The organism is Spirosoma horti (genome assembly GCF_054776595.1).
This window is the reverse complement of sequence record NZ_BAAHBQ010000001.1, coordinates 1-113638: the sequence shown is the minus strand read 5'-3', so window position 1 is coordinate 113638 and position 113638 is coordinate 1. Positions and strand designations below refer to the sequence as shown.

The following is a 113638-nucleotide window of genomic DNA, read 5'->3' as shown; positions in this document are numbered from 1 at the left end:
CGGTTATATCAACTCCCCGTGTTCGCTTAAAATAATCTATAAAAGCTTGTTGGTTGCGTATTTGGTTTTCTAAAGACATACGGACATATTCGCTATTGTCTAGATAGGCATCACTATAAATCATCTCTAAAACTTTTATATCTTCTAATATTCTCCATCGACTAATAGTAAATACTTCTCTGAAAGGGCCTGGTGTAGAAAGCTCGTCAAGCCTAGATGTAGTCTCAAAATAAGCTACTGCACGTGGCTTATCAATTTCAGGTGATCTGATAGCACCATAGAAAATTGATTGATGCTCATTATTTGCTCTCCCAAATGATACTCTTGTCTTAAGTACTTCTTCATCAATTATATAGCCAACTTCATCTTTTCTAGTATATAGATTGTCTGTATGATTAATTCTAGCTCTTTCAATGAAGTGGCCTTTTTTCAACAATGCCGTAGGTGCAAATTTTTTATCAAGGTCCTTAATGCTTTGAAGTATTATTTCGTAAGAGTTGTGCCTCAGATTGTGACGTATTTGATCAAGATACACTAGGGTAGAATGCATGTATATTAGAGATATAATGATTGAGCCATCAAAATACCCCTGAACTAACTGGTTCAGGGGTAGCCATTTCTATAAATAAAAATTCTATTCTACTTTCATAATGGCTTCCAGATGCACAGTTATTTCATGAGCTACTCCACTCGCATCAAAGTATACGCATTTAGCTGCACCATCATTCTTGTTCAGTGTATCCACAAAGTGACTTATAGTCATTTGTAATCCGCCAGAATTTAATTTGACGACATCGCCTTTCTTGAATTTCTTTTCATTACTAGTCATATTAAAAAGGCAGTTTAAGGGTTTTTTGAAATGGATGTTTGAGCTTACTCTTCTCACTCGCTTTCTTCAAAGTAACAACATCCTGACCAAAAACCCGCTGAAGGGTGGTAAAATCCTGCGCTTCGGCTTCAACATTTCTGAACTCGGATAACCCACCTGGATTCACAAACGTGTCTTTCTGCTGAAAGTAAAACCGGGTGTCCTTCCAGCTGAGCCGGTTCTGGTAAGCATTCAGGCAACTAATCCAGTAATCCTCGTTGACCATAATTTCCCGCGAGTACCAAAGTTTGCTACCCGCCAGCACACCATGCGCGCAGCCGGTGTGGTAGCTGGCCAGATCAATTGGCTTCATCGGATTGTAGAGCACCGGTGCCGGTACGTGGGCAAACGAAAACAAAAAGGCTCCAGCCTGGTGGCAGGCATCAGCGGCCGCCTGAATCAGATCGTGGGCGGTCAGCGGGTCCACCTGCGATTTCTCCCCTGGTTCTGTGTATACCCGCTGCATGGTGTCGATATCGTCATCGAGCATGAACACGTTGCCGAAGTGCCGGATAATCCAATCCCGCTTAGCGGCAAGACCAATCACGCAATCCGGGTGCGTAACAATCTCGTCTAAGGGATTACAGAGCCGGTACTGGGCCGCCTGACTCTCCGAAACGCACAGAATAGCGTTAGCTACCACCGACGTCGTTCGAACGCGTGTAGCGCGTTTATGGGAGGGGATTACGATTTTGCAGCTTTCCATGCGTCGATGAACTGTTTAGCGCTGATCACATTGGTTCGCCCAACCCGTTCACTTTTGTAGCTGCGGCTCACATCGACCTTCAGCAGTTCCGCCAGGTGGTTGGCGTCGATGGCGTTATCACAGACAATAACGAACGCATCATATTTCTCCGAAAATTTAGCCACGATGGGCATTTCGGGCGTTTCTTCCTTTGCGGTCACCTTCTCGTGTAATTCCTCCATTTCGGAAAGGCTAATGCCGAAATCGTTCAGGTCCACCCCGTCGAAGTGTTCACGAAGAATCTCATCGACCCAATCGCCCTTAATCGCATTGGAGGCAATGTTATATTCCTTGAACTCCTGATCGGTCAATTGGCGGTTCGGAACGCGCACGTCCACCAGGTCATCACCCTTGCCCAGCTGGATCATGGCTTTGCACCGCTGGTGACCGGCGAGTAAAATACCGTCAGCATTAACGACGGGTATTTCGACCAGGCCAAACTTCTCCAGCGATTCGCGCAGCTTTCGGCTCTGCTGGGCCGTCATCTTACGAGGGTTGTACTCATAAGGCAATAAATCAACAACCTTCCGCTGTTGAGTACTCCAAGATAATTGTTCCATGCTGCGTTCGTCGCCACGGCTAACTTAGTTTGAATTCAATCTCCTGAATCTTCTGTTCACAGATAGCCAGATCCGTTTCCCATTCCTGACGCTTCGACGGTCTTGATTTGGGGTCTGTCAGCTTCCGTCGCAGCTTTGACCGCTTATCGATCAGTGACCGCTTGACGTGGGCCAGTTCAAACTTACCCGCATCATCACTCACTAGGTCGGGCAGATAGTCTGGCTCCTGAGTTGGCTCAGCCGGTAGGGCACGGTTACGCTCCAAGTAGCGTTTTTTGTCCCAAATGGCTTCGATTTGCGCCTTCAGCGCCAGAATTGGCTTCGTCAAATGAGGGCAGGGTACGTTCTGTGGTACCTGGTGCAACTGGTTACTCAGCCCGGCCATTTGCCGGTTAAGAGTGTCGGCTTCTTTCGATAGGTCAGCCTGCATGCGGGCGATATTGTCTCCGGACAACGTTGGGCCACTGGGCAGATTCTTTGGAGGTTGGGCGGCTGGCTGATCAACTCGCTGCGCGCGCTCCGGAAGGGGTACGAAGTTCTCATGCCCCTGCAAATCAGCGAGTCGGCTTTTAGCCCGGTCCAATTCGGCTTGTGAAGCCCGTCTGGCCTTGACTAATTTTTCGAGCATTTGCACACTCGACTGCTGCTGGCGTATCTGCGTCTGAAGATTCATGACACAAAAAAACCGGCACTGGGCCGGTTCTGGTAGGACTGTGTTAATCGTCGCTGAAAGTCGCTATGAAAGCCTTAATTAGAGTTCTAATACCAACTGACCAGGATCGTTTCTAGGTATGTGTCTAATGACTTGCAATACTTCATAATTCTTTATTACGTCAGTATTTAGCGTTGGTTCGAATTGTTTGTTGACTTGGAGTTTTGCTTCTAGGGCGTCCCCTTTTGCGAAAGCTTCTCCTCGATCTACGCGCTCATAAAAGTCCTTATCTTTAATATATGCCGAAATTCTAATACCCATGTATATAAAATCGCAGACAAGCTTAGGGTCAAAAGATATCTTGACAATGCTCAAGATAACCTTTTCCCTTATTTCGTGAGAGATTGGGGTTTCCAGCTGCTCATTGGGTGTTGCTATTTCTGAAAACTCATTATGGCTAACGCTCACCAAGTCAACATTATCTCTATTGGTAATTGAGATGCTTTCAATATTGGGGTCTGCATCTAGCGTTTCAAATTGCTTTGTAATCGCCTGATTGATTGGCTTGTTGGACTCGTAAATATGATAAGTGTTATAATTTATGGTTACTTGGTTGCCATCTGAATTAGTAATTGTAACTGAATTATTAGGCTTATCCCTGGATACCTCATCAGGTTTTTTACCTTTTAGAAATAAACGAAGAGCATAAAGGCCAGAAACAATTGTAATGATGTTGGCTACGTAGCCAGCGTCATCCGCAGAAAAAAGGCCTTTGATTTGTTCAATGATAGATTGAATCTGAACCAAGACCTCAAAGCTACCTTTCTCTAATGCTTTTATTTTGACTTTGATCTTACGCTCAGGCTCAAGCTCCCTGTTTACTTCTGTTATGATTGTATTTAAATGGAGCAAATAGTTTACTAAAGTATTAGAATCTATTTCGTGCAAGTCACCTCCGAAGCGCACACGGAAGTCATTTTCGTCAATCAAATCGGGTATTTCTGTATTCATGAACATAGCATTAATTTAACGCATTCTCCTTAAAAATCCTTGCGGAAATGCGAAAAAGTGGATAGAATAAGTAAAGTAGATAAATGACGCTATTTACCTATAATGGCATAGCATCTTAGTAAACTAAGAGGTTTACCTTTCTAGTAGTAAATGTAAATACTATTAATTACCCGTTTCGGGTTTATCGACGATCATTTGCTGAAACGTCCGGATGGCTTCCCGGAAGTCCCACGCCTGGTGTTCCTCGTGGGGGTCCAGATACCAGGCATCAATAGGCAGGTTTTCGGGTAAACCCAAATAATGCTCCAGCACGAAATTAAGGTGGACCGCATCGACGCCGGCGGAGTGAAGGTGAACCTTAAGGTCAGTAAACCGCGAGGGCGCAGGGATGGGCATATATAAGCCGGTTGGTCACTGCTAACTTACGCCCAAAGACGACCGTGTTGAACTCACATCAACGTGCCAACCGGCCATGTCTTAAGGCATGGGCCGGTTGGTCGTCTTTAAGCAATAGTAAGTTAGCGGCACAAACATACGAAAAAGCCCTACCTGTTCAAGACGGGTAGGGCTTTTTTGGTTACCAGACATTCGATTAACTCTGTGGCTCCTGATCATCTGGATTGCCTTCAGGTGTGGTTTCTTCCACTATTTCAGGTTCAGGCTTCTCATTCCGTTTAGCCAGCTTCTCGTTGAATTTGGTCTGAATCGCTTCCAGTTCTGCCGCGCGGGCCTGCTCCTGGGCTTCAATGATCTCGTCGGTACTCATCCCTTCATACTGAGCTTCATTCGCTGCCTGATCCTTTGCTTTTTGCAGAAAGCGAACAATCTGGGCCATAAAGTTCAGTGGATCTTCCTCCATCGTCGATCCTTTGAAACTGTTATCGGTCATCTCGTTGAGTGACCGTACCGCACCTTTGGCCGCATTCTCCAGGCTCTTCAGGGCGTTCTCAATTTTTTTACTGTCCAGCTTTTGTGCCATGATTACTTAGTTTGGGCAGATGCAGCATCCACCAGTTCGATATAAAGACCCGCCAGCACCGACGATTTGTGCAGGCTCTCCAGCGTTTCCTGGGATGCCGTTTCATCCAGCACCACAGTGCTTTCCTGCGTCTGAAGCTTGATTTTACCCGACCATTCGGGTTTTACCTGATAGACCATTTTGCGTTTGCGTTTAGTCATGGTTTATAAAAAAGGCCCCTCTCACTCGAGAGAGGCCCGGTTTAGTTCAGTGGCATACCCGCTTAAGCGGGCAGCGGGATAGCGACCGTTGAGGCCAGGACAGGCGGGTGGAAGGCGTACCCAGAACCCTTGAATTTGAAGTCGATCTGGAGCTTGTCATCCGCTTTGGCCCCCGAATCGGTTGAGTCTTCAAACATCAGTGGCTCGTAGCTCGTCCCATAAACAGTACGAGTACCATCTTTGTAAATACAGATGGCAACACCACCGTTGTTCAACGTTTTTTCGAGGGCGGCCATTTGCGCGGCTTCGTAACCCGCGAACTTAGCTTCACCGTCCACGTCCACGTTCTGATAGCCCAAATCGCCTTTGCGGCTGGATTTAACCCTTGCTGTGTTGTTATCAAACTTCAGGACCGCGCCCGTTACACCTACACCGAGGGTTGGGGCTACCGACAAAACACCAGCCACGATATCCTTTTTTAAAGGCCAGTCAGTAGTAAAATCTTCATCGGCGAATAAAATCATCTTTACGATACCACCCAGGTTGTCTACGCCCCGCGCCCGGCGAGAAAAACCCGTCAGGGTAACGGCACTCGCCAGAGTCATGCCCTGGGGGCCAAAGAAGAAGTCGTGCGCTGAGGGCGGCACCAGGGCCTGTACTTCAGCTGGAGCCACCACGCTGGCAACCAGCACGAGGGCAAAAAGAAATGAACCGATAATCCGTAAACTTTTCATGGAATTGAAAAAATGAATGGTTAGTCAACAAGTAAATAAGTGAACATCCTTGCCCCGACACATGACCCAGCCGGGTCTTACTTATCGTTCATGAACAGCACCCGGCCATCGCAGTAGTTGATACCGAACTCACCATCAATAAAGATTTTGATGTTCCGATCCGCTTTCTCGACTTCGATGCTTGGGATATCCTCGGTGGTGTCTTCGGGTCCCAGTACCGCTAAGTTGCCTTCCAGCGTCAGCAGTTGTTTGTTGGTACCTTTCAACCACGAACGAGGCTCGATCACCACGTTAGGCAACATCGCCAGTTTCAGCACCCCATTCTCGCGGTAGACAATTTGCGAGTTGTTCGATACCTGAGCATCCAGAGCCTGGGTAATATAGACGATGTGCATCGGGTCGAGCGCCAGAATACCGCTCTCTTCGAGGGGTTCGTCGAGTGCCGTGAAGAAGGCCATGCCCAATTTCTGCAACTCGCTCAGGATATTGCCCGCATTGATCGTGCCCGCCGAGGTAATGATGTTGCTGGTTGGAATATCACCCACCGCACCCGCACCACTGGTGGCAATCCCCTGATCGAACAATAGGTCCAGCCCGTCCGTGATGTTGATGTGACTAACGCCCTCTGGATCATGCACCCCCTTGTAAATCGCCCCGTTCACATCTTTACCAATCTGGGCAAATACCTGCTCCATAAACCAGTTCATGGCTTCGAAGGAATAGATATCGCTCGAATCGGTTGGCTTGCGCTTAGCCAGGTACGTTTTGCTCCAGGCGTAAAGCAATACTTCATCCAGTTTCAGGTTGGCCTGAAACGGTAATAGTTTTGCCCAACGGTTGGTCAACGCTACGCCCCCTTTAAAGTTAGGGGTACCACCCTTGCGACCAGGTTGCAGCATTGGTTCACTGGAGGCCCGGATAAGGGGTACCTGGTCGCGGACCTGAAAGCCGGTAAACAACCGGTCTTTCTTCACATTGAAGCCATTCGACTGCTTCAGGAGGAAAATTTTGGCGTAATCAGCGACATTCTCCTTGAGTTTGTCGGCTAATTTGGTTAGGTCAATTGAAGTTGATGCCACTTCGGGATACAGTTAGAAATGAAAAAAAGTGAATGATGAAATTTGCTTTAGCTTGGTGGGTCAGGTCGTTTATTCGGCTGGCACCTCAATACCCAGACCAGCCATTAAGCCGGGATAGGTAGCGGCCAGACGCTGTTTTTCATCCAGACCGGCCTGGTCCTTCGCACTTAGGCCCGGTGTGGTTTTGCCTTTCCCGTTGGTGTTGGTTGAGTCGTCCGACAGGTTCGATTGATTCAGAGCCGCTTTGTGGGCATCCCAGTTCGCGGCTTTGGGCGTCAGGGTCGTAATCGTCTCATTGGCCGTGGCCAGCGACGTGTTGGCAGTTGCCAGTTCCGTTTGGGCTGTGGTCAATGCCGCCTGGGCAATCGCCAGATTAGCGTTCGCTTGCGCTAGATCATTCGCCACGGCCTGGTTACCCTGGGCCTGGGCATCGAGTCGGTTCTGGGCTTCCTGCGTTTCGCTGGCAAACGCATCGAACTCCTCCTGGGTGAGTTTTTCCGAAATAGCTTTCTCGCTCGTCGGAAACAGGCCAGCCACTACGGCCGCCAATGTTTGGGTTGGTTTTAACATTTGGTTATTTAGAAAGTTGCACTGCGCGCTGAATGGCCTGTTGGAACGAACCCTTGCGGTCAGCCAGGCCCAGCTTAACCGCTTCGGTAGCATTGTACATTTTGCCGGAGAATACCTCACTGGAGGTGATCTTGCCCGCCCGACCCCGCCGAACGTAGCCCACGAACTCCGACCGACAGGCATTAAGAGTTGCCTGTAGTTCAGCCATCGTTTCGTCCGAAATCGGCTCCACGCCGTTGACGAGCGCTTTGTCGTGGCTCCCGTCTGCCCGGATAATTTGAACTTTGATGCCCTGCTTCTCCAGAGCGGCCGATTGATCCGCCAGCACCATCAGTACACCGATGGAGCCTACACCGCCCACCAGTTGATCTTCCACCATAATTTCGGTGCACTGGCTCAGGACATAATAGGCCGCCGAAGCCGCGAAGGGCGTCCAGCCGACGATCGGTTTACCATGATTCTTGACCGCTTCGGCAAAGGATCGTGTGCTGTCGACCGTACCACCGGGCGAATTAGTTTTCAGCACCGTGGCAATGCTCTGGGGGTCACGACCAACGATATCCAGCCAGCCCATAATGGTTTCGTTGCCGTACGAGCAGAGTTCACCGTTCCGGCTCATGGCCCCATCAATGGGTAAGACCGCCACCCCATTGGGCAGGCGGAAATAGTTAGCGACCCGCTGTTCATACGAGTCAGTAAGCCCAGCTGAGATGGCTGGTTTTTGGGTGAGCAGATTGGTCGGGATGGGGTCTTTGCCGGCTTCGAGTCGGGGCCGAATCAAATCGGCCATGCGTTGGGCATAGCCTGGCTCGATGTACCATTGTCCTGCAAAAGATAAACCGTTCATTCTGGGTTCGTAGGGAATAAGATGCTACAAACATCCCCCGCACAAACGCCAGTTAGTAGGACAAAAAAAAGCCTCCAGAATACTGGAGGCTTACCCGGATCATGGGTTTAGGCGGGCGGGATCATGCCCAAAAACACGCGGGCATCGTTATTAGCCGTTACGCTGGTGTCGAAGGTAACGGCGCTGTTGAAGGTCGTCACGTTGGTTTTTAGAAAGCATCGGGGTAAAGCTGCGGGCGTGCTCATGTTGTAATGACCGTTCCCACCAGCAGCCACGAAGCCAGGCACCCCATCGCCAGTGGCCAGAATACCGATCACGTAACGCTCACCGGCAACCAGGGTGATCGACGAAGCAAAGTAGGCTTTCTTCCAGCCAGTACTGCCCATGTACAATGATCCGGCTTCTGCTTTAGCCAGCACAGCGCCCGTCTTATCGAAAATGGCGACCGCATTGGAAAAGGCCACTGGGTTGTAGATACTTCCGGTTCGGAAAACGTTGAACGTGATCCCACCCACGACGTGCGCGCGCTCGGCTACGATCTGATGAAAGTAGCCCTGTTTTTGTTGCATACCCCCGCTGGTGGTTAGATCGATCAACCGGTCGGTACCCTGCAATACCCCATTAATTGAATCCGGATACGTCAATGGGATGCTGACATTACCTCCACTGGCAGCGGGTGTGGCCCATTTAGTAGCGGTGGTGCCATCCCTGGTCAGCACCTGCCCATCGGTGCCGCCAGTGGGTAAAAGCCGTGGCGTGATCGTTTTCACGTCTGCGGCCACCGCTGCTATTCCGGCCTTTATATCCGTGATTAACTGATCGTACCAGGCCATCGTTAAGCAGCTTTCTGTTGAGCGTAGTAAGCAGCAAAGTCAAACGACGGATTGCCCAGCTGAGCTGTACTCACCGCATCGATGTTTTCACGAGCCTGCTTCTTCTCATCTGCCGTGAATGATTGCACCGCAGATACACTGACCCGCTTAGCCAGGGCTGTTACCACCGAATCCAATACGGTCTTATCCGCATTCAACTGGGTGGCCAGCTCTTTCAAGGTGTCCAGCGCAGCCGGTGCTCCATCAACCAGCGCATTAATAGCGGTACTGATGCTGCTTGAAATCTTGGTCGAAGACCAGGTTGAACCCGTTGCTGTGACTGCATCATTGATACCAGCCGCATTGGCAATCTTGTTGTTCAGCGAGATCAGCGCGGCCACCACGCTGGTCTTGGTCACGTCAGCGGGTAGGCTGCCCAGGTTGCCAATCTGCCCAATGAGGTACTTGTAATCGACAACTACGCTGTCGATAAAATCCTTAATTTCCTGTTCTAACATGGTCTTACTCTGCGTTTAAAGTTGTTTTTGTAAGTTGTAATAGGTGCGCAAATGTGTCTGTATTGTGATTTGGGACGCATCGGTGGCACCTCCTAAATTGGTGACCCCTCCTTCGTTCACGAGTCGAACCGGCTTGTCTGACGAGCGAATCAGTTGAACGGTTACGCCCGTCTGCCGAATCAGCTTGACGGGCGTAACCGTGGGCCGTAATACTTTGATGATGTTCATACTATTCGACCTGAATGTCTAGTTTGACAAAGGCTTCCCGCTCCCCGAGCCGGTCGCCCGTTAACAGCATGAAGTAGCTACCCACCGACAGTTCACCCATCTGAATGGTGTTCAGGTTAACGACTACCGTGTTGGCGTTGGGCCGGGAGATGCCCGCCGATTCGGTCAGGGTAAACACGAGGCCCTTTGCTCCAGACAGTTCCGCGCGAAAGGCGTAGCCCGCCAGGTCCTGGGGCGTCTTTTCATCCTGGAGCATCTCATACGCCCGGCTGAAATGCTCCCGCCGACTGATCTTGATCCGGTCCACCGGCGGGGTTAAATCTTGCTGTGTCATCGGTTTAGTTATCCCACCATGACTTACCGAAGGTTCGGCAGGCCAGGTACATACAATAATTGCGAATTGGCTTGCGTGGCTCCACTTCCTTTAGACGAGCGTACAGTTCTCGATCAGCCAGTCGTCTGGCTTCTTTGGCTCCCAGCGTTTCTTCAAACAGCCGGTTGTCGTACCACCAGTCGTGGAGAATCGTGGCCCGATTATGACGCCCAATAGGGGGGAAAAACCCCCATAATACCATCGGTACCGACGCAAAGTCAGTGGTGTAGCCTTTGGGCACAGTCACTTTGCCCGCTTCCGTATGGAAGGTGACTGAGTTGACCAATACCCACCGATCGGATTTTACGGGATCTTCTTCCTTGTAGCGGACAACGATTAGTTGACGATTCATCCTATAGACCTCCCCGGTTGTCAATGTTGGCTATGTCGCCCTGAATAAGCGCGTAAATCAGGCTCGCTATTGGCGTTTTATCCGTAATGGAAAGTCCTTTCTTTTTCAGGTCGCCCAGCGTAACGGCTTGAAAATAATCCCGTTGGGAGATTGCCCCCACCGTGTTTGCTTCCACTACAAGACCCACTGCATCGACAAAGGCTCCATCTGTCAGACGGGTAATGATCTGATCGGCATAACGCTCCAGCAAAAACTTTCGCTGTTCGCTGGTGATCGCTTCGTCAGTCAAAATCTTCTCCGTAATCGGTTGTCCGCTTTCGCCATCGAGCGTAACGACCCGAATTTGAAGCTTCATGTTGAGATCGTGCGTAATGACAAAATTCTCAAGTATGGCTCGGCGCGGAAACTGACTGACCGGCTCCGCTGATATTTGGGCTTTAATCGTATCCATTGGTAAGTAGTTAAGAGGTTGAGATTGAGTGAACGAGATTACCAGCCCGAAGAAGCCGCCCGTCGCCAGCGGTGGGGATTCTCCGAGGTTTTCCAGTATATGTAGTCTTCACCCCAACAGATAGTCCCGAATGTGCCGTTCGGATCAGTTGGCCCGGTTGGCACGTAACTCGCTTCCAGCCTAAACTGCTGGTGGCCGGTGGCTCCTTTAAGGTGTAGCGTTGCCGAAGGGGCTTCGGTGCCGATGCCAGTGGTGCCATCCCCTTTGATACTCATCAGGTGCTTACTGGATACCGGGTCTTGCCCGGCATAAAATGCGTGGCGGTCGGAAGCACTGCTCACCTGGTATTTTAAGGTGCTGGCCAGAACGCCAAACCCATAGAACTGGTGGTCATTACCATTGGCCCCTCCGTTGTCGTACAGGGCAATTTTTTTGGCTAAAATGTTGGCGGGTAATTTGATCGCATTGACTACTAACAAGCCCGTATTATCCAAAGAGCCCAGGAAACGCTTGGTGGTGGCCGTCAGTTGCTGCCACCACGAAAAGCCGCCCCCAACCGTATTGGCATTCATTAGGGATACATCAGACCCCCCGCCTGTATAATTAGCGCCTACGCTCAGCTTTGCCATGCCTGGCGTGGCGATTGGGGCCGGGTAAACCCCATCTGAGTTCGAGAGGGGGAAAGACGAAAAGGATTTGCCCAACTCCATTTTGGGCAAGTAAAGGTGCGGCTGGGTCGAATTGAACACCACCGTCATGCCGGCCGGTATGGCACTCAGTGGAGCTAAAAACGTTGGGTAAATGGTAGCCTGTGCCATATCCACCACCTTGACCGAAACTACCTTAAACCCATTGTCGGCGTAAGCATAAAACAGAATTCGGTTGTCCGTGTGCCGAACGGCCACCAGGCCCGCGCCGATCGCTCCCCCCATGACCGTGTAGTAATGGGTAAAACCACCCCGGTTGGTAAAATACGCATTGATAACCTGCGGTTCTCCAGAGCTCGAATCCCAGGTTTTACACACCATCTCCACCCGCAAAAAATCGAAGGTGCCACCCGTGGGAGCGGCTAACTCCCCAAATGGGTAATACCGGTACTGTGGCAGGTTCGTCTCAGCCACGGATGTGATGCCCTGCAAACGACCCGCGGGCAGGCCGTTGAGTGTGATAATGTTGGCACTGGGTGTTTGCAGGAGCGCCCCGGATTGATCATCAGCCGTGGCTCCCACGATCATCTTGCCAATGTGATAAACGCTGTCGGTGTTGGCCCCGCCTGGCTGGTTGTCGCCTACCCGGAGCCAGGTCGATAAGTTGCCATTGACCGCCCCCGTCACCCAATCCACCACCCGTTTGAGAGCCGTAATTACGCTGATCACGCGAACGCCCCGGTACCCTTTGTTCGCTAAATCATTGTCGATATCATTCTTGATCGACGTTCCGTCCGCTGCCATAAATCGTTATGAGAAAAAATCGTAAGAGAATCCGTAGGAGAAATCCGCATCAGCACCCAGCGTATCGAGCAGGCCATTATCGGTAAAGAAATAAGCGGGCTGGCGGGTCTCGCACACCCAGCTGAAGGCGTACCCATTGGGCGAGGCCGCATGCTGCGCCAGAAACCGCAGGGGCTGCTTGGGGGTGCCGATTAGTTTCCGCTGCCCGTTGGCATCCTGAATGATGGCCACAAACTTTCGACCCGTCATGCGCTGCACTATCAGCGCCGTGGCCGGGTGATCGTTGGGTACCCGGAGCGCGATGGACTGTGCATACACAACGCCCTGGACTGAGACCGCAGACGACTGTTTGTAGTCGCCCCGATCGGATGGAAATTTCAGCAGTTGAATGACCGCATCTTCGTGCAGCTGTACCCCCGTTTCATTCAGGTTCCAGCCAGCGAGTGCGCCCGACTGGGTGCGCGGGTCGATTAGCTCCCGAACATACCGGGTTTCGATCAGCCAAAGCTTACGAAGTCCCGGCACGTTCGCTTGACCGGCCTGGTTCGGTAGTGCAGGAATAGCAGGGGTCCGGTCTGTTGGAGTCATGGGGCAAAACAAATGCTTTACCCTGCCAAATGGTAGGACGCAAAAAAGGCCCACTTTCTCAATGAAAAGGGCCTTTCTGATAAATGGAGCTAGGTTTTAAGCGTGAAGAAGTCTACGGACGAGTGAACAACTAGTAAAAATTGGTGAATACCCCCCTAAAACAGGTGAATAACCGCCCCAACTTTATTTTCAAATTTTTTAAGCCGGGCCACGTCAGGCAGCCTGGAGCAAGGCCGTCGTCTTTTTATTCATGTAACGCTGGTGATCGCGCCATTTCTTGCGGAGTGTGTCAGCTGATACCATGTCTTCGGTAATACCGTACCGTTCCATGAATGTGCTCACGGCTTCATAATCGGAGATGCCCAGCATTAGGCTTGTTTCCATGCACTCCAGGAATGCTTGGCTAAAGAGGTAGTTCAGCAACTTCGCGACCAGATCGAGCTTACCCGGATGAATGAAGTGATTCTTTAACGAGTCAGGATAATGAAGCGTAATCGAGATTGCTTCTTCAATCTCTGCTTTAGGCAGTACATGCCGAAACCCAACCTTCTCGCAGGCAAGTTCGGCCAGTACACCCAGCATTGACTTTTTCGTCAAATCAATGACGGTGGTGTTATTGCCATAGCGTGCAATAACAAATTGGCGTACATGGGGTTCTCTAACGGGTATACGTGTTTTTAACATTTTGTCGAAATGGGTAAATAACCTATCTTTAATGTCTTCTTAATACACCGCGTACCCTTCCAGTAAGACTTTATAACGCCCCTGTTCCACCAGGGGCGTTACGTTTACAAAAGTCCGATTGGATTCATCAACCTGATAGGACTAGCGATTTGACTCGTAGCCAACCACTTCCCCGCCCGCTTTATCTTCAACAGCAATTAATACCTCGCCAGTCAGAAGCGCTTCGATGTAAGAATGACAGTGCTGGAGGTCTTCAACGCTTTCGCAGTTAACCAGTTTTTTTGCCAGGTTCGCTAGGGCATTCCGCATGACCTGGATCGGCTCCAGTTCTTCTTTCGTGAACATAGCTCTGAGCCTGGCTTCGTGCTTCTCTGCTGCCTTGTTCAACGCGTCTTTGATGGGCGATTCGGCCAGCATGATATACGTCATCTGGGTCAGCAGATAGTTTACTACGTGGTCTTTTTCTTTAAGCGTCATAAAAGTCTTAATTGGTTATGGTGACGGCCGGTTGGCCCGTAAATCCGTCGGATAGCATTATCCTTTCTGTCGTGCGTCAGGTGGCAGTACTGGCATTTGGCCCTGAGATTCCAAAACCGATTATTCTGCACATTATGATCGAGGTGAGCCGTCGTTAAAATGATCATCCACACTTTCCGAGTGGCCGGATCGTACAACTCGCCTATTTCATCATTATAGGCTTCGGCCCAGGCTTTGGCCTCCTTGAAGTTGTCGAACTCGGGTGGTTCGGCATTCTCCGGATCGTACCAGGTGCCCTTTTCCCAATAGCCTACCCGGTAGTTTTTGATGCCGCAAACCTCACAATGGTTTTTGGCCCTATGGACCCTGATCAAATAGCTGATCAGAGTCCACTTTGGGTGGTACTTCTTCCGATTAATCGGCATACCTAAAAGGGCAAATCATCTGAACCAGCTTCAGCTTGTTGATTCAAGTATTGCCCTGGGCCAGACATTGCGGGGGCAGGAGCTGGTGTTTGCCGGGCCAGTGCCTGAGCCTGGGGAGCCGCCACAGCTGCCGATTGCGTGGTGACCACATCAATTTTGTAAACTCTAAGGTTGGTGATCACCATATCTTTACCTTCCCGGCTAGTCACTTTCCGACCATCAAGCCGAAACTTTACCTGAATCATTTGGCCCTTTACCAAATTATCGACCAGGTTAACTTTATCACCTGTCAATTGAAATTCAGGCGTATTTGGGTAGTCCGGATTGTCGGTTAAATCGACGTACAATTTACGAACGAGAAAATTATTTTGCCCTAAAGATTCGGTTGCTTTTGCCCCCAAAAATTTGCCGGTTACTGTTAATTCGTTAGCCATTGGAATTGAAAAATATAAGATGATTAAAAATTGAACTCACAGAATAATGGGGGTATCGACCCGCTTCAGTGTACCCTTCCGAATCCACTCGTCGAGTTCTGCTCTGGTCACATCGACAGTGCCTTCACTATCGACATTCAGCAACTCGACGTTGGCCCCGTATCGACCACTGGGAAAGTGACCGAACAGGCAGGTAACAATCCACAACTGACCGTTTCCATCCACGTATTTCTGCCAGCGGAACACGCCCGATGGTCGGTCGTTGATTTGCACTATTTTGGTTTGCACCACAGTTGTCTCTTTATTTTCCATCGTTTTTTCTGAAAAATTGGGCCGCGTATTTCTACCACACCACCACAAAAAGTTAACTGATTGACTTTTAGAGAATTGAGGGGCCTTCTCTGTGGTATTTTTGTGGTAGCCATTATTACAAAAACCACACTACCACCGCTTTACCACACGTTTACCACAGCTCTACCACAGATTTATTACACTCAACTATTTATTACTTAATTACTTACTACACCCTTTGCCCTCTCTGTGGTAGCGTGGTACTGTTTTTCCTCTTTTTTTTTGATTAGCGTTCTGCCTTCTCTAGTCGTCGCCCTTTCCAATCAATCCCCAATGCATCAGAGAGCTTGCTATAAGTCATTGCGCATGAGCCCGATACCGAGCGTTTGTGGCCGTTGGCGTCGTCGCCTTCGCCGGGCATGAAGCGGATGTTTTTGAAAAACTTGTCGGGGTCGTTCGCGCCTTCAAAGGCAATCATCTCCTGTTTGAGCGTATCACGGTCAGCTGGAGCCTTCCAAAACGTTTGCCGGTAGCGTTGGGCATAAATTGTATAAAGCGAAGGAAAGCGTAGGAAAACCATGTCTCCTTCAAACCGGAAATGCACGTCCTCCTGAATGCCGCCCTGCTCGTACTGATTCTGCATTAGTTCGAAGAATTCAGACAGTGCGGTTTTCTCCGACTGCACCTGGTGTTGGCGTAGGATGGCCTTGCTGCCGATCTCGACAAACCGTTCCAAAACATCGTCATCGCCTTCTACCTCAAATTGCAGCTGAATCTTGCCGAATACCTGAAGGATGTACGGAATGCACAGTACCCGCGCCATATTTGATATTAGGCGTTCTACCGGCTTGTCGTGCCGAACGGCTTCTTTCAGGGCATTATATAGGTCATCATAAGCCTGTTTGACGCCCTGGGCAATTAGGGGCCGGTGAGCCAGCATTTCGAGCGTTACGCAGCTGAGCCCATCCTGCTCCACATCCCGAAACCGGGCGAAGGCTTCGACCTGATCGTCGGTCTTCTGTTGCTCCACAATGGGCACGAATACACAGCGGGAAAAGAAGATCGGATTCTCCGGAATATAGTTACTTGTTAGGGCCAGGGCGCTGTAGATATCGACCGTATCGACTCCGCTCGAACTGTTCTCGTCCGCTTTGATGTAGCCATTGTCATCGTAAGCCGATTGCAACAGCCCTTCGAATGGAAACTCATTATTGTACTCGTCCATCCAGATCAGGCTGTTGCTGGCCTGTGACATGACCCGAACCAGCCCGGCTTCGGTATTTTTGGACTTGAGGTTGGCCACCGCTTCATGAAGGCTGAATAATCGGCAGAGCGATCGCACGAGCGATGATTTACCCGACGATGCACCACCCTTCAGATACAGGATTGGGCTGGCGCTGGTGTGCTTCACGATCAGGTCACGAAAAAGCGACATGAGGTAGAAGCAAGCCGGTATAATTGCATTGTCGTACTTGTGGATTTGAACCAGGTGCGAAAACCAGATATTGAAGGTCATGTCGCCTGGCTTCAATGTAAACAGGTGTTGACGCTTCTTTTTGACCACTGGCATCGACAGACATAGTTCGGTACCATCGGCCATTTTCGCGGTCACAATGCCAAACTCATCCGGTTCCAACACTTGCCCATTCACCGCTTTGTTGGCGAAGAAGAAAACACCCGAGTCGGTATGATACCCCAGCCGGGTTACCTTCTGAGCCTGCGGGAAATTCATCTTGAACAGATGTTGCCACAATTCGCCCAGGTAGGCGTCGGTCAGCTTCAGCGCCAGCCGGTGGCTGGCCAGCTTGTTTTTGAGCTTGGTCGCGGAGCAAAACTCATCGTGGGTGATTTCGATGTAAATCGGCTCTTTCCGGCCACGCACCACCACTTCCAGAATCCAGGTCTTTTCCTCATTCTCGTCTTCAGTACAATACTTAACGAAAATCTGAAAATTCTCAGCGACGCAAATCCAGTTTTTGGTACCCCAAATCCAGATACCATAATCCCGGTAATCTACAGTTTCAAAAACGTACTCCTTCTTTTCTTTCGGCTTGGCCTTTTCGACTGCCACCTGACCATTGTCCTGATCATCTTGGCCGACAGTTGGGGCATCATCCGTTTTAATAATCTCCTCTTTTGCCGGTTTCTCCTTCTTTTTTGAACCAGGTTTTGATACATCGATGCCGTGCTGTTTTGCAATGTCAAAGAATTTCCAGGGAGTGGTGAACCGGCATTTGGCGACGGCCTCATTGAACTTCTCGTCGGTTTTGGCCGAATCGTATTTCTCGCTGATCTGGCTAATCCGGTGAAAGAGATCCCGGCCATTTTCGCCCAGGGTGCTCATACAAAAAGCGAGCATCAGCCAACCTGTATGAGCCACGTTGTTGTGGTACTCATCATCGGTAATGTTGACTTTTGCGGCTTCAATTCGCTCGACTACGACCAGAACGTGCCTGTATACGTCATCAGCATCTTTTACAATCTGGTGTTCGGTTTTGGGCTTCTTGGCCTGTTGGTGTTCCTCCAGAGCAAGACCCCTGTACATATAGCTCTCCGCCTGCTCATTGACGAAAGCCTGACCATCATGAGGTAGAAAGCAAGCCCGGCTTACGTCAGAGCCACTGGCGTCAACATCCAGGCCATATGTTTGCCGAATGTAAATGGCGATATCAGCAAAGAAACCTTTGTGGCGTTCCGGCTCGTCAGCTAAGCCAGGTACGTCAACAACCATTTTCAGCCCGGTGCCAGTGGGTGAGGTAAAGAGCAGCAACGTGTGCGGATCGGCTTGCAGCTGGAGCCGGGTTTCGAACATATTGGCAACTTTATCAAAGTCCAGGCAGATCAGCCCCGAATGCTGTTTCAGATTCGCCACCAGGCGAGTAGGTGAGAACGAACCCGAAAACGTTACGTAATCCAGATCGCCTTTGATCAACTTCTGAATATCGGGTTCAAAGTTGCGCAGTTCACGAGTGGCCATCTCGTAGGTTGGGCCACTGATCATGGCCACGACATCCGCCAGGGTCACGGTGTGGGTTGGCTTCTTGATCTTGATGCCGCCTTTGAAAAAGCTAAACAGGTAGGTACTCAGGCGCGGCCCGTCGGTACGGTTGTCACTCATTGTCGTAACGGTCATTAGGGTTGGAGACCAGGCTACTGTAAATCGATTCGATAGCCTCAGGGCAAATAATCACGGCCAGATACAGCAGCCAGAACAGTAAGCCCCCAAAAAGTCGGGACAAAAAAGACATCATAAAAAAGATGGATGAGAGTGGCGCGTCGGCCGATCGACCGACGCGATTCCAAAGCTGGAGCAATGTTATTCGCGGCAAAAGGACAGTTTCACCAGGTGAGTTGGCTGGACAATTGACAGCTGTAGTTCAGCCAGCATCTGCCAGTAACAGGCATTGTTTCCGACACGAGCCAGCTTCAACTCAGTCATCAAGAAGCGTTTCAATAGACTCAGCTCACGTCCACCGATTACCACATTATGCCCTTCAACCAGCGTATGGGCTTCCTCTGGAGAATAATTGTTCATCCATGAATCCAGATCACTAAGCTCTTGAGCACTTAGAGTGTAGGTTGGCTTGTTTCCCCACAGATCACAGAGCAGAGCAGAAAAGATTCGACGCTTAAGTAGCGGATGCAGGCCAGCGGGCATGGCAATGACGAAGGGCTGAAAATTGTTCAGTAAGGGCATTACTGGGCGAACAGTGGGCTTGTAAACACTAAATAGTTTGAACATCCTTGTATTGGTTTAGAGATTAATCGTTGCAACCGTAGCGGTTATTGGTGGTCTGCTGAATGAATGCGGAGATGTTGCTAAGTACTTCCACACTAGGAACTGACGTGGGTTTGGCATCTGGGTTTTCATGTCTCCAGGCGTGCCAGGTTTCGATTTTATTCTGGGCTTCCAGCAATACCAGATCAGGCGCGTTAGCAAGTGTACCAGCCTGATATTGCTCAATGATTGTATCTAGGGTCATAATTGTCTGATTTAGTTGAACACCACTTATTGCACTTTCTTTAAATTCTGTCGTTTAAGCCGGTTCGTCTGGTTGGCCTTTTGCTTTTGAAAAAACTTTACAGACTCTTCCACCAATCGTGTAAATTCCGGATCAGCCACCCGGCCCAACCAGGCATTTTTCCAGCGAGTAGCGTAAGTCAGACGGTCTAATTCTGGATTTTGCAAGACTACCCAATTGATGACATCCTGCTGCCCAATTCCATCAGGCAAGCTCTGGCGAGCTACAAGCATTTTCTCTCGCCATTCCTGTGCAGCACTGACCGACTGCAATGCTTTTCTGACCATCTGTAAATCCATTAATACCGTTTGATTATTGTTACCTTGCTGCTACACTTTTGGGTCGTATATTAGCACTACTAAAAATAGTACTACACATTTTGGTAGTGCTAAATAACACAACTAAAATGTGTATTACAACTATTAGTTGTAAAATATTTTATCCATGCAATCACTTGCCCAAATGATTAAGTCCCTTAGGACGATTAAAGGCTTGACGCAAAAAGACTTAGCTGAAATGTTGGGTCTGAAATACCAATCTGTACAGAAATGGGAGTCGGGGAAAGGAAAACCAACTACTTCACAACTATTAGATGTGTCAAAGGCATTGGGTGTAACTATCGCCGACCTTATAGAAGGGCGATTGCCGAACGATATGGAGCCAGAGACAGGTTTCTTTGCGGAGGGTAACATCGCATCTGTCAGACCTAACATCTCCGAATTCTATGTACAGGTACCTTATCTATCCGCACGTGCCCAAGCGGGCATACCTTTAATGACTTACGATAATTTTACGTTGAACTGGATCGAAGAGACTTACCCCGTATTCTTGCCCATTATCGCCATTAGTGAGAGGCATTTGATTATTGAGATTGCAGGTGACAGCATGGAACCTGAAATTAAAGGAGGCGCGTTAGTGCTAGCCGAAGCGGTTCAGAAAAATGATATTAAGTATGAGTCAGGTGGAGTCTACGCAGTGCTTTATGCAGGTAACCGTTTCGTTGTTAAACGAATAAAGACCAATACCCTCAATACTAATGGCACCCTGAAACTATGGTCTGATAATGACAAATACGGGCATATCGATGTACACGGAGAAGATATCCTCTATATGTGGAAAGTCGTAGAAAAGGTCAGAGAAGCAGTACGATAACTATTAGCTAAACTCAATATCAGTGCAAACAATGTCTACATCGAAAAGCGCCAACAAAAAGTCTAGTTGGCTAAAAATCAGCATCATTACAGTTGTTTCAATTTTTGCGCTACTGATAGTAGCTGGTTTGTTAGCTCCAGCTAAACCGAAGCTGGAGCAAGTAAGCCGCAAGGCTGAAACGAAAAATGGGGGGGAAGCACCAGGTGCTTCTGTAAACGTGGTTCATGGTGGGAAGGTGTACGATTGGGCTAGTTTGCCTGCGTCAATTAAAACGCAAGTGGGCAATTTCCATTTGTACTATAACGGTGGGTGGGCTACTCCGCGCAATTCAACGGAGTTTAAAAAAGAGGATGGGTTCTACGTAAAAGCGTTGATTGACAACAAGATGTTGGCTGAACTAAGTCAATCCAATGCTTTCAAACCGGAAGAGGTACTGGCAGAGAAGCCGATTTTTCTCTACGGTAAGTATAAGAATCGGTGGACCTTCCAAGACCAGGGCGGAAACGAGATTAGTGAAACCGAAAAGTTCGACGGCTTTGATACAATTGAGGTAGTACGTGAGGGACAGACCGATACAGTGTGGATAGGGCCAATACCGAATAAACCGGTTCAAATGACTATTCTGTTGAGAGGTGACGACTTAGACACAAAGCCAGTTTTTAGCCTAAAATAATGGCAAGAAAATGGCGAGAAATATCTTATAATGGCAAGCTCTGACCTGATTGAAAGTGCCTTTACAGCCCAATTAGCCCTATTTTGCAACGGTGCGGTTTATAGTTCGAATCTCTCCGTCTCCACAAAAAAATGCAAACTCCTCAAAATGTTGATTTTGAGGAGTTTGCATTTTAGACTATATCTAACGATTATGAATAATATAAAATTCTGTATTTTAAATAAATTAATCCATGAAGATTTTTGATTAGATCATAGTGAAATGCAGCAGATACCTGAAACGAAAAAGAAAGCAATCGAAGAGTACTATGATAGGCTACAAGAAAAATGTCTAGCTGTTGGGCGTGAATCATTTCATTCGGCTGAGATCGAGGCTTTTGCTGAAAACCATCACTTTATCAGTGATTTTGAAAAATGGCTAGAGGTGCTCAATAAAAGACCTGAAAAGACAATGCTTGAGGCTTCATTAAGAGAATATCAATTTTCTTTGCTAGCTGTAATCCAAGGACAATATCGTCATGCTTATTCTAGCCTTAGATTGTTTTTAGAATTGGCTTTGGGAGCTGTATATCTTTCTGCAAATGAATTAGAACTTAGAGTTTGGTTACGCAGTCAAAGGGATTTACAATGGAGTCCAATAATAGGTGAAAACGGAATTTTTACTAAGCGTTTCGTTGATGCCTTCTTCGAGGAATTGACCGAAGAAGCACCCCATTATTGCACAATTGCAAGAACAGTTTATAGGGAGTGTTCAGAGTTCGTTCATGGTAATGCTCATACACATGATGTTATTCCTGAACAAATAAAGTTTGATACCATTCTATTTAAACAATGGTTAGAAAACGCAAGAAGTATTAGAATGGTAATTTGTTTTTCATTTTGTGTTAGATATTTAACTTCCTTAGATTCCGAAAGTAAGTCGAAACTTGAATTAGCTGTACTTGGAGAGCTAAACCATTTGCGCCCAATAAGAACTTTTTTTGAATCTTAATTGCCAAGTTAGTATGGAAGATTTATTTTACAGAACTGAAGATATTAAACTAGATGAAATTTTAAAATATTTCGTTGAAACTTCTACTGACAGGACTATAGTGAATTCTTTGAAAAGTAGAAACCCAGTTATTGTTGTAGGCAGTAGAGGAGTAGGTAAATCCTTTCTTCTAAGAACAGCAGAAGCTGAGATGATGAAAGTGTTCGATGAGCAGAGAGTATTTCCCGTTTATATAACTTTTATAAAAAGCTCACTTATATACTCTAGCAATGATAATGCTTTTCAAAGCTGGATGTTAGCTAAAATAACCTCAAAGATTATAAGAGATCTTCAAAAAGCAGGGTTAATTCATAATGTTTCAAGTAACTTTTCAATACTGGCCGGTAGCACGGAAAATATTTCTACTTATAAAACTAAGCTTGAAGAACTAACAGAGAATTTTGAAAATTCTTATAAAAAGCCTGGAGAAGCTATAGACACTAGGTTAGTTCCGACAGTTGAAGTATTCAAGGAAGCTATTGAAGATATTTGCCATTTAGCAAATATTAATAGAATTGTATTATTTATAGATGAAGCAGCTCATATTTTTATTCCTTCTCAGCAAAGACAATTTTTTACGTTATTTAGAGATTTAAGAAGTCCATATCTTACATGTAATGCAGCAGTATATCCTGGCGTGACTTCGTATGGAGAAACCTTCCAACCAGTCCATGATGCCACAATGCTGGCCATAGATAGAGATGTTACTTCAGACAATTACATAGCTAATATGAAAGAGATTGTCCAGAAGCAGGCTGGTAGCAGTTTAATGAGCAGTATCACAAAGCGAGGTCAATTATTTGCAACTTTAGCCTATGCTGCAAATGGTAATCCAAGAATATTATTAAAAACATTAAACTTAGCCCCAGACCTTTCTAATAATGCAATTAATGAGTTAATTAGAGAATATTATCGAACAACGGTTTGGGCCGAACATTCCTTACTTTCCGAAAAATATGAAGGTCATAGGGCACTCATTGATTGGGGAAGAAGATTTATTGAGCAAACAGTTTTGCCAGAGCTTTATAGGAAAAATTTACAATACCAAGAAGATGATAAAAAGACGACTTGCTTTTTTTGGATTCACAGAGATGCTCCACAGATAGTTAAAGAGGCAATAAGAATATTGGCATATACAGGTATAGTTACTGAACATGGTCTAGGTATTAAAGCAACTAGATCAGAAATTGGGACGAGATATATGGTCAATTTAGGGTGCTTATTTGCTTTAGACCCAAATCCAGCTCAAAATGCATTTAATGTGGCAAAACAGCTGACCATTAAGCGAATGAGCGAGTACGGGGCAAATCACCTTATATTTCAACAGTTAGCAGCTTCTATTAAAACATTTAATGGAAGTGGTATGATTGATGTCTTGAATAAACAACTAACGAAACCTATTAATGTACTTGATATACCGAAATGGCAAAAAAATGCAATAGAAAGCGTAGGGGTGAAGACTATCGAACAAATACTTAATGCTTCAGAGCAAAAATTAAAAGAAGCTTTTTATATTGGCGATGTACGTTCTCGTAGAATAAAGAATGCAGCAGTAAGTGCAGTCTATGAGTATATTTCAGGATAAATGTGGTGTTCGTTTCATTGTAAAGCTGTATTAGATATTAGCTAAAGTAGAATAATGACGACTAATCTAAGAGAATGAAGTTTTAGATTAAATACTCTATCAATGAACCTTTATTGTAAAATACTATCATTATTCTTTATTTAAATCTAAACTGCTACTCTTTTCTGTTGCTTTTAATTAGAAATAGCGTTTAAGTGATGATCCCTCCTCATCCTTGCCTTGCTTCTAACAATGGTTCAATCGAAATAGCTGCTTCGTTTCTTTTTAAATTAGTTTCAATATATTTCACTGAGTTGGGAAAATGATCAACTTCAGTTGTCCCAATGATACCCGTTCCATGATTTCCATTTGCTTGTGTGATATAAGTTTGCCCCATCTTTTCCCGGATCAGATCTACACTTGAAAACTCAAGATCAACTGCTCTGAGGGTTTTGACGCGTATCACTATTGACTATCATTAACTATCTTACCCCTAAAGCCAAATAAACTTTAAAAACCGTCGGGGGCGATGGTCGTAGGGGGTGAGTTTGAATTGCTTTCGGCGAGGACTGTACCGATAATAGCGGGTACCTACGCGTACGGTTTGGGTCGCGGAGACGGTGGCCGGATTCAGATCGTCTTCCAGCGTATGGATACTACCGTGCGTCTGCTCGGCAAGCTGGTAGTAATCGGGTTGGTACGCCCGCGCCGTATCGCTGCCGGTCGTGCCGCAAAGCACCACATGAACCGGTTTGGTTAACCGCTTCAGTAGGCCCATATCCTTTACCTGACTCAGGTTGTCGGCCACTAAAATGAGATGCCGGGCCTGGGGGAATTCAGTCTGTGCCCGTAGGAGCGCTTCCACCGTATTTTCCCCATCATCCTTGTTGTTGACCGTATTCCGGGCCGCATCCAGCAAAAGGGGCAGGGTGCTGGCCGAATGAACATCCCGGCTGATATACATCTGGCCGGGTAAACCACCGGGGCGTGTTTGCTGCCCCAGACTATCGCAATCCGTAAAAAAGACGAATCCCTGCGGAGAAATAGCCGCCGTGTTTTTCCTGAACCAGGTAAGCAGTTGCGTGGTATAGGGATACATGCTCGTCGTCATATCGCAAACGATCACGGCGGCTGGCCACTGCCGTAGGTTTCGGTCTAAAACCCGGTACGTCGTGGAGTCGCTGCCAAAGTCGCCGGTTTGCACCTGGTGAATAATGGCCGCTTCTTCGAGGCTGAACGCAACGGGTTGCCCACGGTGAATTTGTTCCGTCAATGCGGTTCGCAGGGCCGTTTGGATCGGTAGGGGTGGTATCGATTCTGTAGCGTATCGGAGCCGGGGCGGATCGAATTGGGGAGACGACGTTACCTCAGCTCGTGCGCGATTAATCCGGCTCACAGCAGGAGCGGGTAGGGACGATTCGGGCCGGAGCGCTGGTTGAGGCCGGGGACTTTCCAACGGCCGCAACCGGGTTGGCCGATTCGTTGCCAGTTCCGGAGGAACCCGCCGATCGGAGCGGGTATACACCCATAACCAGCCCAGCATGGTGACCAGGACTACACCCAGACTGATCCAAAGTGCCCCCCGCCACCTGCGCCCACGTTGGCGCTGGCGTTTCAGCCGTTCCCAATCCGCGGGTATGTAGGCAGGCTGGTGGGCTGCCAGCGACTGGCGTACCCAGTCGTGGAGACGCTTATCGTTTTGTTCGCTCATGGTTGGGCATGGTTTGGGCGCTTAAGGCCAGCCGTAACCGCCGGTTAGCTTCAGTTAAGTGCGATCGCGATGTACTCTCGGCAATGGCCAGTCGCTGGGCAATTTCGGCATGGGTGTACCCCTCCAGGACATAGAGGCTAAACACGAGCCGATAGGGAACGGGCAACTGATGCAGGACCGCCAGAATATGCTCAGCCGAAAGCTGGGCAAAAATAGCGTCTTCGTTGAGATAAGGCTCTACTAACTCATAATCAACTCCTTGCAGTGGAATATCGGCGGCCCGCTGGCGGTTTTTGCGGTAATAGTCCAGCGCCGTATTGACCAGGATGCGCCGGAGCCAGGGCAAAAGAGCATCCTCCTGCTTTAGGGAATCCAGATGCCTGAATGCTTTTAAAAAGCTGTCATTCAGGATTTCACGGGCATCTTCGGGGTTACTGGCATAGGCCAGGCAAACCGACAGGGCATAGCTGTAGTATCGTTCATAAAACGCTTGTTGGGCGGGTTCCTCACCCCGACGACAGCCTTGCAGCAAGGCCTGAAGTGATTGGTCGATCAAGCCGTCAATTAGTTACAGTTCGTATAGGTGAACACCGTTTTTATTGTGTCGGATTGAGGAGGTGAGTCGGGATACGTACTCGTGCCAATGGCGGTTGTCTGCGTAACGAATCCCTGGCTATTCAACTGATTTATGTACGTATGTTTTGTTAACTGAACGACGCCGTGCCCAGGATAGTCGGCGAAATAGGTATAACTTTTCTGAACAACAGGTGCGGTATAGCCCAGAAGCCCGATGGCTACGTTCAGATTTGTTTCTACACCTGCCACGGACCTGATAGCAGGGAAGCCTTTGAAAGCCGGTACTGTTTCGAGGGCTGATTTACCCTGATCGTACTCAATCACGGCATACGAATTCAGGTTGCCCTGCTGGTAAACGATGGTTTTTACCAAACGGCCCTGGCTGTCGTAGTCAAAGGCGGGCTGGTTGTTGATTTGCGTAATTCGCCCGTCGACGATCGTATACGGATGCGTCGTAGCGCCCGATGCATTTGGTTGATACGTATAATCGACCAGCTGATTCTGGCGGTAAAGCCAGGTTCGTTTATTCCCATCATCCAGATTATTGCCCTCCAAAGATAGCTTTGGGTCGGACGTGTACTGAAACGTAGCGGTCTCGGACTGAAGTTGCCCATTCTGGTCGTAGTTGAATGTACCGGTAATTTTATTGCCGGGCGACGAACCAGGACTACTCTCACTGACGTATCCCGTTAAGCGGCCATTCGCGTAGCTGTACGTTCTGCTGGTCGTCATCTGGCGGGCTGGCTGACCACTTTTGACGTACCACCGATCTGTGCGCACCAGGGTTGATGCCGTCAGATACCCATCCTTATCATAGGTGTAGGTATTCTTCATCGTCTGATCGCCATTGGTCAGGTTAAATTCCCAGTTAAGGAGTTGTCCCTGCGGGTTAAAGGCATAGGTCGTTCGGTCAGCGGGTGTCGAATAAGCCTGCAGGAGGCAGTTGGTCTGTGGCGTTGTCGCATTCTGGGCATCTGGTTGACACCCCATATCGACCCCGGTCAGCAGGGCTGTTGCCAGTATGATCCGCCACGGGCGGGGTGGAAGAAATCGACTTGTCATTGTGGTCGCTCTTGTTTGGTCCTACAGACTAGACGAAACCAGGCGCTAAAACGCTGGCAAGGCGACGAAATTTTCCTCATCGAGCAACTGGTTGACAAGCGATTCAGTCATACACGGGGAGCGGCACTACGCCGGCAACGTCAACTAACGTTTGGTTCATCACGCGCACCTCCTGCGGTTTCGGACGCGTTTGGGTTGGTGTTGACCTGAAGCGTGGCGACAAAGTGGCCGCTACAGGACGCAACAAAGGAAAGCATTGCCGGTCAGGCTAAGTAAGGAACCTGTCGGCAGAAAAATTTCTTTTTTAGGACAGCGTCGCCGTTGGCTTTCAGCCGGTCGTTCAATTGTCGGTTTTTTTCAATTACATTCGTCTGGTGAGCTCATTTTGGGTATTGAACCACTATTTTTAACACATTTGCACGACACATCCCTGATTCAATGCATATACTTTTACCTTTTCTGCTTGCCATGATCGCGGCCATCGTGTTGCTGAACACTTGGGCGAACCAACTAAAAATTGCGTATCCGATTCTGCTCGTTGTTGCCGGGCTATTCGTTAGTTTTATTCCCGGATTGCCAAGGGTTCGCATCGATCCCGACCTTATATTTTTTATTTTTCTGCCCCCCCTTTTATTTGAGGCTTCCTGGACGATCTCATTTAAAGAAATGAAAAAATGGTGGCGCATCATTGGCAGTTTTGCCTTTCTGGTCGTGTTTTTTACCGCTTTTTCTGTGGCCATAGTAGCCAACCAGTTTATTCCAGGATTCACGATTGCGTTAGGGTTTTTATTGGGCGGAATCACATCGCCCCCCGATGCGGTCAGTACCGGAGCCATTACCAAATTTGTTAAAATTCCCAAGTCCACGTCGGTTATTCTGGAAGGAGAAAGTCTGCTCAACGACGCTTCATCGCTGATTATTTTCCAGTTTGCCCTGGTCGCTGTTGGAACAGGCCAGTTTATCTGGCAGCAGGCCGCTATGAGTTTTTTATGGACCATACTGGGTGGTGTGGGTATTGGTCTGCTGCTGGCCTGGGTTTTTGTTCAATCCCATAAACGACTTCCGCTCGATGCGCAATCAACGATAGCGCTGACGCTCATTGAGCCTTATTTTATGTATTGGGTGGCTGAGCAATGCCATTGTTCGGGAGTGCTGGCCGTCGTGAGCGGTGGTTTGTACATGTCGGCCAAACGACTTGTTTTTCTGGACAGTACCAGTCGTATTCAGAGTTTTAATGTTTGGGAAAGTTTTGTGTTTATCCTGAATGGTATTGTCTTTCTGATTATTGGTCTGGAGCTGCCCGAAATTGTTGAAGGCCTGCGCGCTAAAGGTATTCCCCTGCATACCGCCATTGGCTCAGGCGTATTGGTAACGGGCGTGTTAATCGCTGCCAGAATCATTAGTTCGTACGCGGCCTTACTGGCTACGTTCATCTTTCGTCCTGGCGTCATGCCTCGTGCCAGCTTCACGAGAAGGCGTTGGCTGATGCCTATGCTTTTGGGCTGGACGGGCATGCGGGGTGTCGTGTCGCTGGCTGCCGCTTTGGCTATACCCATTACGTTAGCGAATGGGGTGGATTTCCCACAAAGGAACCTCATTCTCTTCATCACATTTGTTGTCATACTGCTTACCCTTCTGGTACAGGGACTTACGCTTCCTTATTTGATCAGACGGTCGGGGTTATTCGACGGATTGATCGAAGAACAGTCAGACGAATTGACCAGGCAAAAAATGAAACAGGGCCTAAAACAACACGTCTATCAGTTTCTGAAAAACAAGTCTGAAAATGAACTGGTGGGTCATGTTGGTATGGAGCGATTTCTGAAGCAGTGGGAAAAGCGAACAAAGGCCACGGACGACAACTGGATGACAGAAAAAACGAAGGTGATTTTTGTGGAATTGCTCGAAAGCCAACGACAGTACCTTACGGAGCTCAACAAAGACCCCACGATTGATGAAGAAATTATCCGTCAGCAGTTATACCAGATTGATTTAGAGGAAGAACGGTTGAAGGTCATTTAATCCAGTTTGCCCGATCCAGCCGGTAGCACAGCCGTAAAGGCATCGTCGAAAAGTCATTGTTTAGGGCATTATACGGCTTTTGTACTAGCATCTCGTTGCCAGAAATAGCTAATGTTATGAAAATAGGACTCTGATGGGTACAATTATTACATAGATTTGTTCAAAAAAGAGTCCGCTAGTTATGTCTTCAGCTGTTTGTGTTATTGGCAGTTCAAATACCGATATGGTAATCAAGGGAGATAAGCTCCCGGCCCCTGGTGAAACCGTACTGGGGGGTACGTTTCTCATGAATCCGGGCGGAAAAGGGGCCAACCAGGCTGTAGCCGCAGCCCGACTGGCAGCCGGTACCTCGCCCACCAGGGTGACTTTTGTCGCTAATGTGGGCAACGATATATTCGGTCGGCAGGCGCTCCAGCAGTTTGAACGGGAAGGAATTCAGTCAGACTATGTCACGACGGATGCCGATGAACCATCGGGCGTGGCACTGATCGGGGTGGATAGCCGGGGCGAGAACTGCATCATGGTGGCGTCGGGAGCGAATGCCCGGCTAAGTCAGGCGCAGGTCGCGAAGGCCCTGCAGGCCGAAACCAACCCTGCCGCTACGGTCGTTCTGCTGCAGTTGGAAACGCCCATCCCCACGGTTGCCTACGCCATTCAGCAGAGCTACGAGCGCGGGATGCGGGTGGTGCTAAACCCGGCTCCGGCACAGGTGCTCGACTCGGCGGTGCTGGCCTGCCTGCACGTCATTACGCCCAACGAGACCGAAGCTGAATGGCTCACGGGCGTTCGGGTAACCGACGAAGCTACTGCCCAACAGGCCGCTCAACGTCTTCACGAAGCGGGGGTACCCAATGTCGTGATCACCCTTGGCGCCCGGGGGGCCTACCTGTCGACAGCGGAGGGCGCTTCCTTGATTGCGGTCCCGTCCGTAACGGCGGTTGATACAACGGCGGCTGGTGACTGCTTCAACGGGGCGCTGGCCGTAGCCATCGCGGAAGGGTATGACCTGCCCAAAGCCGTAGCCTTTGCCTGTAAAGCCGCATCCATCTCAGTTACCCGCATGGGCGCACAGGCCTCGCTGCCTCACCGTCACGAAGTCGATGCGCTCCCCTTATAGACTGTGTGCTTATTCCTAAAACCCGACTACCTTCCATGAGAAAAATGTATTTACTCCTGACTGTCCTGACTCTGGCAGCTTTTAGCCCCGCACCCGCTCCCAAAAAACAAGCGCCAGGAACTGTAACGATGGCCAAAGCGACGTTGCAGGATAAGATCAAAGGCGGCTGGGCGGGTCAGGTCATTGGCTGCACCTTTGGCGGACCAACGGAATTTAAATTCAATGGGACCATGATGAATGATTATCAGCCCATTCCCTGGTATGACGGCTACATCAAAAAAACAATGACCGAAAACGTAGGGCTGTACGATGACCTGTATATGGACCTGACGTTTGTGGATGTGTTCGAGAAAAAAGGACTGGATGCGCCCGTCAGCGAACACGCTAAAGCCTTTGCCAATGCCGGCTACATGCTCTGGCATGCCAACCAGGTGGGGCGATACAATATTCTCAACGGCATAAAAGCCCCTGAATCGGGCCATTGGCTGAATAATCCCCACGCCGACGATATCGACTTTCAAATCGAAGCTGATTTTTCGGGTCTGATGGCCCCCGGAATGCCTAACACCGCCGTGCAGATCGGTGATTCCATTGGGCACATTATGAATTATGGTGATGGCTGGTACGGGGGCGTTTATGTAGGGGCCATGTATGCACTGGCCTTTTTGCCTACCGGTCAGGCAGGCGTCAACAACCAGGTAAACTACGTTGTTCGGGAGGGGCTGAAAGCCATTCCGGCACAGAGCACTTTCTACCAGTGTATTGCCGATGTCATCAAATGGCACGATCAATACCCCAATGACTGGAAACGGACCTGGCTGGAAATCCAGCGCAAGTGGGCCGACGAAGTAGGTTGTTCCGACGGCGTATTTTCGCCCTTTAATATTGACGCTAAAATCAACTCCGCCTACATCGTGCTGGGGCTGCTGTATGGGCAGGGCGACTATACCAAAACCATGCAGATCAGCACCCGCGCCGGGCAGGATTCAGATTGTAATCCATCGTCGGCCGGTGGTATTCTGGGTACGATACTGGGGTATGATAAAATACCGGCATACTGGAAACTGGGTCTGAAAGAAGCGGAAGATATCGACTTTAAATACACCACCATGTCGCTCAACGATGTGTATACCATCGGTATGAAGCACGCGCTTCAGGTTATCGAACGCAACGGTGGTAAAGTAGTCGGCGACCAGGTGACGATTGCAGTGCAAGCGCCCAAAGCGGTTCGGCTGGAGCAGGGCTTTGCAGGTCATTTTCCCGTCGAAAAACGAGCGGTCAACAAAGACCTGACCAATGAGTATACGGCTAGTTTTGAGGGTAATGGCTTCATCATTGTGGGCGATACGCGGCCCAAAGCGCAGATGGGAGCCAATGAGTATGAAAGTACGTACGTCGGCAAACTGGACGTATATCTGGATGATAAACTGCTTGAAACGGCCAGCCAGCCCGCTAGCTTCACTCGCCGACGCTACGACCTGACCTGGGCGTATAAGCTGGCTCCGGGCAAGCATACGGTGCGCCTGAAACTGCTCAACCCCGATAACGATCATACTGTTCGCCTTCGGAATCTGATTGTTTTTAGTGATAAACCTATTCTGGCCCGCTATTAAATCGATCGTCGTCAGGTAGCCATTTACCTGACGACGTCTGATCGTCATTCGTATACTAGCACCCATGATCCCTATACACGCTTTATCGGCAAGAATCGAAGAACTTATTCAGGCTGGACATTCTCCCGCCCATACGTTGAACCAAATAGTAGAGACGGTCGGAAGGGCCTTGGATGCTGATCGTTGTTTTCTTTACGTGCGCCAGCCTGAGCAGAAGCGGGGGCGAACCGCTTTTTACTGGCGCAGGAGTCAGGAGATCCCCGACAAAAATATAATACAACCCACCTGGCAACCCGATACGGATGAGTTGCCAACTGAAGACCCGTTGATTCGGGCTGGCTTGGCCATGAAACCGTCGGTCTATGTCGATGATGTTGAGCTGGCTGGCCCTGACGTACTCAACCAGCAGTTTGAGCGGGAAACGTTCGGCCACCGGGCGCTGATACATGCGCACATTCAGAGAGATAATCAACTATGGGGGATTTTGCAACCCTGTATGTTCGGACGTGCCCGACACTGGACAGAGGAGGAGAAGGCGCAGATCGAGGCTATTCTCCCGCAACTACAGCCCCTGATAGCGGCTTATGTAGCGTCATAAGGCCTGCCCATTAACCAAATGCTATCTTTTTTAAACCTCCTCTAGGTTCAACGGTTTTCTGGAAGATAATCTATAAAAAACGAAACAGCTATGAAGACGGTCAGATGGTTTTCGCCAGGGGGCGAGGGAGATCAGGGAGGAAACAGTGCCAATGACAGAGAGTCAATTCTGCGTCAGGAAGGGCCACACGAACCTGGAGATACGCCTTTAGAGGACCAGGAAGAGCTGCCCGGCGGCTTTATTCATGGGCACGTCGACCAGGGTGAGGACGACGAATAAGTCTGGTCGTTTGGCCAAAAAGCCATTCGCACGGGTTCATCCTCGCAAGTTTAGCAATCCAGCCCGGTCTGCTTCGGTAGGCCGGGTTTTATGTGTTCAGCCATGTTTGTAGATTTCTTATAAGAAAGCAAAGTACTACAGTATTACCCGATGCGAGAAAAGTTAGCCGCTTTGCATTTGTTTTGTAGGATCGAAAGGCTAAATTGGTCCAGCAAGGGCAGTGAGAACTGGCATATACGGCAAGATGAAACCATATCAATTAGCGAGTCCAATTAAGGGGATAAAATGGCTATTAACAATAGCGTTGTTTTGTCGTCTTTTTGCCTGCCTGGGTGGTGATTTGTCGGGACAAAACTACCTGAAATTAAGCCCGAAAATTGAATGGGCATCTGTAATTAGGCAGCAAGTCAACAATCGTGCGTTCATAGACGAAAAGACAAGTTCGAAACGGTTTTTTATCGCTTGCCAGCCCGTTCGATTCCCGGCGTCAAGGCTATATAACAGTTTAATGAATAGCCGCATAAAGCTATATTGTTCTGGTATATTCGTGTTTACGGGCTTGCGTAAATTCGTTCAGCACAAGACTATTCCTGCCTGCTCCGACGAGCCATATCTGTCCCTTCCCAGAGGCTAGCCTTCCTGGTCGAGCCCAACTGTGGCTTCATTAGTTTAATAATATCCTCCTAAGACTGCCCCTTAACAGTCTCAATATACCCTTTATATACATGCTGATCAAACGAATTAAGACGCTTTTACGGCTAACGGGCTTAGTATGCCTCATTGTATTAGCCTTATGCGGCATAGGCATCAGTGGTGCAGGCCCTGTATTCTCACTAACCAGGGAACGCTACATAGCCAATGGAATCAAAACTGAACTCGTCCAGACGAAAAACGAAGAAGGTGATTCTGCAGAAGTAGACGACGCTAAATCACATTAATAACCAAAACATTATCCTCCAAAACGTTATTTGTTCATGAGCTTTAGCTAACTATCATCGAAACGCAATCACGTTTTTTAGTTTTTCTCTTTCGACTGGTTTTACGCGTAGTTTAAAGAGCGTTGGCCACTTTTTTCCGGTGATATAAAAGGCATTTTCGGTTGGTTGGAAAGCGATGCCATTCAATACATTTTCGTTGGTGTTAATGGTGGGCGGTAGAATGGATTCCATATTCAGGTTCCCGACAACTTTACCCGTTTTAAGGTCAATTTGCACGATGCGGTTCGTTTGCCAGACGTTGGCAAAAACGTATCCATTTACGTACTCCAACTCATTCAAATTCATGATTGGCCCTTTGTTATCGTATACATTCAGCTCGCCAAGGGGTTGAAAATCAGGTGACAGGAAAAATAGTTTGTTGGAGCCGTCACTTAGAATCAGGGTCGTGTCGCGGTGGGTTAATCCCCAGCCCTGGGTATGGTAGGTAAATGTCTTATCCAGACGTAAATCCATAGTATAGCGAAAACAGACACCTGATGTCCAGGTCAGCTGGTAAATTTTGTCGTTGACAATCGTTATGCCTTCGCCAAAATACTGGTTAGCCAGGGGCACTGATTTGCGGATTGAGCCAGTCTTAACATCAACCTGCATGAGACTGGATTGGCCGTTCAGGCCAGTGCTCTCGTACAAAACACCCTTGTAAAACTCCAGCCCCTGCGTAAAACTGGTTTCCCGGTGCGGATACGTGTTGAGCACCGAATACGTAATGGTCTCGGGTACAATGTCCGACCACATCTCCAGGTTGAGCGTATCGGAAAACGATGTGCTGCCGGAGGTGACGCCACTCACAATGAGTTGATGCAGCCCCGTTTTGCCACCCGTGTATCCAACGGCTAGGGCCTTGCCCGTTTGCTGAAAAATAGGGGAGGCTTCTGCACCGACCGTAACTTTCGTTTGGGTGATCGGCTGACTAAGCTGGACTAAAATGGTATCGCCCAGATTGTACGTCGTTTTGGCCAGGGGAGCAATGGGCGCGGGCTGTTCAGTGTGTTGTGCCGGTTTCTTTTTCTCGCAGGCTGTATTGAGCAAGCCCGTAAGCAGAAGTAAAAGCGGATGTTCATATAGACGCGGCAGCGGGTAATAAATAGGCTGTTTTTTAGTATTGAGTCATTGACTAAACTTACATATTTCTGCGGTAACGACCACCCACGGCGTAGAGCGCATTCGAGAGTTGTCCCAGCGAACAGACTTTGGTGGCTTCCATCAACTGCTCGAAAATGTTTTCATTGGCCAGGGCCGCAGCCTGTAGATTGGCCAACGCCCGTTCGGCTTCGGCCCGGTTGTGTTCCTGAAACTGCTGACACGAGTCAACCGCATACCGCTTTTCGTCGTCGGTGGAGCGGATCACTTCTGTCGGGACAATGGTTGGCGAACCGGCCGGGTCCAGAAAGGTATTGACGCCCACAATAGGCAGATCACCATTGTGTTTCAACGTTTCATAATACATGGATTCTTCCTGGATTTTGCTGCGCTGGTACATGCGTTCCATGGCACCCAGCACGCCCCCGCGCTCGTTGAGCGACAGGAATTCCTGGTAGACAGCCTCCTCGACCAGATCGGTCAACTCCTCGACGACAAAGGCTCCCTGAAGTGGGTTCTCGTTTTTTGTCAGCCCGAACTCGCGGTTGATAATCAGCTGAATAGCCATGGCCCGTCGAACGGATTCTTCGGTTGGGGTAGTGATGGCTTCATCATAAGCGTTGGTATGCAGCGAGTTGCAGTTGTCGTAAACCGCCAGCAATGCCTGCAGGGTGGTGCGAATGTCGTTGAACCCAATTTCCTGGGCATGCAAACTTCGCCCCGAGGTCTGGATATGGTATTTCAGCTTCTGGGATCGTTCGTTGGCTTTGTATTTATGGCGCATCGCCTTCGCCCAGATCCGACGGGCCACCCGACCCAGCACCGTGTATTCGGGGTCCATGCCGTTCGAGAAAAAGAACGATAGGTTGGGGGCGAAGTCGTCGATGTTCATGCCCCGGCTGAGGTAATATTCGACAAACGTAAAGCCGTTGGACAGCGTGAAGGCCAGTTGTGTAACCGGATTGGCACCGGCCTCGGCAATGTGATAGCCTGAAATCGAAACCGAGTAAAAATTCTGAACGCGGTTGTCGGTAAAATACTGCTGAATGTCGCCCATCATTTTCAAGGCGAACTCCGTCGAGAAAATGCAGGTGTTCTGCGCCTGATCTTCTTTCAGAATATCGGCCTGCACCGTTCCGCGCACTTTTCGGAGCGTATCGGCTTTGACTTGCTCGTATACCTCACGCGGCAACACCTTGTCGCCTGTGATGCCCAGGAGCATCAGGCCCAGTCCGTTGTTGCCGTCGGGGAGGGGACCTTGGTAGCTTGACCCTACCCCCGGCTTCTCCCCTGAAAAACAGGGGAGGGGTGAGGTCTCTGCAGTGGTTCCTCCCTCCCCTTGTGTTAAGGGGAGGGTTGGGTTGGGGTTTTTCTTCAACCATTTCTCACACTGCTGGTCGATGGCGGCATTGAGGAAAAAACCAAGCAGCATGGGAGCCGGGCCATTGATCGTCATAGAAACAGACGTTGCCGGATCGCAGAGATCGAAACCGGAGTAGAGTTTCTTGGCATCGTCGAGGGTGCAGATGCTTACCCCCGAGTTGCCGACTTTCCCAAAAATGTCGGGGCGCATGGCCGGGTCTTCGCCGTATAGCGTCACGGAGTCGAAAGCCGTAGACAGTCGTTTGGCGGGGAGCCCGTTCGAGACGTAATGGAATCGGCGGTTGGTGCGCTCGGGGCCACCTTCGCCCGCAAACATCCGCGTGGGGTCTTCGCCTTCGCGTTTGAGGGGAAACACACCCGCTGCGTATGGAAACTCACCCGGAACGTTTTCGGTTAGTAACCAGCGTAAAATGTCACCCCAGTCGTGGTATTTCGGTAGGCTTACTTTCGGTATTTTCAGGTGCGAAAGTGTCTCAGAGTACAAAGGCTGCCGAATGACTTTGTCACGGACAGTAAACTCGTAAAAATCAGCGGTGTACCGTTGCTGCATCGCGGGCCACTGCTGCAACAGGTTCCGGCAGTCGGGATGCAGCCGGGCTTCGAGTTCGGTATATAGGGTCTGTAGTGCTTCCTGTAACGGGCATTCATCAAGCAGTTTACGCGTTCCATCCAACTGGTATAGTTTGCGGGCCAGGGTCGTCTGATCCTGCACAAAGGCATCGTATCGGCGGCTTTCTTCCACAATTTCGGCCAGATATCGTACGCGGTCAGGCGGAATAATGGCCTGGGGCGTTTCGATTTTCAGACCATCAGACTTCTCTTGTAAATGAGCAGAAGGAAGGGCCGTTGCTGCAAATGGACCGCCGAGGACGGACATGAGTTTGTCGAACAGCCTGTTCATGCCGGCATCGTTGAACTGCGATGCAATGGTGCCCAGAATCGGCAGTTCTTCATCCGGGAGATCCCACAAATTATGATTTCGCCGATACTGTTTTCGAACATCGCGCAGGGCATCCAGGGAGCCCCGTTTATCAAACTTATTGATGGCAATCACATCCGCAAAATCGAGCATGTCGATTTTCTCCAGCTGCGTGGCAGCGCCATACTCGGCCGTCATCACATACAGCGTCTTGTCAGCATGTTCGGTGATCTCGGTATCCGATTGCCCAATGCCCGAGGTTTCAACGATAATCAGGTCGAACGGAGCCGCTTTGCACACATCGATGGCATCCTGCACGTGGCGACTCAACGCCAGGTTGGCCTGTCGGGTGGCCAGCGACCGCATATACACCCGGGGCGAATGAATCGCGTTCATTCGAATCCGGTCGCCCAGGAGCGCCCCGCCCGTTTTCCGTTTCGACGGATCGACCGAAATAATAGCCAGTGTTTTATCGGGATAGGTCCGCAAAAAACGAAGCACCAGTTCATCGATCAACGACGATTTTCCGGCGCCCCCCGTGCCCGTGATGCCGAGGACTCTGGCAAATTCATTGGTCTGGGGCAGCGGCACGTAGTCGTCCGGGTGATTTTCTGCCGTTGTAATCAGCCGTGCCAGTTGTTTCCGGTCCGTGGTTGGGGGCAAATCTACATCGCATTGCCGAAGCAAATGGTCGATCATGCCCTGAAGCCCCATGGCTCGGCCGTCGTCGGGTGAGTAAATACGCGTGATGCCGTAGGCATGTAATTCGTCTATTTCGGACGGAAGAATGGTGCCCCCCCCGCCCCCGAAGATTTTAATATGACTGGCCCCGCGTTCCTGAAGCAGATCATACATGTATTTGAAAAATTCCAGATGGCCGCCCTGGTAGCTTGTCATAGCAATTCCCTGCACATCTTCCTGGATGGCACAATCCACGATTTCGGCCACGGAGCGATTATGCCCCAGGTGAATCACCTCGGCACCCGATGCCTGCATGAGCCGACGCATCAGGTTGATGGCCGCGTCGTGCCCATCGAAGAGTGAAGCCGCCGTTACGATACGGATTTTATGCCTGAACGCTGGTGTTTCCGACGAATCAAGTTTACTTTTCTGTGCAGTCATGGGGTAAAACAAATAGATTTGCTTGATCAACCATCTGAAAGGAGTAAAATCAGGATGAAGAATAAACTACTTGCGTCGGTAACTGGCTTTCTGCTGGCTGGTTTGGTAACGACCTCCGTAAATGCACAAAAAACACAGGACAATGCGCTTCTTTACGAAGTGACTGGCCCCGGCCTAGCTAAGCCATCGTATCTCTACGGAACATTTCACCTTGTTTGCCCCACTGATCTGACCATTACGGATGCCATGAAAAAGGCCATTGGTGAGGCCAGTCAGGTTTATCTGGAGCTTGACCTGGACGACCCCAATATGATGGGAAGTATGCAGAAGGCCATGATCATGTCTGGTGGTAAATCCATAAAAGACCTACTCTCCGCCGACGACTACACACTGCTCGACACCTACCTGAAGCAGAAAATGAACATGGGCCTGGCGCAGGTGGGCATGTTAAAACCCATCGGACTCATGTCGCTCATGTACATGACGTTATTGCCCTGCCAGCCAGCCTCGTATGATATGACGTTTGCGGAGATGGCCTCGAAAGAAAAAAAAGAAGTGTTGGGCCTGGAAACCGTCGAAGCCCAGTTAGCGGCATTGGACAAGATTCCGATGCAGGAGCAACTGAAAGGACTGGTCGATATGGCTAAGATGCCCGATGAAGCGAAAAAAGAATTTGCCGATTTGCTGGCGGCTTACAAAGCCAACGATATGGCCAAACTGACAAGCTTGATGAAAAACAGCAAGTTTGGCGATATGGCTGAATATGAAGACAGCCTGCTGGGTGAGCGCAACGCCAACTGGATTCCCGTGATTGAAAAAGCCGCTAAAGAAAAGCCCACCTTTTTTGCCTTCGGGGCCGGGCATCTGGGTAATGAGAAGGGTGTAGTGAACCTGCTGCGCAAGAAAGGGTATTCGGTAAGGCCGGTCCAGTAGCTCCTCCAGATTCATTATTTTTTATCCGGCGGTTAGACCGGATGAACTTCCTGCTTTGACTAAGAACAATACTGTACGCTGTTAAGAACGATTACCTTGATCCATGAACAAACCTTTTTTTTCGATTGCCTGCCTCATTACCCCCTTATTTTTGATGAGTACTGCCTGGGGGACCACCAAACCGGTTCCTCCTGCCAAACCAGCTCGCGCTGCTAAAGCGAGCATTGCCGCATCCGATATCAAACTGCCTACGGGCTTTTCGGCAAGTATTGTAGCTGAAGACCTGGGCTCCGCCCGCCATATCGTTGTCAGCAAAACGGGTGATATCTACGTGAAACTGGCCAAATTAAAAGATGGCAAAGGTATTTACCGATTGCGAGACACCAACAAAGATGGTGTGGTCGATGAGCGGGTTGGCTTCGGCGACTATCCGGGTACGGGAATTTTTATCCGGGATGGGTATTTATACACCTCGTCGAACAATAGTATTTATCGCTACAAGCTGAACGAGAACCAGGAAGTCATCAATGCGGACCAACCCGAAAAGCTGGTGTCTGGTTTGCGGGAAAAAGACCGCGATAAATCGAAGTCGATTGCCGTTGATAATCAGGGTAATGTCTATGTTAATATTGCGTCGGATAACGATGCCTGCCGGGTAGCGGGTACGGGCAAAGGCATGATGCCCTGTCCACTGCTGGATTCGGCTGCGGGAATCTGGAAATTTAAAGCGAACGTACCCGATCAAGCCTTTTCCAGCGGGGTCCGCTATGCGACGGGCTTAAAAAACGTTGTTGGGCTGGACTGGAACAGCAAGACCAACTCCCTATTTGTGATGCAGCATGGCCGGGGTAAGTTCGATGATTTTTACCCGCAATACTACACGCCGAAACAAAGCGCTGAGTTACCGGCCGAAACAATGTATGAGGTTCATCAGGGCGATGATGCTGGCTGGCCTTACGTGTATTACGATCAGTTTCAGAAGAAAAAGATTCTGGCACCCGAGTATGGGGGTGATGGGAAGAAGACGGGAACGGCTAAAACAATCAATCCAGCGGCCGCCTTTCCGGCGCATATGGGTCCGAATGCACTTCTGTTTTATACCGGCACCGCCTTCCCGGAACGGTATCGGAATGGGGCATTTATTGCCTTTCACGCTCAGTCGCAGGAGATTCATAAGGGCTATCTGATTGGGTTCGTGCCCTTTAAAAATGGAAAGCCAGCAGGCCCCTGGGAAATCTTTGCCGATAATTTTGCCGGAACGGACCTGGTTAAGCCAACGGGCCCGGTTCAGCATCGGCCGTGTGGCCTGGCGCAAGGCCCCGACGGGTCGCTGTACATAAGTGACGACCTGAATGGAACACTTTTCAAAATCAGCTATCAGGCTTCTGCCAAAAAAGCAACGGCTTCTTCTTCCAAGTAAACTTCCTTGCTCGTGAATGCCTACCGTGTCTGTGAGGATACAGACACGGTAGGCACTCCTTACACAAGAAGGCCAGCATCGCCCGATGCTGGCCTTCTTGTGTAAGGAGTGCCTACTTATTTCGCTTCAGTCAGCTCCAGCACAACGCTGGTTCGGCGGGTATCGACCTGCGGGTTGAAGCCAATCGTCATCAGGTAGTTGCCCGAATAAGTGGCGGTGTTTTTGTTAATGTTCGAATTCGTGCCCGGATAAACATTCAGTTCCTGAATCCGGTACGATTTGGCCGGATCGAGGCCGCTTAGTTTAATGGGCGCCACACTACCCGCTTTATAGCGATCCTTAACCAGATACGTGAACCACACGGCCCGATCTTTGGCGTCGTTCACATACATGGCCGAGGCCACATCATGGGTATACGGCGACGCCAACCGGAACAGATCACCCTTCCAGATGACGTCTTTGATGCGGGCATAGGTTTTCAGGGCTTCCTGGCTAAACGCCAGTTCGGGCTCCGTTAACTTGCTGACCACAATGTCATACCCGATTTTGCCCATCATGGCCACGTCCGTCTTAAACTTAATGGGCTGTTTTCCCCAGTCGGTGATGTGGTTGCAACTGGCAATGGACGGGAAGAAATACGAGTAATTCCACTGAATAAAAACCCGTTCGAGGGCATCGGTATTGTCGCTGGGCCAGTATTCGGTAAAGTAGTTCAGTGCGCCGTAATCCACGCGGCCACCGCCCCCCGAGCAAAGCATCATCGGTAGGGTGGGGTACTTGGCCCGCACGCGTTCCAGTACTTTATAGAGCCCCTGAACATAGTCGACGTAGAGGTTCGACTGGTTTTGGATCGTCGCGGAATAGGCGTTGTAAATGACCGCATTGCAGTCCCATTTAATGTAACCCAGCGTTGGGTTCTTGACCATCAGGTCGTTGACCACATTGTAGACGAAATCCTGAACTTTGGGGTTCGACAAATCCAGTACCAACTGATTCCGAAAGTAATACTCCGACCGATTGGGCAGTTTGATGACCCAGTCCGGGTGCTTTTCGTACAGCTCACTTTTCGGACTCACCATTTCGGGTTCGAGCCAGATTCCGAATTTGATCCCGGCGCTCTCGGCCTCCTTCACCAAATAGCCCAGGCCGTGGGGGAGCTTCTTCACGTTTTCCTGCCAGTCGCCCAGGCTTGATTTGTCGTTGTTACGCGGGTATTTATTGCCAAACCAGCCGTCATCCAGCAAGAATAGATCGACACCAAGCTTTTTACCGTCCTTGAAAAGCGCCGACAGCTTCTCTTCGTTAAAGTCGAAGTAGGTAGCTTCCCAGTTATTTAACAGGGTCAGGCGATTGCCCTCGCCTTGTGGAATCCGATGTTTGCGGGCCCAGCGGTGCAGGCTGCGGCTGGCTCCGCCTTTACCCTGGTTGGAATACGTGAATAAAAAAGAGGGCGTTTTGAACTCGGTATTGGGCGCTAGGGAATAGGCCGACGCATACGGATTGATACCCGGAATAATCCGCAGGTTGTGGAGCGGATCGACTTCAAAAGCCAACTGGAAATTCCCTGACCACGAAAGCGTACCGGCAATAACTTCGCCCTGATTTTCATCGGCGGGCTGGTTCAGTGATACCAGAAAGGAGGGTGGCTGAAACAAATCGGCACGCGTACCAAGCTTGGAATCCAGAAGTTTAATGCCTTCCGTGAGCGGTATTTCACTGGGATTCATTTCATTAGCCCAGTCGCCGTGGAAGTGCGTCAGGTAGTAATTCTGGGCTGGAATATAGAGGTTGGCCGAGGCATATTTGTGGAGCGTGACCGGTTTCTTTTCCGTATGCCGGATTGAACTCCACTGCTCGATAACATCTTCCTTTTGATAGGCTTTGTAATACAGCGTCACCTCAAACGGGTATTGCGGGTCTTTCAGATAAACTTTCGTCAGGACAACCCCATCGGTCACCGCCTGCGTTTCGTGCCGAACATACTTAAGGTCGAGGGAAGGATTGCCATCGGCGTGGGTCACCTGAATGGCGGGCTCCAGCAAGTTCCGGCTTCCGGCGGGCGTATAGATTGAATTATAAATAGCCGTGTAGTCTTCCCCGCGTTTTCCGTTGCCGGGAATAGCCGCGTATTCGGCCGTGTTTCGGAGTTTTGGCCCCAGGTGAACCAGGGTAGGTATCTGATCTTTATCGATGCGAATAACCAGGGCTGTTTGTTGCGTCTCAATGGTAATGTGTAAATCGCCCGGTGCAGCCGTTGCGGTAAACGATAACAGAAAACAAAAAACTAGTGACAGACAAAGCTGTTTCATCAGGAAGAAGTTAGGTAGTGAAAAGTGAAGTCAATGTACATCAGACAACTCCTGGCGCATCTCTGCCAGGTCGAGCTGAGTGGATGGCGTCATGTCGGCCCGCAACACCCGCTTCATGTAGGCCAGGGCATCGTGCGTATAGGTTTGTTTGATGGCGGCCACGCAGTCAGCCGGAATGGTAAGTTTCAAGTCCCGCATATAGGCATCATTCGCCGAAAAAAGCACGCACGAGTCCGTGGTGACTCCTGTCAGGATCAAATGTTTGACATTCAGGTAAGTCAGGAGCATATCCAGCGTGGTTTCATAAAACGCTGAATTCTTGGGTTTGAGCACAAAGTAATCATCCGGGCTGGGTGTAAGCACCTCGGCAAGATACTGTCCCCGAACCCGGTCGGTGAGAACGTGTTTGATCACGTCGTTGAAATTAGATCGCCAGCGGCCAAAATTATCATTGGCATAAATAACCGGAATTTGGTCCGCCTGCGCCTTTTTCTTCAATTGAGCAATGGCATCGGCAACTCGGCAGGCGGGTTCCAGTAACTCATCTCCCCCCGGAAATTCGAGATCATTGATCATGTCGATAATCAACAGCGCTACGGGCGATGAATCAGGCGCATTCCCGTGTAAATCTTCATTTTTAACGTCCATTTGATGCGTTGAGTAAAGGATGGTCCAGGTAGAACAAGAGATTTCTAAACAATTTCTCCCCCCTAACTGCCCACTTTTGCTCCTAATTATTAGTTGGCGGGCCTGGTGGTGTACTCCATAAATCGGTACACTTCCTGCCGGGTAACATCGAATACCTGAGCCGTCTGGTTGCGGAGTTGCTTGTAGGCTTGCGTGGACAGAATAGGCGTCGGCGTATCCGCCATGACCGGATTGCCGATAGCGCCTAAGCTGGTAACATAGTGGGCCACGCTGAATTCGTAGCCCTTTTCACTGCCATTCGGAATCACTAATGACGAGAAATCCCAGCCGAGCAGGTTGCCCCGTTTGATGCGCTCTTCGCTCAGTTTCTTCAACTGACCAACCAAACCGTCATAATCGGCTCCTGGGTTTCGGCGACGAATCCGATCAACAACCATAAACTGCGTGCCATCGGGCGCAAATTTTGGGGCGAAAGTACCATCGTTGATTTCCCAGATTTCAATTTTTACGACGGGTGCCGTTGCTCGGTCCCGTCGTTGGAGATCGGCCATCTTTGCCTGGACACTGTCGCCATAAATTCGGGCCATGGCTTCGGGCGATGCTCCCTTAATGGCCATTTCGTGTGTAACAATCCTGGTGACGTAGTCGTACTCGGTTTGATTCGGGTTCGACGTAAACTGTTTAACCGTCATATACCAGCCTTCGAGCTTTCCCTCATCGACCGCAGCCTGGTTTATTTTTCGCCATTCGCGCTCTACCGGAAGCGCGTCCTGAATAGTGAGGCCTGGTGATAACTTGTGGTAAATCAAGTACATGTATGTTTTTTGAGACGCTTTGGCCTGCGCGTGGCTATTAGTGAGGGCGGTACACAGAACGCTTAGTAGCAGAGCAAGGCGACTAAGAAAGAGAAATGGGCTCATTGATTAGGGTTAGTTAGTGTAAGACGTTTAGGGGTTGGTTGGTATAAATTGACCACTGATTTCGAAGAGCAAGCTAATAAAAAACGATTTTGCCGACCAGCGGCTGGCCATGTACTGCATAAAAAATTAACATATAGGCCAGTTTTATAGCTACTCAATCGGTAGAATGTCCGTATCTGATCTTTCGTAGGTAGTAGCTGTTCAAAAGTAGCTACTAACTTGATTGTAAGTAGATTAATAACCTAGATGAAAAATCTGAAACGAACGCTGCTGGCCTGTCTGACCAGTTTATCTCTGACGATCAATCCGCCGGTGATGGCCCAAAAAGCCAATCTCGGACTATTCGAAGGCCATGGCGATATTGGCGCCGTTCTGAAACCTGGTTCAGCGGCCTATAATCCTCAGACGCGCACCTATGACCTTTCCGGGTCGGGTTACAATGTCTGGTTTGACCATGATGAATTTCACTTTATGTGGAAGCGCATGAAAGGCGATTTTATACTCTATACCCGCGCTGCCTTGGTGGGTAAAGGCGTGGATCCGCACCGAAAAGTGGGCTGGATGGTTCGAACCAGTCTCGACGGAAAATCGCCACATATCAACGCTGTTGAACATGGCGATGGCCTGACATCCCTGCAATTCAGACGGACCGAGGGCGCAAATACGGAAGAAATAAAGGCCAAAATGACCGGTGCCGATGTGATCCAACTGGAACGGAAAGGGAATACCTATACCATGCGGGTTGCCAAGTTTGGTGAGCCGTTTGTGAACGAACAGGTTGCCGACCTGCCGCTTGGGGATGAGGTTTATGTAGGCCTATTCATTGGTTCGCACAACAAAGATGTGCTTGAGCGGGGTACTTTCCGGGATGTACGCATCAGCGTTCCGTCCTCCGACGAGCTGGTGCCCTACAAACAATACCTGGGAAGCAACCTCGAAATTCTGGACATAGCCAGTGGAAATCGGCAGGTAATCTTTAATTCACCCAAGTCGTTGCAGGCCCCGAACTGGACGCCAGACGGTAAAACATTGTTGTATAACAGCGATGGCCTGATGTATTCCTTCAAGCTGGCTAACCGTAAACCGTCGGTACTGAATACGGGCGACGTGAAAAACAACAACAATGACCATGTGCTGTCGTTCGATGGCAAGATGCTTGGCCTGAGCAGTGGGGTGAAAGAGCTGGGCGGGTCCATTATTTATACCGTTCCGGCAACGGGTGGGACGCCCAAACAGATCACACCCAAAGGGCCATCGTACCTGCACAGCTGGTCGCCGGATAAGAAGACACTCGTTTTTACTGGTCAGCGGAACAACGAATTTGACATTTATACCGTACCTGCGGCCGGTGGTCCTGAAGTGCGGATAACTGAAGCGAAAGGCCTTGATGATGGCCCGGAATATACGCCCGATGGAAAGTACATTTACTTTAACTCTGCCCGAACCGGAACTATGCAAATCTACCGGATGAAACCCGATGGCACTGACCAGCAGGTCATTACGAATGGTGAATTCAATGATTGGTTTCCGCACATCTCGCCGGACGGTAAATGGTTGCTGTTCATATCGTTCCTGAAAGAAGAAGTGAAGGCTGATGATCACCCATTTTACAAGCACGTTTATTTGCGTATGCTGCCCATATCGGGAAGCGGAGAGCCCAAAGTGCTGGCCTATATTTATGGCGGACAGGGGACCATCAACACCCCTTCCTGGTCACCAGATAGCAAACGGGTAGCCTTCATCAGTAATTCGGCCGAAACGGCGCTCAGTCCTGTTGAAAAATAGAGCATAGACGTTTATTGGAAAGTTTACGGTTTGGGGTTTGTCGTGTGTGGTTTGTCGTTTATGGTTCGTTGTTCGTGAATGAGCACTAAGCGCGCGCCAGCCAACGACAAACCACACACCGTAAACGACAAACCGTATTCTTTTCCGTACTTTTGCGGGATGGAATTACCGGGTATGGAAATACTGAAAAGCGATAGGCTTACACATCTTAAATATGACATTCGGGGCCCGATCTATGAAAAGTCCCTTGAGTTGGAGAGTCAGGGATATAAAATTATCAGCCTGAACATTGGGAATCCAGCCACCTTTGGCTTCGACGCTCCCGACGAAATCGTTCATGATATTATTCTGAATATTCGCAACGCGCAGGGGTATTCAGACTCCCGTGGGTTGTTTGCGGCTCGCAAAGCCGTCATGCACCATACACAAAACATAGGCTTGCCGGGCATTGCCATCAACGACATTTACATCGGCAACGGGGTGAGCGAGTTGATCATGCTTTCCATGCAGGCATTGCTCAATGAAGGTGATGAAGTGCTGGTGCCCTCACCCGATTATCCGCTCTGGACGGCTTCGGTCGCCTTTTGTGGCGGTAAGCCCGTGCATTACATCTGCGACGAAGCGGCCGACTGGAATCCTGACCTGGCTGATCTGGAGCGCAAGATCACCCCCCGCACACGGGCCATTGTCGTTATCAATCCCAACAACCCAACCGGTGCCGTGTATGACAAAGCCGTGCTGGAAGGCCTCGCCCGACTAGCCGAACGCCATAAACTGATTGTCTTTGCCGATGAAATCTATGACCGGATCCTGTATAATGAAAACGTTCATTACCCCATAGCCAAACTAATCAATGACACCCTCTGTATCACCATGGGAGGTTTGTCGAAAAACTACCGGGCGGCCGGTTTTCGGGGCGGCTGGATGATTCTGAGCGGTGCCCGGCAACGGGCCAAGTCGTATATAGAGGGCCTGACATTACTGGCCAGCATGCGGCTTTGCGCCAACGTGCCCACCCAATATGCCATTCAAACGGCGCTGGGCGGTTATCAGAGTATCAATGACTTAGTAATGCCTACGGGACGGCTCTATAAGCAGATGATGCTGGCTTACGAGCGCATGGTCGCTATTCCGGGGATCACCTGCGTGAAACCGAAAGGGGCACTCTACATCTTTCCTAAAATTGATCTGACGCAGTTTCGCCTGGCGAATGATGATGACTTTGTGCTTAATCTGCTTATCGAGCAGAAGGTACTGGTAGTGGCCGGAAATGGGTTTAACTACATCCATAACGACCATTTTCGAATTGTTTGCCTGCCAACAGTCGATGAACTGACGGTAGCGCTGGATCGGATCGAAAACTTTTTGGAAAGCCGGCGGTTATAGAAAACTGGAAACAACGTTAGAGACTTGTAATGGCCCGGATGTTCCGGGCCATTTTGTTTGAATCTGTCCGCTTTGTGACAGTTATTCAGGACGTATACCGAGGCTCGTACGCCCTAACGCTACATCAAATGAGATGAAACGTTTCCTGAAAACGGATTGTTAATAGATTCCCCATTCGTAATACGTTTTGTTGGTATGGCTGTCGGCAAAATTTTTAAGTAGTTTAATGGATTTTTAATTAATAATAAAGTGAGTACGTTTCGCGCCCACTGCTTTTTATAGTACGTAAATGGAAGAAACAAAAGAAAATGTTCATCGCTCTGAAACGCAGAGTACTGAACGCATTGCCAATGACTTACCCAAGCGCGACGAGTTACTGCTGACGCCCGACGAACAACGTATCAAAGACGCTTTCCAGGATCATGACTGGAACGAAATAAAAACCGCCGATTCATGGGTCATCTTCAAAGTGATGGCCGAATTCGTGGAAGGCTTTGATAAACTGGCAAAAATAGGCCCCTGTGTGTCCATCTTCGGTTCAGCACGCACCAAGCCAGACAACCCCTATTACAAAATGACCGAAGAAATAGCGGCCAAATTGGTTCGGCATGGCTATGGTGTCATCACAGGCGGGGGGCCTGGTATTATGGAAGCGGGTAACAAAGGAGCCTTCGAACAGGGGGGCAAATCGGTTGGCCTGAATATTAAATTGCCCTTCGAGCAACACAGCAATATCTACATCGACCCCGACAAGAGTATCAACTTCGATTTCTTCTTCGTTCGTAAAGTCATGTTTGTTAAGTACGCTCAGGGCTTTGTCGTGATGCCCGGTGGTATGGGAACCCTCGACGAATTGTTTGAAGCTATTACGCTGATTCAGACCCGTAAGATTGCCCGTTTCCCGATCGTGCTCGTGGGAAGAACCTACTGGCAGGGGCTAATCGACTGGATTACGAACGTAATGCTGGGTGAGGAGCAAAATATCAACGCAGAAGATATGAAGCTTATTAGCATCGTCGACACACCTACCGAGGCTGTCAAAGTGATCGACGAGTTCTACAACAAATACCTGCTGAAGCCTAACTTTTGAGTAACGTGGACCGCACGGGTGGACAGGATCGGAGCCGCCCGTGCGGTCTCCGCGTTACTAAAATGGCGTTTCCTGACTCGGGTCGGCATTGCCGAAGTTCGACATGGTATTCGCTTTACTCTTGAAGACGCTACCTGCTGATGGGGGCGTTTCGAAACTGCTTAATCCGTTGACATCCGGTGCAAAGCCCTGCGCTTGAACAGGTTCGAAATACGAGTCAAGGTCGCAGAACTTGGTAAACTTACCAATGAATTTAAGCTGAACCGTATCCAGGGAACCACTCCGGTTTTTAGCGATGATAACTTCCCCGATACCAACTGTCGAATTTCCGTTTTCGTCGGCTGTAATGTTGTAATATTCAGGGCGATACAGGAAGCAAACCATGTCGGCATCCTGCTCGATAGACCCCGATTCCCGAAGGTCGGATAGCTGTGGTTTCTTGTCACCACCCCGGGTTTCAACGGCCCGGCTCAACTGAGAAAGGGCAATAACCGGTACGTTCAATTCTTTTGCCAGGTTCTTGAGCGCCCTCGAAATCGACGCGATTTCCTGTTCACGGTTGCCTCCCCGACCACCGGATGTGTCACCCGACATGAGCTGGAGGTAGTCGATCACGACCATCTGAATATCGTGCTGGGCTTTCAACCGTCGGCATTTTGCCCGCAGTTCAAGAATCGATAGGGCAGGGGTATCGTCAATGAAAATAGGCGCTTCGGTTAGCCGCTGAATTTTGTGGTGCAATTGCGTCCATTCGTGCGGAGCCAGCGTTCCTTTCCTGATTTTTTCCGAATCGATTTCTGCTTCAGCCGAGATCAGACGATTGACCAACTGGACGGACGACATCTCCAGAGAAAAAATCGCGACGGGTTTTCCATGATCGACAGCCGCATTGCGCAGAGCACTAACGACAAATGCAGTATTATGCGTAACGGTCATGTCCTCAAGCAGGAATAGTCGATTTCCGTCAATCGAGAAGCCGTAGTAATCGTCGACTTTATCGTATTCAACCTTAATACCGGTAACCCGCCAGTCAGCACGTGCTTTCAGGGCACGGGCTTTCTTTCGTTCTATACGTACCGGAATTGAATCAAGGTTACCGAAGATACGAAGCCGGTAAACAGTCGAAACATAGCCTATTTTAGTAATAGTGGCCTGTTTTTCTTTAAGCGAACAACGAAATCCCAGCGTGTCGCACAAATACTTAAGTTGCTCGGCAAGCTCTTTGTTTTTCTGGGTGATTTCGTAGCAATTAAACTCTTCCTGGTAGTGACCATCGCTGTCAATGAGACCAGCTAATAGCTTTAACCGACTTTCGGTTGAGTTAATCAGGTACTTGCGGGGAATATGTTTGCTTTCGATGACCGATAAGCCCTGGAGTTCAGTCTGTATATTGAATACGGGATTCCGCCCTGACTGATCTCCCCCACGCTGACCGGATGTTATACCATAGTTATTGGTCCGGTTAGCTTGTCGATACGTGACCATTTTTAGTCCAAGGTTATCTGCGTAAGATTGCAGATAGTCAATGACTTCGGTATCGGTGTTCGTGATGCGCGAACTATAGGAATGGCCATCTCCAAGCCATAACCCTACAAAATAGGGGTCAAGTGGAACAGTTTGTTCCGGGAAATCAACCGCAACTTTATAGCCTTTGTAATTCGATTTAAACTTGCTCGATTTACCTAAATAATCCCGAACGGTAATATTCAGAACATCGCCTTTTGTATGCCCCCCTTCGTTGCAGCTTCGCTTAAGCGAAAGAATGTGGCTTTCATTGACACGGTAGTCAATCCCTTTGTTCTGTCTTATCCAGTACATCCGTTCCTGACCGCGAGCAATGCTCAACACCCGTCTGGGGGTAGAGTCATCGCCCATTAACAGATCGCCTTCACGCACGTCTTCCACCTTGCGTAGCGACCCATCAAACATAACCACTTTGGTGCCTTTGCCAAGGCATTTGCCCATCGCTGGCCTGGCTGCCAGGATAATCAATTCGGTTGGCTGCCAGCCCGAGGTGACCCGGTCGAGGTTGGTAAAGCCGGATGGAACACCCGTTAAGCCTTCCTGATTTTTCTTGGTCTCGAGTTCATTAAGCGCCATCCGGACGATGGTGCTCATGTCGGCGTAATTCTTCTTGATGTTCGATTCCGAAATCTTGAAGAGCGACTGCTCCGTTCGGTCGAGGAGTTCGAAAACGTCTGTTGTATCCTCGTAGGCGTCGCGCAGAATTGTCGACGACATGGCGATGAGCGCCCGTTTGAGCGCCTGCTCCGACACAATCCGGGCGTGGTACTCAATGTTAGCCGCCGAGTTGACCCGGAAGGTAAGTTCAGAAACGAATCCACCTCCACCGACTAGTTCAATTTCTCCCGTCTTGCGCAATTGCTGCGTAACGGTCAGCAGATCGATAGGATCTGAATTGCCAAAAAGCGTCAGAATAGCCTGATAAATCCGCTGGTGGGCTTCTTTATAAAATGTCTCTGGTTTGAGAATATCGACAACCGACGAGAGGGCGTCTTTTTCAATCATCAACGCACCCAGAACGGCTTCTTCGAGGTCAAGCGCCTGGGGCGGAAGCTTGCCAAGGCCCGTATCGAGCCAGTGGTTTCCTGCTTGTTGACGACCCCCGGCAAAGGCCGAAGGCTTACGAAGGTGTTGGTTGGGGCGTGCGTTATTCTCCATCTGTTAGTGCAAGTTTACGCAATCTATCCCCCATAAGGCAAGCCCGGCCAGTTCTGCGTATAGACCACGCCATTGCCAAAATGACCGTAACATTCTGGTAATGTTGACGCTACCTCGTTGAAAAAAAAATTGATTATTTGAGCAACGGTCAATGTATGGGTTTGCGTACATAATACAGAAGTGAAGTAGTGGTCTGTACATCAGCAAGATAGAGATTATATAGTACAAAATACTCGTTTTGTACAAAAAAATAACGGTAAATAAGAAATGGACTCAGGTGAATAAATTTTCGAAAAAACGCGTTGTACACGTAAAGAAATCGCTTACTTTTCGGAATCACACTTTAACGTAATTCATCGTTTGGTCGAAAAAGTCATCACCCTCGACAATGTATCGCTCATAGACTTCCTGGGCGTGGAGAACCACAATATCAAAGAAGTGGCTGCCGCCTTTCCTATGAGTAAAATTATCTCGCGTGGCAACGAGATACGTATTAAGGGCACGACGCCCGAGATTAGCCGCATCAGCGATATTCTGGAATCGCTGATGGAACATTATCAGAAATATGGGAAAATTACCCACGAAAACGTTCAGAGCTACCTAAGTCATAGTGGGCTGCCCGCAAATGGTGCCGGAATGGCGCCACCCGTGCCGCCCGATGATGACGAAGTGCTGGTATATGGAACACGTGGTGTGGTCGTACGGGCAAAAACGGATAATCAGAAGAGGCTGGTTGAAGCCGCCGAAAAATACGACCTGGTGTTTGCCATTGGGCCCGCAGGTACCGGAAAAACCTACACGGCCGTCGCTATTGCCGTAAGGGCGTTGAAAAATAAAGAAGTTAAAAAAATTATTATAACCCGGCCGGCCGTAGAAGCAGGCGAGAATCTGGGCTTTTTGCCAGGCGATTTAAAAGAGAAAATCGATCCCTATCTGCGCCCGATCTACGACGCGCTCGACGATATGATTCCGGCCGAAAAGCTGAAATTTTATACCGAGAACCGAATCATTGAAATTGCCCCCCTGGCCTACATGCGGGGCCGGACGCTGAACAATGCGTTTATTCTACTCGATGAAGCGCAGAACACGACCCCTATGCAGATGAAAATGTTTCTGACGCGGATGGGACCAACGTCGAAGGCAATTATTACCGGTGACCGCTCGCAGATTGACCTACCCAACCGGCAAAAATCCGGGTTGATAGAATCAGTCGATATTTTGAAAAACATCAAGGGAATCTCGTTCGTCGAACTGGATGGCCGCGATGTTGTCCGGCACCGGCTCGTTCGCGAAATTATTACAGCGTATGAAAAAGCAGGTCAATGACAACCTGATAAAGAAAAAACAAACCGGCTGGCGTTGGCTGGCCGGTTTGTTTTTGTATGTTACCGCTACTGCAGCCTGGGGGCAGACGGCGAAGGAGGAACTGATCAACCGCTGTGGAGTGGTTGACCATGAACGTATACTTCAGCAACGAGATCCTAATCGCCTGGGCCAACTCAATAAATTGAATCGCCTGATTGACGAGGCTCAAACAAAGAACCAATCGCTGAGGCAGGCTGCCGATGAAACCACTTATCGGATACCGGTTGTGGTTCACGTAGTGCATAGTAACGCGACGAATACCATTGGCGGAGCCAATAATGTCAATATTTCTGACGAACAAATCATATCCCAAATTCAGGTTCTGAACGAGGACTACCGTCGCAAAGAGGGAACGAACGGGTTCAATACCAGCCCGATAGGCGCAGATGCCAATATCGAATTTTATCTTGCAACAACGGACCCCGAGGGGAAAGCAACCAATGGCATAACCCGACATTATTACTCACAAAAATCATCGTTTAACGTTTTCGATGACGATGTATTACTCTCACAGATTGCCTACTGGCCCAGTGATCGGTATTTGAATATCTGGGTCACCAAAATTGATACATACATTGGCTATACGCAATTTCCAACGGCAGCAGATACGCTGAAGGGACTACCGACTTCGTCAAACGAATTTACGGATGGAACCATCATCGACTATCGTTATTTTGGCCGGCGAATTGGGACGGTCAATCCCTCATCCTTGTATGCATTAGGCCGTACAGCCACACACGAAATTGGCCATTGGCTGGGGCTGATTCATACCTGGGGCGACGGAAATGGATGTGCCGAAGATTATGTAGCGGATACGCCACCGACCGAAGACCGATCGGAGGTTTCCAAGCTGCTCAATTGTAATCAAACCTATTCAACCTGCTTTAATGGCCAGCGAACCCGCGATCTGATCGAGGATTACATGAACTACTGGCCCGATGCGTGCATGAATCTGTTTACGGCCGGACAGGTGGCCCGGATGCGTCTGGTCATGACACTGAGCCCTCGTCGGGCGCAGTTACTGAAGTCCGTATCGTCGCCCCTGGTAGAAACGGAAGCCCTGACGGTAAATTTGTATCCAAACCCAGCGACAAGTGATCCCTCGGTGGACGTTCAGTTAAAGGGTTTTCAAACGTTTAGTGTCGATCTGCTTGACGCAACAGGACGCCAGGTAAGGACCTATTCCTATACGAACTCCCCAAGCACTCGTGTCAGCCTTTCTGTGCAGGGATTGATGTCGGGCGTGTATATTGTTCGGGTCAAAACCAGCAGCGAAATAGCCAGCAAGCGCTTATTGGTGCGGTAATGTTGGTTTCTGGTTTCCGGTAGTGGTCCGTTGCTACAGCTGGCTGACACAAGCAATACTCACGCGACGGATCATCAAATGCCGCAAACCGTAAACACTAATTAATCTATTCTATGATTAACGTTTTACCTATTTCTACTTCTGCTGATCTACAAACAGCGTTTGCCATCCGCCATAACGTGTTTGTTGAGGAACAGCATGTCGACGCGCGGGAGGAGTATGATGAATTTGAAGAGAGTAGTACCCATTTTCTGGCTCGTGCTGATGGCACACCCTGCGGTACGGCTCGTTGGCGCCGGACCTCGAACGGCGTAAAGCTGGAACGATTTGCCGTACTCGCCGATTTTCGGGGACAGGGCGTTGGAAAGGCCCTGGTAAAGGCAGTGCTGGACGATGTTTTCAGCCAGCAACCCGAGCCCATTGAACGGATTTATCTTCACGCGCAGGTAACAGCCATGCCGCTCTACGCTGGCTTTGGATTCGTCCCCGTAGGGCCTATGTTCGAAGAGGCTGGTATCCGGCATTATAAAATGGTATTGCCCGGTTCAGCCTACGCCAAAGAATGAAAGGTAGCCCTTTTGTTCGCTACGTTGGCGCGCTGATTGCAGGAATCGTCCTGTACGGGCAACTGCCTAACTGGCCACAACTACCACTAGTCGCCTTGATTTTGGGTGTTTGCCTGCTGGGATGGGGTTCGTACCAGCAAGCGAAAAACCGAATCAAACCCATTCAGACGGGATCCGGCATGGGCGCTTTATTGATTCTTTTGGCGCTCGGCTGGGCCATTACCTACCAGCACACGGCGAGTAATGAGCCGACCAACATCGTTCATCTCGCCGATACGCTCAGGGCTTATGAAGGCGTCATTGCTGCGCAACCCGAAGAGCGTGCCAAAACGGTTCGGGTTGAAGTAGCCATTCGCCGGGGCAACTGGCGTGATCGCTGGCAACCGCTCACCGGCCGGGTGATTGTGTATCTTGACAAAGTGAAGGGGACGTCAACGCGGCAACCCATGCCCCGCTACGGAGAAGTCTGGCTCATATCGGGAGCCCCCCGTCCCATCGATCCGCCGTTAAATCCGGGCGAGTTCGACTATAAACGGTATCTCAGCTACCGGAATATCTACCACCAGCAATACCTGCGACCCTTCGAACGAACGGTTCTGGGAAATGAGCCACCAAGCCGTATAACCAATCTGGCTACCATCGTAAATCGGTGGGCCGATAGTGTTTTTACCCATCAGGTTGGCAGTCGGGCCGAATACGGTATTGTAAACGCCATGATCCTGGGCGTGCGCGACGATCTGGACACGGAGTTGTACCGGGCTTATTCGGCGGCTGGAGCCGTACATATTCTGTCGGTATCGGGGCTTCATGTGGGCATACTGTTTGCGGTATTGACCTACTTACTTAGCTTCCTGATCAAGCGGCCAGGGGGCAAATTGCTGGTGGCTTTTCTGCAATTAAGCGTTTTGTGGTTCTACTCCCTCGTTACGGGCTTTTCGCCACCCGTACTCCGGTCAGCGGCCATGTTTTCGATGCTTATTGTTGCGAATGCTACGGGGCGCCAGCAACAGTTGGCCAATACGCTGGGTGCATCGGCTTTTTTTATTCTTTGTTTCGACCCATACGCTGTCTTCTCGGCAGGCTTTCAATTGTCTTACCTGGCGGTGGGTGGCATAAGCGCGTGGCAGTCGCCACTGTATCAATCCCTGACTTTTCGCTATACATGGGCTAACCGACTGTGGGAATTAACGGCGGTGGCTCTGGTGGCTCAATTGATCACCTTCCCGCTGGGTGTTTTCTATTTTCACCAATTTCCCACCTATTTCCTGCTGGCCAATCCAATCGTGATTGTACTGTCAGAAATTCTGTTGCCGCTGGCCATGGCTATGTTAGCCTTTAGCTGGATACCGTACCTGAATGATGTGCTCGGGTGGTTTTTGCAAAAGGTAGCCTGGATTCTTAATTACACCGTAATGCAAACGGGTCGACTCCCCGGAGCGGCCTGGGATGGGCTCTGGCTTTCAGAAACGGCAATGGTACTACTCTATGCCGTTATTTTTGGGGGAGCAGCCCTGGTTCTCACCCGAAACCGAACCTACCTGTGGGTTACCTGTGTGGCCGCTTTGCTGCTGGCCGGGGTGACCATCTGGGACGACTATCAGCAAGCCCACCAACAACGGTTGGCCGTACATTTTCTGCCACACCGAACAGCGGTAAGTCTGACGGCTGGACATCGGAGCCAATTACTAACGGATCTCGATCGGACAGATACGCGTTCATTCGATTTTTACCTCAAAAATACATTTGGGCAATGGGGCGTCTCGGAACTGACTATTGCCAGTACCAGCCGGAAGGAAAAGGACGCTGATTCACTCGACCATATTCCTGGCTTTTACCAAACTCAGTCGTATGGCTTATGGGTCTGGCAGGGAAAAACGCTGTTGCTGGTCAACAAACTGACGGGTCGAAATCGGTGGCGTTTGCCCGCTGCAGTGGATTACCTCGTTATTCGTCGAAATGCGCTACAAGACTGGAACCAGCTCGCCGGTCGCGTCGTGGCGAAACATATTATCTTCGATGATTCGAATAAAACACCGTTGACAGATAAGCTTTTGGCCGAGGCTAAAGCACGAAAAATTGCCTGTTATTCTGTGCGCCAGATGGGTGCGTACGTCACGGAGCTTAGGTGACGGGTCGCCATTGGGAACGTAAATGACTGGAAAAGGGATGAGGCCGTCAGTTAACGATATCGTTAGCTGACGGCCTCATCCCTTTTCCAACTAAACGCCTTCTACCGGGTATATAAAGCCCCTTTGGCAATAGTTGACTCGTATTCGAAATTGATCGTTTCCAAAAACTTGCCGGTCACCCAGCCCACATCGGCATTACGAACGAAGACGAATCGTTTTGGTTCGGCATTCATGGCCGAGTACGTTTTCATAATGGATTCCAGCCATAAAGCACCGGCAATAAGTTGTTTTTCATTCAGTTGACTTTGAATCGACGTTATATCGCTCTCAGCCTGGGCTTTAATTTCCGGATTGGCAATGCCGTTCAGGTTGGGCTTGGTTAACTCACGATAGTCGGTCAAGGCCAGTCGTTTAAAGCGTTCCACGTCATCCATCGTAACCGCTACAGCCGTGATGCCCGCTTTTTCTGGATGTAAGTACGTGATTAGTGCCCAAACGATGTCGCCACCCACACCCACTGTTTTCCGCTTTTGTAACCCTTGATTACTGGCGTTCAGACGGGGAGCCAGTTCACTATCGGCAATGGTTTTGATAACCCGTTGCGCTTCCTTTCTATAGGCATCCATGTTCATCGACCGCTTGTTGTCGATCTGACTAACGAGCGAGTTGATGCCAACGGGAACATCGATGCCATGAAACATTTTGTTAGCGGGGCCAGCGGCCTGCTCGAAATAGCCGCCCAGGGTACTGTTGCTGCCAATGTCCAGAGCAGAGGTCGTTGGCCATACTTTGCGGGGAATAGCCCCCGTCGTAAACAATTCGGCCTCCCGATTGGCGGTAAGTGAGGTGTCTATTTTCAGGCTGCTGTTGGGCAGCACACGCGCCAATTGGTCATATAGCTTCTTTCTTGCCTGCGGATTCCTGGCCAGCTCTTCCCGAACATCGTTACCAAGAACGATAAATACCCGTTCGTTGGGAATGTTATAGTGTTGAATCGAATCCAGACAAACTTTCAGCGCATCCTGAGTAGGGCGGTAATTGCCGGACGCATCCGCAAAAAGCGTAACGGATGGATTGGGTATATCTACGGTAGATTTAATTTCTTTTTCGTAGAAATCGGTCTCGTACTTCGTTTTTAGGATCGCCAGTTTAATGGCCGACGTGCCAATTTGTATTCCTGCGTACAAATTTTTGTTGGACAGATTCCGGACTACCTCATTTACTCCCCAGGCACTGGCAACATACTTTAGTTTTAGATACTGGGCGCGTGCTTTCTCCAGGTAGCGGATGGCCGTGGTGCTATCCCGCAAATCCATGTAAGACAGGCCCAGCAGCTCGTTGGCAACGGCCTCCCAGTAAAAATTGGTTTTTTGAACAGCGGGTATCGCTCGTTTAATCAGGCTGATTGCCTCGTCCGACTTTTCGACCGCACGAAGCGTGTTAGCCAGCTTAATGTACCGGATTGCCTGGGTAGTACTTTGGGCTGGCTGAGCCAGCCCCGTCTTACACCAGAAACAGACTAAAAAGAGTAAGGGGAATAAGCGTTTCATAAGTTGGGCGAATTTAAACTAGGTATATCGCCACACTTACGTAATAACTTAATCCTTAGACTTACGGATTGACCCGAAAAATGACCTGTTTTTCGTAAACTAATTAACCGGTCTATTTTTGGCCTTATCCCTGACTGGCTGCCCGACTTGTCGAGTCTTTTTTCGGAGCAGCAGGTCGCCAGCCCCCAATTTCCTTCTGCATGGCTTCTTTTTTAGATTGATAGAGCGTCCATTGTTCGGGTGTCAGAATGGGCTTCAGCTTCTCTTCTTTTTCTTCATTGAACATAAGCATTACATCTTTCACCTGCTTGATCGTTTCCGGCGAAGGCCGGCCGCCACCTGTGCCAATAATGTCTTTAATGGCATCCTGCTGCTGACTGGCGTATTCATTATTGAGTTGTTTGACGGATTTGGCCTGCTCTTTAGTCAACTCAAGATTTTCTTTCAACCATTTGGTTTCCTTTTGAGCCATGTCGCCGGCAATATTGGGAACAGAAGCTTTTGGTGGACTACTGGGCATGCTTTGCCCCATACCCCGACCACCCATACCTCCGCCATAGCCCCCTCGACCGTATCCCCCACCGTAACCACCATACTGGCCAAAGCTATGCAAGCTGATGAACAGCGCCAGGCAACACAACCACATCGTTAATTTATTCATGACAGTTACAGGAAAGTAAATAAATAGCCTCTGATTACCGATTTGGTTTGTTCGGTAAAACAGAACAAAAATACAGGAAGTTATCGGGCTTTCGGATGCAGAAAACCACTAAACTTTTTTCGTAAACGTGCCGTTGTCCTGTTGTATGGAAATGCTAGAAAAAATCCGCAAAGCGTATACGGAGTACGTACTCGAAAACGGCAAACAACCTACCTCCGTTTTTCAGTTTGCCAAGAAACTAAAAATAGCCGAGGCTGACTTTTACACCCACTACACATCCTTCGATGCCATTGAAGCCGATATCTGGCTGGCTTTCTTCAAGGATGCCAAAACAACGGTGGAAACCGACGAGACGTATCAGGGATATTCTGTTCGGGAGAAACTACTGGCTTTCTATTACACCTGGATCGAGCTACTCAAGGCGCAGCGCAGTTTTGTCGTTTATAGCTTTGGTCGATTAAAGGACCAGAGCAAAGGCAAACGTATTCAAAGCCTGACGCCCAAAGTCCCCATCTTAAACCCTTTCAAGGACGAGTTCTTCGATTATGCCCGCGATCTGCTGGCCGAAGGTCGGGAAAGTAAAGAAGTCGAACCGCGCCCGTTTGTGACCGACCGTTACCCGGATGCCCTTTGGGGACAAACACTTTATCTGCTTGATTTCTGGATACGTGACGTCAGCAAAAATTTCGAGAAGACCGACACCGCTATTGAAAAATCAGTCAACACAGCTTTCGATCTGATCGGCCGTTCGCCATTGGATACCCTGTTCGATTTTGCCAAGTTTATGTACCAAAATAAATGAGTGAACGAGCGAAATCGGACCGCCGAAGCGGTATGAATGAGTGAATGCATCCGGCACAAAAATCACTCTTTCGCTCCGCTTCGGCACTCCGATTTCGTTCGTTCACTCTTTTTTCACTCATCAAGAATGAAGATCCAGACATCCGTTCCAACGAGTAAAGTTGCGCGTGCCAGTCAGTTTATGAAGGCTGGTGTCAAGGTTGGTGGTAATTATATAAAACATTATAGTAAGAAACTACTTGATCCTGGTTTGTCGAAGGATGAATTGCATAAGGACAATGCGGCCGATATTTATGATGCCTTGAGTGAGTTGAAGGGGTCGGCCCTGAAGATGGCCCAGATGCTGAGCATGGACCGGGGATTGCTGCCAGTGGCTTACTCCGACAAGTTCACGATGGCGCAGTATTCAGCACCACCATTGTCGGGACCGCTGGTTGTCAAGACATTCAAAACGTATTTTGGCAAAACGCCCGCGCAACTATTTGACAAGTTTAGCGTCGAAGCCGTCAATGCAGCCAGCATCGGTCAGGTCCATCAGGCCTGGAAAGATGGAAAAAAGCTGGCCGTTAAAGTCCAGTATCCGGGGGTGGCTGATGCCGTCAGCTCGGACCTGAAAATTGCCAAACCGCTCGCCGTTCGACTATTGAACTTAAATGAACGGGATATTGACCGGTATATGGGCGAAGTGGAGTCGAAACTGCTGGAAGAAACTGACTATGAGCTGGAATTGAAGCGGTCCATAGAGATTTCTGAAGCCTGTGCCCACATTCCGGGTTTGGTATTTCCCAAATACTATCCTGAATTATCGTCGAAACGGATCCTGACCATGGACTGGCTCGATGGGATGCATCTGAAGGAGTTCATGAAGACGAATCCGTCGCAGGAAGTTCGGGACAGGATCGGGCAGGCGCTCTGGGATTTTTATGATTACCAGATTCACTCTCTGCGTCAGGTTCATGCCGATCCGCATCCGGGTAATTTTCTGATGCGGGCCGATGGCACCATGGGTGTTATCGATTTCGGCTGCGTGAAGGTTATTCCCGATTTTTATTACGACAACTATTTCCGGCTGGTCAATCCGGACACCATTGATGACGATCAATTGACCGAAGAGATTTTCGAAAACCTGGAGTTCCTCACAGACGCAGATTCACCTAAGGAACGGGCTTTCTTCTCTGATTTATTTAAGCAGATGACCCGCATGCTGGCTGAGCCCTTTGCCGTCGATGCGTTCGACTTTGGGGATGACGCTTATTTCAATCGGGTCTATGCATTTGCTGAAGGATTGGCCAATGTGGAAGAATTGAAAAACTCTAAAGTTGCCCGTGGATCGCAGGATGGCTTATACGTGAATCGAACCTATTATGGTCTTTACGCCATGCTGAACGAGCTAAAAGCCCGCGTAACAACCACCAAGCCCGAGTGGCTACGTTCGACTAAGGCACTGGTTTAAGAACACATCAAGCGCATACGTATAAAAACAGACGCACAAAGAATGGGGGAGGTTTCTCTATACTTTGTGCGTCTGTTTTATGTGATTTCCCCAACCCCAAATTGATTTGATTAAGGTAACGGGGAAAAAGACCTCATTTATCTATTCTCGCCGGGTTGAAAACCGGCGAGAATGAATGAATAACGACGCTTAGTTAATTCGACTCAGTCAGGGAGCTTAGGTTGAGAATCGACGCTTTCTAAAAGCCAAAACGGCTTCACTTTTTCTCCGCAGACTGATAGATTCGCTCAACGATCTCCTGTAAAATGGCTCCCTGTTCAGCCGTGCAAACCGTGGAGGGTTTCCCGTCGCAGGCATCCAGAAAGGCCATCGTATTTTTAAGCTGGATATCCGTTTCTTCCAGATACGGAAACTGTACATCGGCCAACTCCCCAGCTATTTCGGTATGAAGTGAAAACGGGAAAAGTTTTACGCCCCCCTTACTACCGAAGATTTCCAGATTTCGATCTTTATCGGCCTGGGTGTTCAGGGCAAACGATGCCGAGAGCATAATCGATACATTGTTCGGAAACGAAAGATAGGCCGTGGCCGCATCTTCGACCTCAAACGTATTTGGATTCCAGTTACCCATCAATCCTTTACCGCCCGCTTTGCCAATCTGGTCAAACGTATTACCGAGCACCTGGTCGGGCGTTGGGTAGCCCAGTGCACAGAGGGCTAAGTCGAGAACGTGAACGCCAAGGTCCATTAACGCACCACCGCCCTGCATGGCTTTATTGGTAAAATAACCCCAACCCGGAATGCCCCTTCGCCGTAGAAAGTGAGCCTTGATGTGGTAAATGTCGCCGAGCAAACCATCGGCCCGGCAGTGCATCAGTAATTTCCATTCACTCGTTTGCCGGAGCTGAAAGTTATAGGCCAGCGTCAAGCCTTTCTGGGCCGCCAGATTGGCCATATCCCGGGCCTGTTGAGCCGAGATAGCGGGTGGTTTCTCGCAGAAAACATGGCAATTTTGCGCCAGCGCTTCCATTGTCTGAGTAAAATGCAAGTTGTTGGGTGTGCAAATGACGACGACATCCGGTACACACTGTTCATACAGCGAACGGGTGTTGTCGAAAGCCTGAGAAATACCGTGTTTATCAGCCAGGGCGCGGGCTTTCGCCAGGTCGCGGCCGCAAACGGCTACAAGTTCTACCCGATCGGCCAGTTGCTTGAGGGCCGGGATATGATTGTTGTCGGCAATGTTGCCACCCCCAATAATGGCTGCTTTCAGTAAGGGCATAGGGAAAGTAGGTTTGACCGGCCGAAATTGAGTAAAATGCCCGAACATTCCGTTGTGATTACGCCCGGAATGAACGATTCGTGCTCGATTCGTGAATTATTTCGTAATTTCGATGTTTTTCAGATAGATAATTACTCATACTCATGATTGAAAGACCCATTACAGATTGGCTTCCTCTAACAATGAAAGAGGTCGAAAAAAGAGGTTGGGACGAAGTGGACATTGTTCTGGTTTCAGGCGATGCTTACGTGGACCACCCGGCTTTCGGAACCGCTGTGATTGGCCGTATCATGGAAAGTGAAGGCTTTCGGGTAGCGGTTGTTGCACAGCCCAACTGGAAAGACGATCTGCGTGATTTCAAGAAATTTGGTAAGCCTAAATATTTCTTTGGGGTTACGGCGGGTTGTATGGACTCTATGGTCAATCACTACACCGCCAACAAACGACTGCGTTCGAATGATTCGTACACCCCCGGTGGCGAAGCGGGCTTCCGACCCGATTACGCGACGACGGTGTACTCCCGAATATTGAAAGAATTGTATCCTGACGTGCCGGTGCTTCTGGGTGGCATTGAGGCTTCCCTGCGCCGGGTAACGCACTACGATTACTGGCAGGATAAACTGATGCCGTCCATTCTGGTGGATGCTGGGGCCGACATGCTGGTGTATGGCATGGGTGAACAGCCCCTACGTGAAATTCTGAAACTGGCGCGGCAGGGTGTACCGTTTTCGTCCATGCGGAATATCAATCAGGTGGCGTTTATGCACGATGCCCGCGCTCCGTTGGCTGACTACAACAACTGGAGTACCGTTGAACTGGCGAGTCATGAGACCTGTCTGAAAGACAAGATCAAGTACGCAGCCAACTTTAAAATCGTGGAGGTCGAGTCGAATAAATGGCAGGCCAACCGCATTACCCAAGAGGTGGGCGATCAGGTACTGGTCATCAATCCGCCCTTCAAAACGATGGAGGAGGCTGAGATCGATAAGTCGTTCGATTTGCCGTACACGCGGATGCCCCATCCGAAATACAAGAAACGTGGCCCCATTCCGGCCTATGACATGATCAAATTCTCGGTCAATATGCACCGGGGTTGTTTTGGTGGTTGTAGTTTCTGTACCATTTCGGCGCATCAGGGTAAATTTATTGCCTCGCGATCTGAGAAATCCGTGCTGAAAGAGGTCGATGAAATCACGAAGCACCCGGAATTCAAGGGCTATATCTCCGATCTGGGTGGTCCATCGGCGAATATGTACAAGATGAAGGGCAAAGACGAATCGATCTGCGCCCGATGTCAGAGTCCGAGCTGTATTCACCCGGTTATCTGTTCCAACCTCGACACCTCGCACAAGCCATTGACGGAGTTGTATCGTAAGGTAGATGCTAATCTGGCCATTAAAAAAGCGTTTGTGGGTTCGGGCGTGCGGTACGATTTACTGGTTGATGATTTCAATAAAAATAACAGCGATGGTAACCACGACGAGTACATGGAGCAGCTTGTTACGCGCCACGTATCAGGTCGCCTGAAAGTGGCTCCTGAGCATACCGCCGACGATACGTTGCGGGTCATGCGGAAGCCATCGTTCAAGTATTTCAAGTTGTTCAAGAAGAAGTACGACGAGATTCAGGAAAAGCATAACCTCAAACAACCCCTGATTCCGTATTTCATTTCGTCGCACCCCGGTTGTGAAGAGCAGGACATGGCTAACCTGGCTGCCGAAACTAAAGACCTTGGTTTTCAGCTCGAACAGGTGCAGGATTTTACACCCACTCCCATGACCGTGGCCGAAGTAATCTACTATTCCGGCGTTCATCCCTACACGTTGAAGCCTGTGAAAACGGCCAAAACACGGGACGAAAAACAGGCACAGAATCGGTACTTCTTCTGGTACAAACCCGAATACAAAGACTGGATCCGGAACCGGCTGAACAAGCTCAATCGGCCCGATCTGGTAGAACGGCTACTGGGTAGTAAAACGGGAAATACAGGTAAGACGACCTCTTCGGGAAACTATTCGGGTAGAAAAAGACGGTAGGAGAGTCTTCTTTTTCTGGTTCGATACCACCTCGTTCACCGTGAAGTTTGGCGACTTAAAAACGCAAATTTCGTGGTGAACGATTTTTTTAGACTGATCTTTGCCAAATGGTACCAACCACCGACACATCCGTAACTAATCTGAATACAGACGACCTCCAGACGAATGCGTCTACCGTACGTCGCCAGAGCGCACCAGCCGCTAAGCCCCGGTTCGATGATATTTTTATGGACCTGGCCGTGAATTTGGCCAGACGATCGCACTGTATCAAAGCGCAGGTTGGGGCCGTCCTGACCCGCGACACCCGAATCATTTCGATTGGGTATAATGGCCCCCCCGCCGGGACACATAATTGCGATGAGGAGTTTCCTGATGTGGGTTGTCCACGGGATTCTAAAGGTTCGTGTTCACTGGCGCTCCATGCTGAGCAAAATGCCATACTGTATGCCGCAAAAAACGGCTCCGAAATTGAAGGCTCAACGATCTACGTAACGCTGTCGCCCTGCATTGCTTGCGCCCGGATCATTTACAGTATGAAAATTGCGCGGGTCGTTTTTCTGAATTCATACGCCGAATACAAAGGGATTTCGTCCGACGAAGGCGTTGATTTTCTCCGTCGGTTTGGTGTGCTGGTTGAGCGGTATGTGCCAACGGAGGGCGTCGCCCTGGCAGCTGAGCCACCAATAGCCCAGGCGACGGTATGAATATACTGGCGCATGGTTATCTGTCGAATCGAAACACAGGTTTACTCATTGGGAATTTTATTGGCGATTTTATAAAGGGAGACCCCGCCCGCCCTCGTCACAACTTATCGCCCGAAGAGGTGATGGGCGTTCGTGTGCACCGGGCCATCGACTCCTTTACAGATGCCCACCCCGATGTGGCGGCTGTGCGTGATTTATTGCATCCACGCTGTCACAAGTATGCCGGGGCGGCCGTTGATATTTTCTTTGACCACTTTCTGGCGATCAACTTTGAGCCGCTAACGGGTGAAACCCTGGCTACTTTTACGCATTATTTCTATCAGACCCTGCTCGATAATCAGGCTCGTTTGCCGGTCGACGCATCCCGAATGGCCGATTATATGATTCGGCAGGATTGGCTGACGAATTACCAGTTTATCGAAGGGGTTGACCGGTCGCTCAAAGGAGTGTCCCGGCGAACCGCTTTCCCATCGGGATTAGAGACGGCTATTCTGGATTTAGAACGGTATTATGAGCTAATTGCCCGCCATTTCACGTATTTTTGGCCTACCTTAGTTGAACACGTACAACAGACGCGCATCGCGTTGACACACTCATGATGAAATCTAAAAAAAGCATTTTCCCCCTGGCCCTGGTGGCTATACTGTTAGCCATTCTAATCGGTCAGGCTGGCTGGAAAAAAGCGGAGCCCTGGAGTCCTGAACAACTGCTGGAACCCGCCGATCTGGCCCAGATGATAAACGACCCATCGGCAGCAAAGCCGCTCATTATCAGCATCGGACCAGCGGCTACCATCAAAGGGTCGGTCGGTATTGGACCGGGCAGCGAAGCCGCAAATCTGGCGAAACTGGAGGAGCTACTTAGTAAAGAATCTAAAGATCGGGCCATCGTGATTTACTGCGGCTGTTGTCCGTTCAAAAATTGCCCGAACGTGCGCCCCGCGTTTACGAAGCTGAATGAACTGGGTTTCAAGAATCACAAATTGCTGAATCTGGCCAAAAACCTGAAGACTGACTGGCTCGATAAAGGTTATCCGGTTGCTGAATAGAATGAGAGTGCTGCTGACTACTTGACATCAAGTAATGAGCAGCACTAATGTAGTCCTTGATCATTCCTCAATTTATGTGCCCCGCCTTTTATAGCGAACGAGCTAACGAACCGGGCTATGGCCAATGAAGTCCAGATACCGTCTTATCGCCTTTGTACTGGCGCTCATCATCATTAACGGACTCGCGTTCAGCATTGCTCTGGTCGACAAAACCAGCTATAAAAATGCGTTGTACTACCGCTTTACGCGGCAGCGCTTTGCCTGGATCGTGTCCAGTCCACCGCCACAACACGCGATCAATGCCGGTTGGTCTAAGGCGAGTCTCAACGCTGCTTTTGCTACGACGAACGCTGCATCGGTGGGCTCTTCCTCTTCCGATTCGATCTTTACGCGCGCCGTTGTACTTGACAATGGGACGAACAAAGCGGTGGTTATCAGCATTGACTTGCTCATGATGCCACCGTTGGTTGCTGTTGAGTTGCAAAAGCAACTGCCTAAACTTGGCTTCGACTGGAAGAACGTGTACCTGGGAGCAACCAATTCGCACCCAAATCTGGGCGGATGGGCCAACGACTACATGAGCAAAAAGAGTTTGGGCGATTATGATAAAACGTTAGTTGACAACCTCACAAAAGCCATTCTACAAGCCGTTGCGAGCGCTCAGAAAAATAGCGCTGTTGTTCAAACGGGGTATACGCAGGTTGAGCATGGCCATTTTCTAAAACTACAGAAACGATCCGGCGAGTCGGCAGTCATGTACTCGACCGATGCGCCACAACTGCTGGCCGATCTGGCTAATTCGTCTCCTGGACGTAGTTTGGGCAATCTATTGACTACCCAACTGGAGAAAGAGACAGGGAGCTTTGCTCTGTATATGGTTGGTGCAGTTGATCGACCTACCGAAAAGATAAACGCCCCGTCGGGTCGAGTCGATAGCGTGTTGGCACGCGTTGTACCAATGCTCAAAAACCTGCCGCTTCACACCGACAGTGTATTGGTGGCGCAAACGGTACCACTTATTCAAAGTGATCCTCAGGTGCGGCTCAGTAAAAGCTGGCGGCTCAAACCCTGGCTTGTGAAAGCGATTTATGGTGATTATGGTGCGGATATGAAGGCGTTACGGATTGGAAAAACCGTTTTTGTTGGCAACCCTGGCGCTTTTTCGTCCGAGTTGGCCTCGGAATTGCAGGCAACCCCCACCGGAGAAAGGAATAACCTGGTGATCACCAGTTATAATGGCGGCAACATTGGCCAAATTGTGCCGGATCGCTACTATGACGATCCAAAAAGTCCGTACGACATCCATGACATGAACCGTTTTGGGCCGCATACCAGCGCTTTCATCATGGAGATGGTCCAGAACCTGGTGAGTAGTCTAAAATAAGAGAAGCCGCTGGTTAGTATCTGACAAAAGATGGAGCGACCAGTTCCGGCTATTTTTTGAGCTCAATTACAGGATGAGGGTTTGCCAATAACTGTTGAAACCAACGTCCCGATGCCTTAACAATTCGCTGTTGCGTCCGAAAATCCACGTAAACCAGCCCGAAACGGGGACGATAGCCCTCGGCCCATTCAAAATTATCCAGGAATGTCCAGGCGAAATAGCCCTGCACCGGAATGCCCTCCTGCTTGGCCCGCAGCACTTCCCGTATGTAATTCTGGTGGTATTCGACCCGGGCTATGTCGTTCACCCGGCCTTTTTCTACAGTATCGTAAAAGGCGGCTCCACTTTCGGTAATGTAGATTTTTTTGACGCCCTCGTACTGGCTGAACTGTTTGATAATCCGATACATACTTTCCGGATATACCTCCCAGCCCATTTCAGTAATGGTTTGGACGTTACGCCGTAAGGGCGACACATCTTTAGCCCATAGATAAGGCATAAAATAAGACTGTTCAACAACGGCTCGGAAGTAGTGCTGCAAACCGATGAAGTCAAAGTCAAACGCCAGCCGGTCGAAATCACCGGGTTTTGCCACTTTTTTGGCGATGCCACCCAGAAACGGAAGTTCATTGACAGGATAGCCTAACCCAAGAGCGGGTTCGATGTAGAGCCGGTTCAGAAGGGCGTCAACACGAGTAGCAGCGGGCTGATCGCGGGGGGTAAACGGGTCGATGGGCGAGCAGGAAAACGTAGTGCCCACTTGTGCGTCAGGGACGTTTTGCCGGACAATCCGGCCACCCTCGGCCTGTGCCAGCGCGGTGTTGTGAATGGCGGGCAGGAGGTTCCGAAAACTACGTCGTCCGGGGGCATGCTGTCCTGTAAAGTACCCCAGAATAGATGAGGCCAGGGGCTCATTCAGGATAATCCAGTGCTTGACTTTATGCCCGAATGCTTTGGTCGCAACATCCACGAAGTCGCCGAACCAATCTACAATCTGGCGGTTAGGCCAGCCGCCTTTGTTTTCAAGTGCCTGTGGTAAGTCCCAGTGATACAACGTGATCCAGGGGGTAATGCCAAGAGCGAGGCAGTGGTCTATAAGCTGATGATAGAATGTAAGGCCGGCCTGATTGATGCGACCGCCGTGGCGTGGACCCGTACCTTCAGGCAGAATACGGGACCAGGATAGCGAAAATCGAAAGGCATCGAATCCTAGCTCTTTATGAAGTTCCAGGTCAGACGCATAGCGGTCGTAAAATTCGCAGGCTATATCGCCATGTTCGCCGGTCTTGATCTTCCCTTTCTGATGGCTAAACGTATCCCAGATGGATGGCCCGCGCCCGTCTCGATCAACAGCGCCTTCAATCTGGTAAGCCGCCGTAGCCGTACCCCAACTAAAATCGGGGCCAAAATCGTGTTTAGTCATCAGACAAATATAGCTTCTGTAGGCGAAGCAATCGACCAGTCAACGCGTTGGCTTCTGCGATTGTTTGATGGTTTTCGCTAGTCAAGGCTGTCGCGTCTTTTTATACCGTGTGCATCCGTGTTTCGTGCCAAACAAAATGCCGTTGTCTGCGTACATTTAGGGCAAAACTAATGCCCTGATTGGTTATGCCCATCATCAGCCGGAAAAAGCAGATTTATGCCATCAACGACCACCTGCGGGCGTATCTGATGCAGTATAATCGCGAACATTCCCTCCCAATTCATTATACAGATTTATTACGTTACGATAATTCAATATCGCTCTTCGATAAACGGGATCGGGATACACTTTGGGAAACGGTTTTTTACCCAGCGTCAGAAATTAATGATATTCTGCTGGCACTTAAGACCATATATGCTACTCTGAAAGCAGATGGCGATATGTCGGTAACGGGCCATCTGGCCATCGATCGGGTCGATTTGTGCTCGTATGGCAACACCATGCCATTTCGGGTTCGCATTCGTAATCTGGTCAACGATAACTTCGACTATTTCTACATCAAAAACGCCGACGCATCCCGCGTGTATGGGCTGGAATTAGAGCATATTCTATCGCCCAATCGAATCAGTTATCTGACCAGTGGAAGTACGCTGATCGAGGAACACATTGCGGGGATTCCGGGTGATATGTTCTTTGAACAGCAGATGCAGGACCCCGATCGGAACCCGGTTCGGCTCTGTAAAGAATTTGTTAAATTTAATGAGCGCTGCTTTATCCGGTTGCTGGGCGACATGCACTCGAGCAATTTCGTAGTCGATATTACCCCGGATTTTGATGAAGTTTACTATCGCATACGGGCCATCGACTTCGACCAGCAATCCTATGAAGGGCGTAAATCGGTTTATATGCCTCAATATTATCGGCAGAATCAGCCCATCATCGACCTGGGAACAGCTACTCTTACGCCCGAAAGCGTACGGCAGTATCAGGTAGAAGAACGATCCCTGGTGGCGGGGCGGCTGCGGGTTGAACAAATACGCATTCATGACCTGATGGGGGCCATGCGAACAGATACAATTGCTCCGCCAGCCAATGTTGAGCAACTGGGTGCGGCATTGAACCGTCATTATCACACCAGCAGCTTCAACAATTGCCGAACTATGGGCGACCTTGTCTGGCGAAGTCTGGAAGTGGTATCGGCTCATTAAACTAGCTCCCCATGGTTGACATAGTCAACCATGGGGAGCCATTTAAGTGCAGTGAATGAGCTGATTACCCTTAGCCTCTACGACCGTAGGGAGTTGGGCGGTTATTGAACCGGTTAGGTTGCTGAACAGCAAACAAACGGTCGCGTTGAGCGGAGTTTAATACCGCCAGCATATCCTGGCGCTTACGGAGCTGAAGCTGACGATAGCCATCGGGCGTCATGCGGCTGCGGGCCATGAGTTCATCGTAGTTATTTTCGATCTTACGAAGCTGCTTTTCCTGACGACGGCTTAAGCCGACAATGGCATCGATACGGTCAATTTTTAACTCGTCCTGATACTGATCATTGTTGTATTGTGAACCTTTCGCGGGTACCGGACGATTGTCGAAAGGTCTTGAATAAACGCCTTGTGCAAACGTGGCACCAGAAGCAAGGGTAAATAAAGTAAGGGCGGCTGCGATTGTCTTTTTCATGATCCGTTGGTTGTTTTTATGTGTTACTTGATCGTTAGAGACAAATTGCCGGGCTGCGTTTAATGGGAGAGTAGGCGCATCTGGCTGAGTGCCCGATTTGGCTTCCCGAACGGGCTTGATTTACTCCCGAATGGCCTTTTCTTTTTCCAACTGCCGGTGTGCCATCGATTGCGCTAGAATGCTGGCGACAATGAGCTGAAGCGCATGATACATCATAATGGGCAGCAGGACAACCCCCGCAACCGAACCCGGGAACAGGACATTGGCCATGACGCTTCCCTGTACCAGTGACTTTTTGGAGCCACAAAATAGGGCCGTGATCCGATCTTCACGACTAAACTTCAGCAGACGACTAAGTACATGGACGAATCCGTAGATAAGGAAAAACAAGCCCAGCATCATCCCCGCCAATTTTACCAGATCAGCCGCTGAAAATTTAGCAAACAAGTTGAGCGAAAACGACTCACAAAAGGCGGTATAGACAATGAGCAGAATGGTGAGTTGATCAAAATAGCGTAGATACGATTTGTGCCGTTCGGCGAACCAGCCCAGTTTACGATTCAGTAAAAGCCCCAGCACCACCGGCACAATGACCTGTACTGTTAGCTTGCCGATAACACTGGTGAGGTCAAAGTGCCCGTTTGAACTGGCTAGTAAGAAACTCATCCAGAGGGGCGTAATAAATACACCGATCAGGCTGGAAATGCTGGCGTTGAAAATGGCGGCTGGGATGTTGCCGTTCGCAATGGAAACCATCACCACCGACGACGACACGGTGGAGGGCAGGGCGGCCACGTAAAAAATACCCAGCCAAAGTAATTCCCTATCGGGGGTGAGTAGCAACGAGCGAGCCGCTAATACAACCGCCGGGAAAACAATGAACGTGGTCGTGTGGATGACCAGGTGCAACCGATAATTTCGCAGACCTGCTCTTAACTGATTGAAATTCAGTCGAAGACCATAGAAAAAGAAGATGAACGACACCCCGTAATTGGCCAGAGACGATAGCGATAGCGGACCTTCCTGAATGCCGGGACCGGGCCATAATCTGGCTAAACCAATCATGCCCAGCAGGGCCAGAATAAACCAATCAAGACCCACACGGGCCAGTAAAGAGCCTAAAGACGATTTTGCCATAGAAAGAATAACCGCTCCGGGCTCAATACCGTTTGGTTGTGATTGCTACCGCACTTTAATGATTTCCCCAAAATAATTCATTGTCACCAGGTAATCGGACGTCTTTTTGCTTTCTGGCTCAATCAGGCGCATCGAAATAGTGATGTACCGTTGACCATTAAAGGTAGGCTTGTACGTAACACTCTGGAGAATGGCCTGTTCAATGGGCTTGTCGTTTTTGGTGAAATAAACCAGATCATCTTTTAAAAGCGTCCGTCTGAACACCTGACTACCTGATTTCTTCGTTGCCCGGATCGTTACGCTATTGTTGAAATAGCACCCATTGGCCACCTGCAGTGAACTGGTATCCTGATCGACAGTTATTGAAACGGTCAATGCTTTCGCTGATTCCTGGTAAATATCAGCTTTGCCCAGCTTAGCGGACTTCACTATTGACTGACAATCACTGGTTTTAGATACTCGGGGAGTGGCCATTAAATCGGCAGAAGCCTGAGTCGTTTGGGCTGTATTCTCCTGTTTTTTTTCGGTTTGTCCACAGGCTTGTAACAAGCAGGCTGCAAACAGCGCCATGAATACGTTTTTCATGCCGTAAATTTCTTATTTATCCCCTAACAAAATAGCATTAGGTGCCTCATTTTAGCCGCCAAAATAAGAAATAGGGAAGCGTGTTACTTTTTGAATCACCACCAGTCAAAACAGCTCAGTTGAGTATAAAGGATATGAAAAGGCGTTGGTTTTCAACGCTCTTTAACTCAAAATAAAATTTAGTCATTTAAACGAAATCTAAATGCTCGCAAATTTCGTTTATTGAACAATATTGATTTTAATTTGCACTGCTATGAAACGGTTTCGCTCAATCTCGCTTGATCCTGTCAATACAATTGCCTGGACAGGCATTCTTGTCCTTTCAGTTTTATTTGCGTTTGGCCTCGCTATGATCCTGTTCTAGGTCAGCCAACAAATTGTTTTCACGTACTGATTTTGCTTTCCATTCCCGATTCAGCCAAATGGCGGATGAATGAATCCTATTTGCACTGCAAGATTCATTCACTAGCCAATCAGTTTCGCCTGTCAATTTGGGGAAGGTTTATGCAGGTCTGTTGATTTCCGCCTATTCGTCAGCTAGAATTATCGGGTTCCAGATGCGCTGAAGGCTCCCGTAAAAGTCATCGTTAGATTGAGAAAGAAGCCTCTGCAAGGTCGAGGTTGGAAGTTGGGTTGGCTGCGTAACGTCGGTTGGCGTGAGTGTACGTTCCATGTGGGGCTATTCAATTTAGCTGCTGTTTCACGGATTAAAAGGTAACGTACAGGTCTTTCATTAGGCTGATTGACATCGGCCCATACGGGATAGTTGTGGCTGGGTTTAAGTTATTTTAACAAAAGCTACGCACCGTAAGGCTGAGCGATTGCTGGTCATTTATACTGTTGGCCCAATTAAACGAGCCTTAGAAGGCTATTTGAACGAGTTATATACATTACGCCGTCCAGGAGCCGATCGTTACGGAGGTTCACTCCCGATCAAAAAACAGGTTAGTAAATCTTCATTTTTACAAAAACTCTTCACACCTTTCAGGATAAACAAACGGTAGTCTGCTTTACAGACTGACTGGCTATCTTGTTGAGCTGGTTTATTTCCGTTTAACATTTAATATCCTGACATGAGGCTAAATAACTGGTTATTTTTACTTCTTTTTCTTTCACCACCGCTGCTCGCCCAATCGAATCTTAAACTTTGGTATAATCAACCGGCAGCTGCCTGGACCGAAGCATTACCTGTTGGCAATGGACGTATAGGGGGGATGGTGTTTGGCAAGGTTGACAATGAGTTAATCCAACTCAACGAGAGTACACTTTGGTCGGGTGGGCCGGTAAAAGGAGCGGTCAACCCAGAATCACCTTCGTATTTGCCAAAAGTTCGGGAAGCCCTGGCAAAAGAGGACTACACACAGGCTGTTGCTCTGGTGAAACACATGCAGGGACTTTATACGCAGTCGTACATGCCGCTGGGCGATTTGTTACTGAAGCAGGATTTTAACGGCGCCAAACCGACGGATTACTATCGGGATCTTGATATTCAGAAGGCCGTGGCCACGACCCGGTTTACGGTGAACGGCGTAACCTATAAACGGGAAGTATTTGCTTCGGCTCCTGACGGCGTCATGGTAATCCGGCTGACTGCCAGCAAGCCGGGTCAACTTTCGTTCGATGCATCGACTAAGAGCCCGTTGCGCTTTCAGAATACCACGGGTACAACCGGCGAACTGGTGATGAAGGGGAGAGCTCCGGCTCAGGTCGATCCTAACTATTATAATTCAAGAGACCGGCAGCCCATTATTTATGAGGATACCGAGGGCTGTAACGGCATGCGCTTTCAGCTACGCCTGAAGGCGCTCCATAAAGGGGGCACTGTGCAAACCGATACTGCGGGGATTCATGTTCGTAAGGCAACGGAAGTCATGCTGCTGGTAGCGGCAACGACCAGCTTCAACGGTTATGATAAGTGTCCTGATAAGGATGGGAAAGATGAAAATAAGCTAGCAGAAACCCTGATCCGGCAAGCCGATAACCGTGATTATCAAACATTGCTTGCCCGACATACGGCTGATTATCAGTCTTATTTCAATCGGTTTTCGTTTCAGGTAACCGATACGACGGCTGCGAATGCCAATGCCGCTTTACCGTCTGACCAGCGTTTGCAGGGGTATAGTGCCGGAGCCTATGATCCGGGTGTCGAAACGCTTTATTGCCAGTATGGACGTTATTTGCTGATCTCCAGCTCCCGCGTCCCCGATGTACCGGCCAACCTTCAGGGCATCTGGAACAAAGACTTACGCGCTCCCTGGAGTTCCAACTATACCATCAACATCAATACTCAGATGAATTACTGGCCGGTCGAGGTCACTAATCTGTCCGAATTACACCAGCCATTATTAAGTTTTATCGGGCAGCTAGCCAAAACGGGAGCCATTACCGCCAGGGAGTTTTACAACATGAAGGGGTGGGTAGCGCACCACAATACCGACATCTGGGCGATATCCAACCCCGTGGGCGATCGGGGGCAGGGTGATCCAAAGTGGGCAAACTGGAACCAGGGAGCAGGCTGGTTGAGTCAGCACCTCTGGGAGCACTATCGGTTTACGGATGATAAAAATTTCCTGCGTGAAACAGCATATCCCCTGATGAAAGGAGCCGCCCAGTTCTACCTGGACTGGCTTGTTGAAGACAAGGACGGGTACCTGGTCGTATCACCATCCGTATCGCCGGAAAATGATTTCATCGACTCGAAAGGTCAGCCGGCTTCTATTTCAGTAGCCACGACCATGGATATGTCAATCATGTGGGACCTGTTCACCAACCTGATCGATGCGTCGACCGCCCTGAATACAGATGCTGAATTCAGAACGATGCTCATAGAGAAACGGAAAAAGTTTTATCCGTTACACATTGGCCATAAGAGTAATCTTCAGGAGTGGAGTAAAGACTGGGAAGACGTTGATCCACAACACAGGCACGTGTCCCACTTATTCGGGCTGCACCCCGGACGCCAGATTTCGCCCATTACAACACCTGACTTTTCAGCGGCTGCTAAAAAAACGCTGGAACTCCGGGGCGATGCTGGTACGGGGTGGAGTCGGGCCTGGAAAATCAATTTTTGGGCTAGGCTGCTCGATGGCAACCATGCGTACAAATTACTGCGGGAGTTACTACAGTTTACCAGCGAAACCAAAACCAATTATGGCAGTAAGGGTGGGGGCGGTACCTATCCCAACTTTTTCGATGCGCACCCGCCCTTTCAGATCGATGGTAATTTTGGGGGAACCGCGGGTATGGCCGAAATGCTGATTCAAAGCCACTTAAACGATATTCATTTGCTGGCTGCACTACCTGATACCTGGAAAGACGGACGCGTTACGGGGCTGAGAGCGCGTGGTGGATTTGAGGTGGGTATGCACTGGAAGAACCACCAGTTAGTAACCGCTACCGTTAAGTCGCTGTCTGGCGAACCTTGCAAACTCAGAACCAGCCGCCCAATACGCGTTCAAGGGACAAAAGCAACATCAATTAAAACGGACATGGGATACGTGACATCGTTTACAACTCAAAAAGGCACTATTTACGGGCTGACGGGTTTGTGAAATCAGGTATATATTTAGCTAGGCACCAAACAGCCAGAGGCTGTTTGGTGCAAAATAAGACAAAAGCAATGAGGGGCCGATTTTAGAATCGGCCCCTCATTGCTTTTGTAGAAATCCCTCAGACTACGAACCCGACGTCATAAACAGTTGCAACTTTATCTGGTCATTCGGGCGGAGCTGGTCACCAAGGGTCACCCGTTGCATCAATGATTTGAGCGAATATATGCCGCCGGATGGCGCCGGGATACTTAATAAAAGCGGTTGGCTCAGTGCTTTTTTCTTTATGATCTGACCAATGTAATACGTCAGATCAATGGTGTAGCTATCCGTTAATAGAGGAGTTATGGGATCGGGAACTTGCGAGTAGCCCGCTCCAGCCACGTCGGCTCCTGTTGCTCCTCCTGGTATCGTCGCAATGAACTCATTCTGAGAATTGGTCTGATAAAGCTGCAGACTCGGGGGGGGAGCAATATTATCACGGGAATCACGCCGAACGGGACTAATCACCAGAAGCGCCCGGTTTAGATCGGCAAAGTTACCTGGCCGGAAAAATTCATTTAAGTAGGGAAACTCAAGGCGCGTCTGAAGGCCGGCACCCAAGGCTACAAACGTGGTCCGATCGGTCAGATAACTGCTGACGACGTCGGAGCGACTTTTTAACGCACTTAGTGGAGTACCCGTTCGATCGTTTTTGAACGATGTAAAATGCAGTGAAGTAATCGGAAATAGCAGCGTCGAAGCTGTTCTATTGACATCCGTATCGTGGTAATAAAGCCGCAGGCCACTTATTGATGGATTCGTCGTAAAGCCAATAAATGTATTTGCCGTTGACTTACTCAGAAACGCGAAACCGGGCAAAAAGTCATTCAGCGTGACGTTGTCCGTAATATCACCACTGATCAGTTTATCGTATAAACCCTGTGCCAGCTCGCTCGGAATCCGAATCTGAAGCAGCCGATTTCCACTAAACTGTTGTGGAACGAAAGTGCGTTGGACAAGAGGTTTGGCTGAATAGCCAACGGTGCTGGTGTTAAAGTAATTCTGGGCGGCCAGAGGTCTATTCAGGGGGTAAATCCCCAGATTGAACGCCGATGTTGTATCGCCATACGTAAACGAATAGCCTAGCTCCAGCACAAGTGAATCGAGCCGTAGATTCGTTTGGGAGACCAGTGAATTGGCCGGATAGTCGATGGCCGCAAAAGCCTGTGTGCTTTGCAGACCCGTTTGCGCGTCCTTCCATTGACCGACAACTATATCGGCATCACCCGACGTCAGGAACGAATCAGGACGCATCACCGTAGACGTCTTAATCGACACCGAATCAACGGATTGAATCTGCAACTGTTGCGGATTAATCACCGACTGTCCCACGTTAAGATCGCCCGATTGGCAAGCAAATAGCACTATACCGGCCAGCCAAAGCAAACCGGCGTACCAGAGAGTACGCATAAGCAAATAAGTCAGGGAATTTTTACGCCTAACTGGCGTAGTTCATCATTCGTCAGGGTAGGCAGTGCCTTGTCCTGTTGTATTTTCTCAACCACTCGCTCACCAACCCGCTGGGCTTGTGCTGCGCTGGAAAAGCCTACTATACCAGGCTGGCCCGGTATAGTAGGCTGATGAATGAATGGCTTTCCGTGGTTCAGAATGGCATAACCCCAACCGCCTGGGGTTGAAAAAACCTCAACCGTATAGGGGTTTTGCCGCTGATAAATACTATAGGCGGTCAGAATTGCAAGCAACAGCAACACCAGAAGCAACCCCTTCCGAACTACATTCGTCTGTGCTGGTTGATGCATGTTTGTTGACGCATTCTGCACCTTACAATACCTGTTCTATGGTTGGATCGAAATCCCACAAATCGTCGAAACGGTTTGTGCCGTTGCTACCCGTCGTTACATAGCCTTTGTTGCCAATCGCAAAGCCAACGGCGTTGATGCGGTTGGCACCTTCAAACGAACCCAGGGTGGTCCAGAGATCGGTTGCTGGGTCATACTGCCAAACGTTCGTGTTATCGCCGAGCAGCACATAGCCTTTCCCATTGATGGCAAAGCCAACACCATTGCTGCGCTGTACGGCTTGGTCGGTCAGGAAGTCAAGTCTCTGCGTCCATACATCCGTTGCTGGATCATATACGTACCAGTCCCGCTGGGCTGTTCCGTTGTTGTTGCCTGTACCGGCATAGGCCATGTTGTTGATCACAAACGCAACGGCACCAACCCGTTTTGCTCCACCGTAGCTGGCCACTTTCGTCCAGGCGTTGGCCGTTGGGTCGAATGCCCACATGTCTTTCAGGTAGTTACCGTCGTTGCCGGTACCCACATATCCTTTGTTGCCAATCGAGAAAGCCATCGTGCCATAACGGGCTGTGCCGCCAAAGTCAGCGACTTTCGTCCAGGTGTTCGTGGTTGGGTCGTAACCCCAGAAATCTTTTAGCTTATCGCTATTGACGTTGATCCCTGTGCCAATGTAGCCCTTGTTGCCAACGGCGAAGCCAATCCCTGAATAACGGGCAACACCCCCGTAGTTAGCCTTTTGCGACCAGGCGTTCTTGGCGGGGTCATACGCCCAGAAATCCTGAAGACGTTCGTTGCTGGCATTGCGGCCAGTACCCATATAGGCAATGTTATTGATCACGAAGCTAGCCGCTTCGGAGCGGGCTACTCCTTCAAACTCGGATTTAACTGTCCAGTCGCCCAGAACAGATACCGTAGAATTACTATTACAACCAGCCAGTAAACCAGCCCAGCCAATGGCAACAACACCCAGTGCCCAGTTGATGCGCTGCTGTTTTTTGGTTTTCTGAGTTGCAGAGGAGAGCGAGGTCTCGGAAGCTACGGATTGCGGCTCGGAATTAGTTGCCGAGAATAATCGGAATGGTAAATGAATCATGAAAAAGAGCGTAAACGAACGAACTAAAACGTAAAGTTATACCAATTTGCGTTAAAAACGACGATTTTGCCATCCCGACCGGGATGAGTCAACCCATAAAGAAGTCATTGGGAGTCACCTGCAAGTCGGCTTTGAGCGAACTCGGGTGATTGAGTAGTCAAATTCGTCGCACAAAATTACGTCAAACCAGTCTTACATACCAACGTACCCATCTCATAAAAATTCTTAATTATTGCCATAGACAGGAAAAGGTTTCTGGTTTACGAAAACGACTACGCCACAAAGACCCTCTTTGTGGCGTAGTCGTTGGAATAGGAATTAAAAAAAGGAATTATAATTTCACGTTCTTCAGTGTCCGGATCATGGATTGACCGGCGGCTTTTTTCTGAATTGATGACCCTACTTGCAAAAGCGGGTTTCGGACAGCCACTGCCCGGCGGCCACTGGCGCCATTACCCGAAATTTGGTATAGGGCTTCATTTAGCAAGGGCTCATTGACGTCGCCCAGGGGTAACAGGTTTATGGGTTCTTCAACTTCAACCGTAGGCGTAAAGCCGGTTGCATAATCTGATTGACCCGCGCTGTTATACGACTTGAACACAATGGGCTGCATACCCCACTTAATTTTCCCCGTATCGTCGGTAATGGTAATCGACCCTACGTTTTTGCCGTAGGTGGTGGTACCTATCGTCGTTACGGGCATGTAAGGACGAAGTCCATTGATGATCAGCTCACTGGCAGAGGCTGTGTGGTCGGTTGTCAGGACGAATACCCGGGAGAGGTTGTTTCCGATGTTCTGCGCCTTATCGAGGAAGTTCTGTATGAAGAAACTGCTGCCGTAATTCGGGTCTTGCAGAAGTATGGGCGTGATAGTTTTGTTCCATTCTTCGCGGAAGTAAAGCTTGCTGGAATTGACGCCTTTGCCAATTAAACTGGCCAGGTTTGCTGATGAAGACGTATAACCGCCGGGATTGTAGCGCAGGTCCAGCACGAGTTCATTCACGCCCTGTGCTTTAAAGTTACTGAAAACCGCATCCATCTGCGCGTCATACTCGTTGGCTTCACTGCCATTGGCGCCCGGCACAAACTGGTTGTACACAAAATAGCCGACTTTTTTGCTGCCAATCGTATAAACCGAATCAAGAAAAACCGGATTCTCCTGAAATACCGTAGCGGTAACCGTCCTCGTCTGATCGGAATCGACCAGGCTCGAACCGCTGACGCTTGCCAGGCCAAAGGTATAGGTGTTCCCCGTCGATAACAGGTCCGAATAATTCGTTGTGCTGAGCAACTGTCCGTTCACTTTGGAGATGATATCGCCCCGTTTCAACCCTGCTTTCTGGGCCGGAGAGCCGGGAAGCACATACAACACCTGGGCAATGACACCCGTTGATCCTGTGGCACGCAGGTATAGATTATAGTCCATCCCCGTTGTCACCGACTGGCCGCTTAGTTCAGCTGTCAGCGTGTTCGCATCATTTTCAATCCACGAAAAACGGTCGCCTGTTGGATTTGTAGTGGCGTCGTATTTATTCAGGATGGAATCGAAAAATAAGTCAGGGGTCAGAGTCGTGTCCGGGTTAGCTGGAATCTTGTCGTTCCAGTAATACACCTCCCGCATATTACTTAAAATCCAGCTGTCGATCGTTGAATTTTCAGTGCTCGCCGTTTTGGTTTGTGGACTAACATCATCCGTCGTTTTTTTGCAGGCGGACAGGGATAAAATAAATCCAGCCATCAGTAGCCAGTGCAACAACGATTTTTGGGTAAAAAACTGATTCATAGAAGCCAATCTGGCCTTGTTCACAACGTGTTGTATCATAGATCTGTTGGATAAGCGGAAAGAGTCTTACCACTTATTTTACGCTTCGTGAACGCTAAATGTTGCAAGAAAAGATGAGATAGTAACGATTTAATCAGCATTTAATCTTCTTTCTCTATAGAGTAAATTAATGACGAAGAAAAAGCATTCCGCTGGTTTAAAAGTGTATCGATGAGCAGAGGTAGTGTATAAATCGTCGGGGTTTATTTTGTATCTTTGACATAATAAACCCCGACGATTAAGAACGTTCGCCTTTCGGAGATTCGTTAGATTTTACTGGCTTATCAATCAATCGATTAGTCCCAGTAATTCCATCAGCCGATGCCTTAATCGTTAGTCATCATTTTGTTAACTCAGTTGTAGTAATTATTCCCGTGGAAAGACGTCATGCGTTAAAAACAATGGCTGGAGCTCTCGGAGGGCTGATTAGCCTGCCGACCTGGGCCAATGGCTGGTCAACCGAAACGGTCCAGTCGACCCGACAGCTCCTCTCTATCGGTCAGGCCGACCAACTAGCCGAACTCGTTGAAACCATTATTCCAGTTACCGATACACCCGGTGCCAAGGCACTGAATGTGCACCAGTTTGTTCAGAAAATGGTGGTAGACTGCTACGATAAAGCCGCTCAGGAAAATCTTCAGAAGGGACTCGATTCACTCGATGGTCTGGCGAAAGCATCGTTCAACAAGCCTTTTGTCGAAGGAGATACCGCACAGCGCACAGCCCTGCTGACACAATTATCGAAATCGGACGATACCGCCCATAAAGACTTCTATTCACTGGTGAAGAACCTGACCATTCGGGGCTATCTGACATCGGAATATGTCATGACTAATCTGACACATTACCAGTTTATACCCGGCCATTATTATGGCTGCGTCCCTGTTAAAGCCAAAACTGCTTCCCAACCAAAATAGGTTTGTAGTTTGTGGTTTGTGGTTGGCTGACGCATGAGTGTCGCTATCGAAGGTACCCGAGCGCGTTAGCCAACCACAAATTACAAACCGACTACCTCCACAAACCCGTATCGTTAACCACTTTAAACATGTCATACCTGAATATAGACGCTCAGGCGCTCAACACATACGACGCTATTGTTATTGGATCGGGCATCAGCGGTGGCTGGGCGGCCAAAGAATTGACGGGGAAGGGTCTTCGCACACTCGTCCTGGAACGGGGCCGCGATGTGCGCCATGTAACTGATTACCCAACCACCAACATGCAGCCGTGGGAGTTTGAACACCGCAACCAGTTGAAGCGCGAAGTGCGAGAAGCGAATCCTATTATCAGTAAATGTTATGCCTTCTATGAGGGTACAGAGCAGTTTTTCGTGAAAGATGCCGAGCATCCGTATATTCAGGAAAAACCCTTCGACTGGATTCGGGGCTATCAGGTGGGCGGCAAGTCGCTGATGTGGGCGCGTCAAACCCAGCGGTGGAGTGACTTTGATTTTGACGGGCCTGCCCGTGATGGCTTTGCAGTCGACTGGCCGATCCGGTACGCTGATATTGCTCCCTGGTATAGCTACGTAGAAAAGTTTGCGGGTATTTCGGGAAATAAAGATGGACTGGCTACCCTGCCCGACGGCGAGTTTTTACCTCCCCACGAGTGGAACTGTGTCGAAAAACATTTTCAGCAAAAAGTAGCGGGTAAATACAAAGACCGCCACGTGATCATGGGGCGGGCAGCCCACATTAGTCAAGCCCAGCCGATCCATTTCCAGCAGGGCCGGGCGCAGTGTCAACACCGGACAATCTGTGAACGGGGTTGCCCTTTCGGTGGGTATTTCAGCAGCAACTCGTCTACAATTCCCTGGGCGGCCAAAACGGGAAAAATGACACTTCGACCAAACTCGGTTGTTCATTCCATCATTTATGATGAGAAGAAAGGCCGGGCCACAGGTGTACGCGTAGTCGATGCCAACACCAAGCAAATGACGGAATACTACGCACGCGTTATTTTTCTGAATGCAGCCGCACTGAACTCGAACCTGGTCTTACTCAATTCAACCTCCCATCGCTTCCCAAATGGGTTGGGTAATGACAGTGGTGTACTGGGCAAGTACGCGGCTTTCCACAATTATCGGGCGGGGGTATCGGCAGAGTACGATGGCAACCTCGATTCGACAACCGACGGACGCCGTCCCAACAGCCCCTATATTCCTCGCTTCCGAAATGTACATAAACAGGAAATGGGCTTTCTGAGAGGATATGCCGCTGGTTTTTCGGCCGGACGTGGGTCGCGGTCCGACCAAAGTGGAGTAGGGGCCGACTTAAAAGAAAGTCTGCTCAACCCCAAACTCGGTGGCTGGTATGTGGGGTCGCACATGATGGGCGAGACCATTCCGAAAGAAAGCAATTACCTGGCCCTCGATGCGTCGCAGAAAGATCCGTTTGGTATTCCGCAACTGAAAATATCCATCGCCTACGATGACAATGATGACAAGATGGTGAAGGATTACCAGGAGCAACTGACCGAGATGTTTACTGAAGCGGGCTTTAAAAATATCCGCGTTCGGGATAGCCACGCTAGTCCTGGCCTCGATATTCACGAAATGGGTGGTGTTCGGATGGGGCGCGATCCCAAAACGTCCATGCTCAACAAGTGGAACCAGCTTTATGCCGTTAAGAACGTGTTTGTTACCGATGGCGCCTGCATGACCTCCACATCGACGCAAAACCCTTCCCTGACCTACATGGCGCTGACAGCTCGTGCGGCCGATTATGCCGTTAAGGCCATGAAACAGGGATTGATCTAAACGCTGTTGAATCAGTAACTGGCTGGTCAGTGGAATCCACCGCTGAGATTGACCACATTGATCAGGTAGTTACTGATGATTACTTATTTGAATGCTTCTGTACCTTTAAGAACTAAATGCACGGGTACGAGGCCCGCTGCCCTTAATCATTAAATTATCTCATGAATCAGTCTCCTAAAATTACCCGCCAGCAGTTTCTCAAATTAGGTGCCCTGGCCACGTCGGCCGCTTTTTTGCCCCAGTTGGATGCATTTGCTGCAACATCTAAAAAGATAGGCCTGCAACTGTATACCCTGCGTGATCTGATGGCAAAAGATCCTGAAGGCACGCTGAGAAAAGTGGCTGCAATTGGCTACAAAGAAGTAGAGCCTTTTGGTTATTCCGATGGCAAATTTTTTGGCAAAACCCCTAAAGAATTTGCTGCGTTGATAAAAGAGTTAGGCATGACGGTGCCAAGTGGCCACTACACTACCGGCAAAACGATGCCGAACATGAAAGGCACGCTGACAAATGACTGGAAGCGGGCGGTCGATGATGCCGCTGCGATTGGTCAGAAATATATGGTTTGCGCCTACCTGTTCCCCACTGAGCGGACCAAACTGGATGATTACAAACAGTTTGCCGACCTGTTCAATAAATCGGCGGAAGTGTGTAAATCAGCCGGTATTCAGTTTTGTTACCACAACCACGACTTTGAGTTCAAAGAAATGGATGGTAAGATGCCCTACGATGTATTGTTGACTGGCACAGATAAGAACCTGGTGAAGCTCGAACTCGATCTGTACTGGGCGACCATGGCGAATCAGGACCCCGTTGCCTTGTTTAAAAAGCATCCCGGACGATTCCCCCTCTGGCACGTGAAAGACATGGAGAAAACCGCCGACCGGGCTTTTGCCCCCGTTGGTACAGGTTCAATTAATTTTCAGCGAATTTTCGATGCTAAAAAGACATCGGGCATGACGCATTACTTTGTTGAACAGGACGTATGTAAGCTTCCTCCTTTAGAATCTATTGCCATCAGCTATAAAAATATTCAGAAGTTGACGGTGTAATAGAGGTTACGTATTGGTCTTTATTTACTATCAACGAAAATGCCCATTTGAGACTACCAGGTCTCAAATGGGCATTTTCGTTGATAGTAAAATTTATTTCTTGTCTTTACCTGGAGGTATATTTTGAAACGGTCGATACTGAAAAATAAGACGCAAAGAGTTTGTCGAGCTTATTGCCATTAGATCTTGCCAGACACCTGTTACAAAAGCCTGATAACACCATACCAGAAGAGAGCGGATGTCGACAGTAGAATAGACCAGGCCGCTATGTTTTGAAGGTCAGTTATGGTTAGGCTGGTTGTAACAATAATACGGATTTTCATGGCTAAAAAAGCTTGGTTAGTATCTTAGTCTATTCCCTTGCAAACACTGTACCAAAAAGTGACTATAAACCAGCTTTCATTTTTTTACGCAATTGCCGGATCAATTATCTAACAGACCAGCACTAGGCGGATTACACAATTGGAGTTACAAAATTTTTCACGTAGAAATCCTTTTTAGGTAAAGGTACAATTTTCTGATTATCAGTAGCTTGATTCTATTGAATCATACCTTAAAATAGGTATTTATAACTATATAAGCACAAAAATCTGTAAATTATTAATTATTATATAATTGTAAATAAAAAGTTAACATATTTTTAAAATAGTATATAAAAAGATACCATTTTTGAGAAAATGAAGGGATATCTTAAATACGCTGTAGCAAATTTTAACAACTACGCCTGCATTGTTTAATATAATGTCTAAAATCCGGACAGTGGTAACTAGTAGCGTATAGGCAGATGAATAGTTTATTGCAAATTCATTCCGTAGACTTGCATAAATACTTTTTATCCACCTGACATAATTTGTTTCTAAAGGCAACATTTTTTGCACTAGAACAGCTGTGTCAATTCTTGATACTATATGAAAAATTTATCCAACTTGGTCCTGGGTTTACCCGCTCACGACCACATGCAGTTTGAGAAAACCCCGGCTAACCGTCCAAGTCAACCGCCAGACGTTGCGCCGGCTTCTATTCATTCCCGGCAGGATTTTGCTCAACTTTTAGCCCGGTACAAGCGGGCAGGTTATGAAGCCGCTGAACAGTTGACTCAAGTTCGTCATGTAGGTGGGTAAGCAGCCCAAAAGACTAATGAATTCGGGTTATGTTACTAAAGGATTTTCGCGACATCGGATTGAAACGGCAGAACGACCGTCCGGTTTAGGCGATGAAATCATTGCATTGGACGGAAGGCCACTGCCGCTTTAGTCCAGTGCTGTAAAGTTGATCAATTATTTTCCACCTTGATGTTGATTAAAACTACTTGTACATGGCTATTACACTTGCTCCCAAACTCCGGAAAGTTCGCCGGACACCAATTTTAGTCGTTGAGAATAATCCTGATCAGTGGCTGATCATTCGGGCTGCCTTAGCCCAATCTTTCCCAGAAGTTGAACCTATCTGGAAAAATCATCCGCTTCAGGTTTTAACTTTTCTGAATGAGTGTACATCGGATAGTCGGTCTGTTCCCCGCCTGATTTTAATGGAGCCTTATTTGCCCGCCCGAAAAGATGGCTGGGACTTACTGGAAAAGATAAAAGCCCATCCCCGCCACCAATTGATACCGGTAGTTATCATGAGCCATTCCGAAACGGTTGAAGATATTACTGAGGCTTATTCGTTGAATATAGCGTCGTATATTACCAAGCCCACGACCTATCATAAGTGGGTATCCTGTTTTCAGACGCTCCGTCGCTACTGGTGGGAGGTAGTAAGTTTTCCCACTTCTGTTTAACTCATTTCCCAAACCATCTGGTGTATGTTGAGATAACCGGACGAGGTTAATGGGAACCCTCCGTAATGGTGGATTCTTTGGCTAAATCCTGGAACGTATTCTAGTGGGCTACTCAAAGTCAAGTCCCCTGGAGTACGTTTCCTGCATGTGTCGATCAATGACATTGAGGGTCAATCGCCTTATATCATCAATATCCAGACCATATTGCCTGAACAATGCTTTATCGACGGAGCTGCGTAGCAAGGCACACGACTGCATGCATTGATTTGCTGCTTTCCAGGTGGGATTGTGCTCTATTTGGTCGTACCGTACAAAGTCAAAGCGCGTCTGCGGCTCAGCAGGGGCCTCCTGACGCAAAGCTTGCATCAGTTCATGCCGCTTATGCCATAATTTGGCCATCGTTTTGAACTCCGTTCGAAAGCTGGTATTGGCGTAGATTTCTTCCGCTAATCGTTGATGAGTGTCAAGGATATCCTGTACGGTTTCGCTTTTGGAAAAATCACGATACCGCCATGTTGCCGAACTATCCTTTTCTGTGGCATAGCGCTGTTGGTAGTTTGCCTTGAACACATACAGCATTACTTTATAAGGTTTTACAAGATCGCCTTCGGGTGGCTCTGCCGAATGAGGTGTATAGATCACTCCCCTTGAGCCGATTTTTAGGTACTCCAAATTCAGGTAGCTATTCACTGGGTCTTCGGCTGTCAGTGAACAAGCCGCACGTGCCTGATCAATATCGGAAGCTGCCAGGTTCTGGCTGGATACATAAAAATAGAGCTGAACAAACTGTTTACGTTGCTGGGACGCATCCAGTTGCGCAAAAGCATCCAACAGGTCAGCCTCTGATAGAGCACCCTGACCAAATTGGTTAATGGCTATTTCTTCTTCCAGTTTCATCGTCCGATAGGTATAAACAGGGATGTTTACTAAATAGCACCTTATAACGTTATCCTCCCAGACAATGATACGAGTATGAAAACCGGTATCCTTATCGTACTGCTGCTAACCCTTGGTTGCCAGTCTGCATCAGTGATTGTTCCCGCTCCAACAACGGAAGAAGACAAACCCATTATTCTACCTAATAGCACGTGTGCCAGTTCGTTAACACTGGATTCGCAGGTAACCCAGCGGGAGGGGAGAGTGGGGTATCGGGAGGACCTGAACCTATATTACATCAACGTATTTCTGGGCGGAATCGATACCAGTCTTACGGGGCTGGTGTGTAATATGCCCGATGAATTGAAAACAGTGAATCAAAAAGTTATTTTCGACGGAGACTACTATACGGATGTGAAGTTGCCATCACCACGCCTGGGTGGTGAAAGCATACGCTATTTGGTGCTTAAGTCAGTTAAGAAAAACTAAGGAGTGTATTGACGCTCATAGATCATCCTGAAACTCATCGAGTTCTTTTTTGCTTGTAAAGAATAAATGGTATACGGATGAGCATAAATACTTTATAAAGTAAATGGTTCGCTTCATTGCCAATTGTGTGGAATAAGCACAAAGATAAAGGTAAAGTGGTATAATTGATTGTTGAACAATGGGATATGTAGGGCCGAGGATAGTGTTTTTGTATTGGCATCGCTGAGTAGTATTCCTCATTGATAATTGATTGCCTCAACACCTACTAATCAGTCGAACTAACTCTTTTTATAAGGATTTGCCCGAGCTGCGCTATGAGCGCTTTCTGCATTCATTTTCAGCCATTAGTCAGCGGGTGTCACCGTATTATATTGCCTCCTACATCTGGATCAAACCCCAGTCGTTATCCCGAATCCGGAAACGAGAAACACGGCCTCATTAATTAACCTGGGTGAATGACTTAAAAATGTAGGTAGGGGACATTTGCTTAACAAATCAGCGTAAGCAAATGAAAACACAACCAATCAATGTCTGGGGACCACGTTCGGTCTCCTACTGGCTCACGGCGCTGGCTGCGGTGGGCATTATTTTCCTAGGTCTGCGGTTTATCGTAGCCCCGGCCGCTGGCGCCGAAGGATTTGGCATTGCGCTTGCCCCTGCCAAAGAGGCTATGGCTTATGGCTGGATCAAAGGCATCCGGGATATATTTTCGGGTCTGGTCGTGCTGCTGTTCCTGATTCCACGGAAGCCCCAGGCAACGGCCTTTGCCTTCGGCGCAGCCATCATCATCCCCGTATCCGATTGTCTTACCATCCTGGCGGTCAATGGCGCACAGGACGTGACGCATTTACTGATCCATGGGGTCACGGCCGTGTATATGATGATCACAACCTTCTTTTTGTTCAGGGCAGAACCAAAAAACTAAACCAGAGAATACGGTAGTAGAGAGTAGATAGGCTATTTACGGTATATCGCCAGACAAAAATTTATCCGTGTGGACACTAAAAATAAGCCATTAACCCGTGGCCCTAAAGAGGGAAAGAGGGTTTCTGTGGTGGGTGCCACATATCGAATCCTGGTATCGGGGGACGAAACCCAGGGGGCTTTTGCCACGATTGATAGGCTCGTGCCCCACGTGGCGGTCCGGGAGCGGGCTTTCCTGCTTTATCTGTAACGTAACTGTCCGGAAAACCTGGGTCCTTCTTATGAAGGATGGTAAGGCATTTGTCAGATCAAATTAGTCATAAAATTGATCACCTAGACAGGCAGTTTATCATATTGTACTCGTCTGGCTGGCTACGTGATTGATGATTGAATCCGGGCGGACAGGCCAGAATATTATCAGAATTTGGGCGGATCAACGGTGCGAAAAGCGACTGGCGTGAGGGCCGTTTGCTTTTTGAAGTAGTTGGTAAAGTGAGCCTGGTCATCAAACCCAAGCGCGTAGCCGATCTCGGCTACGGTCCAGTCGGTATGTTTGAGCAGAATCCTGGCTTCCTGACTGATTCGCTGGCTGATGATCTCCGACGTTGTTCGGCCCATTACCTCTTTTAATACTTTATTGAGGTGGTTTATATGTACGGCCAACCGCTCAGCATAGTCATTTGGGGTGCGCAGACTTAGCCGCTGTTGCAGCGATTCAATGGGAAACTGCCGTTCCAGAAGTTCCAGAAAAAGCGAAGAAATTCGTTCTGACGCATTCTGCATAGCACTCATTGCCGACATTGGCTGGAGTTTCTGACCAAAATGAATCAGTTCCTGCACCAGGTTTCGGATCAAGTCATATTTGTATTTATAATCGGAACTCAGTTCGTTGACCATTTTACGAAAAATGTATTCGACCTCGCCAGTTTCTGAGTCTGATAGATGAAATACGGGGATCTTGCCTGGCTGAAACAGGGGTAAGGTATCCAGAACGACACCCGTTTTTTGAGGAGACAGAAAATCAGCCGTGTAGATGCAGAACATACCCGTCTGGTTACTGTCGGCAGGCAACCAGTGGTAGGGAATTCGGGGTGTGGCAAATAATAAAGCATTCGACTGAATATCAATAACCTTATCGGCGTATTCTGCCCTGCTGTTTCCCCGGAGCCAGCTTATTTTATAATAATCCCGACGGCTGTAGGGCATGACACGCACACCAGTCTGCTTATGAAAGAGCTTTTCGCTTTCGAAGACATTGAAATGACCAATATCGTGGCTAATCCCTACCGGAAGGGATTGGCCGTTACGCTGATAAAAGTCAGTTAATGAGGAATGATCCATATCGGTATGTGATCTGTTTGTGAAGCTGTCTCCGGAAATTTACACAAACCGGCTTAAATCAGATGAATAAGCCACCCGAAACTTCCAGCCGCTGCCCGTTGACCCACCGGGCATCATCGGTACAGAGGAAGGCCACCGCCCCACCGATGTCTTCGGCCACCCCTGGACGACCCAATGCGGTCATGCTGCTGACATACTTGATCAGGCCCTCGTTTTCGCGGAGGTGACCACCGCCAAAATCCGTAGTAACCGCACCTGGGGCCACCGTGTTTGCCCGGATACCCCGAGCGCCAAGTTCTTTGGCCAGGTAACGCGTGAAAACGTCCATGGCCCCTTTCATGGATGAATAGACCGCCGATCCCGGTACACTGATGCGAGCCGTTACCGTGGACACATTAACAATGCCACCCCCCTCATTGAGTAGCGGCAGCAGCTTCTGAGTCAGAAAAAGAACGCCTTTAAAATGCACGTTCAGCAAATCATCGAACAACTCCTCGTTGATTTCGCCAATTGGTGCATAACGCCCGATACCCGCATTATTGATTAAAAAGTCCAGACGGTCCGTATCAAACGTACTGGCCAGAACCTCCGTAAGCTGATTAACAAAAGCATCAATGTGTTGAATATCGCCCGTATTGAGTTGCAGAGCCGCTGCTTTCCGTCCACTGCGCACCAGTTGAGCGACCACATTTTGAGCTTCCTCGGCCCTGGTATTATACGTAACAATGACATCTAATCCTTTTTGGCCCAGTTTTAATGCCATGTCTTTACCGAGTCCGCGGCTCCCCCCGGTTACCAGGGCAATCTTATTCTTCGTATCCATTGTATACCTATTTTGGTTTTACAAAGGTCACAGGAACAACACCAAATGGGTTTGAAAAAATCAATCCGTTATTTGCAAATATCAAAGCATCCTTCTGGGAAAGCCTGATACCAATCGTATCTGGTAGCGGCTGGATGTTTTTTGTAGGTTGTTTTCAGTAACAGCCTATTTAAGTACAACATATCAATAACGAGTTCGGTGTTGACGGTTGATGGAAGCTTGACAATTGCCTTTTAAGGTTCTTGTGGTATTCGTTCGTCTGTTGCTGATTGGAGTGGACAGCTAGTGCATTTCAGATTCATCTCATCCTGGCGATCAAGCGGATGCCCACAACAATTATTCTGAGTGCACACTCTGAGTGAATAATCTACGTAGAGCTACCAATTAACTGATTTGGCATACGAACGAACAGTTTCGGCCAACCAACCGTTTAATCAATATCAGGTGGGGCACAGCTCCACTATGGTGTGGATAGAAGCGGAAAGCCCTGGCTAATTTTGGCTTGGGCTTTTTTGTGTGAACGCATCCGCTACATTAATGGTCTTATAGACGTACATCCCAGCTACATGAATTCAAAAAACCCCACAGCCAGCGTTGAACCGGAGGAAGATCTCGACGATCCCTATGTACATACCGTTTCAACGGAAGAATTTGTCGAAACGATCGAACGGGCCAGCCAGGAAGACAACGACGAGGTGTTGACTGGTGCTGCCCAATAGTACCTCATTCTTTGTAAACGAAAACGGTGAAATCATCAGGCCAATAGCCGGTATGAATTTGCACCGTCTTTGACAAAGTCCGGCAAAACCCGAGTATCTCACTGGGATGGTAAGCCGTGAGTACCGTGCTCGTTTCGACGCCCGCACTTAGTAGGTTAAAGCCCAGGGCGATACGACACTTGGCATACAGGGCCTCAATAGCGTTATAAATAAAATGGGCATCACTATGCCGGTAACTAAGTGAGCCGCTGGCCAACACAAAATCGGTCATTGGTACTGCTTCATCGAAAAAATCTCCTTGTAGTAGTACTATGTTGTTCTCGTGTTTGTATCGTTGAGTAGCTACCTGGAGCAATTCGGGTATTTGCTCACAACCATAATAGGTTATGGAAGAAAACCTTTTTTGTAAGAAGGGGAAAAAATCTGCGTGTCCACATCCCGCATCCAGCACAGAGCGTCCGCTTAGATCACCTATTTGGCATAATGTTTTAAAGCGTGCTGACTGTCCTTCAATTTTTTGCCACCCCAGTGCCCGGGTCGTACCGGTCCCATGCCGTTCGATCAATGTTTGGTGATAACGTAAAATACTGGCTGTGCCAAACAGGTATACACGCTCATTGTCCATATTGAATCATTTCATAGTATGTTGTATAGCCCTTTGCGTGCCGCCAGGAGCTCCCTTTAGACAGGATGGCGTTTGCCTATCACGGTTGATAGGTTAGTAATCAGCGAAACGATGCAAGATAAAGCTGATTTGCTGGTTTTACGTATGTAACTGACCGTCACCGTTCAGCGATCTCTGGTTAACAGCTTCCTGAAAACCGCTTCAATCAGTGAACGAATCAGTATTGACATTGGTCAACTACGATCACAAGCATACAGCTGTCTGTTACAGCCTTCGGTATAATTTCGTAGTGGCGTTCTTTCTAAAGAACGTAATATAAGCCTTATGCGTGGCGCGCACTTTATCGGCTGGATAGTTGTCGTTCTACTTCTGGGATCGAGTTGGCCGGTTTATGGGCAAACGTCAGCCGTACTGACTGGCTACGTAACCGATGCCACGACGGGAAAACCTATGCCGTTTGCCAACGTCTACCTAAATGGATCAACGCGGGGGGCTGTCACCAACGAAAAGGGCTATTATGCGTTGACAGAAGTGCCCTTGGGCACGACCGAAATAGCTGCTTCCTTTGTTGGTTATCAACCGGCTATACAAAAAGTCCGATTCGATAATACAACACCACTTCAGCTGAATTTTCGCCTGAAGCCGAGTGAACAAACCCTGGATGTAGTAACCGTTCGAGGCAATCCAAAGGCTTGGGAGCGGCATTTGCGTCAGTTTAAAAAGCAGTTTTTTGGCGAGCCGTTTGGCGGACAGTGTCTGCTTGTAAATAGCGAAGTTATCAAATTCAAAGAAGATAAAGATCATTTGTATGCGACGTCCAATGAGCCATTGATTGTTGATAATCAGGCACTGGGATATCGGCTGATCTATGCGTTGCAACATTTTGATGCTACTGCATCAGGAGAGGTTTATTCAGCGGGGTCGGCCCGTTTTGAAGAGCTAAAACCCGAGAACGAACGACAAGCCAACCGGTTTCGGCGTAACCGGATGCTCGCTTACAAAGGATCTGTTCGCCATTTAATGGCTAGTCTAACGGATAATACGTTCAAAGAGGCCGGTTTTATGGTCTATCAGGAAGATGCGACCAAAATGATATCCCTGGAGCAGCGGCAGGTTACCCTTGCGGCTGCCGTCAATGACTACAAGCGTCTGGTACCTATTAAGCAGTCTACCTTGATTCAGCCCGGTCGATTAGCGACCGAGCGCCGGTTGGTTTCGCCCCTGAAACTGATCATCTTCTATACGAATGCGGTCTCGGGTTTCTCGCCCTATCCCGATGCGCGCTATGCTTATACGGAAATGAAACTGCCTACTGGCCAGTTGCAAATGACCATCGATGGGGTTATTACCATGCCGGAAGGGATGGAAGCGAAAGGTTCGATGGGGAATGACCGGCTATCGACGATGTTGCCCGCCGACTGGAAACCCGAAGGCGCTGAGAAGGAAGCCCTTTCAAATGGCCCGTTGGCTACCCAGGGAAAGCTCGCGCCGAATGATGACCGCCTGGGTCGGATCACGGCGGCCTTCAATGAGCGATTCAACTGGTTGTCTCCCACTGTGTTTGTGCACATCGATAAGCCGGTTTACGCGACTGGCGATCGGCTATGGATGAGTACGTACGTACTCGACGCGGCCAGTCACCAGCGGGCCGATGGCGAAACGGCCCTGCATGTTGATCTGCTCACTTCGGCGGGTAAGCTCGTGCAGCACCAGTGGGTACGTATCCTTGACGGACGGGGCGAGGGCAATTTCCGACTGTCGGATACCCTCACAACGGGAACATATCGCCTGCGCGCCTATACCGATGAAGATGATGCCCAGCGACGCCCGGCTTTCGAGCGGTCCGTGGCGATCTATAATCTGTTTCAGAACCCGATATCCATGCCTACTGATTCGGTGCCAGCACCGGTAGACGTTCAGATTTTGCCGGAAGGTGGACGCTGGATTTCGGGCTTACCAGCTCGTCTGGGCGTAAAAATTGTCCAGCCTGATGGCCGTGGCTTGGCCATTGCGGGCCGTATTGTCGACGACCTGGGTGCCGAAGTCGCTCGTTTCAGGACCAATCAGCAGGGGATGACCAGTGTGTCGATGGAGCCGAAAACGCAACGGACGTATTACGCCGACCTCCTGGATAACAACCAGCCGCAGCGTGTTCCGTTACCCAAAGCCGAAACGGAAGGGCTGGTGCTTTCTGCCGATGCGATCAGCGATACCACCCGTCTGGCCTTGACCATTAGGAGCGCCAACCCGGCCGCTATCGACTCCGTTTATATTCTGATTCAACAACATGGCCGGGTGGTCGATCAGCGAAAAATTCTCCTGCAATCTGGGGTGGCGAAACTAAGTCTGCCCATGATGACCTGGTTGCCGGGTCTGGCGCAAATTACGCTTTATGATGCCATCGCCAGGCCGCAAGCTGAGCGATTGATTTTTGTCCCCGAATTCATAGCACCGGTACGTGTCCGGATGGGGACCAACAAAACCCGGTATCAGCCCCGCGAACAGGCCATCCTGAGCATCAATCTGAGCAATAACGGATTGCCGGCACTGGCCGCTCTATCGGCCTCCATTACCGATGCCGGCCAGGTGCCGGATGATACAGCCGACGCTACGTTGTCCGCGCACCTGCTGCTAACGGGAGAGCTTCGGGGACGTATCGAAAATCCCGGTCGATACGTTGCGAATCAAACGGCCGAAACCCGTCGGGCGCTGGACGACCTGCTGCTAACGCAGGGCTGGCGACGGGTTAGTGGGACGCCTGAAACGGAGCGGCTCGGTGGGGTGTCACTCAGGGGACGCCTTGTAAATGGGCAGTATCAACCCATACCCAACGCCCAACTAATCGTAGCACCAACAGGAGGGCAATCGTCCATAAAATCGGCAGGAGCTGATGAGCAAGGCCGCTTTCGGCTGGCGGGGCTGGCTATTGCCGATACAGTACGACTACTGATACAAATTGCTGATCGCCGGTTTAAAAATATTCCCCCCAAAGAAGCCATTCTGATTCAGGAAGGACCGGGTAAGTTATGGGAATCTGGTAAAATGGCCGTTGCACCAGACTGGTCGGCGTTGCGGACCCAACTGGAAGCGGCTCGCCTTAGGCAGGCAGCCAACACCGAGCTTTACCGCGATCAAACGGCGAAAGTGCTAAACGAAGTGACGGTTCGCGGGCAGAAAGATGAGGATAGACCCGACGATATTCAACTGCGTAGTTTGCACAATGTGGCTGATGTGGTTGTCAAGTTCGATGAAAAATCGCCTACCTACTCGAATCTATACGAAATGATGCAGGGCCGATTGGCGGGCGTGACCGTTTCGCGAAGCATTGCACCACCAGGAGGTGTAAAGCAGGGCGATTATCAGGTGTCCATGCGCGGAGGAAATAGCTTTAAGGGTGGTACACAGCCCTTGTATTTGATGGATGGAGTGCCTATTCAGGACCCCGATGGAAGCGTTTTGATGTTCTTTAATCCAAGAGATATTGAGCGGATCGACGTATTAAAAAGTGCTGGCGCAGCTGGTATATATGGGTCCCGGGGCGGGAACGGGGTCATTGCTTTTTATTCCAAAGGCGCCCGGTATAGGCAGGGCCTGGGAAAACCCCAGGAGGGAATGACACCGATCCAATTCATTGGCTACCCGTCGGTGCAGCGCGAATTTTATGTGCCCCGCTACGATGCGGAGACAACTCCCAGCGCCCTTTCTGGCCCCGTCGACCGCCGGGACGTACTATATTGGAAACCCCTGATGCAAACCGACAGTCAGGGACATACCCAGCTACGTTTTCCCTTATCGGACGTCGTGCGTACGTTGCGCGTGGTCATACAGGGCGTTACGGCCGATGGTCGTCCGGTGCTGGGCGTTCAGTTCATCCGGGTTCAATAGCGTAACGATTCACTGTTCCGAACGGCGGCTGCAAGTTCACGTATGTTCCTCAGGAACAGACGGTCTGGGGCGCTCCTCCAATAGTTTCCGGGGCGTTAGGGTTCGAAACATTGTTGTTTACGGTAAACATTATAAAGGGAAACGTACTGCCGTGAGACTTTTTCTGATGTTGATTATTGGTTTTTACGCCTATAGCACGATGGACATTTTGATTATTTGCCACCAGTACTTTTTTAGGGTATAGAAGTCGAGTAACAACTGCGTTCTATTCGATGACTTGGTTATATACATTGCTGCCCCCTGGGTATAGGCTTTTATAACATCTTCGGGTACCTCCGTGTGGCTGAGGACAATAACCGGTATCTGTTTAAAACATGGGTCGGATTTTAGCTGCTTTAGGAAGACCCATCCTTCTTCTTGTGAGGGTAGAAATGAATTCATAAAGATGAGCCGGGGAATTGTGAGGGGACTCCTTGATCGGCTTCTTAAGTAAGCTAAGGCCTGCGATGGCTCCTCAATCCAGATAGGCTCTATCTCGGGAAAGCATTGAGCAAAGGCAGAGCTTAGGGTAAGCCATTGGTCGACATCATTTTCGACGACTAGTACAGGATACCGGCGCTGTTTTTGGAGATTTGAGGTAAAGGATAGGTTCATATGGGATCCTCCTATAGTGGATAAAATTTACGCTACTGAATTCTGGCAAAACATTAAGTACGTGTTACCTATTGGTAACATTTGCTAATCTGTCAATAGCGAAGTTAATAAATATAATTAAAAAAAGATTAATTATTAATATGTAGTCAATAATCTGGTTTGTAATCCTATAATTATAAATCAGTTGCGTTTTATAAATATTTATGGGTCTTAAGGCAATGCGATGTAATCAACTAAGTTATTTTGTGAAAATATAATAAGTAATATAGTTTTATTATAAATGATAAGTTTGAAAATAGGCAATAGTTGATACGAAAGGTTTTAACAGAAAATTTAGGAGAAAGATACTATTTAGTGAATCTGGATACCTTTTTCCTTGAAAACAAGTGTCGATTTTATTCTGAAGAATAACTTAAGATCTGCTTCCATTCCAGCTCCAAGGCCTGAATCGGGGTTGAGAATTCCAAACCATCAAAAATCTCTACCGGTAGAATCGTATGTTTGTCATTATCGACTAGTTCGATTCGAAGAAGCTGATTTCCGGTAGCGCTTAACTCACTCAATACATCAAAACAGGTTTCTATCTTTGTAAAGTACCAGGTGAAATTTCGGGTTTGCTGGTCGGGGTCAATAGCCGTCAGGAATAGCAGCATACTAAGTCAACTTAAGACGTTTGAGTATATGTTAATATAAATTATTGTTTGACAAACATACTAACTTACTACGTATAAACACCCTGATTTTTAGTTAAATACTTATTAAGCCACTAAAAGGTGGCGAGTTGCCTTTCCTAATAGGCCAAAGAATTATTTTTGATTAAACAGAACGGAGCGTATTGTCTAAATAGGTTCTTCCTTCGCTCTTGAATCACTTTACTTAGCTCTATCTCATCAATTACCCTCCGCTCATCGGGCTGGCCGTACACTTCCAGGCCTTTATCGGACTTTCGTCTCAGGACTACATTCACCGAGCCGGTACTTAATAACAGTGTACTAAAACACCAGTCGCTGAACGGCTTGCGGCCCGCTTTGCTTGAGAGCTCTTCTGGGAGGTCAAGTTTGGCCAAATTTACCTGTAGGCAGGCATTGAATTTAGTCAGGGAAGTGAGGGGAGGTTTCGCCCAACCGCCGTATTTGTTGACAATAGTTTATACCTCCTCGAACCTCGGAACTCGGAGGCTGACTTCAATCCTGATGTGGTCTTTGATCGTCCAGCGGTCTCCGTCGACTTCTAAGCAAAGGGCAGACTTGTGGCTTTTTGCCTCCAAGGCAGCCTTCATCAAGCCGACCATGTAGTTGGCCCCTTTGATGTGGACCTTCTTCCGGAACGAAAACAACGCCAGGTCGGCAGGGCTCAGGGACACCAATTTGGTTACTGTGAGTGCGTTCCCCTGAAAGGTCTCGAAACAACCATTTTTTAGGATCTCTCTAAACGGTAGCAAGTCCCCTTGACCTCTTCCACAGGATTTATTTTTACAAAATAATTAAATCCTGTTTTTATGATTGACTTCTTGGAATCCATTATCGACGAATTAAATAAGTATGAGTTCGTTCTTTCGATCTGTAAGAGAATAGCATGTACGTATGCTGTGAATAATAAATCCCTGAATAAAAGGCTGGGGAAAGATGGGTCAAAATGGCTGTGCACCGTATGTCTTTACTAATTTCCGAGGTATATTAAAACGACGGTTTTAAAAAGTAGTTATCTGCCATAAAATGGTTCAGTTAAGCCACTACAAGATACGAAAAACTGGACAATTTAACTGAACCCTTTTTATGAACTATTTATAAATGTTTTGGGCGGGTCTGCCGGAGCCAACGGCAAGTCAAGTAAAACGTTCGTTTAAACGAACACAAAAAAGCCTGGTCTGTTGACCAGGCTACAGTCTTTATAAATCAGAAAGCGTTACCCAATCCGTTGCGCTACATATACAAACCAGCGTTTATGAATAGGCTCCACTACTAGCATATAGAGAAGTCAGTTGAAATTACATCATAATACAACAACTGTCTTTTTTCGGTTTATTACCTTTTTTGCCTACTGGCACCGCCTGTCCATCCGTAGATCTTACCTCCCATTCGATATCATTCTGTGTCCGGTGGATTCTCCCTTTCAAAAATTCCTTCTTTATTCCCTCTGCATTTAGGGATAAACGAAAGAGTTCCTGATGTGTATCACTAAATACAGTACCATCTTCCTCTGTAATGGTATTTGTTGACATCCATTTTTTCTTAATGTTAATTAGCGATGCGAGGGAATTTAATATCCCTTCAATAGACTTGGATGGATCTGCAATAGAGTCAGATACGCTGTATTGGCCTGAGTATCCTTGTAAAAGCATAGCTTGATCTCCATGCTGCAGTATAGTAAATCGATGGCCCACTAAGCCATCAGCGTTTACGTAATATAAAAATTCCTTATCAAGCCCAGACAGGCTATTCATCTTTTCTCTCAGCGAATCAATACCAATAGTTGCATCAGCTTCGGCGTGTCTTGTTCCGTTGGTTAGTGTTTCGAAGACAAACCTAGACCCAGCTGCACAACATTGGCTAGTGTAATCAGAATCCTCATCTTCTTCATTATGTTTATGTACTAATCTTTTTAAAGCATTTTCAAATCTAGGTGGATAGTCAGCTATATCTTCTTCTAGGGGAATTAGACTTTGGCTGGAACTCTCATTAGCCACTTTTTTAAACTTTCGTTGCTGTTTTGCGATTTGCCGGTTATCCTTAAATTCTGGGGTGGGGCTTTTAGATAGCTTGACGTAGCCACCAGAAGAACTGCTTGAAGACTTGCTTGACTGACTGTGCGTTAGCATCTTAAGATTGGATTTAGAAAATTCAATCTAGATATAACTCTCTGACAATCCAAAGTTTTTATGTAAGAACTGTGTGAAGTTGGCAAGGCTTGTAGTGGGACTAATAAGATAATAAGTATATGATTAATTTGTAGTATATATAACAAAAGTATAATATAGCAGCTTGTGACGTAATGAGCAGCTATGATTGACCGGATTGACCACCTTGACGAAGGGGCTATGGTGAAGGTAACAGCCTCTACCCGATACCTCATTCCTTTCTTTTCTTCTTTGGTGCAGGGCGGTTTTCCTTCCCCGGCAGAGAGCTACCTGGACAAGGTCTGCGACTTGAACGATCTATGTATTACCTCTCCGGAGGCTACGTATTTTGTCCGGGTAACTGGCGACAGCATGGTCGGGGATCGGATCGAACCGGGAGATGTATTAATCGTCGATTCGTCCAGAACGCCCAGCGACGGAAAGATTGTCATTGTCTGGTACGATGGAGGCCACGCGGTTAAGCGGATCCGTTACGCCGATAAATTAATTATTCTGGAGTCATCGAATCCAAAGTACTTACCGATCTATGTTCATCCCGGTGAAAACTTCTCCGTGATCGGTGTGGTTACCTATAACCTGCAGAAATTCTAATGATGCTGGGCCTTGTCGACGCGAACAATTTCTACGTCAGCTGCCAGCGCAGCTTTGACCCGGGCCTGATCGGCCGACCAGTAGTGGTGCTGTCCAATAACGACGGTTGTGTTGTTGCCCGGTCAAACGAGGCCAACGCGCTGGGCATAAAAATGGGGGTACCTTTTTTTCAATTAGCTGATCTGATAGTCGAGCATAATATTGCCGTCTTCAGCTCGAACTATACTCTCTATGGCGATATGAGTGCCCGACTGATGAGTACGCTCACTCATTTTGTGGAAGATGTCGAGGTGTATTCGATCGACGAGGCTTTTATTCAGGCCGATGGGTACGAGGGGTTATACCCAACTTATAGGGGGCTTGGTGAATCTATTCGTTCAACCGTTGCCCAGTGGCTCCGTATCCCGGTATGCGTTGGGTTTGGCCCAACCAAAACGCTGGCCAAGCTGGCGAATCGGATCGCTAAACAGCGTCCGGAGCTAAATGGGGTCTACGTCCTGGATACTCCGGAGGCCATTGATGAGGTACTTTCTGACTTTCCCGTGGCTGATCTGTGGGGCGTTGGTCGGCGGTATGCCAGTATGCTCAAGCGCAATAAAATTACCACGGCTGCCCACCTTCGGGACGCCAATGATGACTGGGTCAACCAAGTGATGACCGTGAACGGGCTGCGGCTGGTGCATGAACTGAGGGGCTTTCCCTGCCGAATGCTGGAGGTGGGTCAGCCGCCCAAAAAAGCAATCATCACGGCTCCCAGCTTTGGCAGGTTAATTCCCGATCTTAAAACCATCACCGAAGCCTTGACTACCTATCTGGGCAAAGCCAGTGAGAAGCTCAGGAAGCAGGATTCATTGTGTAGCACCATGACCGTCTTTCTGCATACCAATCGGTTCAAAAAAAGCCCCAATGGCCAACCCGCCAAGCAGTATTACAATTCTCGAACCATTACGCTACCTCATCCCACGGCGAGTATAACGGAATTGGTCAGATACGGAGATTCCGCGCTGCAATCGATCTTTCAGTTCGGTTATGCGTATCAGAAAGTTGGTATTATCCTGTCTGGATTTGTGCCCAGTGACTACCGCCAGAAGGGAATCTTTATCGACGGGCCGGATGAGCGGATGGTGAAGTTATCCAGCATTATGGAACGGCTCAACCAGCGACACGGTCGGGGAACGATTCAACTGGCCAATCAGAGTTTTAGCCCCGATTGGGAACACAACCGAAAGTTTCTTTCTCCTTGTTACACGACCAAATGGAATGAAATTCTCAATGTTCGCTAAGGATAGCTAATTAGCAGGAATGCTTATCTCCCAGCCACATTTGTAACTGGGGAATTCTATGATTGATCGTGCGGTAAAAATGCCTGTCACAGCCTACTTGTCAAGCAATAGGACTATTTTTTTAACTAGTCAACTAGACTGGGTTACACCAAAAATTGTACATTTACCGGCTAGGTTAACATAATGCCAGTGGCTGTTGCTAAAGTCTGGAATGGCTCACATGAGCATGTGTTTTGAGCCGATTACGATCTAATCAGGGGCAGAAAATTACCCATTTATAGAGCCAACCCACAGTAGTTTCGACTTTTGCAACAGCCACGCCACTTATATAACAGTTTCAAACCACTATTTCATGAATCGTTATTACCATCCTTTCACTCTATACTTTTTACTGATCGTTACAAATTGTGTTGTAAACTTTTCATGTAAAACTCCAAGCACTATAGCCGAAGAACCAGATTTAGCCGAAACAATATATATTGGAACCAGTCACGATAATTCGCTATATGCTATCGATGCCATAGATGGAACAATTAAGTGGAAATTTACTACTGAAGAAGCAAGTTTTTACGGAGCAATAAGTTCCAGCCCAACAGTAGTTAATGATACTGTGTTCATACGTTCAGTATCTAAACTGTATGCTATTAGCAGAGTAACAGGAGCAAAATTGTGGAGTTGCCAATTACGCACAGTACAATCAGTTGGCTCCAGTTCTCCTATGATAGTTAACAATATCATTTATGTGGGAGGAGGTGGGTTTGATGGTCGATTATATGCAATTGATGCAAGGACGGGCATCGAAAAATGGATTTACAGCACTGGTGGAGATATTTATTCAAGTCCAACAGTAGTAAAAGGAGTTGTTTATATAGGCAATGGGCGTAATATAGGCAATGGGGGTAATTATAATAGTCTGTATGCTATTGATGCAATTACAGGGACAAAAAAATGGAGTTTTAAAACAAGGAACACGGTTAGTTCTAGTCCTGCTGTAGTTAATGGAATTGTTTATGTAGGTAGTTATGATAGTACACTTTATGCTGTTAATACTGAGTCGGGAAATCAACTGTGGGCGTTTAAGACTAGTAACTATATTAATGCTAGTCCCACTGTCGATAACGGGATTGTTTACATAGGAGATGGTAGCTCAAATTTCTATGCTATTGATGCAATGACAGGCATAGAAAAGTGGAAATATAAAATGGGTAAAAATATTTGGGCAAGTCCTGTAGTAGCTAATGGAAGTGTTTATGTTGGCACTGGATGGGATGAAGGGAAGTTGTATGCTATAGAGGCGACAACAGGACAGAAAAAATGGGAATCTCGTCTAGGAGGATCTATTCAATCGAGCCCTACAGTTGTTGGTGAGACTATTTATGTAGGGGGCTATTCTAGGGTACATGCTGTCGATGCTTTGACCGGCTCCATAAAATGGGTATCATATTTACCCGGGCCAATACAAGCTATTGAATCATCTCCTTGTGTTGTGACTAGAAGGGGGGTAGTTTTTCATTCTGGAATTAGTGGTGCACATCAATAAAGTACAATGAACTGCCCCACAGCAAGTTAACACTATTCTTAGATTTGTTGTATAACTGATGTTATTTTAATGAATTAGAACAAGATTTATATTTATAATTCTCGGTTCAGAAAAAGTTAATAATGCAAAATCGTACTGTATACCATATTGACTGCTTGATCACTCTTGGAATAGGTTTTCACTTAGAACAGGTGTCTGATCTGATCAAAGATTATATGGTGAATCCTAACACATTTTCAGAGAAGGGAAGAACTCGCACCCTCGAGAGCCAAGACACATCTAAAATCTATAGAGCAAGTTTTTATAACGATTACATTGCTTTGTCTGGCCCGGTCGGTTTAATCGGTCAATTAGTAGTTGAGTTAAGAAAACTAATACTCGAGTCCGAAAAAATGGTAGTGTTTGATCAGGCTTACAATCACTCAATAGAAGTCTCAGGCTATACAGATGCTATCGAAATAGAGAGTACTTTTCTGGATTGAGTAACAGCCAAAAATCTGTTATATAAGTGGCAATATGTTAACCTAGCCGGTAAATGTACAATTTTAGAGTGTTCTAAAATAATGGCTAGATTTAAAAACGACCGTTTTATCGAACCACTTAAAATCCTCTAAGCAGCTTCGGTGTTTAGTTTGCCAAAAAAGCCCAGCCTTGTTAGGAGCCGGGCTAACGATAGGAGGAAAAGCCTGGTTTAAGGTTGCCAGATTCTCCGGACAAATAGAATTGTATAGTCACAAAACATTACATCTTCCCCGGTTTCTTGAAGGACATGCCGACGAGCGGTAACTACGTAGGGCTGGTCCAGCAGTAGTAGTTCATCGCCAATTGATGGAGTCGGGTTCATGTTGAGCTGGAACAACTCATCAGTTGACCCGGCAAGAAATACTTTAATCATCATTTTTGGGAAAATTAATTAAAGAATGCGTTTACGGAAGACTGTCCATTCATTTCCGGTGTAGCGAATAGAGTGGAGCGTTTTGCCGTCCCCTGACCGCTCGGCCGTGCAGTAGCCTGCAATGGTGCGGCTGATTTCAATTTCCTGACCTGGTTGAAGCTGGTTGATTTTCTGTTCTAAGGTTAACATAGGAGTAGGTGTTTCAGGGTGATTAGTTAGCCAGTTCGTAGCCGGCGTTGATCAGCGTCATTGCGTAGCGGTTAGGCAGGATCCAGAATTTGTTGTTATCGCCTAAAATGATGGCGTGGCCGGCTGTCATGCGGTCTCTAACGTCGGAGGCCATTTTCAGGGTAGAAAATTCTTTGCGGAGGCTATATTGGGCTAGGATTTGCTGAGCGTTCATCTTTTCTTCCCTTTTTGTTAAATCAAAGCACGCACTTCGTGAGGGGACACGCAAGTCGTGTCCCCACTCTTTTTGATCTCTTGATCGTGTGGTACACCCCACAAAAAAGCCTGCATTTTCCTTCAAAAAAACTTGTGCAATTATTTTGTTAACTCACTTAACAGGTATACTTTTGTTAAGTGAGTTAACAATCCCACTAAACTTCCCAGACGCTTATGAATGCAGGTTTTATCAAACGGATTCAGGCGGCCATCGCTGCTACCAAACAAGAATTAGCCGATAAGCGAGCTGGCTACCCGGATAGCGAATTGACCTCTGAACAGGAAGACAAGCTACTCGACCAACTTGGAGCCTTAGTCGAACTCCTCCAGCAATTTGAAGAGTAGGGGTAAGGGGGGCTACCCACCCCCTCCCTTCTTTTATATATTTTTCCATTTTTTCTGCCTTTTTCTCATTCATTTTTCATTTCTGTCCTTTTCACATTTTTCTGCATCTTTCTTTTTCCATGAGCACTTTAAACACTTTCACCACAACCGAACAACTTCTGGCGGATAACCAGGCGTTGATTCAAGAGGCAACCGCCTTCCTGGAATCTCAGGGAAAACGCTACAGCCTATCCGAATGGATAACGCTGAAACAATATGCGAAACGACATGAGTTGGAAAGCATTAGTGTCATTTCCAACTGGATCAACCGGGGCGTCATCCCGGCCGAGGATATACTAGTAGTCGAGGAATTAAACGATCTGAAGCTCATTCGAGACAAGGTTTATAAATAATTCTCGGCTAAAGCGTCTTAAAGGAAATACCCCGGTGGCTCTGCTGTCGGGGTATTTTTTTGTTGATTCAAACGGGCTTTTACTAGCTTTGCAGTGCTCTAATTTAGTTTGTACACCACGGAGGATGGCATCGCCAAAAATTGGGCGGTGCTGTCCCCCGTTTCTGTGTTGTAATGGCCAGAATAATTTTTCCGTGGTGTAAGATTAGAGCAACGGGTCAGACAGCACCGCCTTGTTACCTCATAGATAAAAAAACCGACTGTAGAGCAGTCGGTTTTATGGTTTAATTACTTCAACAGCAATTCATTAATTCAACTTCTTGAAGGTTCGGCTACGAGCTGAGGCTGCGGCACATGAGCAATCGTAAATCGACGTTCACAGAAGTAATAAAAAATATAGGAGGCCAGCACTGTCACCGGAACAGCAATTAACACCATAAAGAGCCAACGAAGACTTGGCTCCATCGGGACATCTAAAGTCAATAGATTCAGCAGACTTAGCAGCGGACTATGCACTAGATAGATGCTATATGAGAAAGTGCCAAGTCCAACAGCCCATCGTGAATTAAAAACTGTCAGTAGGCGTGTCGGTTTTAATTGTTTGCGTTCCTGTAGGGAAAAGTACACCAGCCAGATACTGGAGCATAGTCCTGTACAAAGCTCAATGATGGACGGACTAAGGGGACGGTAGCCGTCAATAGTTACGGGCACCAGCAGGAAAGCAACCATACCTATGCTGAACCACTGCCAATTAATGCGCTCACGAATTCGTACCCACTGCCCCTGTTCGGAAAAGGAGATGACCGAGGCCAGCATGCCCAAGGCAAAAAGCCCAAAAAACCAGAAGTGCATAAGCTTGCCCACGGGAACAACAACCGAGCCTGTACCAAGTACCATTGCTAACGCTACAGCCGTTAACAAGCCAATGCGATTCCAAAGGTAGATCAGAACAGGAAATAAAAAGTACAGTTGCCATTCCGTGGCCACGCTCCAGAGCGGCCCGTCAATCTTCCATATCCAGGCTGCATTCAGGTTATGAACCATAAATATGTGAGACAACACGGCGGGTAAGTCCATTGGTATCTTATTGTCCCAGGCTGTATTATGAGGCACCTGTAAGATTGGTACTGCTGTTATAAGTATAATAAACAGTGCCAAGGCAAAATAATACGGTGGTAAAATGCGCCGGGCCCTTCGGCCGATGTAAGAAGCAAACCCGCCTTTCAGGGCAGGAATCGGTTTTGTAGCCAGCGGGATGGTCAGACAATACCCAGAAAGGACAATGAACAAGGGAACGGCCAGATAGCCATAGGAAATGAAGAGGCTAAATGGCTTTATAAAAACTGAAAGTTGGCTGGTTGGCAGGTGATGGCCAGTAAAGACCTGGGCGTGATAAAGTGCCACATACAGGGCGGCCAGCCCGCGAATACCATCTAGGTAGACAAATTTTAACCGGTTGTTCATTTTAAGGACAGATAGAAAGTCAAATATAAAACTAAAACCATAGATATTTATTTAACCTACAATTCGCTACACTATATATTAATAAATATCTATGTATAGTAACTTGCCAATTATTAGGCTTTCTTGTCCTTCCAATGTCCAATGGTTGATTCTAATTTACAAAACCGTCGTTCATTCCTTTTCTCAGCGGGTTCAATGACGATGCTGACGCTACTGCAAAGCTGTCAGAGTAATGCGATGGCAGAGAGTGGACCGCCCCTGGCGTTTTTTGGTGACAGTCTGACGGCGGGTACAGGTGGCACCCCTTACGGTTTAGTAGTTGGTAAACTCCTTAACCGGCCAACTATTACCTCTGCCATTGGAGGACTGGATGCAGAACAGATTGCCGTTTTCCAAGGGGGAAAGCCCTTGCTCATTACACTGGAAGGAAATCAGTTCAACCGGCTTAATCCTGTTAAATTATCAAAGGTTTCAACAAAATTTCTGTCTCCCAATGCTAATTTAAGCCTGCTCACGGCTAAGGGAACAGTAGCCGGTGTGCCCTGTAAAATAATACGGTCAGTTAACCAGTCGGATTCCGCTCAGAATGAATCGTACAGTATTGTGCCAAATGGGATGACGGTAAAAGCGATTCCACCAGATTCGGTATTCATTTTGGATGAGGCTGAAAAGACCAAATCACTCGTGCAGGTACTATGGTACGGCCGGAATAATTACTACCTCAACCGGCCTGATGCATCGAACGCAACCGGTGAAATCATGGCTGCCCTGGATGCCTCTATTGCCTATTTGCCGGAACCGAAACGCTATTTAGTGCTGGGTGTATTGCCTCGCATGTCGGAGGGGAAAGGCACATCCGTAGGCGAGATGATCAACGCCCACAACGGAGTACTTGAAGTCAAGTATCCAGGTGCCTATGTGGCCGTAACTCCACCTACGAGTGCTGAATTGAAGGCGGTGGGCTATTCGCCGACCCAGCAAGACAAGGCAAATCTTGATAATGGAATATTCCCCGCAGGCATGCACTTCGACAACACCCATTTGAATAACATAGGGTACCAAATTATAGCCAATCGAGTTGTAGCTTTACTCAGGACTTTAAACTATTGATTTTATTGAATAAGATGCTTTTGACTTCTTCTGCAATTAATTACAAAACCAAAAAAAGCCTGGTCGGTTAAACCAGGCTTTTTTTTACTTATTATCCTTTTTTCGCTCCTGGAGCACTTTGCTTTGCTCCATTTCGCCGATCACCCGTCGCTCGTCGGGCCGGCCGTATACTTCAAGCCCTTTATCAGTCTTGCGGCCCAGCACTACTTTAACCGAGTCTGTGCTTAGAAACAGTTTGTTAAAACACCAGTCCGTGAACGTTTTCCGGCCGGCCTTACTGGAGAGATCTTCGGGTAGGTCTAACTTTGCCGCAATCACCTTTAGCCAGGCATTGAATTTGGGCAGGCTCGTCATGGGCAGCTTTTCCCAGCCCCCGTATTTGTCGACGATCTGCTTGACCTCATCGAATTGAGGCACCCGGATAGAGACTTCGGTTTTAATGCGATCCTTGATCAACCAGGTCTCTCCGTCGAGCCCCATTCGGACGGCCGTTTTATTCTTCTGAACAAAATCGGCTAAGTCACCATAGTGGAACCCCGATCGGCATAAGATAATAAACACGTCTGCGGCTCGCTGGAGGTGAACATTGTCGAAGGGGTAGGAGCGTAGGGCCTGAAACTGTTCTTCGGAGAGAAAGACCGGATCGTCAAACTCGGCATTTTTGATGCGCATGCCTTCGAGGGGATTCGTGTCAGCGATCTTTTTGAGCTTTGCCCAGGTGATCACGTTTTTAATGGTTTGGGTATGCTTGACGACGTAGGAATCTGCGTGGCCGACCTGATGGCCGTCGAACTTGATCTGTTTCATCCAGCGCCGGTACTTTTTTACCCAGGTCAAATCGAAATCTTCCACCAGTAGATCAAGGGCTTTCTCACTGATGAGAAAATCGATCAGCTTTTTTCGAACGTTGTCATATACCTCGATGCTGGTTTTTTTTAGGTTTCGCTCCGGATCCTGGGCGCTGTCGGCCAGATACATCTCGAATGCCGAAAGAAGGGAAACTGTTTCAGTACCGCTTTCGTAGATACGCCTGACTTTAGCGGCCGTAATTTTTTGCTTTCGCCGGAACAGATCATTGAAGATGGCCCGCAGATGATCACGCATGATGTCGATCTGTTCGTTCTTAAAGAAGGCTTCCGGATCTTTATCCGAGACTCGCTGACCATCCCAGTAGTCTTCGTACGTGGTAACACCGGTGGATCCGATGTCAACTCGTTCACCACCTACCGCAATGCGGCAGTACAATTGCACTTTGTTCTTCTGCTTGCTTTTGCGACGCCAGAAGCTGATTTCCATACGCTTTACAATTTTCATTGCGCTACAGTTTAGTGTAGCGCGAGTAAGTAACTGGTGGTTACATCGTTAGGGAAAAATTAAAAAAATTAATTAGTTGGCATGTAAACTTGTTATGCGGCAAGTATTTATACCGTTATATAACTTCTTTTAATAATTATATACATCTGTATTAAATTAATTAAAGAAGGGGTGTCACCAGGCACAAGGGGGGGGCACCAGTATTGCTACGGGGAAGGCAAAACCAGACTGAATAGGGTTAAAAAGGGTTTAGAGCGGGTAAATAGGGGCAAAAAAAAAGCCCGAAATGGTTAGTTTCGGGCACCAGACTCACTATTAATAACAATTTGCAGAGAGAGAGGGTATTGAACCTCTGCTTATAAGCTTCTCTGTTATACCGTGTTAACTCTTTGAGTTAACTGCCTGCCTCCTAAAGTGCTCCCGAGACGTACAAAAAAAAGCTCTTAAGCTCTTTTAGCCTCATTACGAGGATACATCTCGAAAACCCTTCCGGTACGGGAAACAGGCTTAGGAAAAGACTTTTCCGGAGCTTGACGACCGCTAAGCAAAACGTCGATTGTTCGTTGCAAACCATCTATCTGTCTATCCTTTATTGATAGTTGATCTTTTAAACCTCGAAACTCTTCGAGAATCCTACCTGCAACCTCCGAGCCGAAGCTCCGACCGTCTAAAGTTTTGTCCTCGATCTTCATTGGTTCGCCTTCACCCTTCATTAAATAATTAGGGCTAACCTCTGGGAATACTTGCAGAATCGCCTCTAGTATATCGTAACCTGGTTTATTACGACCGTTAAGAATCGTATAAATAGATGTAGGAGTTTTGCCGATACGTTCAGCAAACGTCTTAGGATTCAATCCTAAGTCATTGATAACCCTTGCTACTCGCTGATTGATTGTATTTTCCATTTTCATCGAATTGGGATTATTCGGCATTAGTTTTCACTAAGCTATAGTGAATTTGACCGTTGCCATTGTTGAAAGCCATTATCTCCCTAAAACCTTGATAGTTGTACCAACGCATTACATCGGCATTCTTAAAATCGGCTGTTTTGAAAGGCAAACCTAATGTTGTTATAAATTTTTCGTCAAAATTATAATCGTCCAAATGGTTTAATGTGATTCGATCTGCCTTGCCATTAATGTAAATAACCTCTAGAGAATCGTCTCTGTAGCTATAGATAGGACAAGCTTTACAACCTGAACGTCTATCCTTCCAATTACGGAGAAATACACCTTTACCAAGCTCCTTTCTAACATTTGCTATACTGTGGTTTGCCACTACATTAAGTTTAAGCGAAGGCTTTAAAGGTTTACTATCATTAACTGACGTATTTACAGGGTCATTATTGCTTAAATACCCTATAATGTATAGCACTACTATAACTCCTATTAACCAAATCCACCATTTAGAGCTCTTTTTGCTATTCTTAGTTAAATCATTCTCCATACTGTAACATACTGTACTTAAGGATGTTATAAAAAGATTAAAAATTTATTATAGCAAATGCTTGACAGATACATACAATTGCTATAATATTGTTCTCAGATAGTAACAAACATTGTTACAAACTCTGTAGCAAATCTTGTATTCTCTACGATGAAAACCAAGTAAAAGTTTTACAATGGTCAATGTTTTTTTACGTAACTCTATGAATGTAAGCATAAAAGACCATTATCGAGCTCTCAAAGAGACTGATAGAGAGGCTTATCGAGAGTTTAACAGCCAACTCGAGAAGCGCGAAAAACTTACCTACTTTAAACGGTCGGTAATGGGCAACCCGAAAAAAAGCTTAACCGATGTTCACGGCTCCGTAAGCTTTTTGATGATTAGGTTTCTCGGGTTTACACAAGAGAATTTCGATACAAACACGTTGCCGGAGTCGATCAACATTCCGAAGCATGAAAGCGAACTCGCAGCTTAACGAGTATAAGGTCTCGCTCGAGTTCGAGACCTCTCCAACTTTCGGCGTATTGTACCGGAGAATCCGGGACGCAATGCAGGAGAGAGAGGCTGTTCTTAATCAGTCTTTTCCGCTCGATGTCGCTTTGTTCAGAGAGGTAAGAGATTTAAAGAATATGATGCAACTGTTAAAATCGGCTTTCGAGAAAACAATTGCTCAATGGGAAACCCAAACTGTAGAGTCCGGGAAAGCCTGAAAGGGAGATACCGGAGCCGGGAGCAAACGGCGGCTTATTTGATAGGGAGTTGCTCCTCCCTTGACACCAAGAGAACGAGAATAGAGGCTCGTTGACAGCCGGGAAAGACCGGCAACAAAGGAGGGTAGCTCAGATGGTAGAGCAGTGAGGTGTTTTCTCACAGGTCAGAGGTTCGAGTCCTCTCTCTCCTACAACGGAAAATCCGTCAAGGTAATAAGGGTTTAGGAATAGGTTGGAGAGTTTGCCCTCCGGCATTGATTCGGAGGGCAAATCTAAAAGCCACTAAGCTCTTACGTTTACAGACTACCGTTAGGTTATAACCTGGGCTTTTGCGACGCGGACAAAAGCCAATTATCCGCAAAAACAAAAAAATCGACTTCATCGGTCGAGTGGAATCCTATTGCCCTGACATTCCGTCAGTTTTTTTTGCCAGTTTGCCTGTTACTCCTATGTTAACATCTTGTTTAACAATAAGTTAACTTAAGTTAAACATCAATAGATTAACTCTTAGATAACGGGATTAACTTATAGAAAACTGCTCTATAGAGCTGTTTTCCCTAACTGACTAACAGGAGTCGGGAGTCGGCCGAAAGCGGAGCCTCCCCAAACCCGAAAAAGTCGAGCTGAAAAAAGGGGCAAAAGTCAAAGTTTGGCAGTAGTGGCCGACACAAGCCGAGAGCGAGGAGATATTTTTTTTAGTCTGCTCAAACACGACAATATGCTTTAAAGGCCTTAAAACGAAGGAAAACAAACCAGACAGGCAACGGGAAGAGATCAACTCGAGACCATTGCCAAACACAAAAAAAGCAATCCAAAAAAAGAGGCAAACCCTCGAATTTTCCTCTTCGATTGATTTCGGGACCGTAGCGAGGAGATATTTTTTTAAGCTCGCTCAAATAGGAGCATAAGGGCTAAAGGTCTTAAAACGCAGAAAAACAACCAATTTCCAAACCTCATGCAATCGTACCAAACCACAAAACCAAAGCCTCGGGGAGACCGCGAAAATTCTACGTACCGATGGGAGCTCTTTCTCGAAAACGGATACACGTTCGATGGTTACTCCAAATTTGAAGGACACGCCGAAAAACAGGATAAGGAGGCTCTCCTCGAGGATTGTATCCAACGGCTCGGCAACAATGGATACTTCTCCAAGTGCTACCAAATGGTTTTTTATAAGCGGGAGTTCATGCATAAAAGCCAGGATACAAAAATCCTCGAACTCTTTCCAGGTCATTACCTAGCACACGGAGAGGTTAGGCTCCGGCTCCCAACATTAGAGTACTTAAATCGGGTTTACGAGCGGATTAACAACGGAGGAGAGCTCGATTTTAAGAAGTTATTGCCGGAGCGAGTTCCTTACCGCTCCAATGAAAAAAACGATTTCGAGTTCACTAAAGACCGCTTTCCTACGCTCGATACAGTCGTTACCCATTGCGCCGAATATCTCCTCCGGGAAAAGAATTATCCTCGCGCAAGGGTCGAGGGTTGGTATCATAAAGTAAAACACTACTATTCTAATCAATCGCTCCCGGTTGCCTCTCCAACAGTAAGACCGGCCTCGGTCGATGTCGCTCCGGCCGTACCTCCCCACAAAGCAGCCGCTCAAGCTATGGCAACAGTAAACGTGCTACATACCAAATTCAAGGCCAATTAATAACAGAAACCGCACCCCCAAAGGAGGAGCGGTTTACAACAAATTTCCAAAAAATTAAAGCCAAAGATAAGATGAGCCGGAACACAAAACTAACGTCGAATTCGTCAGAAACGCCAAAGCCTTATAGCCATAAATCCCCGAGACGGTTTAAGCGAGTGGTCCCGTTCGAGCGTATCGACCTCGAGCGAGTTGTCTCGATGCAACTTAATATCATTGAGCCGGAGCGAATAGACATCGTAATGAAGCAAGGGACGCTAAAACTAAAACGAACGGCAATCTTAACGAAGGCCGAGCTCGATAAGCTTAACGGAGGGCGAACAAATGCTTAAGGTACGTCTCCGACTTTATCGACATCAATTAGGAGCCTTACTCGAATTTGTCCCGCACCCGAACGCGATAACCTTCCGGGAAATGGCAACGCTCCGGCTCGAGGAAATTGTCCTAATAGATTGGAGAGGGCGAATAACGACAAACCAGGCTCTTACCTGGAAAGCGAGACCAACCGGAAAGCCCTACACGTTTACGATGCCGCTCGCAGTTGCTCGAGCTCTTTACGTTGAATTGCAAAATCTAGCGATCATCTCTCACGGCTTACAGGGATTACTTTCCGAGCTCGACCGGGAGCTCAAAAATTTACCCTAAACGTCAAACCATTTATCACCATGAAAAGCCTTTTAGTAGTCTCGTTTTTAGGCGTTTGTTTAATCGTACTAGTGCCTATTATTCTGCTTATCACTTTAATAGTGTACGTCGTCAACCGAAAGTGGACAGATGCGGGTGAAAAGAGATGAGACGGTTTTAACCGCTTTGTACTCGCTGAAAAATATGACTTTTCCGTCGTTTGAGCATCGATAACTGCTTAGTTTTTTGC

Annotated in this window: 115 protein-coding genes and 1 tRNA gene (1 of these 116 cut by a window edge); 50 read left to right on the top strand and 66 right to left on the bottom strand. The window is 48.3% G+C overall.

Annotated features, from left to right (window positions below):
• From ACYVAM_RS00580 to ACYVAM_RS00430, 31 genes are all read right to left on the bottom strand, one after another.
• A protein-coding gene (locus ACYVAM_RS00580; RefSeq protein ID WP_461062866.1) for a hypothetical protein crosses the window boundary here: on the bottom strand, window positions 1-550 show its 5' portion. Its footprint begins 332 nt before the window's first position; the window shows 550 of its 882 coding nt (coding positions 1-550); its start codon is at window positions 548-550; its stop codon lies beyond the left edge, outside the window.
• Window positions 551-634: 84 nt separating this feature from the next.
• On the bottom strand, window positions 635-829 hold the full coding sequence (locus ACYVAM_RS00575) for a DUF2158 domain-containing protein (RefSeq protein ID WP_461062864.1): 195 nt from the start codon (window positions 827-829) through the stop codon (window positions 635-637).
• Window position 830: 1 nt separating this feature from the next.
• On the bottom strand, window positions 831-1574 hold the full coding sequence (locus ACYVAM_RS00570) for a GREB1-related protein (protein WP_461062862.1): 744 nt from the start codon (window positions 1572-1574) through the stop codon (window positions 831-833).
• Window positions 1553-2173 carry a ParB N-terminal domain-containing protein gene (locus ACYVAM_RS00565; protein WP_461062860.1) on the bottom strand — a complete coding sequence of 207 codons (621 nt, stop codon included), beginning with the start codon at window positions 2171-2173 and terminating at the stop codon, window positions 1553-1555. The genes ACYVAM_RS00570 and ACYVAM_RS00565 overlap by 22 nt, the downstream gene beginning before the upstream one ends.
• A 19-nt stretch (window positions 2174-2192) precedes the next feature.
• Window positions 2193-2846, bottom strand: a complete 654-nt coding sequence (locus tag ACYVAM_RS00560; protein ID WP_461062858.1) for a hypothetical protein — start codon at window positions 2844-2846, stop codon at window positions 2193-2195.
• A 78-nt stretch (window positions 2847-2924) separates the two neighbouring features.
• Complete coding sequence (locus ACYVAM_RS00555) at window positions 2925-3836, bottom strand: hypothetical protein (RefSeq protein WP_461062856.1); 912 nt, start codon at window positions 3834-3836, stop codon at window positions 2925-2927.
• A gap of 162 nt (window positions 3837-3998) precedes the next feature.
• Complete coding sequence (locus tag ACYVAM_RS00550) at window positions 3999-4232, bottom strand: hypothetical protein (protein ID WP_461062854.1); 234 nt, start codon at window positions 4230-4232, stop codon at window positions 3999-4001.
• 196 nt (window positions 4233-4428) lie between these two features.
• Window positions 4429-4815 carry a hypothetical protein gene (locus ACYVAM_RS00545; RefSeq protein ID WP_461062852.1) on the bottom strand — a complete coding sequence of 129 codons (387 nt, stop codon included), beginning with the start codon at window positions 4813-4815 and terminating at the stop codon, window positions 4429-4431.
• A 2-nt stretch (window positions 4816-4817) separates the two neighbouring features.
• A complete protein-coding gene (locus tag ACYVAM_RS00540) occupies window positions 4818-5015 on the bottom strand; it encodes a hypothetical protein (RefSeq protein WP_461062850.1) in 198 nt (65 codons plus the stop codon).
• A gap of 62 nt (window positions 5016-5077) precedes the next feature.
• Window positions 5078-5749, bottom strand: a complete 672-nt coding sequence (locus ACYVAM_RS00535) for a hypothetical protein (RefSeq protein ID WP_461062848.1) — start codon at window positions 5747-5749, stop codon at window positions 5078-5080.
• Window positions 5750-5826: 77 nt separating this feature from the next.
• Window positions 5827-6828, bottom strand: a complete 1002-nt coding sequence (locus tag ACYVAM_RS00530) for a hypothetical protein (protein ID WP_461062846.1) — start codon at window positions 6826-6828, stop codon at window positions 5827-5829.
• A 69-nt stretch (window positions 6829-6897) separates the two neighbouring features.
• The gene (locus tag ACYVAM_RS00525; RefSeq protein ID WP_461062844.1) at window positions 6898-7398 is read right to left on the bottom strand and encodes a hypothetical protein; all 501 of its coding nucleotides are present in this window, start codon (window positions 7396-7398) and stop codon (window positions 6898-6900) included.
• Between the two features lie 4 nt (window positions 7399-7402).
• Window positions 7403-8245, bottom strand: coding sequence for a S49 family peptidase (locus ACYVAM_RS00520; RefSeq protein ID WP_461062842.1), 843 nt, complete (start codon window positions 8243-8245; stop codon window positions 7403-7405).
• Window positions 8246-8352: 107 nt separating this feature from the next.
• Window positions 8353-9078 (bottom strand): hypothetical protein, encoded by a 726-nt coding sequence (locus tag ACYVAM_RS00515; RefSeq protein WP_461062840.1) that lies wholly within the window; start codon window positions 9076-9078, stop codon window positions 8353-8355.
• A 2-nt stretch (window positions 9079-9080) separates the two neighbouring features.
• Window positions 9081-9575, bottom strand: coding sequence for a hypothetical protein (locus tag ACYVAM_RS00510; protein ID WP_461062838.1), 495 nt, complete (start codon window positions 9573-9575; stop codon window positions 9081-9083).
• A 15-nt stretch (window positions 9576-9590) separates the two neighbouring features.
• Complete coding sequence (locus ACYVAM_RS00505) at window positions 9591-9803, bottom strand: hypothetical protein (protein ID WP_461062836.1); 213 nt, start codon at window positions 9801-9803, stop codon at window positions 9591-9593.
• Window position 9804: 1 nt separating this feature from the next.
• Window positions 9805-10137, bottom strand: coding sequence for a hypothetical protein (locus ACYVAM_RS00500; RefSeq protein ID WP_461062834.1), 333 nt, complete (start codon window positions 10135-10137; stop codon window positions 9805-9807).
• Between the two features lie 4 nt (window positions 10138-10141).
• Complete coding sequence (locus ACYVAM_RS00495) at window positions 10142-10528, bottom strand: DUF1353 domain-containing protein (protein WP_461062832.1); 387 nt, start codon at window positions 10526-10528, stop codon at window positions 10142-10144.
• A gap of 1 nt (window position 10529) precedes the next feature.
• Complete coding sequence (locus ACYVAM_RS00490) at window positions 10530-10979, bottom strand: hypothetical protein (protein WP_461062830.1); 450 nt, start codon at window positions 10977-10979, stop codon at window positions 10530-10532.
• Between the two features lie 38 nt (window positions 10980-11017).
• Entirely contained in the window at window positions 11018-12430 is a 1413-nt protein-coding gene (locus ACYVAM_RS00485) for a hypothetical protein (protein WP_461062828.1), read from the bottom strand.
• 6 nt (window positions 12431-12436) lie between these two features.
• Window positions 12437-13018, bottom strand: a complete 582-nt coding sequence (locus tag ACYVAM_RS00480) for a hypothetical protein (protein WP_461062826.1) — start codon at window positions 13016-13018, stop codon at window positions 12437-12439.
• 213 nt (window positions 13019-13231) lie between these two features.
• Window positions 13232-13702: a hypothetical protein gene (locus ACYVAM_RS00475; RefSeq protein WP_461062824.1), complete on the bottom strand. Its 471-nt coding sequence runs from the start codon at window positions 13700-13702 to the stop codon at window positions 13232-13234.
• A 141-nt stretch (window positions 13703-13843) separates the two neighbouring features.
• Window positions 13844-14179, bottom strand: coding sequence for a hypothetical protein (locus ACYVAM_RS00470; RefSeq protein ID WP_461062822.1), 336 nt, complete (start codon window positions 14177-14179; stop codon window positions 13844-13846).
• Window positions 14176-14604: a hypothetical protein gene (locus ACYVAM_RS00465; protein ID WP_461062821.1), complete on the bottom strand. Its 429-nt coding sequence runs from the start codon at window positions 14602-14604 to the stop codon at window positions 14176-14178. Before ACYVAM_RS00465 ends, ACYVAM_RS00470 begins: the two co-directional genes overlap by 4 nt.
• Before the next feature lie 2 nt (window positions 14605-14606).
• Window positions 14607-15038, bottom strand: coding sequence for a DUF3127 domain-containing protein (locus ACYVAM_RS00460; RefSeq protein ID WP_461062819.1), 432 nt, complete (start codon window positions 15036-15038; stop codon window positions 14607-14609).
• A gap of 36 nt (window positions 15039-15074) precedes the next feature.
• The gene (locus tag ACYVAM_RS00455; RefSeq protein ID WP_461062817.1) at window positions 15075-15350 is read right to left on the bottom strand and encodes a hypothetical protein; all 276 of its coding nucleotides are present in this window, start codon (window positions 15348-15350) and stop codon (window positions 15075-15077) included.
• Between the two features lie 265 nt (window positions 15351-15615).
• Window positions 15616-18447: a BT4734/BF3469 family protein gene (locus ACYVAM_RS00450; RefSeq protein ID WP_461062815.1), complete on the bottom strand. Its 2832-nt coding sequence runs from the start codon at window positions 18445-18447 to the stop codon at window positions 15616-15618.
• Complete coding sequence (locus ACYVAM_RS00445) at window positions 18440-18580, bottom strand: hypothetical protein (RefSeq protein ID WP_461062813.1); 141 nt, start codon at window positions 18578-18580, stop codon at window positions 18440-18442. The genes ACYVAM_RS00450 and ACYVAM_RS00445 overlap by 8 nt, the downstream gene beginning before the upstream one ends.
• Before the next feature lie 65 nt (window positions 18581-18645).
• The gene (locus ACYVAM_RS00440; protein WP_461062811.1) at window positions 18646-19071 is read right to left on the bottom strand and encodes a hypothetical protein; all 426 of its coding nucleotides are present in this window, start codon (window positions 19069-19071) and stop codon (window positions 18646-18648) included.
• Between the two features lie 19 nt (window positions 19072-19090).
• On the bottom strand, window positions 19091-19312 hold the full coding sequence (locus ACYVAM_RS00435) for a hypothetical protein (RefSeq protein WP_461062809.1): 222 nt from the start codon (window positions 19310-19312) through the stop codon (window positions 19091-19093).
• 26 nt (window positions 19313-19338) lie between these two features.
• A complete protein-coding gene (locus tag ACYVAM_RS00430) occupies window positions 19339-19650 on the bottom strand; it encodes a hypothetical protein (RefSeq protein WP_461062807.1) in 312 nt (103 codons plus the stop codon).
• A gap of 145 nt (window positions 19651-19795) precedes the next feature.
• On the opposite strand from ACYVAM_RS00430, the gene ACYVAM_RS00425 reads away from it, so the two are divergent.
• The 4 genes from ACYVAM_RS00425 to ACYVAM_RS00410 all read left to right on the top strand — a co-directional run bounded on the left by ACYVAM_RS00425 (window position 19796) and on the right by ACYVAM_RS00410 (window position 23790).
• Window positions 19796-20503 carry an XRE family transcriptional regulator gene (locus tag ACYVAM_RS00425; RefSeq protein WP_461062805.1) on the top strand — a complete coding sequence of 236 codons (708 nt, stop codon included), beginning with the start codon at window positions 19796-19798 and terminating at the stop codon, window positions 20501-20503.
• Between the two features lie 31 nt (window positions 20504-20534).
• The gene (locus ACYVAM_RS00420; protein WP_461062803.1) at window positions 20535-21176 is read left to right on the top strand and encodes a hypothetical protein; all 642 of its coding nucleotides are present in this window, start codon (window positions 20535-20537) and stop codon (window positions 21174-21176) included.
• A 261-nt stretch (window positions 21177-21437) separates the two neighbouring features.
• Entirely contained in the window at window positions 21438-22166 is a 729-nt protein-coding gene (locus tag ACYVAM_RS00415; protein ID WP_461062801.1) for a hypothetical protein, read from the top strand.
• Between the two features lie 13 nt (window positions 22167-22179).
• The gene (locus tag ACYVAM_RS00410; protein ID WP_461062799.1) at window positions 22180-23790 is read left to right on the top strand and encodes an ORC-CDC6 family AAA ATPase; all 1611 of its coding nucleotides are present in this window, start codon (window positions 22180-22182) and stop codon (window positions 23788-23790) included.
• A 208-nt stretch (window positions 23791-23998) separates the two neighbouring features.
• On the opposite strand, the gene ACYVAM_RS00405 is transcribed toward ACYVAM_RS00410, so the two are convergent.
• From ACYVAM_RS00405 to ACYVAM_RS00390, 4 genes are read right to left on the bottom strand one after another with little or no spacing between them, the layout of a single operon-like run.
• Window positions 23999-24235 (bottom strand): hypothetical protein, encoded by a 237-nt coding sequence (locus tag ACYVAM_RS00405; protein WP_461062797.1) that lies wholly within the window; start codon window positions 24233-24235, stop codon window positions 23999-24001.
• Between the two features lie 27 nt (window positions 24236-24262).
• Window positions 24263-25480: a hypothetical protein gene (locus ACYVAM_RS00400; RefSeq protein WP_461062795.1), complete on the bottom strand. Its 1218-nt coding sequence runs from the start codon at window positions 25478-25480 to the stop codon at window positions 24263-24265.
• Window positions 25461-26036, bottom strand: coding sequence for an RNA polymerase sigma factor (locus ACYVAM_RS00395; RefSeq protein ID WP_461062793.1), 576 nt, complete (start codon window positions 26034-26036; stop codon window positions 25461-25463). The genes ACYVAM_RS00400 and ACYVAM_RS00395 overlap by 20 nt, the downstream gene beginning before the upstream one ends.
• A gap of 8 nt (window positions 26037-26044) precedes the next feature.
• On the bottom strand, window positions 26045-27118 hold the full coding sequence (locus tag ACYVAM_RS00390) for a hypothetical protein (protein ID WP_461062791.1): 1074 nt from the start codon (window positions 27116-27118) through the stop codon (window positions 26045-26047).
• 438 nt (window positions 27119-27556) lie between these two features.
• On the opposite strand from ACYVAM_RS00390, the gene ACYVAM_RS00385 reads away from it, so the two are divergent.
• The 6 genes from ACYVAM_RS00385 (at window position 27557) to ACYVAM_RS00360 (ending at window position 33685) form a co-directional block, all read left to right on the top strand.
• Entirely contained in the window at window positions 27557-29140 is a 1584-nt protein-coding gene (locus ACYVAM_RS00385; RefSeq protein WP_461062789.1) for a Na+/H+ antiporter, read from the top strand.
• Window positions 29141-29321: 181 nt separating this feature from the next.
• Window positions 29322-30257 carry a ribokinase gene (gene rbsK / locus ACYVAM_RS00380; RefSeq protein ID WP_461062787.1) on the top strand — a complete coding sequence of 312 codons (936 nt, stop codon included), beginning with the start codon at window positions 29322-29324 and terminating at the stop codon, window positions 30255-30257.
• 35 nt (window positions 30258-30292) lie between these two features.
• Window positions 30293-31870, top strand: a complete 1578-nt coding sequence (locus ACYVAM_RS00375) for an ADP-ribosylglycohydrolase family protein (protein ID WP_461062785.1) — start codon at window positions 30293-30295, stop codon at window positions 31868-31870.
• Window positions 31871-31934: 64 nt separating this feature from the next.
• Window positions 31935-32468 (top strand): GAF domain-containing protein, encoded by a 534-nt coding sequence (locus ACYVAM_RS00370; RefSeq protein WP_461062783.1) that lies wholly within the window; start codon window positions 31935-31937, stop codon window positions 32466-32468.
• A 90-nt stretch (window positions 32469-32558) separates the two neighbouring features.
• Window positions 32559-32747 carry a hypothetical protein gene (locus ACYVAM_RS00365; RefSeq protein ID WP_461062781.1) on the top strand — a complete coding sequence of 63 codons (189 nt, stop codon included), beginning with the start codon at window positions 32559-32561 and terminating at the stop codon, window positions 32745-32747.
• Between the two features lie 725 nt (window positions 32748-33472).
• The gene (locus ACYVAM_RS00360; protein WP_461062779.1) at window positions 33473-33685 is read left to right on the top strand and encodes a hypothetical protein; all 213 of its coding nucleotides are present in this window, start codon (window positions 33473-33475) and stop codon (window positions 33683-33685) included.
• Window positions 33686-33739: 54 nt separating this feature from the next.
• Here ACYVAM_RS00360 and ACYVAM_RS00355 read toward each other — a convergent pair whose 3' ends face one another.
• Together ACYVAM_RS00355 and ACYVAM_RS00350 are read right to left on the bottom strand one after the other, a co-directional pair.
• Entirely contained in the window at window positions 33740-34774 is a 1035-nt protein-coding gene (locus ACYVAM_RS00355; RefSeq protein WP_461062777.1) for a glutaminyl-peptide cyclotransferase, read from the bottom strand.
• A gap of 91 nt (window positions 34775-34865) precedes the next feature.
• Window positions 34866-38249: a methylmalonyl-CoA mutase family protein gene (locus ACYVAM_RS00350; protein WP_461062775.1), complete on the bottom strand. Its 3384-nt coding sequence runs from the start codon at window positions 38247-38249 to the stop codon at window positions 34866-34868.
• Between the two features lie 54 nt (window positions 38250-38303).
• Between ACYVAM_RS00350 and ACYVAM_RS00345 the strand changes: the two genes are divergently transcribed.
• On the top strand, window positions 38304-39182 hold the full coding sequence (locus ACYVAM_RS00345; protein WP_461062773.1) for a TraB/GumN family protein: 879 nt from the start codon (window positions 38304-38306) through the stop codon (window positions 39180-39182).
• A gap of 103 nt (window positions 39183-39285) precedes the next feature.
• On the top strand, window positions 39286-40602 hold the full coding sequence (locus ACYVAM_RS00340) for a PQQ-dependent sugar dehydrogenase (RefSeq protein ID WP_461062771.1): 1317 nt from the start codon (window positions 39286-39288) through the stop codon (window positions 40600-40602).
• Window positions 40603-40718: 116 nt separating this feature from the next.
• On the opposite strand, the gene ACYVAM_RS00335 is transcribed toward ACYVAM_RS00340, so the two are convergent.
• The 3 genes from ACYVAM_RS00335 to ACYVAM_RS00325 form a co-directional block, all read right to left on the bottom strand.
• A complete protein-coding gene (locus ACYVAM_RS00335) occupies window positions 40719-42911 on the bottom strand; it encodes an alpha-galactosidase (RefSeq protein WP_461062769.1) in 2193 nt (730 codons plus the stop codon).
• A gap of 30 nt (window positions 42912-42941) precedes the next feature.
• Window positions 42942-43559, bottom strand: coding sequence for a cysteine hydrolase family protein (locus ACYVAM_RS00330; protein ID WP_461062767.1), 618 nt, complete (start codon window positions 43557-43559; stop codon window positions 42942-42944).
• An 89-nt stretch (window positions 43560-43648) separates the two neighbouring features.
• Window positions 43649-44479, bottom strand: a complete 831-nt coding sequence (locus ACYVAM_RS00325) for a hypothetical protein (RefSeq protein WP_461062765.1) — start codon at window positions 44477-44479, stop codon at window positions 43649-43651.
• A 246-nt stretch (window positions 44480-44725) separates the two neighbouring features.
• On the opposite strand from ACYVAM_RS00325, the gene ACYVAM_RS00320 reads away from it, so the two are divergent.
• The 3 genes from ACYVAM_RS00320 to ACYVAM_RS00310 all read left to right on the top strand — a co-directional run bounded on the left by ACYVAM_RS00320 (window position 44726) and on the right by ACYVAM_RS00310 (window position 48740).
• Window positions 44726-46264: a TolB family protein gene (locus tag ACYVAM_RS00320; protein ID WP_461062763.1), complete on the top strand. Its 1539-nt coding sequence runs from the start codon at window positions 44726-44728 to the stop codon at window positions 46262-46264.
• Between the two features lie 174 nt (window positions 46265-46438).
• Window positions 46439-47650: a pyridoxal phosphate-dependent aminotransferase gene (locus ACYVAM_RS00315; RefSeq protein WP_461064190.1), complete on the top strand. Its 1212-nt coding sequence runs from the start codon at window positions 46439-46441 to the stop codon at window positions 47648-47650.
• Between the two features lie 289 nt (window positions 47651-47939).
• On the top strand, window positions 47940-48740 hold the full coding sequence (locus tag ACYVAM_RS00310; protein ID WP_461062761.1) for an LOG family protein: 801 nt from the start codon (window positions 47940-47942) through the stop codon (window positions 48738-48740).
• Window positions 48741-48797: 57 nt separating this feature from the next.
• Here the strand turns inward: ACYVAM_RS00310 and dnaB are convergent, their stop codons facing one another.
• A complete protein-coding gene (gene dnaB / locus ACYVAM_RS00305; protein ID WP_461062759.1) occupies window positions 48798-51422 on the bottom strand; it encodes a replicative DNA helicase in 2625 nt (874 codons plus the stop codon).
• 360 nt (window positions 51423-51782) lie between these two features.
• Between dnaB and ACYVAM_RS00300 the strand changes: the two genes are divergently transcribed.
• The 4 genes from ACYVAM_RS00300 (at window position 51783) to ACYVAM_RS00285 (ending at window position 56788) form a co-directional block, all read left to right on the top strand.
• Window positions 51783-52748, top strand: coding sequence for a PhoH family protein (locus ACYVAM_RS00300; RefSeq protein WP_461062757.1), 966 nt, complete (start codon window positions 51783-51785; stop codon window positions 52746-52748).
• On the top strand, window positions 52729-54093 hold the full coding sequence (locus ACYVAM_RS00295) for a M43 family zinc metalloprotease (protein WP_461062755.1): 1365 nt from the start codon (window positions 52729-52731) through the stop codon (window positions 54091-54093). Before ACYVAM_RS00300 ends, ACYVAM_RS00295 begins: the two co-directional genes overlap by 20 nt.
• Window positions 54094-54206: 113 nt before the next feature.
• Window positions 54207-54659, top strand: a complete 453-nt coding sequence (locus ACYVAM_RS00290; RefSeq protein ID WP_461062753.1) for a GNAT family N-acetyltransferase — start codon at window positions 54207-54209, stop codon at window positions 54657-54659.
• Window positions 54656-56788 (top strand): ComEC/Rec2 family competence protein, encoded by a 2133-nt coding sequence (locus ACYVAM_RS00285; protein WP_461062751.1) that lies wholly within the window; start codon window positions 54656-54658, stop codon window positions 56786-56788. The genes ACYVAM_RS00290 and ACYVAM_RS00285 overlap by 4 nt, the downstream gene beginning before the upstream one ends.
• A gap of 101 nt (window positions 56789-56889) precedes the next feature.
• Here the strand turns inward: ACYVAM_RS00285 and ACYVAM_RS00280 are convergent, their stop codons facing one another.
• The gene (locus tag ACYVAM_RS00280; RefSeq protein WP_461062749.1) at window positions 56890-58338 is read right to left on the bottom strand and encodes a tetratricopeptide repeat protein; all 1449 of its coding nucleotides are present in this window, start codon (window positions 58336-58338) and stop codon (window positions 56890-56892) included.
• A gap of 124 nt (window positions 58339-58462) precedes the next feature.
• On the bottom strand, window positions 58463-58999 hold the full coding sequence (locus tag ACYVAM_RS00275; RefSeq protein ID WP_461062747.1) for a hypothetical protein: 537 nt from the start codon (window positions 58997-58999) through the stop codon (window positions 58463-58465).
• Window positions 59000-59144: 145 nt separating this feature from the next.
• Here ACYVAM_RS00275 and ACYVAM_RS00270 point away from each other — a divergent pair, with 145 nt between their 5' ends.
• On the top strand, window positions 59145-59801 hold the full coding sequence (locus ACYVAM_RS00270) for a TetR/AcrR family transcriptional regulator (protein WP_461062745.1): 657 nt from the start codon (window positions 59145-59147) through the stop codon (window positions 59799-59801).
• 126 nt (window positions 59802-59927) lie between these two features.
• On the top strand, window positions 59928-61253 hold the full coding sequence (locus ACYVAM_RS00265) for an ABC1 kinase family protein (protein WP_461062743.1): 1326 nt from the start codon (window positions 59928-59930) through the stop codon (window positions 61251-61253).
• A 256-nt stretch (window positions 61254-61509) separates the two neighbouring features.
• Here ACYVAM_RS00265 and ACYVAM_RS00260 read toward each other — a convergent pair whose 3' ends face one another.
• Window positions 61510-62535 (bottom strand): Gfo/Idh/MocA family protein, encoded by a 1026-nt coding sequence (locus ACYVAM_RS00260; protein ID WP_461062741.1) that lies wholly within the window; start codon window positions 62533-62535, stop codon window positions 61510-61512.
• 143 nt (window positions 62536-62678) lie between these two features.
• Here ACYVAM_RS00260 and ACYVAM_RS00255 point away from each other — a divergent pair, with 143 nt between their 5' ends.
• From ACYVAM_RS00255 to ACYVAM_RS00235, 5 genes are all read left to right on the top strand, one after another.
• Entirely contained in the window at window positions 62679-64571 is a 1893-nt protein-coding gene (locus tag ACYVAM_RS00255) for a YgiQ family radical SAM protein (RefSeq protein ID WP_461062739.1), read from the top strand.
• A gap of 227 nt (window positions 64572-64798) precedes the next feature.
• Window positions 64799-65275 carry a deoxycytidylate deaminase gene (locus ACYVAM_RS00250; protein WP_461064188.1) on the top strand — a complete coding sequence of 159 codons (477 nt, stop codon included), beginning with the start codon at window positions 64799-64801 and terminating at the stop codon, window positions 65273-65275.
• Entirely contained in the window at window positions 65272-65874 is a 603-nt protein-coding gene (locus ACYVAM_RS00245) for an acyl carrier protein phosphodiesterase (protein WP_461062737.1), read from the top strand. The genes ACYVAM_RS00250 and ACYVAM_RS00245 overlap by 4 nt, the downstream gene beginning before the upstream one ends.
• Entirely contained in the window at window positions 65871-66323 is a 453-nt protein-coding gene (locus tag ACYVAM_RS00240; protein ID WP_461062735.1) for a rhodanese-like domain-containing protein, read from the top strand. The genes ACYVAM_RS00245 and ACYVAM_RS00240 overlap by 4 nt, the downstream gene beginning before the upstream one ends.
• Window positions 66324-66447: 124 nt before the next feature.
• The gene (locus ACYVAM_RS00235; RefSeq protein ID WP_461062733.1) at window positions 66448-67707 is read left to right on the top strand and encodes a neutral/alkaline non-lysosomal ceramidase N-terminal domain-containing protein; all 1260 of its coding nucleotides are present in this window, start codon (window positions 66448-66450) and stop codon (window positions 67705-67707) included.
• Between the two features lie 49 nt (window positions 67708-67756).
• On the opposite strand, the gene ACYVAM_RS00230 is transcribed toward ACYVAM_RS00235, so the two are convergent.
• Window positions 67757-69130 (bottom strand): GH1 family beta-glucosidase, encoded by a 1374-nt coding sequence (locus ACYVAM_RS00230; protein WP_461062731.1) that lies wholly within the window; start codon window positions 69128-69130, stop codon window positions 67757-67759.
• A 185-nt stretch (window positions 69131-69315) separates the two neighbouring features.
• On the opposite strand from ACYVAM_RS00230, the gene ACYVAM_RS00225 reads away from it, so the two are divergent.
• Window positions 69316-70338, top strand: coding sequence for a hypothetical protein (locus ACYVAM_RS00225; RefSeq protein WP_461062729.1), 1023 nt, complete (start codon window positions 69316-69318; stop codon window positions 70336-70338).
• Window positions 70339-70408: 70 nt separating this feature from the next.
• On the opposite strand, the gene ACYVAM_RS00220 is transcribed toward ACYVAM_RS00225, so the two are convergent.
• From ACYVAM_RS00220 to ACYVAM_RS00210, 3 genes are all read right to left on the bottom strand, one after another.
• Window positions 70409-70810, bottom strand: coding sequence for a hypothetical protein (locus tag ACYVAM_RS00220; RefSeq protein ID WP_461062727.1), 402 nt, complete (start codon window positions 70808-70810; stop codon window positions 70409-70411).
• Between the two features lie 120 nt (window positions 70811-70930).
• The gene (locus ACYVAM_RS00215; RefSeq protein WP_461062725.1) at window positions 70931-71947 is read right to left on the bottom strand and encodes a bile acid:sodium symporter family protein; all 1017 of its coding nucleotides are present in this window, start codon (window positions 71945-71947) and stop codon (window positions 70931-70933) included.
• Between the two features lie 45 nt (window positions 71948-71992).
• Entirely contained in the window at window positions 71993-72532 is a 540-nt protein-coding gene (locus tag ACYVAM_RS00210) for a hypothetical protein (RefSeq protein WP_461062723.1), read from the bottom strand.
• 1073 nt (window positions 72533-73605) lie between these two features.
• Between ACYVAM_RS00210 and ACYVAM_RS00205 the strand changes: the two genes are divergently transcribed.
• Window positions 73606-76083 carry a glycoside hydrolase family 95 protein gene (locus ACYVAM_RS00205; protein WP_461062721.1) on the top strand — a complete coding sequence of 826 codons (2478 nt, stop codon included), beginning with the start codon at window positions 73606-73608 and terminating at the stop codon, window positions 76081-76083.
• A 123-nt stretch (window positions 76084-76206) separates the two neighbouring features.
• Here the strand turns inward: ACYVAM_RS00205 and ACYVAM_RS00200 are convergent, their stop codons facing one another.
• The 4 genes from ACYVAM_RS00200 to ACYVAM_RS00185 form a co-directional block, all read right to left on the bottom strand.
• Window positions 76207-77532: a DUF4270 family protein gene (locus ACYVAM_RS00200; RefSeq protein WP_461062719.1), complete on the bottom strand. Its 1326-nt coding sequence runs from the start codon at window positions 77530-77532 to the stop codon at window positions 76207-76209.
• 11 nt (window positions 77533-77543) lie between these two features.
• Window positions 77544-77882, bottom strand: coding sequence for a DUF4907 domain-containing protein (locus ACYVAM_RS00195; RefSeq protein WP_461062717.1), 339 nt, complete (start codon window positions 77880-77882; stop codon window positions 77544-77546).
• Between the two features lie 22 nt (window positions 77883-77904).
• On the bottom strand, window positions 77905-78975 hold the full coding sequence (locus ACYVAM_RS00190) for a Kelch repeat-containing protein (RefSeq protein ID WP_461062715.1): 1071 nt from the start codon (window positions 78973-78975) through the stop codon (window positions 77905-77907).
• A gap of 331 nt (window positions 78976-79306) precedes the next feature.
• Entirely contained in the window at window positions 79307-80797 is a 1491-nt protein-coding gene (locus ACYVAM_RS00185; RefSeq protein WP_461062713.1) for a S41 family peptidase, read from the bottom strand.
• 401 nt (window positions 80798-81198) lie between these two features.
• Here ACYVAM_RS00185 and ACYVAM_RS00180 point away from each other — a divergent pair, with 401 nt between their 5' ends.
• From ACYVAM_RS00180 to ACYVAM_RS00160, 5 genes are all read left to right on the top strand, one after another.
• Window positions 81199-81714: a gluconate 2-dehydrogenase subunit 3 family protein gene (locus tag ACYVAM_RS00180; protein ID WP_461062711.1), complete on the top strand. Its 516-nt coding sequence runs from the start codon at window positions 81199-81201 to the stop codon at window positions 81712-81714.
• 128 nt (window positions 81715-81842) lie between these two features.
• The gene (locus ACYVAM_RS00175; RefSeq protein ID WP_461062709.1) at window positions 81843-83555 is read left to right on the top strand and encodes a GMC oxidoreductase; all 1713 of its coding nucleotides are present in this window, start codon (window positions 81843-81845) and stop codon (window positions 83553-83555) included.
• Between the two features lie 161 nt (window positions 83556-83716).
• Window positions 83717-84607 carry a sugar phosphate isomerase/epimerase family protein gene (locus tag ACYVAM_RS00170; RefSeq protein WP_461062707.1) on the top strand — a complete coding sequence of 297 codons (891 nt, stop codon included), beginning with the start codon at window positions 83717-83719 and terminating at the stop codon, window positions 84605-84607.
• A 908-nt stretch (window positions 84608-85515) separates the two neighbouring features.
• Window positions 85516-85728, top strand: coding sequence for a hypothetical protein (locus ACYVAM_RS00165; protein WP_461062705.1), 213 nt, complete (start codon window positions 85516-85518; stop codon window positions 85726-85728).
• A 194-nt stretch (window positions 85729-85922) separates the two neighbouring features.
• Entirely contained in the window at window positions 85923-86387 is a 465-nt protein-coding gene (locus ACYVAM_RS00160) for a response regulator (protein WP_461062703.1), read from the top strand.
• A gap of 108 nt (window positions 86388-86495) precedes the next feature.
• Here ACYVAM_RS00160 and ACYVAM_RS00155 read toward each other — a convergent pair whose 3' ends face one another.
• Window positions 86496-87284, bottom strand: a complete 789-nt coding sequence (locus tag ACYVAM_RS00155) for a DUF5958 family protein (RefSeq protein ID WP_461062701.1) — start codon at window positions 87282-87284, stop codon at window positions 86496-86498.
• A gap of 75 nt (window positions 87285-87359) precedes the next feature.
• Between ACYVAM_RS00155 and ACYVAM_RS00150 the strand changes: the two genes are divergently transcribed.
• The 3 genes from ACYVAM_RS00150 to ACYVAM_RS00140 all read left to right on the top strand — a co-directional run bounded on the left by ACYVAM_RS00150 (window position 87360) and on the right by ACYVAM_RS00140 (window position 88926).
• Window positions 87360-87752, top strand: coding sequence for a hypothetical protein (locus tag ACYVAM_RS00150; protein WP_461062699.1), 393 nt, complete (start codon window positions 87360-87362; stop codon window positions 87750-87752).
• A gap of 508 nt (window positions 87753-88260) precedes the next feature.
• Window positions 88261-88677 (top strand): DUF4267 domain-containing protein, encoded by a 417-nt coding sequence (locus ACYVAM_RS00145; protein ID WP_461062697.1) that lies wholly within the window; start codon window positions 88261-88263, stop codon window positions 88675-88677.
• A gap of 69 nt (window positions 88678-88746) precedes the next feature.
• Window positions 88747-88926 carry a hypothetical protein gene (locus ACYVAM_RS00140; protein ID WP_461062695.1) on the top strand — a complete coding sequence of 60 codons (180 nt, stop codon included), beginning with the start codon at window positions 88747-88749 and terminating at the stop codon, window positions 88924-88926.
• 167 nt (window positions 88927-89093) lie between these two features.
• Here the strand turns inward: ACYVAM_RS00140 and ACYVAM_RS00135 are convergent, their stop codons facing one another.
• Entirely contained in the window at window positions 89094-90017 is a 924-nt protein-coding gene (locus tag ACYVAM_RS00135; protein ID WP_461062693.1) for a helix-turn-helix domain-containing protein, read from the bottom strand.
• Between the two features lie 58 nt (window positions 90018-90075).
• A complete protein-coding gene (locus ACYVAM_RS00130; RefSeq protein WP_461062691.1) occupies window positions 90076-90840 on the bottom strand; it encodes an SDR family NAD(P)-dependent oxidoreductase in 765 nt (254 codons plus the stop codon).
• Window positions 90841-91406: 566 nt separating this feature from the next.
• On the opposite strand from ACYVAM_RS00130, the gene ACYVAM_RS00125 reads away from it, so the two are divergent.
• Window positions 91407-91559, top strand: coding sequence for a hypothetical protein (locus ACYVAM_RS00125; RefSeq protein WP_461062689.1), 153 nt, complete (start codon window positions 91407-91409; stop codon window positions 91557-91559).
• Between the two features lie 4 nt (window positions 91560-91563).
• On the opposite strand, the gene ACYVAM_RS00120 is transcribed toward ACYVAM_RS00125, so the two are convergent.
• On the bottom strand, window positions 91564-92184 hold the full coding sequence (locus ACYVAM_RS00120; RefSeq protein WP_461062687.1) for a methyltransferase domain-containing protein: 621 nt from the start codon (window positions 92182-92184) through the stop codon (window positions 91564-91566).
• 324 nt (window positions 92185-92508) lie between these two features.
• Between ACYVAM_RS00120 and ACYVAM_RS00115 the strand changes: the two genes are divergently transcribed.
• A complete protein-coding gene (locus ACYVAM_RS00115) occupies window positions 92509-96069 on the top strand; it encodes a carboxypeptidase-like regulatory domain-containing protein (protein ID WP_461062685.1) in 3561 nt (1186 codons plus the stop codon).
• Window positions 96070-96258: 189 nt separating this feature from the next.
• On the opposite strand, the gene ACYVAM_RS00110 is transcribed toward ACYVAM_RS00115, so the two are convergent.
• The 3 genes from ACYVAM_RS00110 to ACYVAM_RS00100 form a co-directional block, all read right to left on the bottom strand.
• Window positions 96259-96723: a response regulator gene (locus ACYVAM_RS00110; protein WP_461062683.1), complete on the bottom strand. Its 465-nt coding sequence runs from the start codon at window positions 96721-96723 to the stop codon at window positions 96259-96261.
• 395 nt (window positions 96724-97118) lie between these two features.
• Window positions 97119-97376 (bottom strand): hypothetical protein, encoded by a 258-nt coding sequence (locus ACYVAM_RS00105; protein ID WP_461062681.1) that lies wholly within the window; start codon window positions 97374-97376, stop codon window positions 97119-97121.
• Window positions 97377-98710: 1334 nt separating this feature from the next.
• Window positions 98711-99541, bottom strand: coding sequence for a hypothetical protein (locus ACYVAM_RS00100; RefSeq protein ID WP_461062679.1), 831 nt, complete (start codon window positions 99539-99541; stop codon window positions 98711-98713).
• A gap of 183 nt (window positions 99542-99724) precedes the next feature.
• On the opposite strand from ACYVAM_RS00100, the gene ACYVAM_RS00095 reads away from it, so the two are divergent.
• The 4 genes from ACYVAM_RS00095 (at window position 99725) to ACYVAM_RS00080 (ending at window position 103476) form a co-directional block, all read left to right on the top strand.
• Window positions 99725-100171 carry a LexA family protein gene (locus ACYVAM_RS00095; protein WP_461062677.1) on the top strand — a complete coding sequence of 149 codons (447 nt, stop codon included), beginning with the start codon at window positions 99725-99727 and terminating at the stop codon, window positions 100169-100171.
• Window positions 100171-101454, top strand: coding sequence for a Y-family DNA polymerase (locus tag ACYVAM_RS00090; protein WP_461062675.1), 1284 nt, complete (start codon window positions 100171-100173; stop codon window positions 101452-101454). The genes ACYVAM_RS00095 and ACYVAM_RS00090 overlap by 1 nt, the downstream gene beginning before the upstream one ends.
• Before the next feature lie 352 nt (window positions 101455-101806).
• Window positions 101807-102994, top strand: a complete 1188-nt coding sequence (locus tag ACYVAM_RS00085; protein WP_461062673.1) for an outer membrane protein assembly factor BamB family protein — start codon at window positions 101807-101809, stop codon at window positions 102992-102994.
• 122 nt (window positions 102995-103116) lie between these two features.
• A complete protein-coding gene (locus ACYVAM_RS00080; RefSeq protein WP_461062671.1) occupies window positions 103117-103476 on the top strand; it encodes a hypothetical protein in 360 nt (119 codons plus the stop codon).
• A gap of 209 nt (window positions 103477-103685) precedes the next feature.
• Here the strand turns inward: ACYVAM_RS00080 and ACYVAM_RS00075 are convergent, their stop codons facing one another.
• Genes ACYVAM_RS00075 through ACYVAM_RS00065 form a run of 3 tightly spaced genes read right to left on the bottom strand, consistent with a single transcriptional unit; the run spans window position 103686 to window position 104292 of the window.
• The gene (locus ACYVAM_RS00075; RefSeq protein ID WP_461062669.1) at window positions 103686-103892 is read right to left on the bottom strand and encodes a hypothetical protein; all 207 of its coding nucleotides are present in this window, start codon (window positions 103890-103892) and stop codon (window positions 103686-103688) included.
• A 15-nt stretch (window positions 103893-103907) separates the two neighbouring features.
• Window positions 103908-104078, bottom strand: coding sequence for a hypothetical protein (locus ACYVAM_RS00070; RefSeq protein ID WP_461062667.1), 171 nt, complete (start codon window positions 104076-104078; stop codon window positions 103908-103910).
• 22 nt (window positions 104079-104100) lie between these two features.
• Complete coding sequence (locus tag ACYVAM_RS00065) at window positions 104101-104292, bottom strand: hypothetical protein (protein ID WP_461062666.1); 192 nt, start codon at window positions 104290-104292, stop codon at window positions 104101-104103.
• A gap of 215 nt (window positions 104293-104507) precedes the next feature.
• Here ACYVAM_RS00065 and ACYVAM_RS00060 point away from each other — a divergent pair, with 215 nt between their 5' ends.
• Together ACYVAM_RS00060 and ACYVAM_RS00055 are read left to right on the top strand one after the other, a co-directional pair.
• Complete coding sequence (locus tag ACYVAM_RS00060) at window positions 104508-104678, top strand: hypothetical protein (RefSeq protein WP_461062664.1); 171 nt, start codon at window positions 104508-104510, stop codon at window positions 104676-104678.
• A 119-nt stretch (window positions 104679-104797) separates the two neighbouring features.
• Entirely contained in the window at window positions 104798-105070 is a 273-nt protein-coding gene (locus ACYVAM_RS00055; protein ID WP_461062662.1) for a hypothetical protein, read from the top strand.
• A gap of 311 nt (window positions 105071-105381) precedes the next feature.
• On the opposite strand, the gene ACYVAM_RS00050 is transcribed toward ACYVAM_RS00055, so the two are convergent.
• On the bottom strand, window positions 105382-106533 hold the full coding sequence (locus tag ACYVAM_RS00050) for an acyltransferase family protein (protein WP_461062660.1): 1152 nt from the start codon (window positions 106531-106533) through the stop codon (window positions 105382-105384).
• A 201-nt stretch (window positions 106534-106734) separates the two neighbouring features.
• Here ACYVAM_RS00050 and ACYVAM_RS00045 point away from each other — a divergent pair, with 201 nt between their 5' ends.
• Window positions 106735-107643: an SGNH/GDSL hydrolase family protein gene (locus tag ACYVAM_RS00045; protein ID WP_461062659.1), complete on the top strand. Its 909-nt coding sequence runs from the start codon at window positions 106735-106737 to the stop codon at window positions 107641-107643.
• A gap of 84 nt (window positions 107644-107727) precedes the next feature.
• Here ACYVAM_RS00045 and ACYVAM_RS00040 read toward each other — a convergent pair whose 3' ends face one another.
• From ACYVAM_RS00040 to ACYVAM_RS00030, 3 genes are all read right to left on the bottom strand, one after another.
• Window positions 107728-108957 (bottom strand): phage integrase SAM-like domain-containing protein, encoded by a 1230-nt coding sequence (locus ACYVAM_RS00040; protein WP_461062657.1) that lies wholly within the window; start codon window positions 108955-108957, stop codon window positions 107728-107730.
• Window positions 108958-109400: 443 nt separating this feature from the next.
• On the bottom strand, window positions 109401-109862 hold the full coding sequence (locus tag ACYVAM_RS00035) for a helix-turn-helix domain-containing protein (protein ID WP_461062655.1): 462 nt from the start codon (window positions 109860-109862) through the stop codon (window positions 109401-109403).
• A gap of 16 nt (window positions 109863-109878) precedes the next feature.
• Complete coding sequence (locus ACYVAM_RS00030) at window positions 109879-110403, bottom strand: hypothetical protein (protein ID WP_461062653.1); 525 nt, start codon at window positions 110401-110403, stop codon at window positions 109879-109881.
• Window positions 110404-110855: 452 nt separating this feature from the next.
• Between ACYVAM_RS00030 and ACYVAM_RS00025 the strand changes: the two genes are divergently transcribed.
• From ACYVAM_RS00025 to ACYVAM_RS00005, 5 genes are all read left to right on the top strand, one after another.
• Window positions 110856-111113, top strand: coding sequence for a hypothetical protein (locus ACYVAM_RS00025; RefSeq protein ID WP_461062651.1), 258 nt, complete (start codon window positions 110856-110858; stop codon window positions 111111-111113).
• A 118-nt stretch (window positions 111114-111231) separates the two neighbouring features.
• Window positions 111232-111304 (top strand) — tRNA-Asn (locus tag ACYVAM_RS00020).
• Window positions 111305-112068: 764 nt separating this feature from the next.
• The gene (locus ACYVAM_RS00015) at window positions 112069-112767 is read left to right on the top strand and encodes a hypothetical protein (protein WP_461062649.1); all 699 of its coding nucleotides are present in this window, start codon (window positions 112069-112071) and stop codon (window positions 112765-112767) included.
• Between the two features lie 71 nt (window positions 112768-112838).
• On the top strand, window positions 112839-113096 hold the full coding sequence (locus tag ACYVAM_RS00010; protein WP_461062647.1) for a hypothetical protein: 258 nt from the start codon (window positions 112839-112841) through the stop codon (window positions 113094-113096).
• On the top strand, window positions 113089-113409 hold the full coding sequence (locus ACYVAM_RS00005) for a hypothetical protein (protein WP_461062645.1): 321 nt from the start codon (window positions 113089-113091) through the stop codon (window positions 113407-113409). Before ACYVAM_RS00010 ends, ACYVAM_RS00005 begins: the two co-directional genes overlap by 8 nt.
• Window positions 113410-113638 lie beyond the last annotated feature (229 nt).

What these genes read in the sequence shown, in the direction of transcription:
- ACYVAM_RS00575 (WP_461062864.1), bottom strand. Translation starts at nt 829, where the DNA reads ATGACTAGTAATGAAAAGAAATTCAAGAAAGGCGATGTCGTCAAATTA.
- ACYVAM_RS00570 (WP_461062862.1), bottom strand. Translation starts at nt 1,574, where the DNA reads ATGGAAAGCTGCAAAATCGTAATCCCCTCCCATAAACGCGCTACACGC.
- ACYVAM_RS00565 (WP_461062860.1), bottom strand. Translation starts at nt 2,173, where the DNA reads ATGGAACAATTATCTTGGAGTACTCAACAGCGGAAGGTTGTTGATTTA.
- ACYVAM_RS00560 (WP_461062858.1), bottom strand. Translation starts at nt 2,846, where the DNA reads ATGAATCTTCAGACGCAGATACGCCAGCAGCAGTCGAGTGTGCAAATG.
- ACYVAM_RS00555 (WP_461062856.1), bottom strand. Translation starts at nt 3,836, where the DNA reads ATGAATACAGAAATACCCGATTTGATTGACGAAAATGACTTCCGTGTG.
- ACYVAM_RS00550 (WP_461062854.1), bottom strand. Translation starts at nt 4,232, where the DNA reads ATGCCCATCCCTGCGCCCTCGCGGTTTACTGACCTTAAGGTTCACCTT.
- ACYVAM_RS00545 (WP_461062852.1), bottom strand. Translation starts at nt 4,815, where the DNA reads ATGGCACAAAAGCTGGACAGTAAAAAAATTGAGAACGCCCTGAAGAGC.
- ACYVAM_RS00540 (WP_461062850.1), bottom strand. Translation starts at nt 5,015, where the DNA reads ATGACTAAACGCAAACGCAAAATGGTCTATCAGGTAAAACCCGAATGG.
- ACYVAM_RS00535 (WP_461062848.1), bottom strand. Translation starts at nt 5,749, where the DNA reads ATGAAAAGTTTACGGATTATCGGTTCATTTCTTTTTGCCCTCGTGCTG.
- ACYVAM_RS00525 (WP_461062844.1), bottom strand. Translation starts at nt 7,398, where the DNA reads ATGTTAAAACCAACCCAAACATTGGCGGCCGTAGTGGCTGGCCTGTTT.
- ACYVAM_RS00520 (WP_461062842.1), bottom strand. Translation starts at nt 8,245, where the DNA reads ATGAACGGTTTATCTTTTGCAGGACAATGGTACATCGAGCCAGGCTAT.
- ACYVAM_RS00515 (WP_461062840.1), bottom strand. Translation starts at nt 9,078, where the DNA reads ATGGCCTGGTACGATCAGTTAATCACGGATATAAAGGCCGGAATAGCA.
- ACYVAM_RS00510 (WP_461062838.1), bottom strand. Translation starts at nt 9,575, where the DNA reads ATGTTAGAACAGGAAATTAAGGATTTTATCGACAGCGTAGTTGTCGAT.
- ACYVAM_RS00505 (WP_461062836.1), bottom strand. Translation starts at nt 9,803, where the DNA reads ATGAACATCATCAAAGTATTACGGCCCACGGTTACGCCCGTCAAGCTG.
- ACYVAM_RS00500 (WP_461062834.1), bottom strand. Translation starts at nt 10,137, where the DNA reads ATGACACAGCAAGATTTAACCCCGCCGGTGGACCGGATCAAGATCAGT.
- ACYVAM_RS00495 (WP_461062832.1), bottom strand. Translation starts at nt 10,528, where the DNA reads ATGAATCGTCAACTAATCGTTGTCCGCTACAAGGAAGAAGATCCCGTA.
- ACYVAM_RS00490 (WP_461062830.1), bottom strand. Translation starts at nt 10,979, where the DNA reads ATGGATACGATTAAAGCCCAAATATCAGCGGAGCCGGTCAGTCAGTTT.
- ACYVAM_RS00485 (WP_461062828.1), bottom strand. Translation starts at nt 12,430, where the DNA reads ATGGCAGCGGACGGAACGTCGATCAAGAATGATATCGACAATGATTTA.
- ACYVAM_RS00480 (WP_461062826.1), bottom strand. Translation starts at nt 13,018, where the DNA reads ATGACTCCAACAGACCGGACCCCTGCTATTCCTGCACTACCGAACCAG.
- ACYVAM_RS00475 (WP_461062824.1), bottom strand. Translation starts at nt 13,702, where the DNA reads ATGTTAAAAACACGTATACCCGTTAGAGAACCCCATGTACGCCAATTT.
- ACYVAM_RS00470 (WP_461062822.1), bottom strand. Translation starts at nt 14,179, where the DNA reads ATGACGCTTAAAGAAAAAGACCACGTAGTAAACTATCTGCTGACCCAG.
- ACYVAM_RS00465 (WP_461062821.1), bottom strand. Translation starts at nt 14,604, where the DNA reads ATGCCGATTAATCGGAAGAAGTACCACCCAAAGTGGACTCTGATCAGC.
- ACYVAM_RS00460 (WP_461062819.1), bottom strand. Translation starts at nt 15,038, where the DNA reads ATGGCTAACGAATTAACAGTAACCGGCAAATTTTTGGGGGCAAAAGCA.
- ACYVAM_RS00455 (WP_461062817.1), bottom strand. Translation starts at nt 15,350, where the DNA reads ATGGAAAATAAAGAGACAACTGTGGTGCAAACCAAAATAGTGCAAATC.
- ACYVAM_RS00450 (WP_461062815.1), bottom strand. Translation starts at nt 18,447, where the DNA reads ATGAGTGACAACCGTACCGACGGGCCGCGCCTGAGTACCTACCTGTTT.
- ACYVAM_RS00445 (WP_461062813.1), bottom strand. Translation starts at nt 18,580, where the DNA reads ATGATGTCTTTTTTGTCCCGACTTTTTGGGGGCTTACTGTTCTGGCTG.
- ACYVAM_RS00440 (WP_461062811.1), bottom strand. Translation starts at nt 19,071, where the DNA reads ATGTTCAAACTATTTAGTGTTTACAAGCCCACTGTTCGCCCAGTAATG.
- ACYVAM_RS00435 (WP_461062809.1), bottom strand. Translation starts at nt 19,312, where the DNA reads ATGACCCTAGATACAATCATTGAGCAATATCAGGCTGGTACACTTGCT.
- ACYVAM_RS00430 (WP_461062807.1), bottom strand. Translation starts at nt 19,650, where the DNA reads ATGGATTTACAGATGGTCAGAAAAGCATTGCAGTCGGTCAGTGCTGCA.
- ACYVAM_RS00425 (WP_461062805.1), top strand. Translation starts at nt 19,796, where the DNA reads ATGCAATCACTTGCCCAAATGATTAAGTCCCTTAGGACGATTAAAGGC.
- ACYVAM_RS00420 (WP_461062803.1), top strand. Translation starts at nt 20,535, where the DNA reads ATGTCTACATCGAAAAGCGCCAACAAAAAGTCTAGTTGGCTAAAAATC.
- ACYVAM_RS00415 (WP_461062801.1), top strand. Translation starts at nt 21,438, where the DNA reads ATGCAGCAGATACCTGAAACGAAAAAGAAAGCAATCGAAGAGTACTAT.
- ACYVAM_RS00410 (WP_461062799.1), top strand. Translation starts at nt 22,180, where the DNA reads ATGGAAGATTTATTTTACAGAACTGAAGATATTAAACTAGATGAAATT.
- ACYVAM_RS00400 (WP_461062795.1), bottom strand. Translation starts at nt 25,480, where the DNA reads ATGAGCGAACAAAACGATAAGCGTCTCCACGACTGGGTACGCCAGTCG.
- ACYVAM_RS00390 (WP_461062791.1), bottom strand. Translation starts at nt 27,118, where the DNA reads ATGACAAGTCGATTTCTTCCACCCCGCCCGTGGCGGATCATACTGGCA.
- ACYVAM_RS00385 (WP_461062789.1), top strand. Translation starts at nt 27,557, where the DNA reads ATGCATATACTTTTACCTTTTCTGCTTGCCATGATCGCGGCCATCGTG.
- rbsK (WP_461062787.1), top strand. Translation starts at nt 29,322, where the DNA reads ATGTCTTCAGCTGTTTGTGTTATTGGCAGTTCAAATACCGATATGGTA.
- ACYVAM_RS00375 (WP_461062785.1), top strand. Translation starts at nt 30,293, where the DNA reads ATGAGAAAAATGTATTTACTCCTGACTGTCCTGACTCTGGCAGCTTTT.
- ACYVAM_RS00370 (WP_461062783.1), top strand. Translation starts at nt 31,935, where the DNA reads ATGATCCCTATACACGCTTTATCGGCAAGAATCGAAGAACTTATTCAG.
- ACYVAM_RS00365 (WP_461062781.1), top strand. Translation starts at nt 32,559, where the DNA reads ATGAAGACGGTCAGATGGTTTTCGCCAGGGGGCGAGGGAGATCAGGGA.
- ACYVAM_RS00360 (WP_461062779.1), top strand. Translation starts at nt 33,473, where the DNA reads ATGCTGATCAAACGAATTAAGACGCTTTTACGGCTAACGGGCTTAGTA.
- ACYVAM_RS00350 (WP_461062775.1), bottom strand. Translation starts at nt 38,249, where the DNA reads ATGACTGCACAGAAAAGTAAACTTGATTCGTCGGAAACACCAGCGTTC.
- ACYVAM_RS00345 (WP_461062773.1), top strand. Translation starts at nt 38,304, where the DNA reads ATGAAGAATAAACTACTTGCGTCGGTAACTGGCTTTCTGCTGGCTGGT.
- ACYVAM_RS00340 (WP_461062771.1), top strand. Translation starts at nt 39,286, where the DNA reads ATGAACAAACCTTTTTTTTCGATTGCCTGCCTCATTACCCCCTTATTT.
- ACYVAM_RS00335 (WP_461062769.1), bottom strand. Translation starts at nt 42,911, where the DNA reads ATGAAACAGCTTTGTCTGTCACTAGTTTTTTGTTTTCTGTTATCGTTT.
- ACYVAM_RS00330 (WP_461062767.1), bottom strand. Translation starts at nt 43,559, where the DNA reads ATGGACGTTAAAAATGAAGATTTACACGGGAATGCGCCTGATTCATCG.
- ACYVAM_RS00325 (WP_461062765.1), bottom strand. Translation starts at nt 44,479, where the DNA reads ATGAGCCCATTTCTCTTTCTTAGTCGCCTTGCTCTGCTACTAAGCGTT.
- ACYVAM_RS00320 (WP_461062763.1), top strand. Translation starts at nt 44,726, where the DNA reads ATGAAAAATCTGAAACGAACGCTGCTGGCCTGTCTGACCAGTTTATCT.
- ACYVAM_RS00315 (WP_461064190.1), top strand. Translation starts at nt 46,439, where the DNA reads ATGGAAATACTGAAAAGCGATAGGCTTACACATCTTAAATATGACATT.
- ACYVAM_RS00310 (WP_461062761.1), top strand. Translation starts at nt 47,940, where the DNA reads ATGGAAGAAACAAAAGAAAATGTTCATCGCTCTGAAACGCAGAGTACT.
- dnaB (WP_461062759.1), bottom strand. Translation starts at nt 51,422, where the DNA reads ATGGAGAATAACGCACGCCCCAACCAACACCTTCGTAAGCCTTCGGCC.
- ACYVAM_RS00295 (WP_461062755.1), top strand. Translation starts at nt 52,729, where the DNA reads ATGAAAAAGCAGGTCAATGACAACCTGATAAAGAAAAAACAAACCGGC.
- ACYVAM_RS00290 (WP_461062753.1), top strand. Translation starts at nt 54,207, where the DNA reads ATGATTAACGTTTTACCTATTTCTACTTCTGCTGATCTACAAACAGCG.
- ACYVAM_RS00285 (WP_461062751.1), top strand. Translation starts at nt 54,656, where the DNA reads ATGAAAGGTAGCCCTTTTGTTCGCTACGTTGGCGCGCTGATTGCAGGA.
- ACYVAM_RS00280 (WP_461062749.1), bottom strand. Translation starts at nt 58,338, where the DNA reads ATGAAACGCTTATTCCCCTTACTCTTTTTAGTCTGTTTCTGGTGTAAG.
- ACYVAM_RS00275 (WP_461062747.1), bottom strand. Translation starts at nt 58,999, where the DNA reads ATGAATAAATTAACGATGTGGTTGTGTTGCCTGGCGCTGTTCATCAGC.
- ACYVAM_RS00270 (WP_461062745.1), top strand. Translation starts at nt 59,145, where the DNA reads ATGGAAATGCTAGAAAAAATCCGCAAAGCGTATACGGAGTACGTACTC.
- ACYVAM_RS00265 (WP_461062743.1), top strand. Translation starts at nt 59,928, where the DNA reads ATGAAGATCCAGACATCCGTTCCAACGAGTAAAGTTGCGCGTGCCAGT.
- ACYVAM_RS00260 (WP_461062741.1), bottom strand. Translation starts at nt 62,535, where the DNA reads ATGCCCTTACTGAAAGCAGCCATTATTGGGGGTGGCAACATTGCCGAC.
- ACYVAM_RS00255 (WP_461062739.1), top strand. Translation starts at nt 62,679, where the DNA reads ATGATTGAAAGACCCATTACAGATTGGCTTCCTCTAACAATGAAAGAG.
- ACYVAM_RS00250 (WP_461064188.1), top strand. Translation starts at nt 64,799, where the DNA reads ATGGACCTGGCCGTGAATTTGGCCAGACGATCGCACTGTATCAAAGCG.
- ACYVAM_RS00245 (WP_461062737.1), top strand. Translation starts at nt 65,272, where the DNA reads ATGAATATACTGGCGCATGGTTATCTGTCGAATCGAAACACAGGTTTA.
- ACYVAM_RS00240 (WP_461062735.1), top strand. Translation starts at nt 65,871, where the DNA reads ATGATGAAATCTAAAAAAAGCATTTTCCCCCTGGCCCTGGTGGCTATA.
- ACYVAM_RS00235 (WP_461062733.1), top strand. Translation starts at nt 66,448, where the DNA reads ATGAAGTCCAGATACCGTCTTATCGCCTTTGTACTGGCGCTCATCATC.
- ACYVAM_RS00230 (WP_461062731.1), bottom strand. Translation starts at nt 69,130, where the DNA reads ATGACTAAACACGATTTTGGCCCCGATTTTAGTTGGGGTACGGCTACG.
- ACYVAM_RS00225 (WP_461062729.1), top strand. Translation starts at nt 69,316, where the DNA reads ATGCCCATCATCAGCCGGAAAAAGCAGATTTATGCCATCAACGACCAC.
- ACYVAM_RS00220 (WP_461062727.1), bottom strand. Translation starts at nt 70,810, where the DNA reads ATGAAAAAGACAATCGCAGCCGCCCTTACTTTATTTACCCTTGCTTCT.
- ACYVAM_RS00215 (WP_461062725.1), bottom strand. Translation starts at nt 71,947, where the DNA reads ATGGCAAAATCGTCTTTAGGCTCTTTACTGGCCCGTGTGGGTCTTGAT.
- ACYVAM_RS00210 (WP_461062723.1), bottom strand. Translation starts at nt 72,532, where the DNA reads ATGAAAAACGTATTCATGGCGCTGTTTGCAGCCTGCTTGTTACAAGCC.
- ACYVAM_RS00205 (WP_461062721.1), top strand. Translation starts at nt 73,606, where the DNA reads ATGAGGCTAAATAACTGGTTATTTTTACTTCTTTTTCTTTCACCACCG.
- ACYVAM_RS00200 (WP_461062719.1), bottom strand. Translation starts at nt 77,532, where the DNA reads ATGCGTACTCTCTGGTACGCCGGTTTGCTTTGGCTGGCCGGTATAGTG.
- ACYVAM_RS00195 (WP_461062717.1), bottom strand. Translation starts at nt 77,882, where the DNA reads ATGCATCAACCAGCACAGACGAATGTAGTTCGGAAGGGGTTGCTTCTG.
- ACYVAM_RS00190 (WP_461062715.1), bottom strand. Translation starts at nt 78,975, where the DNA reads ATGATTCATTTACCATTCCGATTATTCTCGGCAACTAATTCCGAGCCG.
- ACYVAM_RS00185 (WP_461062713.1), bottom strand. Translation starts at nt 80,797, where the DNA reads ATGATACAACACGTTGTGAACAAGGCCAGATTGGCTTCTATGAATCAG.
- ACYVAM_RS00180 (WP_461062711.1), top strand. Translation starts at nt 81,199, where the DNA reads ATGGCTGGAGCTCTCGGAGGGCTGATTAGCCTGCCGACCTGGGCCAAT.
- ACYVAM_RS00175 (WP_461062709.1), top strand. Translation starts at nt 81,843, where the DNA reads ATGTCATACCTGAATATAGACGCTCAGGCGCTCAACACATACGACGCT.
- ACYVAM_RS00170 (WP_461062707.1), top strand. Translation starts at nt 83,717, where the DNA reads ATGAATCAGTCTCCTAAAATTACCCGCCAGCAGTTTCTCAAATTAGGT.
- ACYVAM_RS00165 (WP_461062705.1), top strand. Translation starts at nt 85,516, where the DNA reads ATGAAAAATTTATCCAACTTGGTCCTGGGTTTACCCGCTCACGACCAC.
- ACYVAM_RS00160 (WP_461062703.1), top strand. Translation starts at nt 85,923, where the DNA reads ATGGCTATTACACTTGCTCCCAAACTCCGGAAAGTTCGCCGGACACCA.
- ACYVAM_RS00155 (WP_461062701.1), bottom strand. Translation starts at nt 87,284, where the DNA reads ATGAAACTGGAAGAAGAAATAGCCATTAACCAATTTGGTCAGGGTGCT.
- ACYVAM_RS00150 (WP_461062699.1), top strand. Translation starts at nt 87,360, where the DNA reads ATGAAAACCGGTATCCTTATCGTACTGCTGCTAACCCTTGGTTGCCAG.
- ACYVAM_RS00145 (WP_461062697.1), top strand. Translation starts at nt 88,261, where the DNA reads ATGAAAACACAACCAATCAATGTCTGGGGACCACGTTCGGTCTCCTAC.
- ACYVAM_RS00135 (WP_461062693.1), bottom strand. Translation starts at nt 90,017, where the DNA reads ATGGATCATTCCTCATTAACTGACTTTTATCAGCGTAACGGCCAATCC.
- ACYVAM_RS00130 (WP_461062691.1), bottom strand. Translation starts at nt 90,840, where the DNA reads ATGGATACGAAGAATAAGATTGCCCTGGTAACCGGGGGGAGCCGCGGA.
- ACYVAM_RS00125 (WP_461062689.1), top strand. Translation starts at nt 91,407, where the DNA reads ATGAATTCAAAAAACCCCACAGCCAGCGTTGAACCGGAGGAAGATCTC.
- ACYVAM_RS00120 (WP_461062687.1), bottom strand. Translation starts at nt 92,184, where the DNA reads ATGGACAATGAGCGTGTATACCTGTTTGGCACAGCCAGTATTTTACGT.
- ACYVAM_RS00115 (WP_461062685.1), top strand. Translation starts at nt 92,509, where the DNA reads ATGCGTGGCGCGCACTTTATCGGCTGGATAGTTGTCGTTCTACTTCTG.
- ACYVAM_RS00110 (WP_461062683.1), bottom strand. Translation starts at nt 96,723, where the DNA reads ATGAACCTATCCTTTACCTCAAATCTCCAAAAACAGCGCCGGTATCCT.
- ACYVAM_RS00105 (WP_461062681.1), bottom strand. Translation starts at nt 97,376, where the DNA reads ATGCTGCTATTCCTGACGGCTATTGACCCCGACCAGCAAACCCGAAAT.
- ACYVAM_RS00100 (WP_461062679.1), bottom strand. Translation starts at nt 99,541, where the DNA reads ATGCTAACGCACAGTCAGTCAAGCAAGTCTTCAAGCAGTTCTTCTGGT.
- ACYVAM_RS00095 (WP_461062677.1), top strand. Translation starts at nt 99,725, where the DNA reads ATGATTGACCGGATTGACCACCTTGACGAAGGGGCTATGGTGAAGGTA.
- ACYVAM_RS00090 (WP_461062675.1), top strand. Translation starts at nt 100,171, where the DNA reads ATGATGCTGGGCCTTGTCGACGCGAACAATTTCTACGTCAGCTGCCAG.
- ACYVAM_RS00085 (WP_461062673.1), top strand. Translation starts at nt 101,807, where the DNA reads ATGAATCGTTATTACCATCCTTTCACTCTATACTTTTTACTGATCGTT.
- ACYVAM_RS00080 (WP_461062671.1), top strand. Translation starts at nt 103,117, where the DNA reads ATGCAAAATCGTACTGTATACCATATTGACTGCTTGATCACTCTTGGA.
- ACYVAM_RS00075 (WP_461062669.1), bottom strand. Translation starts at nt 103,892, where the DNA reads ATGATGATTAAAGTATTTCTTGCCGGGTCAACTGATGAGTTGTTCCAG.
- ACYVAM_RS00070 (WP_461062667.1), bottom strand. Translation starts at nt 104,078, where the DNA reads ATGTTAACCTTAGAACAGAAAATCAACCAGCTTCAACCAGGTCAGGAA.
- ACYVAM_RS00065 (WP_461062666.1), bottom strand. Translation starts at nt 104,292, where the DNA reads ATGAACGCTCAGCAAATCCTAGCCCAATATAGCCTCCGCAAAGAATTT.
- ACYVAM_RS00060 (WP_461062664.1), top strand. Translation starts at nt 104,508, where the DNA reads ATGAATGCAGGTTTTATCAAACGGATTCAGGCGGCCATCGCTGCTACC.
- ACYVAM_RS00055 (WP_461062662.1), top strand. Translation starts at nt 104,798, where the DNA reads ATGAGCACTTTAAACACTTTCACCACAACCGAACAACTTCTGGCGGAT.
- ACYVAM_RS00050 (WP_461062660.1), bottom strand. Translation starts at nt 106,533, where the DNA reads ATGAACAACCGGTTAAAATTTGTCTACCTAGATGGTATTCGCGGGCTG.
- ACYVAM_RS00045 (WP_461062659.1), top strand. Translation starts at nt 106,735, where the DNA reads ATGCTGACGCTACTGCAAAGCTGTCAGAGTAATGCGATGGCAGAGAGT.
- ACYVAM_RS00040 (WP_461062657.1), bottom strand. Translation starts at nt 108,957, where the DNA reads ATGAAAATTGTAAAGCGTATGGAAATCAGCTTCTGGCGTCGCAAAAGC.
- ACYVAM_RS00035 (WP_461062655.1), bottom strand. Translation starts at nt 109,862, where the DNA reads ATGGAAAATACAATCAATCAGCGAGTAGCAAGGGTTATCAATGACTTA.
- ACYVAM_RS00030 (WP_461062653.1), bottom strand. Translation starts at nt 110,403, where the DNA reads ATGGAGAATGATTTAACTAAGAATAGCAAAAAGAGCTCTAAATGGTGG.
- ACYVAM_RS00025 (WP_461062651.1), top strand. Translation starts at nt 110,856, where the DNA reads ATGAAAGCGAACTCGCAGCTTAACGAGTATAAGGTCTCGCTCGAGTTC.
- ACYVAM_RS00015 (WP_461062649.1), top strand. Translation starts at nt 112,069, where the DNA reads ATGCAATCGTACCAAACCACAAAACCAAAGCCTCGGGGAGACCGCGAA.
- ACYVAM_RS00010 (WP_461062647.1), top strand. Translation starts at nt 112,839, where the DNA reads ATGAGCCGGAACACAAAACTAACGTCGAATTCGTCAGAAACGCCAAAG.
- ACYVAM_RS00005 (WP_461062645.1), top strand. Translation starts at nt 113,089, where the DNA reads ATGCTTAAGGTACGTCTCCGACTTTATCGACATCAATTAGGAGCCTTA.